Below are 113,354 nucleotides of genomic sequence, written 5' to 3'. Positions count from 1 at the left end.
ACGAGCCCTACATCAACAAGTCGGGAGTTGGGCAGGCGGCCATCCAGACCGTCACTGTGCCGGATGGCCAGCTTTACCTCCTCGGCGACAACCGAGGCGTGGCCAACGACGCCTCGCAGCTTGGGCCGGTGCCCGTCAAGAGTGTGATCGGCATCGTCAAGCTTTGAGCCAGCGCGGCGTAGGTGACGGGGCCGGGCCGCCATTCCCGGCCTCCACTGCAGCGATCTCGCCGATAACCCTCGGAACGAGTTTCGCTTTCCGTGAGCTGCGACCACCGGAAGGGTGCCTCGCCCGCACCGCCGCCACGAGGACCGGGGCCGCACCTCCTCTACCTGCACCGGGAGCGGCTGCCGTACGGGTCACCGCGCAGCGGCCTCTCCGCCGTCGGCCCGGACCGACGAGGGGATGCGCACAGTCCCCCGAGCTGGAACGACGCGGACCTCGGCAGGTCCAGCCCAGCCCGGGGGGACTGTTTGTTCACGACCCACTGCCCCTTAGCCCGGGTGATTCACAGTGATCGACAAGTTGTCGGGTCTTACCGCGTGTAGATGGACGAAAGTGCCTCGCTGGCAGGGGAAACTTGTGATTGCGACATCTACAAGGATCTCTACCCGGGAGGCACTTCCGCGGTGCAGTTTACGGCGTGGTCGAAGGATCTGCGGGTCACCGCGGACGGAACGGGTGTGGTGTCGCACGTCGGTGCGGCGCTGCTGCGGATGCTGGCCGACCGGGCGGGGTTGACCGGCGCATTGTCAGCCGGGCTGGCCCGTCGGGGGCGCTGGCCGGTCCACGACCGGGGCCGAGTCCTGGTCGATCTGGCCGTGATGATCGCCGATGGTGGTGAGGCGATCTGCGACATCGATGTACTGCGCCACCAGCATGAGGTGTTCGGACCGGTCGCCTCGGACACCACCGTCTGGCGGGCCCTCGACGAGATCGGCGCGACCCAGCTGCGGCGTATCGCGGCGGCGCGGGCGAAGGTCCGGGCCCGGATGTGGCAGCTGTTCGGCGGGCCACCGGCAGCTCGGGCGGCCGGCCGGGGCATCGGCGATGGCGTGGTCGTGTTGGACGTGGACTCCACGATCGTGCTCGCCCACAGCGACAAGGACGGCGCCGCGCCGACCTACAAACACACGTACGGCTTCCACCCCATCCTGGTGACCTGCGACAACACCGGCGAGATGCTCGCCATCGCGCTGCGGCCGGGCAACGCGGGCGCGAACACCGCCGCCGATCATCTCGACGTGCTTGCCGACGCGATCGCGCAGCTGCCCGCCGCGCATCGGCGGCATCTGCTCATCCGGGGTGACAGCGCCGCCGCTACCCACAAGGTGCTCGACTGGCTCACCAGCCTGAACACCCGTCGCCGGCGAGTCGAATACTCGATCGGCTGGTCGATCACCGACGCCGAACGCGCCGCCATCACCGCCCTGCCCGCCACGGCGTGGACGCCGGCGCTGGCCGCCGACGGCGGTGTCCGCGAGGGTGCCCAGGTCGCCGAGTTGACCGGCCTGCTGACCTTGACCGGCTGGCCAGAAGGCGCACGGGTCATCGTCCGTCGGGAACGCCCGCACCCCGGCGCGCAGTTGTCGCTGTTCGAGGAACGTGACGGCTGGCGCTACACCGCGATCATCACGAACACCCAAGCCGGCGCCCTGCAATGGATCGAGGCCCGGCACCGGGCCCACGCCCGGGTCGAGGACCGGATCCGCTGCGCCAAGGACACCGGCCTGCGCCGGCTACCGTCCCGCGAGTTCGCCATCAACCAAGCCTGGTGTGTCGCCGCCGCGATCGCCGCGGACCTCATCGCCTGGCTGCAAATCCACGCCCTCGACGGTGACCTCGCCACCGCCGAGCCGAAACGACTGCGCTACCGCCTGCTGCACACCGCCGCCCGACTGACCCACGGCCAACGCCGCCGCTGGCTCCGCATCCCGGCCACCTGGCCCTGGGCCACCCACCTCACCGCCGCGTTCACCCGAATCGCGGCGATCCCCGCACCCGGCTGAGCCACCTCAGCCCCCGACCACCGACCGGAGACCCCAGGAGACCACGCCCACCGCCGCGACAGGCGGCCCACCAGCACACCCAGACCGCAACAGCCATCAATGCCATTCGATCAACACGGCCTGGCCAAGCCGGCAGATGTCACCGGCGAATCATCGAGGTTAGGTTAAGGCCCGGGGCTGACGTCACTTCAGTTCCGCCGATTCCGGTCGCTCAGCGCCTCCCACTCCTCAGCGCTGGGCGGATACGGCGCCCAGTACGGCAGGTAGAAGGCCCGCCGTGGCGGATTGGCGATCGTGAACGGCTTGAACTCCGGGTCCGCGATCATCCGGTAGATGAACTCCGCGGTCGGCATGTCGAACCGGTGCCACGGCTCACCGGACTCCTTTCGGGAGATCACCGGCCACCGGTCCGGATCTACAGAACGGTCCGCCAGCCAGAATTGGTCCCCCTCGGTCATATCGGAGCCCCACTGAATCAGCCCCTGGCCCGTCTCCGTACCGTAGATTCCGTAGGGGGCGTACATCTGCGCGACGAACTCATTCATGGCCGCCGACTGCCTACTGCCGGACCACATCGACAGCAGCGGCTGTTCGTCGTGCTCATCCGTCGGCCGCAGGAGACTAAGGTATCCCGAGAACGATCCAGGCACGAATCGCCGACTCAACTCTTTGAAGTCGGTAGGCAACGCAACGCCGAGTTCGGCCTCCACCTGCTCCCATCCAGGACCCTCGGGTTCCTGGTGCCATTCCGTCTCTTCGACGATCCGGTCTATCCATTTCATTGTGGTCTTCTGGCCCTTCACAGTCACGGTATGTTGAGGATCGACACACTGACTACCGACGCACCGCTCGAAGTCCACGCCTCCATGGTAATGCTTATCGGGATCGGATTCTCGCCGATGTAATTGGGCGTCGCCGTATAGTAGACGGTGTTGCCAGCGTTGATAGAAGCCGCAATCTGGTTCTCGTAGCCTTTCATTTCGTTGCGGTTGGCGTTCGGGTACAACGGCACCAAATGTTCATCTCGGCCGGCAACAGCGGGCCGGGCACCAACACGTGAACACCGTGCTGTCCGGCTTCCTCGCCACCCCCGGCGTCGGCATCCACGACCGTGAAGGCGTCACGGTGGGCCGCAAATACACCCGCACCTACACCTTCACCCGCACCACCGGCGGGTCGAAGGCGATCACCTACGACCTGTCCTGGGTCGGCAACGACGGCACCTTCTCCTCCGGCACCTCGGTGGCCCTGCCACTGAACAAGCCGGTCGACGTGGAGGTAGCGGTCAACCCGGCGACGCCGGGCGCCCACTCGGCGATCCTGCGGCTGGACGACCCGGCGACCACCGGCGTCGACTACCAGACGATGAACCGGCGCTGTTGCGTTTGAGGATCTGTGGACGCGCTGGGCTGCGACGGGATCACTGGTCAGATGGCCGAGGCAATTTCGGTGAACGCTGCGGCTATCCGCCTCGTCGGCGGAGTGTCGGTGGCGAGTTCGTAGTGTCCGCGGCGGAGGTTCTGAACGAAGGCGTCGCCGGCGATGATCGTTTGTGCGGTGGGGTCGTTGCGTAGCCCGCGCATCGGTTTGAGCCGGTGTTTGAGCAGGCTGTGGTCGGACTCGATCGGGTTGTTGGCGTACCGCTCGACGTGATGCCACGCGGACGGGACCAGCTCGTCGAGCACGCGGGGGTAGACCGTCGCAGCGTCGGTGACCACCTCGCTGGGGGTCACCTTCAGTGTGGCCAACGCCCGGCGGAAGAATCGCCGGGCTGCGGCGGCGTCCCGCCGGGCCGAGACGAGCACATCGATCACCTGACCGTACTGGTCGACAGCCCGGTACACATACCGCCAGACACCGTTGACCTTGACGTACGTCTCGTCAACGAACCAGCGGTCACCTGGCGAGCGGCGACAGAACCGGGCAGCGTCGGTCAGCAGCGGGGTGAACCGCTGTACCCAGCGGAAGACCGTGACGTGGTCCACCTCGACACCACGCTCGATGAGCAGTTCCTCCACGTCCCGGTAGGACAGATTGAAGCGTAGGTACCAGCGGACCGCGAGAACGATCACCTCGGGCGGGAACCGGTAGCCGGCGAACGCCGACGGCGGCGGGGACCAGGACCGGGAACGAGATGACGACCTCACCGGCCCAGCCTGACCACACCAGTCAAGCCGATAATCGATCACGCTTACGCCGAACGCAACAGAGCCAGGGCGGTACGGCCCTCGATGCGCACCTCGTTCTCCTTGTCGACCATGGACGGCCCCGCGTCCTCGAGCACGACCGGCAGCCCTTGGCCGACCGGGCAGCGGCCGGGGCCGGCCCGCCGGCGGCACCGGGGCAGGTGGAACAGCCCGGCCGGCTATCGCACTGGGATGGCCGGTCTGACCAGCACCCGGTCGAGCAGGTCCCCGTCCGTGCGCACGAATTCCTCGTGGTGAGCGTCCCGGTATGCTGTCGCCAGGGTCAGCCAGGCGGGGAAACCACCGATGCCTGAGTGCGCCATGCTTCCGCCGTCGCCGCCGCGCACCACGCCAGGCTCGGCAGTCCACTCGTCGTCGTACGGGTTCTGGCCGATCCGCAGCCCGAAGAGGTTCCCCTCTCGGTGCAGTCCGGTAGCCGGGACATGAGGGGGGCCGTCCGGCTCGCGGTCGCCCCACCGCCACAGCGTCTTGGCGCCGGCACCGCACGCGTGCTCCCACTCGTCGGCGGTCAGCAGCCGCTGCCCCCGAGCCGCCAGGCGCTCGACGATCTCCGTGTGGCTCGGAGTCCGGATGAACCATGCCCGCTCGACCGTCCAGTCGTCGCCGACGACGGCAGCGGCCCGACCCGCCGACGTCACCTGGCGGGCTCCCGGACCGCTCGGACCGCCGTGGGCGGCACGCGCGTCGGCGACCAACTGGACCACCAGCGGGTCGTCGACCGGCGCCGGGACCGCCGCGGCGTCGATCGCCGCCACGCTGACCAGCAGTGACGGCAGCACGACCGGACGAGAGCGCGAGGTCATCGCGGCGACGTACGCGTGAATGTCGTCAGCGACGTTGAGCTGGTCAGCTCTTACCGAGAAGCTGCGTCGCTGCCGCGCGTCGGGCGCGAACCGGTCGGCGTCGAAGCCCACGGTCGTCTCCCCACCGGGAACGAGCGCGAACGGCGCGCCGTCGACGTCGAAGATCGCGACGGGCGCTCGCCGCCCGGCGAACTCGTGCCATCGGACCTCGGTCAGGCCCACCCCAAGATCATCAGCGATCAAGGCCGCGTGCTGCCGCGCGTCGGCGTGGTCGAGACCGAACCATTCTGCGGCATCCACTCGTATCCTCCTTGTCCCGAGTGACAGCTCGGAGTCGGCCCGCATGGACCTTACGGACTCACTCGTCTAGACCGCTGATCGAGCGGAGGCGGAATCGGGCGTGGGAGCGGCGGTGGGGGTGATGGTGGCTTCGGCGGCGGCGTCGGAACGCCGGTGCCGCAACTCGGTCGGCAGCACGGCCAGCGCGATCAGCGCGCCGAGCAGGCCCGTCGCGGCGAAGCCCCAGGCCGGTGCGGAGGCATCGATCACCGCCCCGGCCAGCGGGGCGCCGAGCGCCAGCCCCACCGTCATCGCCGAGCCGTGCAGGCCCATCGCCTCACCCCGCACGCTCGCCGGCACCAGCCGGCTCACCGCGTCGGCGGTGGCGGCTACGGTCGGCGCGGTGAGCGCCCCGGACGGCAGCAGCACCAGGGCCAGTAGCCACCACTCGCCGCTGCCCAGACCGATCGGAATGGTGACCAGACCGAGGACCAGGGTGAGGGTCAGCGACGGCACCGGGCGGGACAGCGCACCGTAGGTGAAGCCGCCGACCAACGAGTACGAGGCCCAGAGCGCCGGCACCACACCGGCCCGGTCGACCTGACCGGCGTCACGCAGCACCGCCACCACCGTCACATCGTTGCCGGCGATTACCAGCGTGCTGGCCGCGCCACCGGCGAGCAGCCCGATCAGCCGTGGGGTCAGCCACTGCCGGCGGGGCAGCGGCTGCCCAGACGTCGTCTCCTCGTCCCGGGCTCCGGTCGGCGGGTTGAGCACCAGCAGGGTGAGTCCGGCCAGCACGATGCCGCCGCCGACGGCGTACATGGTCAGGGTGGGCGAGACACTGGTGGCCAGGGCCACCGCCCCCGCCGGCCCGATCATGAAGCCGAGTTCGACCGACATCGAGTCCAGCGCGTACGCCTGACGGCGCTGGGTCGGCGGGACCAGCGCGGCGATCGACTGCCGGACCACGGAGAAGACCGGGAGGGTTAGCAGCCCGCCGACGAACGCGACGCCGAGCAGCACCGGGTACGGCAGGACCGGCGCCGTCCCCCAGAACAACGCCGAGACCGCCGTGGTCAGCAGCAGCATCGGCCGCAGGCCACGCCGGTCGACCAGCCGGCCGAGCAGTGGTGCGCCGAGCGCCGAACCGACCGTCATCGCGGCCCCGACCGTGAAGTCGGCCCGGGTCGCGGTGCCAGCCGTGGGGCTGGTCCGTTTTCCCGGGCCGCTTCCCGAACCCGGCGTGCGCCTTTCAGCGCACCGGGCTCTCCACAGGACCCGTTGTTCCGTGTTGTTCCTCGTCAGGCGGTCGGCCAGGGCGACGGGATGATCGATCCGCGGTAGCGATACCGGGTGGTTCCCAGCTTCTCGGGGTCGAACAGTTCCCGCTGCCCGCGGGGCCACCAGCCGCCGCCGCAGTAACGACGGCGTAGTTCCTTCCAGGTGGGGTCGCGTCCGCGTTGGTGGTGTAGGAGACGGCCATCGCGGGATCCGGTTTGATGTTATGCGGCGATCGGGGTGGGGTCGTTTTGGTCGCTGGCGTGTTGGTCGGGTTGGATGATGATCGTTCGGGATTTGGCGAGGATGTCGAGGGCGAAGTAGCGGCGGCCTTCGGTCCATTCGTCGTGTTGTTCGGCAAGGACGGCACCGACGAGGCGGATGACGGCGTCGCGGTCGGGGAAGATCCCGACGACGTCGGTGCGGCGGCGGATCTCCTTGTTGAGTCGTTCGTTGGGGTTGTTCGACCAGATCTGGCGCCAGATCTGTTGCGGGAAGCCGGTGAAGGCGAGCAGGTCGGCGCGGGCGTCGTCGAGGTGGGCGGCCGCGGCGGGGAACTTCGCCTCGATCGTGGCCACGACCCGTTGGAACTGCGCCTGGACGGCGTCGCCGTCGGGCTGGTCGAAGATCGTGCGCACCAACGTGGCGATCCATGGCTGCGCCGACTTCGGCACCTTCGTCAGCAGGTTGCGCAGGTAGTGGGTGCGGCAGCGTTGCCAGGACGCGCCAGGCAGGGCGACACCAATGGCTTGGACAAGGCCGGCGTGGGCGTCGGAGATGACCAGACGGACGCCGGTCAGGCCGCGGGCGGTCAACGACCGTAGGAACGCCAGCCAGCCGGCGCCGTCCTCGTCGGAGGCGACGTCGAGACCGAGGACCTCGCGTTGACCGTCAGCGTTGACACCGACGGCGATCAGGGCGTGGACGTTGACGGTGCGGCCTGCTTCACGGACCTTCATCGTCAACGCGTCCATCCACACGAACGTGTAATGGCCTGAGTCCAGGGGCCGGTTGCGGAACGCCTCGACCTGGGCGTCCAGGTGGGCGGCCATCTCCGACACCTGCGACTTCGACAGCTGCCGGATCCCGAGCTGCTCGACCAGCTTCTCCACCCGCCGCGTCGACACCCCGAGCAGATAGGAGGTCGCCACCACCGACACCAGGGCCTGCTCCGCCCGCCGGCGGTGCGTCAACAACCAGTCCGGGAAGTAGCTGCCCGAGCGCAGTTTCGGGATCGCCAGGTCGATCGTCCCCGCACGGGTGTCCCATTCCCGCTGCCGGTAACCATTGCGGGAGTTCACCCGCTCGTCGCTGCGCTGCCCGTAACCGGCCCCGCAGATCGCGTCGGCCTCGGCGGACATCAACGCCTGGGCGAAGGTCTTGACCATCGCCTGCAACACGTCCGGCGACGCGCCCTCGATCTGCTCGCGCAGCAGGTCAACAGGGTTCACACTCTCAGATGCGGCCATCGCGTTCTCTCTTCCTTCTCTGACTTGGTCGTCTTGAAGGATCGACGCGATGGCCGTCTCTCATCTACGCAACACGCCCATCACGGGCAAGTCGTACACCACTTCCCTGGACGCAACCCCAGGTGGCCCGGCGGTGTTTGGATCGCAGCCATCGCCATACTCGTTGCCACAGGTAGTGGCTGAGATAGGCGAAGGTCGCTGACGACACGCCGGGCCGGAAGTAGGCGCACCAGCCACGAACTGCCTGGTTGAGCCGTCGGATCAGTTCGTCCAGCGGCTGGCTCACCTCGACCTGCCGGCACAGCTTCTTCACCTTGGCTGCGTCGAAGCCGATCTCTTCGAGCAGGTCACGGGTTCGGTTGCTGTCGTAGCCGCGGTCCAGGTGTGCGGTGACCCGCTCGGGCCAGTGATGCCGCAACTGGATGCTGCACGCGGCGAAGGTGTCCCGCAGCAGCGGGGAGTCGTGCCGGTTGGCCGGGGCGCCGGTGATCCCGAGCGGAATTCCGTAGCCGTCGACGCCCGTCGAGCGTTTCATGCCGCCCTTGCCGCGGTCGACCGGAGACCGGCCGGCCCGCTCGCCACCGCGCGGCGCCTTGGTGATCGCGCCGTCGGCGCTGACGTCGGCCAGGTCCAGGCCAATCATGCGGTCGTAGGCGTCCAACGCCAGCTCGTGGAGTCGCTCGCCGAGACCAGCCTCGGCCCACGACCGCAGCCGGCGGCGAATCGTCCGATCCGAGCAGGCATCCGACGCGACGCGTTCATAGCCGCAACCATGCACCAAAGCGGCGATGACATGCTCGAACACCACCCGGTCAGGGATCCGACGCCGGTGACAGCCCAGCGGATGCGCCGGATCAAACCCGGGTTGCTCAGGCCACAGCGCGGCGAACTGGACCCAGACAGGTTCGAACAACGAAGATGGCAGCGCAGGCACGGGACTCCACCGGTCACGAAGCGTAGAGAACTCCGATGATCAATGGACCCGTGCCTGCTTGCTACCTCGGGGTCCGTCCGCCCAGGCGCCCTACCTATTGCCGGTCGCTCTAAACAGGCATGAACAGCGGCCGTCGGATCCAGCTCTCCATCCTGCCCACGTCCGGCTTCGAAATCTCAGCCCGCTGAGGCGCACCAGGAACACAGGCGGGCCAGTTTTCCTTCAGCCAATTCTGCTCAGCCTTGTAAAGCTTGCTCCAATTTTCGGATATTGCACCGACCACCGTCCGCGTGTTGTCAGCGGTAACCGAATGGCGTGCAAGATACACAACCGCCGGGATCACCTCGGACTGCACTGAGAGCGTTACCGGGTTGAGAGCGCCCGGGAACCGGGGGGGTGCCCCCGAAAGAATCTCGTCCAGGATGTCCAGCACCTCCTGCCAACAACGGTCATCGCCAGCGAAGGCCAAGCAGCGGAGGGCATACCTCCGGACCGCAGCGTCTGAATCGGAAAGACAAGTGGCCGCCACGTCCGACACCCGTGCCTTCTCCCGCTTGGCGAGGGACACGAGCGCGGCACAACGTTCGCCGGTTGCGGCTCTCTTATCTAATGCGATCCCACGCAAAACGGGTCCGCCCCGATCACCATCACTATCACCAAGGGCCGAGATCACAGCGGCACGAGCGTCCACGGGCGACGCCGCCAGTTCCTCAATTAGGGCAACATCACGGTCGGCTCCGGCCTTGGCCAGCCGCTTCGCTGCCGTCACCGATTCGGATGCATCCGAATAAGGCGATCCTTGGGACACTTCCACCTCCAAGAGCCGGATTGCCGCGAAGGGAAAACCCTTCGCAGCAATCCTAGCATCCCCGCCTAATTTCTTAATAAAGAACGTTTAACATGTCATCGTAGACATAGTCAATGGTCAGCCCGTAGTGTTCTCTGAGCCACTCGTCCTTCCTGACTTGATCCGGATCGGCCTTCTCATTCCCCGACTTGGTTTCGATGTATCCGAGCAGATTGTCATCCTTGTCGTAGACCGCCATGTCAAGCTTTCGATCCCCGAAGGGAGTAGCGAATGTCAGCGCCTTCGCGTCGTCCGCATCAGTGATCACCTTCTTGCCGGTCTGCCGGAAGAAGTCAGCAACATGGTCGCGATAGGCGTCGCCCACAAGCTTGTTCAGCCTGACACCCTTAGGAAGCCTTGCCGCCGCACCAGCAGCCCTGCCTAGCGGGATGATTCCAGCGGCCTCGAGGCCCGCACCGACGTAGTCCTCATGCTCATATGCGTCGGCAATCAGATATCCGGAACCAGCAGCGCCGATGTACGGCATCCAGCTAATGACTTCTGCGTTGTCTCGGCGGCTGGCCTCGATGCAGAGTTGCTGGACCAACTGCTGGGAGCACATCTGGTCCCTGCGGATGAGCCAGTCCTGGGGGTAGTCGCCTCCGTCTCCCCAGGAAGAGGGCGAGGGGGTCGGCGCAGGACTCGGTGAGGACCCACCGGCCTGGGTGGCCGGTGCTGGCGTCGGACGCGGCGGAGGAACGTACTTCCCCGCCCCGTCATTGATCCAAATATGTCCGTCCAGTTCGATGCTGCTGATCGGGTTTCCGCTGCCATAGGCATAGCGGTTGCCGGTCCACGGATTGACGCCGAGTTTCATGTCGGCCAAAGCCCCGTTGTAGCTGTCACGGGCGAGAAACCGGTTCAGGCCGGGACTGTAGTCGCGGAACCCCATGTCGTAGGACTGGGAGTTCTGGTCCCACCGTTTGGCGTTGAACCGGTAGGCGTTGTACGGCTCCTTGGTCGGGTCGGCCGCGTCGGGTTTGTCGATGCCGGTGAACTGGGCCTCGTCGTTCTTGCCGTAGGCGGTGTATCCGTAGGTGGCCTTGGTGTCGCCAGTGTCGTCGGTCAGTTGCTCGACGTCAGTGTGCTTGTCGTACCCGTAGTAGGCGTTCTCCTCCGTGCCGTCGCTGTTGTGGGTGACCTGCGACAGGCGCTGCCCCCACGGCGAGTACTGGTACGACTTTGTGAGCTTGCCGGCAACCTCCTCGTCCAGCACCTCGCCAGAAAGGCCGAGGTAGTTGAAGGTGGTGGTCTTCTCCTTCGCGCCACCAGCGTCGGTGATCTTGGTGGCGGTCCGGTCCAGCGGGTCGTACGTGTACTTGGTCGTGGAGGTGCTGGTGCCGTTGTTCTTTCGGTTTTCGATGATGTGGTCGAACCCGTCGTAGACGTTGCGCTCGATCACCGTGCCCGCGGCGGTCACCGTGTCCAGCCGGCCGAACGGGTCGTAGTTGTACGACGCGGTCACACCTCCCGCGCTGGTGGTGAGAAGCCGGTTCCTGTCGTAGTTGAACGACGTCGCGGCGCCCTTGATGGTTTGGTTGATGACGTTGTTGTTGGCGTCGTGGATGTAGGTCTCGGTGCTCGCGCCGTCGCCGGTCTTGGTCAACGTGGCGAGGCGGTCGCGGGGGTCGTAGGTGTAGTCGCTGGTGGTGTTGAGGTAGGCCGAGTGGTTGTCGGCGTTCATCTTCTTGGCGATATCGCGGGCGCGGTTGCCGTTGAGGTCGTAGGTGTAGGTGTGTTCCGACACCAGCGTCCCGTTGGGCTTCTTCTCCACCTGGATGTTCAGAAGGCCGTCGAGGTAGTAGGTGTAGTCGACGGCGTTGCGGTTGCCCTTGATCTCCTTCAACTTCTCACCGCGGTCGGTGTAGGTGAAGGTGGTGGTCTTGCTGTCGGGATCGGTGGCCGAAGTGCCGTTTACCACCTGCGATACGAGGTCGCGGGGGTCGTATCCGTAGCTGGCGTACTGCTTGTCGTGTGTGGTGGTCAGCGGAGCACCATTCTCGTTGTAGGTGAACGAGGTGGTGTTGGTGACCGTTCCGGACCTGCTCTCCGTGACCGTCTGCACCTGGTTCAGCTCGGTGTAAACAACTGAGTAGTCGTCCACCCGGGCGCCGGGCGAGGCGTCCGTGATGGTCTTCAGGTTGCCGTTCGGGTCGTAGCGGTAGCTGTAGTCGTGCTTTTCGTTGTCCGCTTCACCGGTGTTGTCGCGGACGAGTTTCACCGCGTCCGCGACGACCGTGCCGGTCGCTTGGTCGGACAGGGTCACCTTGTGGCTGTTGCCCTCGGTGAAGCTGTAGGCGCCGAGGCTGACCCAGGTGCCGGTGTTGGTGGTCTGGTTGGCCGTCTTGACGGTGTTGCCGCCGCCGTGGCTGACGGTGTACTTGGCGTCGGTGGCGGCACCGGTGATCTGCGGGTAGCGGGCGAACACCTCGTACGTGCCGGGCTGCGGGACGTTTAGTTGCCAGGTGAAGGTGTTCGTGCCGGTTCCCGCTGGGCGGGTGGCGTAGTTGGTGCCGTACTTGCCCGTGGCCGTGTTGGCCGCGGTCCAGGTGCCGGTGGCGGTGGTGTTGTTGAAGTCGGAGTTGTCGACCAGGACGACCTGCTTGCCGACCGGGACGCCGTCGTCGGAGCGGGACTTGAGCTTGCCGTCGGGGAAGTAGGACCAGGTCATGGTGCGGTTTGACGATCCGCCGGCTGAGGTGACCGTGCGGCTGGTCTGGGCGCCGAGCTCGTTGTAGTTGTACGAGGTGACGATGTCCCAGGGGTCAGAGCTGGTCTTGGTCCAGCCGTTGTCGTAGTAGGTGTAGGTGGTGTCGTTGCGTACCGACTCACCGGAGGACGGCGGCGCTGACAGGGTGGTCAGGCGGCCGACCGCGTCGTAGGTGTAGGTGGTGACGTCCGCGGTGGTGTAGCGGCTGTCGTCCTTGTCGTACGCGGTGCGGGTCTCCTTGACCCGGTTGAGCTTGTCGTAAGCGGTGACGGTGGCGAAGTCGTCCGGGTCGTCGGTGGTGGCCACACCGCGTGGGCTGATCACCTTGGTTTGGTTGCCGACCTGGTCGTATTCGTACTCGGTTGTGCGGTACGTAATAGTGCCGGCGTCGTTCTTGTGCGGCACCTTCACCTGGGTCGGCTTGCCGAGGGGATTGAGGGTGACCTCGGTGGTGTTGCCGAGCTGGTCGGTGGTCGCCGTGACCAGACCGTCTCGGTCGTAGGTGCTGGCGGTGAACTTGCCGAGCGCGTCGATGCTCTTGGTGAGCCGGTGTGCCCAGTCGTACTCCAGCTTGGTGGTGTAGTCGGCGGGGTCGGCGGTGGCGTTCTTGCGCGGGTCGACCAGGGTGACGACGTTGCCGGCGTTGTCGTATTCGTAGGTGATCTTTTGGTTCTTGGTGTTGGTCACCGAGGTGAGCTGGTAGATCGCGTTGTAGGTGTTGGTGGTGGTGTAGTCGCCGTCTTCCGGCGTGAGGTTGCCCTTGGGTTCGGTGGTGGTCTCGAGGTTGCCGACCTTGTCGTAGGTGAAGGACGTCTTCCGCTCTGGATCTCCTGCGACGTCGACCGGGGCCTTGGTCCACTTGAGCTGGTCGGCTTCGTCGTAGAAGGCCGTCGTGATGGCGCCGTTCGGCGCGGTCGACTGGGTGACGTTGTCGTTGGCGTCGTAGGTGGGTGCCGGGGTCGTGATCCAGTCAGCGATGGCCTGATTCTTGGCCACCTTGTTTTCCAGCGCGCGGCCAAATGTGTCGTAGGTCTGGGTGGTGTCGTGGTTAAGTGCGTCGGTGACCTTGAGGACCTGGCCGCGCACGTCGTAGACGAACTTCGTCTGCTTGGTGTCGGCGTCGATGATGGTCTGCGGGTAACCGTTCGCGTCGAACTTGTCGTAGGTGGTGGAGTTGCCGTTGGCGTCGGTCGCCGTCAGCATCTGCCCCCACGCGTCGTAGGTGTAGGAGGTCTTGTAGTCGTCGGTGGCCGGGGTGGTGTTGCCGATCGGGTCGACGACCCAGGACAGGTCACCGTCGGGCTCGTAGCCGAAGGTCCACTTCCGGCCTTCCGGGCTGGTCTTTTCGGTCAGGTCGGCGACGTAGCCGTTGAGCTGCCGCTGGTAGCCCAGGACCGTGCCCGGCCAGCCGTTGCGGACCGCCTCGGCGTCCTTGACCTCGGTCGGGTAGCCGGTCTTCTGGTCATACGCCCAGGTCGCTGCGGCACCGTTGTTTTCGGTGAGCTTGATGACGTTGTGGTCGTTGTCCCACTCGAGCTTGGTGACTTCGTTCTTGGCGTTGGTGGCCTGGTACGCCCGGCCGTAGCCGTCCATCAGGTAGAGGGTGGCGTGGTTTTCGGCGTCGGTCACGGTGGTGTCGATGTTCTTGCCCTGCGGGCCGTCAGGGTCGACGTAGCCGAAGTTGGTGTAGTTGAGGAGCCGATCCCGGTAGGACTTGGTGGTCCAGTGGAACTTCGGGTCGTCGCCGGTCTGCGGGTAGTTGTAGGTCAACTCGGTGGCATTGCCGCGCGGGTCGGTGACCTTGACCAGCTTGACGTTCTTGTTGCCCTGGGTCATGTCGTAGGCGAACTTGAACGTCTTCGGCGCACCGTCGGTCGACCCGGCTCCGTCGATCAGCTCACCGAGCAGGCCCTTGTCGGTGTAGGTGAAGGTGAGCTTGCGCCCGGAGATGTCGGTGACCTGGGAGATGTGATCGATGATCTTCGGGTTGGTCAGGTTGGTCGCGGACTTCCGCGTCCAGGTGGTGTCGTCGATGTAGTCGAACGACTGGCCCTTGGCGTAGTAGTCAACGGTCAGGGTCTTTCGACCGGTCGGGTCGGTGATGTAGCGGAGAAACTTGGTGGGCTTGTTGTTGGACTTCCGCTCCTCGTAGGTGAACACCATTTCGTTGCCGTTGTTGTCCACGATGCTGGAGAGGAAGCCCTCGCAGTCGTAGAAGAACTGCGTGCGGTCGGGTTTGGTGAGCAGCCAGGCCTTGCGTTCCTGGCTCTTGTTGTCGCATGCCTTGTTCTGCTGCAGGTAGAGGTGTACTCCCTTGGGGCTCTTCCACTCGTTCGCGGCCGCGTCCCAGGTGAACCAGTGGCTGGTGCCGTCACCGTCGGTCAGGGTGACCTTGGTCGGGTTCGGGTTCGGGTGGAAGTCCAGTGGCGTGCCCAGCCGCATCATCGACGAGGCTTGCAGCGACCACCCGTAGCCGGCGACGGTGTCGCTGGTGTCGAGGGAGTTGTAGGCCAGGCGGACGAACGTGGACAGGCCCCGCGAGGGGTTGGCAAACGCGTTGTACGACCAGACGGTGTTGCCGGCGTACAGGTTGTTCATCAGGGTGCCGCCAGCGCCGGTGTTCTTCCCCGCGTACGAGTAGAACTTCTCCAGACCGAGCTGGTCGGAAGTCGGCTCCTCCACCGCGACGTTCTGCGGCAGCGGCTGGATCGCAGGGGTGGTCTCGGACAGTTTCTTGCCGGTCAGTTTGTTCCGCAGGTCCCACTTGAGCACGTAGTCGGTGCGCTTGTTGCCCTCCGTCGATGACGGCGGGGTCTTCACCTGCGCCGACACATCGGCGGTGCCGCCGGCGGGAACGCTCTTGGGCAGCGGTGTGACCACCTCGAAGGTGGGGTCCGCGCCGTCGGTGGTCCCGTCGGCCCGCTTCCAGTCGTACCCGAGTTCCCAGTCGGTCGGGTTCCAGGCGGTCAGGGTCGGGTTGGACAGCGTCACCGGCACCGTGTAGGTGGCGTTCGCGGTCGCCACCGTCGGGGTGGACGCCGCGTAGTAGGTCGACTCGGCGGTTTGCTCGAGGTAGGTGACCTCCAGGGTCGGGCGCAGCAGCGGTTCCTCACCCTCGGAGGAGAGCAGCATCGCCCGGGCGGTCTGGTTGACCTCGTCCCGCTGCCGCAGCAGCAGGCCATAGTTGCTGGCCGGGTTGGTCAGCCAGCCCTTGGCCGGGCTGGTGACGTCCCAGGTTTCCCACTCCGGGTCGTTGCTGAAGCCGTTGAAGCCGGCCTTCCAGCTGGTGTCGTATTCGCCGCCCTTGGTGATCCATGGGTTCACGCCGTCGTAGGTGTCCCAGGTGGCCTTTGTCTCATTGAAGCCCTTGGTCAGGCGGTATACATCGACGTACTCGTCCCGGTCCAGGCCGTCGTACAGGTAGGTGTTGTACATCCGCAGCTCGGCGCCCACGATCTGGGCGTCGGTGGGAATGCCGGTCAACGCCGGGAACTTCACCAGGCCGCGGGTCACGCCGTAGTACGAGGAGTTGTTGCCCGGGCTGACGTAAGGGTCCCCGTCGTAGACGTCCACGTTCTCCGTCGGCCGGCTCCTCGCCAGCGTCGTGTCGGTGACGCCGGTGCGGTAAATCCGGGTGATCTGGCCCGCCTTCGGCAGCATCGCCGGCTGCGTCGGGCCGGCGATGAGCTGCCCGTCGCGGGTTTTCACCGCGACCATGTAGTAGTAGAACTTGCGGTCCATCGGGTTGGTGTTGTCCGCCGCCGTCGGTACCGCTGTGGTGTCCTGGTAACTGCGGGTCGCCGTGGACACCGGCGCGATCAGTGTCGCCGCCGACGGGGTGAAGTTCTGGAAGATGCTGCGGTGCACCTGGTACTCGACGATGTCCGAACCCGAGTACGCCGGCCAGTCGAGCACCGCACCGGTGGAGGTAATCGTGGTCGGCGGGTTCACCGCCACACCCGGCCGTCCGTAGGTGACGACCAGCTTCGGCAGGTTGAAGTCGCGGCGGTCGTTGTTGTACGCGTACTCGGAGGCCTCGTAGACCGGGCCGCCCCGGCTCCTGGTCGCCTCGTCCAGGGCCTTGACCATGAGTCCGTGGTTCGGGTAGGTGCGGTTCACCCAGTCCTGCACCAGATTGCGCACCGGGAACGAGTTCCACACGCTGGACTTGGCGTACTTCTTCACCGCACCGGCCTTGGTGAACCGGACCGCGTCGGCGATCGCTGATGTGCCCGGCACACCGTTGAGCACCACCTTGCCGGTGGTGCCCGCCGCGAACTGATGCGTTCCCAACGTCACCCACGCACCCTGACTGTCCGGCGTCTTCTGGTTGACGTAGTACGTCTTAGACCCGCCCGAGTAGTGCACCGTGTACGGGGCTCTGTCCGGCCGGTCGGACGCACCCACGTAGTGCACCTCGACCTGGTAGTCACCCGACTCCGTGATCGTCGGCACCCACGTGTGGGTATCCGAAGCGAGGGTGCTGCCGTGGAAGCGGTAGTCCGCATTGATCCCCTTCGGCGCCAGCGTGCCCCCGGACCACGGCCACGACCCGACCACCGACGTCCCGGAGTCTCCGTCGTCCTTGGTCACCACGTTGCCTGCCGGCGCACCGGCGATCTTGCCGCTGATGGTGCCCCACGTCGCCGTGTCCTCGTCCCAGGCATCCGTGACCCGACGCACCTCCATCGGCACGTCGTACTCCCAGGCGGTGTGCGTCTGCGAGTAGTACAACTGCAACTGCGCGTCGTCGATCGGCGTGTTCTGCGGAATCGAGTCCAGGTTGAACTTCAGCAACGACCGCCACGCGCCGCTGGACGTGGTGCCCACGTGCAACGGCCACCTGACCTCGTCCTGCCCATAGGCGTGGTTCGGGTCGGCCGAGTAGATCTGCGTGTCCTGCCCGCCCAGCGTGCCATCGGGCACCGGCTGGATCTTGATGGTCGGGTCGATGACCACCGGGTACACCCGCGCCGGATCCGTCAGCCACGCCGCGTCCGCCGACACGGTGACGCTGGTCTGCCCGTACACCTGCTGCACCCGCTGGGTGACCTTGTCCGACCACACCTTGCCCAGCGGAGAGGCCTTGTCGTCCTTCGAGTCGTACATGAACGGCGCCGGCATCACGAACACCGGCTCGCCGCCGGACGGGCGCACGAACGCGATCGACCCGTCCGTACGTTGCTGCGCGGTCAGACCAGCCGTATCCAGCGTGAACGTCCACGACACCGGCCCAACCGGCGGCTTCCGCAGGACGATCTCTTCCTTCAGCGCGGTGCTGGTCACGTCATAGACCACGTCCGCGCCGCCGGCGATCCCGGCGTAGGTCACCGTGGAACCGGATACCTTCGGCGTCACGCTCTTCGCCGCGCCCGCCATGCCCAGCTCGATGCTCCGGCCTTCGGCCTCGAACCGGACCAGGTCTTTTGAGGTGTCACCGAACAGGCTGCTGAAGGTGTTCGTGCGGTTGCTCTGCACGTACCCCTTCTCTGTGGTGGGACGGACCGTGGTGTCAATGGCCTGCCACCGGCCCTTCGTGTCCCGGTAATGCACCGGCACCGCCGAGATCTCGGCCTGCGTCCGCCCATCCGACAGCTGATACGTCTTCGTGTTCGCCGTCCGCTTACCGGGCAACTCCCGCACCCGCTTCTGCGCCGGCCACACCTTCCCCGCGGGCTGCTTCTCGGCCTGGAACAGCCCGGCGCTGACCACCTCCGGCCGCGCCCGACCCGAGCCACCGCCGACCAGCCCGCGCGCGGCGTCACCGAGCCGCGACAGCACGCCACCCTCGTCGTCCTTACCGCTGCCCGCAGCCTGGTCGGCGCGGTCGGAATCGCCGCCCGGTAGGGCCTCCATCCCGCCCAGCGTGGCCACCATGGCCACCACCAGCCCCCCGATCAGGAGGCCCCGCGATCGTCTCGTCACCATCACCCTCCGGTCCCTTGAAGACACAACGGGTAAAGACTAGAGATCATCGATATGCGGGCTGATATAGCCCAGCTACACTCCGCGCTTGACCTGCGGGTGAAAGGAGACCGGACGCAGGATGCCCCGGTCATCCGTCATTCGCTGAAGCAGGAACCTCCGGCCGGAGGGCGGAGGTGCTACCTGGTGGACGGTCACGTGACCGATCCATGGCTCGATTACCGGATGAGCACCGAGCACGGGCTGAGTGGGATGCACGGCGAGGCAGTCGGGTTAACTCAAGCGAGCAGGCCGACCCGATGGACGCGGGGCTGACCGACGCTCCGGTTGCGGCCCACGCCCGTCCCGACAGACCTCAGAAATGCGGGCAGGCAGGGCCTGCTCACAGCATGGCGTTGACCGGGGCTACCGCGACAAGAGAAACAATGCCCTGCCAGCCGAGGTTCCGCCACGCAGACCGCGACCGGGTCGATCCGCCGGCCCGCAAGACAGGCATTGGCGCGGGCGGCACAGCGGCCAGCTCGGTGAGGTAGTCGCGCACGAGGGCCGGCAGCTGATAGCCAGCGGGACCGTCCGGATGCAGCAGATGGGCGTCGACGAGGCTGTCCAGCGCCCGTTGGACTCGCTGGGTACTAACGTTGAGTTCGGCGGCGGCCCGGTCCATCAGAGCTGGCGCATCGGGGTGGGCGCCGATCAGCTCCAGCAGCCGGCCGGCGACCTCGGCACGGACAGCGGCGACGGTGCTGGCCAGGCTGGCTCGCACCGACAGGTCCTCGTCAGCGAGCAGCTCCAGCCGGTGACGATCGCCGCCGAGCTGGGCGACCAGAGTGGCCATCGACATGGCTGGCCAGCGCGCCAGCCGGGCGGCGGCGATCCGCAACGCCAGCACCGAGCCGGCGCACAGGCGAACCAGTTCCGCCGTAGCCGCCTCATCGGCCGCCAACCGTCGCCGTCCTGCAAACGCGGCCAGCAGGTCCCGCGCCTGCGCCACACCCAACGGCCGCAACGTCACCCGCCGAACACCGTCCAGGCTGCCCAGGCGCCGCGCACCAACGACGATCAGGGCGGGTCCCGGAACCGCGGGAATCAGCGGCCGTACCTGGGCCGCCCTCGTGACGCCGTCAACAACCAGCAGCAGCCGGCGCCCGGCCACCAGGGAGCGAAACCAGCCAGCCCGCTCGTCGTCGTTCTCCGGCACGTCGGCGGGAGCGACCCTCAAAGCGCGCAGCACCCGGGCCAGCACCTCACCAGGGGTCACCGCAGTACCGGGGCCGAGGTCCACGAAGACCTGCCCGTCCGGGAAGTCAGCGGCCACCTGGTGCGCAGCGCGGACCGCCAGCGCCGTCTTGCCGCTGCCCGCCGGACCCGTGACGACCACCGCGGTCGGCGCCGGACCGCGCAGGGCGGCGACCACATCAGCGACCTCCCGGACACGGGCGACGAAGGCGACCAGGTCCGCCGGGAGTTCCCGCGGCACCGCCCAGCCGACGGAGGTCCGCCCTTCGGCGGCCGGCGCTGCCGGCGCGACCGCAGGTCCGGAAGGCGCCGCATACGACAACTCCGGTGCCCGATCGAGCATCGCCCGATGCAAGCTAACCAATCCGTCACCGGGCTCGATACCAAGCTGCTCACTGAAAACGGCCCGCGCGTCCCGGTAGACAGCCAGAGCCGCAGGCACGTCCCCACAACGGTAGAGGGCGAGCATGAGCTGCCCCCAGGTCCGCTCCCGCAGCGGGTGCGCGGCGAGGTGAGCACGCAACTGGGCCAGCAGCTGCGCATGCTGGCCAACGGCCAGCCGGGCCTCCGCCAGCTCCTCGAAAACCTGCAACCGCTGCTCATCCAGGCTCGCCCAGTGATTGTCCAACGTCGTACCGCGTGGCAGACCGTCACCGGACGCGCCGCGCCAATGCGTCACCGCGCTAGCCAATGCTCCGACGGCGTTTCGCCGCGTCGAGCGCAGCCAGCATGGCCTGTCCTTCCCCGGCCAGCCGCTGGAACTCGGTCACGTCCAGCTCATGCGCCGCCAGCTGCAGCTCGTACGCATTCGGGTGGGCGACGAGGCGATCGCCGAGCGTGCGCCGCAGCGCGGCGACGTGAGACCGCAGGTTAGCCACGGCGGAGGCCGGCGGGGCGGCAGACCAGACCATGCCCGCCAGCCGGCTCAGCGCGACAGGTCGGTTCGCCTCCAGGGCCAACCCGGCCAGAACCGCCCGCCGATTTGCCCCGCTAGGTGTGACATCCTGGCCGTTGCTGAAGACCTCCACCGGGCCTAAAAGCCGAATCCGCAGTTCCATCGCGCCGCTCCCCCGTTGAACCCATGAGCGCGCTCAGGCTAGAGAAGCAAATCACCGGTCGACAAGACACAAACCGGACGAAGCATAAGTGACGAACGTCAATGGACGTTAGCGGCGTGTCCGCGTAACACGGATGCCACCGAAAGCGCTCACGACCATCCGTTACGAACAGTGACCAGAGTCGGGTGTCGATCTCCTTCAAGCCGCTGCGGACATGCTGCTACGCACACCGAGAGCCGCACCACGCGCTCGCATATCAGTTGACAGCGCGGCGGCGACTTCGCCAACCGCCCGAACGGTCAGCTCGGAATCCCAGGATTGGATGAGCGATCCCCTCGGCGCTGTTACGTCGGCAGATCGGCACCCGCCTAGCCCGCAGCGACTGCCTTTCGGCGCAGCCAGGTCCGACGGCACCCACCGAACCTTGAGGTTCGTCTCGTCACCGACGACCGGATCCATGCTCCGCACGCTCAGTCTCGTCAATGTGGAGACCTCCCACCGCCCCGACGGCGCATGAGTATGGATCACGTCCGGTTTGACGAGACGCTGTGGTCCGTCGACCCGAACACGCGCCGAGCCAAGCTCGTCCGATACCGAGACCATTCGGCACACATTCTCAATACTGCCCTAAATCAGACGCTCGCTGGTCGTCGCTCCGTCAAGGTGTGCCTACATCGGATCGGAAAGGACAAGGCGATGAAGAGCCAGGGTGTGATTGTGAAGCGGTGCGGTTGCGTAGATCCTGCAACCAATCGTCTGTTGGGTAAGGCATGCGCGAAGCTGCCGGAGCGCGATCATGGAAGTTGGTACTTCCACTGCTCGACCAGGAATCCGTTGGGCCGGATGGAGCGGGTGCGCCGGGGTGGTTTCCCGTCGGAGGAGGCGGCTCGCCGGGCGCGGGATGATCTGCTGGCGTTGTCGCGGGAGGAGCAGGCCGGCCGGTCGTGGACGGTTGCCCGGTGGTTGCGGTACTGGTTGTCGGCCAGGACGCGCATCCGGCCGACGACGAGGATGCACTACACGCGTGATGTCGAGCAGTTCCTGGTTCCGCACATCGGGCAGCTGGTCCTGGGGGATCTGACCGCGCGGCAGCTGAACACGGCGTTCGCGCGGATCGCCGTGACCCGTAACCGGTCCGGGCAGCCGCAGACGGCCTGTACGTTGCAGCACGTCCATACCACGCTGCGGGCGGCGTTGAACGCCGCAATTCGGGAGGGGCTGATCGTGGACAACCCGGCCCGGCGGGTGGAGCTGCCCGTCCGGGAGCGGCCGCACGCTGTGGTGTGGACCGAGGCTCGGGTCGCCGAGTGGGAGGCCACCGGTGAGCGCCCACCGGTGGCGGTGTGGACGGCGGCGCAGCTCGCCAGTTTCCTGGATTACGTCCGCCGGGACAGCCTGTACGCGTTGTGGTGGCTGATCGCCTTGCGTGGACTGCGTCGCGGTGAAGCGGCCGGGCTGCGGTGGGCGGACGTTGACCTGCACGCGGGGCAGTTGTCGGTGCTCCGGCAGCGGACCACAGCCGGGTACGACGTCCACGAGGGCCCGCCGAAGTCCGCAGCGAGCCGCCGCACGGTCGCGCTCGACAGGCACACGGTGCAGGTGTTGAGGCAGCACCGCACCCATCAGCAGGGGCAGCGGACGAGGCGTGTCGGCGCGGGCAAGGTGTGCCATGACAGTGGCTACGTGTTCACCGGTCCCGACGGTCTGCCGCTGCACCCTGGTTATCTCACCCAGCGTCTGCGGTTTCTGGTCGACCGGGCCGGCCTACCACCGATTCGGCTGCACGACCTGCGGCACGGCGCCGCCAGTCTCGCGCACGCGGCGGGCGCGGACATGAAGACCATCCAGGACCAGCTCGGGCACGCGAACATCCGCCTCACCGCCGACGTCTACACCACCGTCCTGCCGGCAACCGCGCGTGACGCAGCCGAAGCCACGGCCGCGTTCCTCCTCACGGCGAGCAAGCCGGGCGCGGAGGTCAAACAGCAGATAGATCGCCGCCGCGACCCCGAGCGTCCGGCGACGAATTCCGGGCACAGGCCCGGAGCCGGACAGCCGTAAAGCCGGGGCCCGGCGGCATCTGAAGGCCAAGCAGCGGACCACGGTGTCGCGGTGTCGCGCCTACCGGCATGCCAAGATCGACTGACAGCTTGCAAGGCTTCTGCCTGGGTTATGCAGGGGCTGGGTCTGTTGCGGAGCCGACGCGATACCCCAGAGCGGCTCCGCAGCCCGCGGCAGATTCGGGTGTAGGACGCCTGTTCGGGCGTCCTACACCCGTTGTGCTCGGCGGACGTCAGCGTTGGGCGCGTTGTCGGGCTGCCGTGCGGACCGCGGGTAGGTGGTCGGTCAGGGTCCGGGCGTACGCCGCGAGGATGTCCGTTGTCCGCTCGACGTGTTCCCACAGCGCCTCCTCCTCGGCGGCCACCGCGGGGTCGCGCACGGGGGCATCGGCGTCCTCCAGTTCGGCAAGCCGGGCTGCGGCGACGAGCACGTCGTCGACCGCTGCGGTCGCGGTCCGGATGGCCTCGACAACGGTGGGTGGCATACCGGCGGCGGTGAACGCTGCGGCGAGTTCGTCCGCGGGCAGCAGAGCCGGCATCTGGTAGTTGACCCACGTGTCACCCCACATGCGGGGCAGCCGGGCCTCCGGGAAGGGGTCATCAACAACGATCACGTCACCTGACGGTGAGCGTTGGAGCATCAGCCCTGCCCGGGCGGCGAACTCTACCGCGTCCACGGGCGGGTCGGCGGTGGCGTCCGGGCTCACGGACGGGCCTGCGAACAGCGCGGCGAGCCGGGCCAACGCCCTGACGTCGTCGGACGGTCCCGGCAGGTGGCGAAGCTCCTCATCGGTGAGGTGGGCGCTGGGATCGGCGCCGGCCGCGCGCACCGGGTTGATCGGTTGACCGGCTGCGGTGGACAACGCGGCGTAGGTTGCCAGGTCCGCCCACCAGGCGACGATCTCTCGGCTGGACTGTCGGAGGAGGCGGGCGTTCTCGATGGCGTGGGCCCGGCGCACCGACGACAGCGCCCGGCTCGGGTTTGGGTAGCTTCGATGGCCAGCCGGCGATCCGTCCTGTGCGAGCCAGCGCTCGCTCTCGTCGTCACGTTCATCGAGTTCACGCTGCCGCCGCAGTCGAATCCGCGATGAGACGATCGGCCACTGTGGCAAGGTCCGCCAGGACGGCGTCGACCGCTGCGGCGGTCATCTCGGGAGGCGGCGACGGTGCCACGTGTTCAGGAAGTTCGCTGGTTTCCCTCACAGGTGCTCTCCTTCGGCACGTGATGCGGTCGGGCGGTCACGGACGCCATAGGTTGCCGTTGATGGAGGCTATGCGGCACCCAAGCCCGAGTCCGCTACGACACGCGAACGCGACATAGCTTTCAGTCGCCCCATCCACAGTGGCGTGATCGCACGCGAAGCCAGATACGACCGGGCCACGCCGCATCTCGCACCTCATCGACCCCTGGCACCCCAGAGGCCAGGACATTCAAGGCCGCCACGCACCGCAGCGCTCACCCGGCCACACCCGCAGCCCCGCGCCCCTGCCCGCACCGCCAGGTACGCCCAAAAATGGTATTGGCGTTTCTCGAACAGGCGGCCCTATTCACCGATCCATCGACTCATTACTCTACGTGTTCACGGCCGCACCGCCAGCCTCAATGGCCACTTGAGGTCACTCCTGTGGGGAACAGGCGATGACGCAGCGGCGTTGGCCCCCGCAGTGCCCGCATTCCCGCAGGTCAGACAGATGCCAGATAGGCGGGAATCTCATTCGATGGGGGAGTCATGAAATCGAAGGGTCGCGTCTTTAAGCAGTGCGCCTGTACCGACAGTGTGACAGGTATGCGTCGAGGTGGTAATTGTCCGCGGCTGAACGATCGTGGTCACGGCAGCTGGTATTTCCACTGCTCCACCACCAACATTCTCGGCCGCCCGCAACGTGTCCGGCGAGGCGGCTTCCCGTCGCAGGCCGCAGCCCGTCACGCCCGCGACGAGCTGCTGACCTCCTCGTCGGAGCGGCGTACCGCGCAGAGCTGGACAGTGGCGCGGTGGCTGGAGCACTGGCTCCAGACACGGACCCGGCTGCGCCCGACCACCAAGCTGCTCTACACCCGCGACATCCAACGGTTCCTCGTCCCGCACGTCGGACGGACGATCTTGTCCGAGCTGACGTCCGGCCGGCTGAACGCGGCATTCCAGGCCATGGCGCGGCAACGCAACAAGTACGGCCGGCCGCACTCGGCATCGACGCTGAGGCACGCACGTGCCACGCTCCGGGCCGCCCTCAACGCGGCGATCCGGGAAGACCTGCTCACCGACAACCCCGCACGCCGCGTCGAGCTGCCCAACCCAACCCAGACCCGAGCCCGGATCTGGACCGACGAAAACGTCGCGGCCTGGCAGGAAACGGGCATCCGCCCCACGGTCACGGTCTGGACGGCACCCCAGTTCGCCGCGTTCCTCGCCTTCACCGCCAACGACCCGCTCCACGCCCTCTGGCGCCTGATCGGCCTACGCGGGCTACGCAGGGGCGAGGTCGCCGGGCTGCGCTGGTCCGACATCAACCCCGACGCCAACGAACTCACCATCGTCCAGCAGCGGGTCTCCGCCGGACACCACGTCTACCAGGGGCCACCCAAGAGCGCGGCAGGACAGCGCGTCGTCGCCCTCGACAAGGCCACCACCGCCGCCCTGATCCACCACCGGCAGCAACAACAAGAACGAGCAGCCCGACGGATCGACGCCCGCCAGGCGTACCGCGACACCGGCTACGTCTTCACCCGACCGGACGGCCAGCCCTACCACCCCGGCTACTTCACCCAGCGGTTCGCAATTCTCGTCAAGAAATCCGAACTGCCGCCCATCCGGCTACACGACCTGCGGCACGGCGCCGCGTCCCTCGCCCACAGCGCCGGCGCGGACCTCAAAACAATCCAAGACCAACTGGGCCACTCCCGGATCGACACCACCGCGGACGTCTACACCAGCGTGCTACCAACAGCCCAACACGAGGCCGCCGCCGCCACGGCTGAACTCGTCCGGAAGGCAGCCCGGGACCGCCGCGCCGCCATCAGGCGCACCGCCCGCAAGACCGCCAGGACCGCGAAAAAACCAGAGAACCAGCGCAGGCTGGACCAGCAGGAGAACGGCGAAACCCCAGGCCATAGCCATGATGATCACCAGTCTGACTACCGAGAGTGACGGCGCAGGCATGACACAGGCGTGACAACGAACGTCCACACTCCACTAACAATCAAGGGGTCTGATCTACGTTTCCGCAGGTCAGACCCCTTATGATCTTGCGCGCCCGAAGGGACTCGAACCCCTAACCTTCTGATCCGTAGTCAGATGCTCTATCCGTTGAGCTACGGGCGCTTGCTGCTCGGCCAGTCTACACACCCGGCTTTCGCGCGGAGACTCCGGGATTCGAACCCGGGAGGGGCTTTAAAACCCCAACCGCATTAGCAGTGCGGCGCCATAGACCAGACTAGGCGAAGTCTCCCCGGTGGCCCGGAGACCACCGCGCCCGAGGATACAGGCCGACACCCGCCCGGGGCAAAGCGACTACCGGGAAGGGCCCGTTCGCTGTCTTTCCCCCGTGTGCGACGTCACGCTCCGGACTAGGCTCCATCGATATGCAGGAGCAGCCGCCGAGCGATCCGCCCCGTCGCGAGCCCGCCGCCGACACCCGGCGAAGCCGCTCCGCGAAACCGACCTTCACCCCGCCCCCGACCTCCGAACCGACCACGGAAGGTACCGGAGCCGCCGCCGGGGCAGCGCCCAGCGCAAGGCGGGCGAAGGTCGCTCCCATCGTGATCTTCCAGCCGCCCGACCCGGCCGCCACCGCGCCGCGCGCCGGCGGCAGGCCGGAGGCATCGGCCGCCGCGCCCCGCCCCCGCCCTTCCGCAGAGGCCGGCCCGACCTCGAGTACGCGGGACAGCGCGGCCGGGCGTGGGGCGCCCCCGGCCGCCGGCGGGACGTCCGACCCGGCGGACAGCGGAAGGACGGACCCGGCGGACAGCGGGTCGGCCGAACCGGCCGACGACCGGGCGACGAACCCGGCCGATGCCGCTCCGGTGGGCGAGGAGCCCCCGATGCCGACCCGCCGCACCCCGGCCAGGAAGGCAACCCCGCCGGCAAAGAAGGCGACCACGACCGGGAAAGCGACCCCGCCGGCAAAGAAGGCGACCACGACCGGGAAAGCGACCCCGCCGGCAAAGAAGGCCACCACGACCAGGAAGGCGGCCACGGCGAAGAAGGCCACCCCGGCCGCCCGGAAGCGGGCCGCCGAGACGGAAGCGGATCCGGCGGCAGCACCGGCGCAGGCCGGCGGGGCGGAGCCAATCAAACCAGCCGGCGCGGCCGGCGTCGCGGCCGCTCAGGCGGACGTATCGGGACGGGCCAGCGTGCGGAGCGCCACCGACGACGGGGCCACCGAAACGGATGGGACGGCAGCGGCCAGCCCGCCGGCTGTCTCCCGGACCGTCGAACCGAGCCGGCCGACCGATGTGGCCGGCGTCACCGAAGCGCGGGCAGCGAGCACGGCTCCGGCCGGGACCGCGCGGGCGGAAGAGCAATCTCCGGCTCGGATCGGACGGGAGAAGAAGGCCGCGAAGACCGCCAAGAAGGCGGCCCCGGCGAAGGAGACCGGGCCGGCGAGGGGGACGGCCGGCGAAGACCCTACGCCCGCCGCGGCTCCGCCGCCGGAGACGCCGAAGATCACCGCGGCGACACCGGGTCCACTCGCCGGGGACGAGCCGGACTCGGGGCGTACCCCTGAAGAGAGCTGGCGGGCGGTGGGCGCGCGCCTGCTCGACCACCCAGGATTCGCGCCGGAGCTGCTGGCCCGCGCCGCGGTGGAGGCCCTCGGGCCCCGCGCCGGCGACTGGGCCGAGCGGACCCGGGACAGGTACCCGGACGCGGACGCCGACGGGCTGGCCCGGCTGGCGACCCGGCAGTTCGTTCGGCTGGCCGGGATGGGTGGGGCGCTCGCGGCGGGCGCCGGACTCCTCGCGCCGGTGGCCGAGCTGGCGGCGGTGCTGTGGACCCAGGCCAACCTGGTGCTGCACCTGGCGGCGGTCTACGGCCGCGACCCCGGGCACCCGGACCGGGTGGTCGAGCTGCTGGTGCTGACCCAGGTGCACCCGGACGCCGGCACCGCCCGTGCGGCGCTGGCCGCGGTGACGTCGGCGGGCGCGCCGGCGGACGGCCCGTGGCCGCGGGCCGCCGAGGCGGCGTGGCGGCTGGCCACGCCGTTGGCCGCGCAGGCGGGCGGGTGGCTGGGACTGCGGGTAGCGTCGCGGCTGTTGCCGGGGGCGGCGCCGCTCGCCGCCGCGGCGGGCGACTCGGCCGCCGCCGAGCGGTTGGCCGCCCGTGCCGTCAGCCTCTACCGACCAACTCGCCGCCGCTGACCGCGTCGCCGCCGGCGGGCACGCCAGGTTCGCCGGGATGCCCACGCGGTGCGGCATTTCGGGCGATCAGCAGGCGTGGACAGCCCGAGATGCCGCAACCAGCGGACGCGGCGGGGGCCGCCGACGGCGCCGGGGCGGTCAGAGCCAGCCGAACCAGGACTTCGGCAGCAGCGCGTACCCGACGAAGGCGACCACGTCGAGCAGGGTGTGCGCGACGATCAGCGGGGCCACCCGTCGGGTGCGCAGGAAGAAGAGGCTGAACACCACGCCCATCACGGCGTTGCCGAGGAACGCGCCGAAGCCCTGGTAGAGGTGGTAGGAGCCGCGCAGCAGGGCGCTGGCCGCGATGACCGCGCCGAGCCGCCAGCCGAGCTGCCGCAGTCGGGTGACCAGGTAGCCGACCACGATCACCTCTTCGAGCACGGCGTTCTGCACAGCGGCGAGGATCAGCACCGGCACCGCCCACCAGAGGTGCGGCAGGGCGGCCGGGACGAGGGTGGCGTTGATGCCGAGCTGCGCGGCCGCCCAGACCAGCGCCAGCCCGGGCAGGCCGATGAGCGCCGCCAGCGCCGCCCCCTGGGCCAGGTCGGCGCCGGGTCGGGTCAGGTCCACCCCGAGCTTCCGGGCCGGGTCGCCGGGGTCGCGGGCCAGCAGGTGTACGGCGAGCAGCACCGGCAGCAGCGCGAAGAAGATGCCGAGGAGCTGGTACGTCAGGTCGAGGTACGGCCGGGCCGACGCGGAGGTGTTCAGCGCGGCGGTCTGCTTCGCGAGCCCGCCCGTGGCGGTCAGCTTGGCGATCAGCGAGACCAGCGCGTACACCGCCGACTGCCCGAGGGAGAGGCCGAGCACCAGCAGCGTCTCGGTGCCCAGGGTCCGGCGGGACACCGGCCGGGTCAGCTCGTCAACCGTCACCGGACCACTGTGCCGCACGCCAGGGCGGGCCGGCACCTGTCCGGGCCTGACGAGGATGGCGCGGCCTCGCGGGACCCGGGTGAGCCGGTCGCACATTCTGTGCGACCGCCGTACACGCTGCGTGGAGATTCTATGGGGGCCCGATCCGCCGTCAGAAGAAGGAGCGTCCCCCTGTGGAGAACTTCGCGCGGCTGCTGAAGGAGAGCTGGACCCTGGTCGAGGAGGACCGGGAATGGCTGAGCGATCACTTCTACGCCCGGCTGTTCCTCCTCGACCCGGAGCTGCGCAAGCTCTTCCCGGTGCAGATGAACGGGCAGGGCGACCGGATCCTGGAGGCGATCGTCACCGCCACCCAGACGGTGGGCGACCCGGAGAGCTTCGACGAGTACCTCCGGGCGCTGGGCCGGGACCACCGGAAGTACCACGTCGAGGCCGCGCACTACGAGACAATGGGGGTCGCCCTGCTGGACGCGCTGCGCAGCACCGCCGGGGACGGCTGGAACCTGGAGTACGACCAGGCGTGGCGGGAGGCGTACGCGAGCATCTCGGAGAAGATGCTGGCCGGGGCGGCGGCGGACGAGAACCCGCCGTTCTGGCACGCCGAGGTGCTCACCCACGAGCGGTACGGCCCGGACACCGCGGTGCTGACTGTCCGCGCTCTCCAGCAGCCGCTGCGCTGGCAGGCCGGCCAGTACGTCAGCGTCGAGGCACCCCGCTACCACCCCCGGGTGTGGCGGACGTACTCGGTGGCGAAAGCCCCGAACGACGACAACGTGCTCGAGTTCCACGTGCGGACGCCGGCCGGCGCGGCGGGGTGGTTGTCCGGGGCGCTGGTCCGCCGGACCAAGCCGGGTGACCTGCTGCGGGTGGCCGCCCCGATGGGGTCGATGACCCTGGACCGGTCGTCCACCCGGGACATCCTCTGTGTGGCCGGCGGGGTGGGGCTGGCCCCGATCAAGGCGCTGGTGGAGGAGCTGACCGGGTTCAACCGGACCCGCTGGGTGCACGTCTTCTACGGGACACGCCGGCCGGAGGAGCTGTACGGCCTGCCGGGCCTGGAGGAACTGGTGGCCGCGCACCCGTGGCTGTCGGTGACCCCGGCGTGCAGCGCGGATCCGGACTTCGACGGCGAAGTGGGCGACATCTCCGAGGTGGTCACCCGGTACGGCCCGTGGACGACCCACGACTGCTACGTCTCCGGCTCGGCGGCGATGGTCCGGGCCACCCTGCGCGCGCTCGCCGCGGACGACGTTCCGCCGGAGCACATCCGGTACGACACGTTCGGCAACCTGTAGACGTTTCTCCCCCCGAACCGGGTCGCGTGCCCTGCCCCTGGGGCACGCGACCCGGTTCCCGATCGCCGGTACGCGGGCCGGGCCGGCAACCGGCCCGCGTACCGGATTCTCACGCGTACCGGATTCTCACGGCGTTCGGGGCGTCAGTAGCGCCAGGGGTTGCCGGTCTCCCGGTATTCCTCGACCGGCACCAGCGGCACGCCGGGGGCCATCCGGTCGACGTAGAGGCGCCCCTCCAGGTGGTCGATCTCGTGGGCGACCAGCCGCGCCATGGCGTACTCGAAGGACGTGATGACCCGGCTGCCGTCCCACTGGGCGTGTTCCACGTCGATCCGCAGCGGCCGGGGCACCAGCCCCCGGTGGTCGAAGAAGGAGAGGCAGCCCTCGTACTGCTCGTCGGTCTCGGACGCGGTGTCGACCACCCGCGGGTTGAGCAGGACGACCGGTTCGGCCGCCCGGTCGGCGGGGCGGACCAGCGCGGCGGCCCAGCCGATCCCGAGCTGCGGGGCGGCGATGCCGACACCCTTGCTGAACGGGTGCAGCTCGTCGAGGCGGACCAGGACGGCGGAGAGCCGGTCGACGACGTCCCGGGCGGCGCGTTCGTCGCGGGGCAGGACGAACTGGCGGACGGGCTGCCGGAGCAGGTCTTCGCCACGCTGCACGATGCCGAGGGCGCGCATCCGGTCGCTGGCGCGTACCCGGCCACGGGGAGCGTCGGGCTCGGTGTCCGAGGGCTCGCTGCGGAACCGCCACTGCATCCGGTAGCGGGCGTTCAGCGGGGGGTCCTCGGTGGCCCAGTCGTAGCGTGCCCGGCCGCCGTCGTCACGCCGCTGGATGGGGGTACGCAGCGGCCCCTCCTCGGCGGAGAGGGAGGTCTCCATTCCCCACACCTTCGGGTCGAGCTCGGCGGGGAGGTCGAGCCGGACGGCGAGGTGCCGGGTGGGCAGGCGGACGGCACGTTGAAACCACGGGCCCCACTTGTCCCGGCCGACCTGGTACGCGTACTCGATGGTGACCCGGTCGCCGGGGTAGAGCGGGAAGCGGCCCTCGTCGTTCTCGAAGAGCAGCCAGATCTCCTTGAACGCGTCCCGGTCGTGCTTCGCCCGCCAGTGCATCGGCTCCCGCGCGCCGCCGTCGTCCCGGTAGGCCTGCAGCTGCAGCTCGGCGAAGGTGAGCGGGTGCTCCCGGTGGTGCCGGTTGGAGCGGCCCGGGTCGTTGGGGTAGCGGTCGACGGCGACCCGGACCAGGTAGCGGGTGACCGGTTCGGTGCCCGCGTTGTAGAGCTCACGACGGATCGCGCAGTGGTAGCCCTCGCCGGTGTGGGTGAGGGTGGCGGACTCCCGCTCGACCACCAGGCCCGTGCCGGGGGGCAGCCACTGGCCGGGGCCGGGCTGGTCCCGGTGCGTCCCGCCGGCGCGGCCGTGCCGCAGCTCGTCGTACTCCCGGAAGCGCTGCCAGATCGCGCCGCTGGCCTCCAGGACGGCCTCGGCCCGGCGGGCGAAGTCCTCGGTGGGCCGGTGCCGGCGCCCCTCGACGTGGCTGACGTACGACGGGTCGAAACCCATCAGGGTGGCCAACTGCTTCTTGGACAGCCCTCGGCCGGTGCGGTGCCGGGCGAGCTCGGCCGCGAACGAGTCGGCGGCACGCTCGATGGGTGAGGTCGTCATCGGCTTCCTCGGACGCGGGAAGACCATTTTCACGTTGGGTGGCCAAACGTGTACGGAAACTGCCTCGTATTCGACACTCGCCTTGACAATCCAGCGGCTCCCGTCGATGCTTGCGCGGTCCGCCGGCCGGCCCGGTGGCGTTTTCCCCTCACCCTGGCGGGTACAACGCGGCACGACGACTGCTCCGGGTCGCAGCGTGGCGTCAGACACGCTGAGCCGGAGAAGCAGGCCGGCGGAGTGACCGGGACCTCTCCCGCCACCCCTCGACGCGACTTTCCCCCGACCGGTAGCTGTGGTTAGGCTAGCCTTAGTTCGGGCCGACGAGACGCGCCGGCCGGTGCGCGAGCAGACAGGGGCGGATCAGGTGACAGCGGTGATGCCGAGGCGCGACGCCGCCACGCCGCTCGCCCCGGTCACCGCGGCCCTGCGCGCCATGTTCGGCACCGACGACCTGCCCGGGCTCGCGCCCGGCCTGCTGGTCACCGACGACGCGGCCCGCTGGGCCCCGGCCAGCCGGCTGGTCGACGGCACCCTGCTGCCGGAATTCCTGCACGCCGCGGCCCGGCGCTGGGGCGGCACCCCGCACGCCTGCGCCGCGGTGGCCTGGAAGTCGTACACCTACTGGACCGCGCTGCCGGTGGTGCTCGGCTGGGCCTCGGCGCGGCGGGTGCCGCTGCTGGACCCGGCCGACGTGCTGATCCACTTCGAGGACCACCACCAACTGCTCACCCTGGGCCTGCGCAGCTCGACCACGATCGCCGTGCTGCCCAGCGATCCGCTGGCGCTGGCCGGTGCCCCGCACGTACGGGTGGTCGCCGACGAGGCGGCGCTGCTCGACGCGCTGCGCGCCTCGCTGCTCGACGCCCATTTCGCCCCGCTGATCGCGGCCATCCAGGCCGAGGTCCGGATCGGCACCCGTACGCTGCTCGGCTCGGTCGCCTCCGGCATCGCGCACGGCGTGCTGCGCGCCTCGGACGCGCTGCCCGGCTCCTCGACCGAGAGCATCGGGACGCTGCTGGACGCGCTCGGCCTGGGCGACCTGGTCGAGCTGGTGCCCGGCCCGGGCGGGGAGGCAACCGTGCAGCGGCGTACCTGCTGCCTGGCCTTCACCCTGCCCCGGCCGAAGATCTGCCAGGGCTGCTGCGTCCGCCCCTCCTGACCCGCACACCGGCCGCGCCGAGGCGGTGTCAGTCGACCAGCGGGCGGACGTCCCAGAGCCACACCCCGCCGGTGGACACCGGCTCGATCCCGGTGAGCGCGATCATCCCCTCGCGCAACGCGTCGGCCTGCCGCAGCCGGGGGTCGAGGATCACCGCCCCCGCCCGCCAGTAGCGCAGGTCCTCCAGCGCGTCCATCCGATCCACCGGGGTGATCGGCGGCACTCCGTCCGTACGCCGGATCGTGGTGAAGAAGCTGCTGGTGGGGCGGGGCGGAGCGCTGAACAGGGCCACCCGGTGGCCGTCGGGGCGGGTGTCAGGGTAGAGGAAGTACCCGCGGGCCAGCGGCATGCCCAGCCGGGTCTCGGCGGACCAGCGCAGCGGGTCGGCGTAGTCGGTGTCGGGCAGCGGCAGCGTGACGACGCTGTGCCCGCCGGCCACGTAGGGCCGCCAGGCGCCGGTGGTGACGAAGTCGGGTGTCGGGTTGAGGCGTACCGAGGGGAGCGGGGTGGGCAGGATCGGCAGCAGCGCCATGGTCAGCACGGTGGCCGTGGCGAACCGGATCTGCGGGCGCGCGGCCGGGTGTCGCCGAGCCACCCGCCGGACGTGGTCCGCGCCGAGCGCGAGCAGGATCCCGACGATCGGGGTGAGCGCCAGCGACCAGCGGGTGGGCACCACCGAGTGCAGCACCGGCAGCTTCTCCAGCACGGCCCACGGCCCGGGGATGCCGGTGTCCCGCCCGTCGAAGCGGATCTCCCGGCCGAGGGAGAAGGCCGCGAAGATCACTCCGACGGCGGCCAGGCCGAGCACCACGACGTTGCGCCGCAGCCACCACACCAGCGCGACCACCAGGACGGCGAGCGGCCAGCCGAAGAACGCGTTCTCCTCGGTGGCGTTCTTCACCAGCCGGGCGCTGGTCCGGGCGTCCCCGGCGACCGACTCCCGGGACCAGGCGACGAACGAGGCGAGGTCGGTGCGGTAGCCGCGGATGAGCCGGGACAGCCCCTCGTACGCCCCGGGCCCGAAGAACTGCACGTACAGCGGGTACGCCAGCAGCACCGCGGCAACGGCGGCGGCCACTCCGAGCCCGGCCCAGAAGGTCCGGGCCGACCGGCGCAGGTGTGGCCGGCCGAGGGCGAGCGCGACCACCACCACCCCGAGTCCGATCGCCGTCATCAGCAGGATCTCCAGGTTGAGGAAGGCCTGCCAGACGATCACCAGGCCGAGCAGCACGCCGTTGCGCAGCCAGCGGCCCGGGTCGGTCAGCCGCAGCGTCCGCCAGATGATCAGCGGCACCACGAACTGGCTGACGATGTTGGGGTGGGCGTTGGCGTGCGAGACCATCGCCGGCGCGAAGGCGCAGAAGCCGGCCCCGAGCCAGGCGGGCCCCCGGGCCCCGATCAGCACCCGGGACAGGACGAAATACCAGGCCACACCGGTGGCGAGCAGGCCGACGGTGAGAAAGACCAGAAATGACGTACGCGGCCCGAACAGCAAGGTGATCGGCGTCATTGGCAATGAAACCGATAATACCGACGTATTCGCCATCAAATTGACGCCGTCCGGCACATTCATCCGGTCCGAGGTGAAGGGGTAGGCCAAATCCGTCACCACCCGGGCACCGTGCGCCATCATCCACTCGAACTGCGCCTGATCGGTGCGGTTGTCCCGCACCCCGTGCGCGGGGTTCAGCCAGAACCGGGCGGTCACCCAGAACGCGAGCAGCACGAAACTGAGCACGGCGGCGGCATCGATCCACTTGCCCCGCGCCGGCAGTCCACCCTCGTCGGGCCCGTCCTCGCCAGCGCCACCAGGGCCGGCGTCCGATTCAGGAGTAGTCATGACAATTCAGAGCGTAGTCAGGGAATCGCGGTGGCCGTGCATGTTTCTGGGTACTGGCGTACTATGTGCCGAGTTCGCCGACCGCCGATCACGTGCCCACCCCCGACCACAATTCGGCCACTCCCGGTACCCCGATTCCCGCACCATCCATCGGGATGGTTGACTCTGTCGGTCCAGGCGCGGGTCAGTCATATCGTGAGGAATCGACGCATGGCAGATATCACTGGGGATCAACGCGTCCAGTCGGAGGTGCTCGAAGGCCTGGCGACCGCGGTCAACCACCGGAGATGGTTCGTCGAGCTGGCGGTGCCCCACCTCGGTGACAACCCCATCGAGATCGGCAGCGGGCTGGGCGACTACGCCCTGGAGTGGTCCGCGCACCTGCCCCGGCTCACCGCCACCGAGGCGGACCCGGACCGGCTGGTCCGGCTCAAGGAGCGGCTGGCCGAGCACCCCACCATCGAGGTACGGCAGATGCTGCTGCCGCACTCCGAGCGGGGCGACTACAGCGCGGCCGTGTCGTACAACGTACTGGAGCACATCGAGGACCACGTGAGCGCGCTGTGCAGCATGCGCTACCTGGTCCGGCCCGGCGGCGCGGTGATCATCATCGTGCCGGCCTTCCAGTTCGCGATGAGCCCGGCGGACATCGCCACCGGTCACGTCCGGCGCTACACGAAGCAGACGCTCGCGGCGGCGATGACCGAGGCCGGGCTCACCGTTGAGAAGATCCACTACGCCAACGCGCTCGGCCTCATCGGCTACTTCATGGCCACCAAGGTCTTCCGGCTGATGCCGAAGGAGGGCCCGATGGTGAAGATCTACGACAGCCTGGTCCTGCCCGCCACCAAGGCGGCGGAGCAGCGGCTGCGCCCGCCCTTCGGCCAGTCCGTCTTCGCGGTCGCCCGGGTACCGGGCTGACGCTGCTACGGGCACGGGGCCCCCGCGTCGGCGGGGGCCCCGCGCTCTGTCACGGCTCGTGACCAGTCACTCCGCGATCTGGTACGTCGGGCGGATGACCGCCCGGGCCAGGGTGTGGAACGCCAGGTTGAAGCCGACGTAGGCCGGGCTGGCGGTGGGGCCGACGTCGAGCTGATCCACGTCCACCGCGTGCACGGCGAAGACGTAGCGGTGCGGGCGGTCGCCGGCCGGCGGGGCGGCGCCGCCGTAGCCGGTGTCGCCGTAGTCGCTGCGGACGCTGAAAGCGGCGCCGAGTTCGCTCTCCTTGACGCCGGTGGGCAGCTCGGTGACCGAGGCGGGCAGGTTCACCAGCACCCAGTGCCAGAAGCCGCTGCCGGTCGGGGCGTCCGGGTCGAAGCAGGTCACCACGAAGCTCCTGGTCTCCTCCGGGAAGCCCGACCAGGCCAGGTGCGGGGAGACGTTCTCGCCGCCGACGCTGCCGTGCGCGTACCGCACGTCCATCGGCTCGCCGTTACGCACGTCGTCACTGGTCAGCGTGAACAACGGCACCGTCGGCAGCAGCTCGTACGGGTCCGGGGCGATCGGTCGTTCCAGGGTCATCGAGAGGATCCTTCCGGGTGCGCGAGTTCCTGCGCCCCTTCATACCCCGCGAGCGCCCGCCGTGCGCGAGGACGCGACGGGGACCCGGGTTGCGGAGGGTGTGGGATTCGAACCCACGAAGACATCGCTGCCTTACCGGTTTTCAAGACCAGCGCCATCGGCCACTAGGCGAACCCTCCCGGACACGTCCCCCACGGGGCGCGCGCCGTGCCTAGTCTGCCACGGACCGCACCACGGGCGAGCCGCCGTCCCACCCCTCGCTGGCAGGATGGCCCCCGTGTGGGAAACCCCGGCGGTGGTGCTGATCACCGGAATCATGGCGGCGGGCAAGTCGACTGTGGCCGAACTGCTGGCCCGGCGGCTGCCCCGCTCGGTGCACTTGCGCGGTGACGTGTTCCGGCGGATGGTGGTGAACGGGCGCGCGGAGATGACCGCGCAGCTCTCGGACGAGGCGTGGCGGCAGCTTCGGCTCCGCTACGACCTGGCCGCCACAGCGGCGGACCGGTACGCCGCCGAGGGCTTCACCGTCGTACTCCAGGACATCGTGATCGGCGCCGAACTGTCGGCCATGGTCGAACGGATCCGGCACTGGCCGCTCGCGGTGGTGGTGCTCGCGCCGCACGCCGAGGTGGTCGCCGCCCGCGAGCGGGACCGGCCCAAGCAGGGGTACGGGGACTGGCCGATCGCCGACTTCGACGCCGGGTTCCGCGCCGAGACGCCCCGGATCGGGCTCTGGCTGGACACCTCGGCGCAGACCCCGGCGGAGACGGTGGATGAGATCCTGACTCGGGCGTGGACGGACGGTCGGATCGGGTAAGACTGGGCCATGCACGCGATCACGATCCCGAAACCCGGCGGACCCGAGGCCCTCGTGTGGTCGGAGGTGCCCGACCCGGAGCCCGGCCCCGGCGAGGTGGTCGTCGAGGTGTCGGCGAGCGCGGTGAACCGCGCCGACCTGCTGCAACGGCAGGGGCAGTACCCGCCGCCGCCGGGCGCGCCGGCGTACCCGGGGTTGGAGTGCTCCGGGGTGGTCGCCGCGCTCGGCCCGGGCGTGACCGGCTGGGCGGTCGGCGACGAGGTCTGCGCGCTGCTGGCCGGCGGTGGGTACGCCGAACGGGTGGCCGTGCCGGCCGGGCAGCTCCTGCCGGTCCCGCGCGGCGTCGACCTGGTCGACGCGGCCGCGCTGCCCGAGGTGGCCTGCACGGTCTGGTCGAACGTGGTCCAGCTCGCCCGGCTGGCCGAGGGCGAGACGCTCCTGGTGCACGGCGGGGGCAGCGGGATCGGCACCTTCGCGATCCAGCTCGGCGTGGCGCTCGGCGCCACGGTGGTGGTGACCGCCCGGTCGGGCAAGCACGACCGGCTGCGCGAGCTGGGCGCCGCGCACGCGATCGACTACCGGGAGCAGGACTTCGTCGAGGAGGTCCGCCGGGTCACCGACGGGCGGGGCGCGGACGTGATCCTGGACATCATGGGCGCCGCGTACCTGCCGCGGAACGTGGCGGCGCTGGCCACCGGTGGCCGGCTCGTGGTGATCGGCATGCAGGGCGGTCGCAAGGGCGAGCTGGACCTGGGAATGCTGCTGGCGAAACGCGGTTCGGTCCACGCGACGGCGCTGCGTTCCCGCCCGCTGGACGAGAAGGCGGAGATCGTCCGGGGGGTACGCGAGCAGGTGTGGCCGCTGGTTGAGTCCGGGGCGGTCCGGCCGGTGGTGCACGCCCGGGCGAAGCTGGCCGACGCCGCCGACGCGCACCGCCTGCTGGAGACGAGCGACCACCTGGGCAAGGTGCTGCTGGTCCGGTGACCGGTCAGGCCGGCGCCGGGTCCGAGTCGGGGCGGGGCAGCATGAGCCGCGCGCCCGGGCCCTCGGCGGCCAGCGAGTCAGCGGGGTTGTAGAGGGTGCAGCGCTGCAGCGACAGGCAGCCACAGCCGATGCAGCCGTCCAGGTCGTCGCGGAGCTTGCCGAGCAGCCGGATCTTCTCGTCCAGCCGGTCGCGCCAGCTGCGGGAGAGGGCGGCCCAGTCGTCCGGGGTGGGCGTACGCGACGACGGCAGGGAGTCGAGCGCCTCCCGGATCTCTTCCAGCGAGACGCCCACCTGCTGCGAGATCCGGATGAACGCCACCCGGCGCAGCTCGGTGCGGGCGTACCGGCGCTGGTTGCCGCCGGTGCGCTGGGACCGGATCAGCCCGAGCCGCTCGTAGTAGCGCAGCGCGGAGGGGGCCACCCCGCTGCGGGTGGCGAGCTGTCCGATGGTGAGTGCTTCGTGCATCACAGGGCCTTGAGTTGAAGTGCGCTTCAACTCCGAGGCTAGCGGCATGACGACGACGACCGCCACCGACCCCGCCGTGCTGCGGGCGCTGCTCGACCGGGTCCGCGCCGGGCGCGAGTTCGGCGCGAACGTGTACTCGACGCTGGACGTGCTCCAGGTGCTCTACGACCGGGTGCTCCGGATCACCCCGGAGACCGTCGACGACCCCGACCGGGACCGCTTCCTGCTGTCCAAGGGGCACGCCGTCGCCGGCTACTACGCGCTGCTCGCCGCGAAGGGCTTCATCCCGCTCGAGTGGCTGGACGACCAGGGCGGGCCGGACAGCCGGCTCGGCGACCATCCGGACCGGCTGCTGGTGCCCGGCGTGGAGATCGGGTCCGGGTCGCTCGGGCACGGGCTCGGCCTGGGTGTGGGCACCGCGCTCGGGCTGCGGGCCCAGGGCCGGTTCGACCCCCGGGTGTACGTGCTGCTCGGCGATGCCGAACTGGACGAGGGTTCCAACCACGAGGCGATCGCGTACGCCGGGGCGACGGGGCTGGCCAACCTGACCGCGATCGTGCTGGACAACCGGTCGGCGAGTCACGGCTGGCCGGGCGGCGCGGCGAGCCGGTTCACCGTCAACGGGTGGAGCGCCGCGACCGTGGCCGGCCGGGACCACGAGGCCCTGCACACCGCCCTCACCGGGCACGACCACCATCGGCCGCACGTCGTCGTCGCGGTCGTCACCGACGAGGAGTGATCATGCGCGACACCTTCGTGGCCACGGCCACCACCTTCCTGGACGACCCCCGGACCACCATCGTGCTGGCCGACATCTCCGCCGCGGCATTCGCCCCGGCCGCCGAACGCCACCCGGACCGGGTCATCAACGTCGGCATCCGGGAGCAGCTCCTGGTGGGCGTGGCGGGTGGCCTCGCGCTGACCGGTCAGCGCCCGATCGTGCACAGCTACGCGCCGTTCCTGGTCGAGCGGGCGTACGAGCAGATCAAGCTGGACCTCGACCACCAGGGGGTCGGGGCGGTGCTGGTCAGCATCGGCGCGTCGTACGACCGGGCAGCGGCGGGCCGTACCCACCTGAGTCCGGCGGACGTCGCGCTGATCGACACCCTGCACGACTGGACGGTCCACGTGCCCGGTCACCGGGACGAGGTGCCGGGGTTGCTACGCGGCGCGGTGTGCGGGTCGGATTCGGCGTACGTGCGGCTGTCCACCCAGAGCAACGCGCGGGCGTACCCGGAGGCGGGTGACCTACGGGTGGTCCGCGACGCAAGGCCGGGCGCACCGCTGCTGGTGGCGGTCGGGCCGCTGCTCGACCAGGCCCTCGCGGCGGTCGCCGACCGGCCGGTCACCGTGGCGTACACCCATCGGCCGCGGCCCTTCGACACGGCGGGGCTGCGGGCCCTCGCCGGCACCGAGGTGATCCTGGTCGAGCCGTACCTGGCGGGCACCTCGGCCCGGGTGGTCGGCGCGGCGCTGGCCGACCGGCCGCACCGGTTGCTCGCTCTCGGGGTGGGCCGGTCGGAGCTGCGCCGCTACGGCACGCCCGAGGATCACGACCGCTGGCACGGCCTGGACGCGGCCGGCCTGCGCCGATCGGTCGAGGAGTTCCTCGCCGTCTGAACCGGGGGTCGCGGTATCGCGGGATCAACCAGCCCGGGACACCGCCCGATCCGCAACCTGGCGATGAGAGATCAGGAGCCGACCGGGCGGCGCCGGGCACGCTCACGGGCGAGGATCCAGATCGCCTCGACGCCGTCCTTCCAGGTGATCTTCTTGCCCTCCTCGCGGCCCCGCGCACGGTAGCTGATCGGCACCTCGTACGGGCGGATGCGCTGGCGGAGCAGCTTGCCGGTGACCTCGGCCTCCATGCCGAAGCCGCGGGAGCGGATCCGCAGCGAGCGGTAGAGCTCCAGCGGCATCAGCTTGAAGCAGGTCTCCAGGTCGCCGATGTAGGAGTTGAAGAGCACGTTGGCCGCCATCGTGACGCCCTTGTTGCCCATCACGTACCAGAAGCTGTAGGCGCTGTGGCTGCCGAAGGTCCGATTGCCGTAGACGACCGTCGCCCGGCCGTCGAGCACCGGCTCGAGCAGCCGCGGGATGTCCTGCGGGTCGTACTCGAGGTCGGCGTCGAGGATGACCAGGTAGTCGCCCTCGGCGTTGTCGACGGCGGTCTTGATCGCCGCGCCCTTGCCGGCGTTGCGCTGGTGGGTGATGACCCGCAGCCGGGCGTCGTCCACCCGGCCGAGCACCTCGGCGGTGCCGTCGCGGCTGCCGTCGTCGACGACGACGAGTTCGATCTCGCACGGGTAGTCCACTGCCAACGCCTGCTTGAGGGCATCCGCGATGCGTTCTTCCTCGTTGTAGACCGGCATGAGGATCGACAGCTTCACGGGTTCTCCACGGTGGCGACGGCAGATCGGGCCTAGCGTAACCTGGCTGGTCCCCGCGGTCACCAAAGCATGGCAGCGAATTCGACGAGGTTGAACACCCGGCCGGTCCGCTGCCGCCCACACGGACGAACCGATATGCCGGAAGGGTCCGCTTCCGCACCCGCCGCAACGTTTCCGAGACGCATTCACATCCCTCCTCCATTCGGGTTACCTTCCGGTAATTCAATCGACGTCGAGCGATTGACCGAAAGGAGTGCGTCGATGCTTGGTACCCCCGCCAGGCGCGGGCGGACGACCCGACGGCGGGCCCTGGCCGTCGTGTCCGCCGCCGCTCTCGCCCTGCCGCTCCTGGTCGGACCGGCCGCCCCCGCGGCCGCCGCCGATCGGCCCGCCGTCCAGCCGCTCCCCGCCGCCCTCGAAACCGTCCGGGCCGCCGAGGCCACCGCTCTCTACGGATCCCCCGAACTCCGGCCGCTGGAGCAGCGGCGGACCGCCCTGGTCACCATGGGCGACAGCGAGATCTCCGGGGAGGGGGTGGGCAACTACGTCCCCGGCACCCATCAGCCCGGCAACTGGTGCGACCGTTCGTACGACCAGGCCGTCTTCCGTACCGGCATCCCGGCCGACGAGCGCTACAACCTGGCCTGCTCGGGCGCCACCCCGTGGCACCTGATGGCCGGCGGCCCGACCCAGCACAACGAGCTGAACCAGGGCGACTACCTGGCGATCAAGGCGCGCAACACGCACGTCAAGCTGATCTGGGTGGTCGTCGGCGCGAACGGCGAAGGCACCATCCAGTTCGGGCCGGTCGCCACCGACTGCGCGATCCGCCGGGTCTTCTTCCAGGGGGCGTGCTGGCCGACGTACACCGACCAGTGGACGATCCGCACCGACGGCAGTCGGGTCGCGGTCGAGGCCGCGATCAACTCGATCCGGCAGACCATGACCTCCGCCGGCTACCTACGCTCCGACTACGAGCTGGTGCTGATGTCGTACCCGAGCCCGGCCAGCCCGGACGTCGAGGACAACCCCGACTTCCCCGGCTGGTACGCCGGCGGCTGCCTGCTCTACCTGGCCGACATGGCGTTCGCCCGGAACAAGGCGGTGCCGCTGTTCGAGTCGGCGCTGCGCGCGGCCGCCGCGAACACCGGGACCCGCTACCTGGACGCCAGTCGGCTCTTCCACGGCCACGAGGTGTGCACCGACAACACCTCGGTCCGCGGTCTCTACATCGAGGTCGGGATCTGGGACGAGAACGCGGCCCGGCAGTCGTTCCACCCCAACTACCGGGGCCACGGCATGTTCGCCCAGTGCATCACCCAGTTCTGGACCGCAGGCCAGCAGCAGGCCACCTGCGTCGACCCGGCCAGCACCGGGCAGGGCGTGCTGGTCAACGAGCTGCTGACGTTCCGCCAGTTGCGCAACGTCGCCACCGGCACCTGCGTGGACGGCAAGGGATACGACTCCCGCAACGGCACCGTGCAGCAGTCGTACGCCTGCCACGGCGGGCGGAACCAGGGTTTCTGGTACGACCCGGCGCGGCAGTCGCTGCACTCCGAGCTCTCCCACGACCGCTGCCTGGACGTCACCGGCGGCTCGCTGACCGCCGGCACCACGGTCAACAGCTACGACTGCCACGGCGGGCCCAACCAGAAGTTCGTCTTCGCCGGCAACCAGCTCAAGCCGGCCGGCGCGAGCAACCTCTGCGTCGGCTTCGACAACCCACTGCTGGGGACCCCGCGGCTACGGCTGGCCGCCTGCACCACCAGCACCCGTCAGCAGTGGTCCTTCGAGTCCCGGTCGTACGCCAACCCGGTCGGCTACGGCCACGACGACTTCGTCGGATCCCGCGTCTACTGATCCGAACTGTCAACCGGGGCCCCCGCTACCACCAGGCGGCAAGCGGGGGCCCCTCCGTTCACCGCTGCCTGACCGGCACCACGATCAGCCGGGCGCTACCACCGTCGCCGTCCTTGGCACCCGCGACCCCGACGGTGGTGCCGGCCTTGATGTCGCTGGACCGCACGGTGGTGCGCCGCTCAACGACCCGCAGCTTGTCACCGAAGGTCCAGGTCATCGTGAAGCCGTCGGCGGACTTCACGGTCATCGACCGCTCGTCGACGGCGGTCACCTGGCCGCGCTGGACGGCAATCGTCTTCGTACCGCCGTCCTTGGTCTGCACCACGACCTCGCCGTGCAGCGTGTTCTTCCGGAGCAGCACCCGGGTCCGGTGCCGCTTCCGCCACTCCTCCGCCCGCTCACCCCGCTTGCCCTGCGGACCGGCCTGCTCACCGGCCGGGGCGGCGGCCGAGGGGGCGGCGACCGGGTCGACGTCCAGGTCGGCGGCGTCGAAGCCCAGCGCGGCGAGCGCCTGACCGTCCGCTCCCATGGCGGCGGCCACCTCGACCGCGGTCTCCTTCGCCGGGTCCGCGGCGAGCGGGGCCGGGCCGCAGCCGGTGAGGCCGAGCGCGGTGGCCGCGAGCAGCGCGGTGACGCCGGTGACGATTCCCTGACGTGCCATCGGTTGTCCTCTCTGGTCCGTGGTGCCGTCATCGTCGCCCGGGCGGACGAGCGGACCGTCAGGCGAATGTTCGGGTCAGGTAAGGATCACCGGGCAGCCGGACGGCGAAGGCCGCGCCGCCCTCCGGGGCGTGCCCGGCGGCGATGTCGCCGCCCAGGCGGCGGACCAGCCCGGCGGCGAGCGCCAGGCCCAGGCCGCTGCCCACCTTGCGCACGCCCCGGTACCGCTGGTGCAGCGCGCCGCGCTCGAACGCCACGGCCAGGTCGTCGTCGGTGAAGCCGGGTCCGCCGTCGCGGACCTCGACGACGCCGCCCGCAGCCGGGTCCGCGCCGGCCGGCCGGACCGCAAGCACGATCGCCGCCCCCGGTGGTACGACCCGCAGCGCGTTCTCCAGCAACCCGTCCACGACCTGCCGGATCCGCCCCGGATCGGTGTACGCGGGCACCGGCCCGCCGGGCGTCTCCACCCGGAACGGCACCCCGACCGCCGCGCACCGGTCGGACCAGGTCCGTTCCGCGTCGGCGGCCAGCCGGGTCAGGTCGACCGGGCCCGGTTCCAGCGAGAAGTCGGCGGCCTCCAGCCGGGCCAGCGCCAGCAGGTCGGCGACCAGCCGGTCCAGGTGCTCGGCCTCGGCGAGCATGGTCCGCCCGGTGGCCGGCACCGCATCCGCCTCGATCACCCCGTCGGCCAGCGCCTCGGCATAGCCCCGGATCGCGGTGAGCGGGGTGCGCAGTTCGTGCGAGACGGAGAGCAGGAACTCCCGCTGCCGCCCCTCGCTGGTGGCCAGCGCGGCGGCCAGCCCGTTCAGCGCGTACGCCAGGTCGGCCACCTCGTCCGGCGGCTCCACCGGTACGCGGACCGCCCGGTCCCCGCCGCGCAGCCGGGCGGCGGCACGGGCGGCGGTCCGGATGGGCCGGGCCAGCCGGCGGGCGAGCAGCAGGCCGGCGACCACCCCGGCGGCGAGCCCGGCGAGCAGCGCCAGCCAGAGGCCGCGCAGCACCTGCCGCCAGGGTCCGCTGGTGGTGGCCCGGATCAGCACCAGCCCGTCGCCGCGGGCCAGCGCCCGCCCCTCGACCAGCGCCCGTTCGCCGTTGACCAGCCGCCGACCGGAGACGTCCCGCCCGGACGCCACCCGGCTCACCACCTGCCGGGGCAGGCCGGGGCGATCCACCTGGCCGGCCCGGATGAGATACACGTCGATGTCCTGTTGGCGAAGTTGGCGGATCAGCCGCTCCCCGGCGGCGTCCCGCTGCCGCGCCGCGCTGACCCGGAGCACACCGGCCGCGAGCTGGGCCTGGGCGGCCAGCGCCTCCTGGTCGCGCCGCTCGGCGCCGCGTACCGCCAGCGGGACCGCGACCAGCGCGGTGACCAGCACCGACACCAGCGCCACCGCGCAGGTGACCAGGACCGCGCGGGCGGTCAGGGTGTGCGTGAGGCGTCGCCGGGGCGGGGCCGGGCGGGGCCCGAGCAGCGGCAGCGCGACGGTGGGCTGGTGGGTGTGCTCAGGCATCGGCCGCGTACCCGACGCCGCGGTGGGTGCGGATCACGCTGGCCGGGCCGAGCTTGGCGCGTACCTGCGCGACGTGCACGTCCACCGTCCGGGTGCCGGCGTGCGCGGCGTACCCCCAGACGCCGGCCAGCAGTTCCTCCCGGGTGAAGACCCGGCCGGGCCGGGCCATCAGGTGCGCGAGCAGGTCGAACTCGGTGGAGGTGAGCTGGACCGGGGCGCCGGCCGCGGTGACCGTCCGGCGGGCCGGGTCCAGGGTGACCGCGCCGACCACCCGGGGCTGCTCGGCCCCGGCGGCCGCCCCGGCGGCCCGGCGCAGCACCGCCCGCACCCGGGCGACCAGCTCGCGCGGGCTGAACGGCTTGGTCACGTAGTCGTCCGCGCCCAGTTCCAGGCCGACGATCCGGTCGACCTCGTCGTCCCGGGCGGTGAGGAAGATGACCGGCGTCCAGTCGCCGGCCTCGCGTAGCCGCCGGCAGATCTCGGTCCCGGCCAGGCCGGGCAGCGCGATGTCGAGCACGCAGGCCACCGGGCGCAACCGCCGCGCGGCGGCCAGCCCGGCCGTGCCGTCCCGTTCCAGGTGTACGCCGAACCCGTCCCAGGCCAGGTAGAGCCGGACCAGATCGGCGATGGTCGGCTCGTCCTCGACCACGAGAACGAGCCCGCGCGGCGCGGTGTCGGCGGTCACCGGCCAATGATTACCGACCGGCGCCCGACCGGGACGTCAGGGACTGTTCGGGTTCGGTAAGGAGCCGGTCAGCGCACCGGCGCCGGGCGGAACACGGCCGGGCGGGTGCCGACCGGCGGCTCGCCGATGGTGGCGACCAGCCGCTCCGCCGACGTCCGGAGCCGGGTCCGGAAGGCGTGGTTGAGTAGGGCGTCGACCTGCCACACCTGCTTCGGGTGGTGGGTACGGATGAGGAACCGCTCGCGGACCCCGTCGATCGCGGTGGCGGCCAGCTCGACGCTGTGCGACCGGGGATCCGGGCTCCAGGTCACGTTGCTCAGCTCGCGCAGTTCGGTGTTGAGGTGCAGGCGCAGCCGGTGCAGCACCCGGGTCTGCTGGGTCACCACCAGGCGGCGATGGGTGAGGAGCATCAGGTACTCGCCGCCGATCGGATGGTCCGGGCGGCTGCATCGGGTCACCAGGATGGTGGCGTCGCCGGAGCCCACGCACCGGCGGAACACCGGCATGTGCCGGCTCACGGTCTGGGTCGCCAGGCCGGTCTCGGCGGCGGCCGGAAGGAACGTTCGCGAGAACACGTCCATGCAAGATGCAACGAGCATGTGAGCAGGGGTGATATGGGTCACCCCCGATTTCTGGAACTTCCAGCCATGCAAATCGCACTCGTTGTCCGGCCTCCGGCCCCGGCCCAGCCCGCCGAGGGCGGGCGAGCCCGTGATCGCCGGGTGGCGGCGATCACCAGTTCCGGCCGGACGGGTGGCCGACCGGCGGGCGCGGAGATCGTCCGATCAGAGCAGCTCGACGATGGTGGCGTTGGCCATGCCGCCGCCCTCGCACATGGTCTGCAGGCCGTAGCGGATCCCGTTGTCCCGCATGTGCTGAAGCATGGTGATCATGATCCGGGCGCCGGACGCGCCGAGCGGGTGGCCGAGGGCGATCGCCCCGCCACGCGGGTTGAGCCGCTCCGGGTCCGCCTCGGTCTCCGCCAGCCAGGCCAGCGGCACCGGGGCGAACGCCTCGTTCACCTCGTACACGCCGATCTCCTCGATGCCCAGCCCCGCGCGGCGCAGCGCCTTGGCGGTGGCCGGGATGGGGGCGGTGAGCATGGTGACCGGATCGTCGGCGGCGACCACGGCGGTGTGTACGCGGGCGAGCGGGCGCAGTCCGTGCCGGCTGGCCCACTCGCTGGTGGTGACCGCGAGCGCCGCGGCCCCGTCGGAGATCTGCGACGCGGAGCCGGCGGTGACCACGCCGTCGGCCTTGAACGGGGTGGCCAGCTCACCGAGCTTGGCCAGCGAGGTGTCCCGACGGATGCCCTCGTCGGCGGTGAACTTGCCGCCGTCGGCGAGCGCCACCGGGGCCAGCTCCGGGTCGAACGCCCCGGCGTCCTGCGCGGCGGCCGCCTTCTCGTGGCTGGCCAGCGCGAACTCGTCGAGCTGGCTACGCGAGAAGCGCCACCGCTCCGCCATCAGCTCGGCCCCGACGCCCTGGTTGAACGGCAGCGGGCTGTCCGCGGCGACGCCCTCGACGCCGCGGTAGCGCTCCAGGATCGCCGCGCTGAACGGCATCCCGCCGGCCACGCTGGAGCCCATCGGCACCCGGGTCATCGACTCGACGCCACCGGCGACCACCAGGTCGGCCTGACCGGAGAGGACGGTGGCGGCGGCGAAGTGCAGTGCCTGCTGGCTCGACCCGCACTGCCGGTCGAGAGTGGTGCCGGGGACCGACTCGGGCCAACCGGCGGCGAGGACGGCGTTGCGCGCCACGTTCCACGACTGCTCGCCGACCTGGGACACACAGCCCCAGACCACGTCGTCGACCTGACCCGGGTCGATGCCGGTCCGCTCGGCGAGGGCGCGCAGCACATGCGCCGAGAGGTCGACCGGATGCACGCCGGCGAGGCTGCCCTTGCGCCGCCCGACCGGGGTCCGTACCGCACCGACGATGACCGCGTCACTCATGTTTACTCCCCGGTAACTTGGGCTGCCCCGATCCTACGTCCTCACCCGGCCGGGCGTCCTCCCCCCGCTACCCGTCCGTCGCGCCGGGGACGGGTCGGCTGGCATGCTGGGACCGTGCATCCCCAGTCGACTCCGGCCCGGCAGTGGCGGGTGCCCGCGGTCCTGCCGGTGGCCAAGCTGGTCGCGGCGCTCGTCCTGGTCGCGCTCGGCCTGCTCTTCGCCGGCGGCGACCGGGTCCAGCTCGTGCTCGCCGGGCTGGCCGCCGCGGCGCTGGCCGGTTGGGGGGTACGTGATCTGGTCGCGCCGGTCCGGCTGGCTGTGGACGCGGAGGGCGTCACGGTGATCCAGGGCTTCGCCGGCCGCCGGCGGCTGCCCTGGCCGGCCGTGGAGGCGATCCGGGTGGAACGGCGTACCCGACGGGGGCTGACCGCCGAGACGCTGGAGATCGACGCGGGCGAGTCGTTGCACCTGTTCGGCCGGTATGACCTGGACGCGCCGCCGGAAGAGGTGGCCGAGGCGCTGCGCGCCGCCCGCGCCGCCGGGACCGGCTGACCCGCCCGGCGGCAGGGCGGGCCGGGCGCCCGTTCAGCCGGTGAGCATCGCGGTGCGGACGAGGATCAACCCGAGGAGCGCGACCAGCACGATCGCCCCGCCCGCCGCCTGGAACCCGGTCCGCCGCATCCGCGGCGCGTACGCCAGGACCAGCGCCATCACCGCGCCGGTGACCAGGCCGCCCAGGTGACCGGCGATGGAGATGCCCGGCACGGTGAATGTGAAGATCAGGTTGATCACCAGGATCGGCAGGATGGCCGAGGTGTCCCGGCCCAGCCGTCGCATGATCACGAAGATCGCGGCGAACAGGCCGAAGATGGCGGTGGACGCCCCGGCCGATGGCTGGTTGACCGGACTGAACAGGTAGACCGCGACGTTGCCGCCGAGCCCGGCGATCAGATAGAGCGCGAGGAAACGCAGCGGACCGAGCACCGCCTCCAGGTTCCGGCCGAGCACCCAGAGCGCCCACATGTTGAGCAGCAGGTGCACCACGCCGTAGTGCAGGAACATCGCGGTGACCAGCCGGTACCACTGCCCCTGGGCGACCCCGCCGACGGTGCCGTCGGGGAAGACGGCCTGGCCGAGCACCGCACCCCAGTCGGTCAGCGGGGTGGAGCCGCCGAGCAGGCCGCCGAAGCCGGAGCCGCCGACGGCCGCGTCCCCGCCCCGGTCCGAGGCGATGGACAGGATCATGACCAGCACGTTCAACGCGATCAGGGTCTTCGTGACGTAGCCCTGGCGGCCGGCGGCACCGCCACCGAAGGCGGTACGCGCCGGCCGCACGCTACGACGTCCCTCGCTGACGCACTCGGGGCACTGGTGGCCGACGGAGGCGTCCCGCATGCACTCCGGGCAGATCGGCCGGTCACACCGGGTGCACCGGACGTACGTCTCCCGATCGGGGTGCCGGTAGCAGACCGGAGGGGTCGGCACCGGTCCTCCGGTGGCGTCACCTGTCTGCCCGGAGCGCTCAGTCATGCGAGCAAAGGTACCCGGGCCGTGGTCAGGACGGCTTGCGCTCGATCTCGACGCGCTCGATGACCACGTCCTGCAGCGGCCGGTCGCTCGGGCCGGTCGGGGTGTTCGCGATCGAGTCCACGACCTTCGCCGACTGCTCGTCGGCGACCTGCCCGAAGATGGTGTGCCGGTTGTTCAGGTGCGGCGTCTGGGAGACCGTGATGAAGAACTGCGAGCCGTTGGTGCCCGGCCCGGCGTTCGCCATCGCCAGCAGGTAGGGGCGGTCGAAGCGCAGCTCCGGGTGGAACTCGTCGGCGAACTTGTAGCCCGGGCCGCCGCGACCGGTGCCGGTCGGGTCGCCCATCTGGACCATGAACCCGCTGATCACGCGGTGCGAGACGGTGCCGTCGTAGTACGGCCCGCTACCCGGCTGGCCGGTCCGCGGGTCGATGTATTCCTTCGTGCCCTCGGCCAGCTCGACGAAGTTGCGGACGGTCTTCGGCGCGTGGTTGGGGAAGAGCTCCAGCCGGATCGGGCCAGCGTTGGTGTGCAAGGTGGCGTAGACAGCCTCGGCCACGGGTACTCCTCACTCGTTGGTCAGTTCCTTGCGGATCCTCCCATGTGCCCGATCTGGCCATGCGGAGGCATCCGAAGGTGGAGGATGACGGAGGAACAACTCCCAGGAGGTGGGACCGTGTTTGGAATCGGGCGGCGTAAGACCCAGGGGCAGCTCGCGAAGGCGGAGCTGAGCCAGGGCATCGGTCACCTGAGGCAGGCCGCGGCGCATGCCGCGAAGGGTGTCGGCCCGCGGGTCCAGGCAGCCCGGGCTGCCGCCGCGCCCACCGCGATCATGGTCCGGGACCGGGCGTCGGACGGGCTCGCTTCGACGGCGGCCACGCTCGCGCCGCTGGTCCTGGCCGTGCGCAACGCGCAGGCCGAGGCCGCGGGCAAGAAGGCGGTGGTTGGCCGGACGGCCGCCCGGAAGGCCGCGGTGACGCGGCAGGCCAAGGCGAAGAACCTCAAGGCCGCCAGGAAGCGGAAGCGGTCGCGGGGCATGATGACGGGCCTGTTCGCCGCCGGCGCGGTGGCCGGCCTGGCCGGCGCGATGGCCATGCGCCGCCGCCGCGAGCAGCAGGAGTGGGCCGAGTACGACCCGACCGGAACGCTGGAGCCGATGCGCGAGGACGTCGACACCATCGTGGTGGAGACCCCCGACCCGACCGCGAAGGTGACCCAGGCCGGCAGGACCGGTGCCGGCAGCTCGACGACGGCCGGCAACGGCAGCGCGGCCACCGCCAAGTCCAGCAGCCAGCCGGTGATCCAGCCGACCGACAAGGTCCCGTCGGTCGCCGAGGGTGCCCGGGACAGCTCCGGCCGCCCGGCCACCGACGTCAGCAAGGCAGTGAACGCGGGGAAGAACTCCGCCAAGTCCAGCGGTGGCCGCTGACCCGGGTCGACCACGGAAGCGCCGGCCGTGCGGGCCGGCGCTTTCGGTTGCCCGGGACCGGCTACAGCCAGCCGTTGCGGCGGAACCAGCGGTAGAGGGCGAGTGAGATGGTGAGCATGACCGCCAGCACGACCGGGTAGCCGTACGTCCACTTCAACTCAGGCATGACATCGAAGTTCATGCCGTAGATACCGGCGATCGCGGTCCACACCGCAGCGATGGCGGCCCAGGCGGCGATCTTGCGCATGTCGTTGTTCTGGTCGACGGTGACCTGGGCCAGCCGGGCCTGGAGGATCGAGTTCAGCAGGTCGTCGTACGAGCTGACCTGCTCCACGGTGCGGCTGAGGTGGTCCTGCACGTCCCGGAAGTAGCGCCGGATCTCCTCCGGCACCTCGCGGTTGACCTGGGAGGTGAGGGTGAGCAGCGGACGCTGCAACGGTGCCACCGCCCGCTTGAACTCCACCAGCTCCCGCTTCATCTGGTAGATCCGCTGGATCCGCCCGCTGCCCTGCCGGTCGAAGACGTCCGCCTCCAACACGTCGAGGTCGTCCTCCAGCCGGTCGGCGACCTCCAGGTAGAGGTCCACCACCCGGTCGGTGACCGCGTACGCGACCGCCCACGGGCCGTGCCGCAGCAGGTCCCGCTTCTCCTCCAGGTCGGCCCGGACCGGCGCGAGCCGACAGGCGTCGCCGTGCCGGACGCTGATCAGGAAGTTCGGCCCGATGAAGAGCATCACCTGGCCGGTCTCCACCACCTCGGAGTTCTCCGTCAGCTCCGCGTGCTCGCAGTAGCGGGCGGTGCGCAGCACCAGGAACGTCACCTCGCCGAAGCGCTCCAGCTTGGGCCGCTGCTCGGCCTTGACCGCGTCCTCCACGGCGAGCTCGTGCAGGCCGTAGGTGGCGGCGATCGCGCTCATCTCGTCCAGTTCCGGCTCGTGCAGGCCGAGCCAGACGAAGGCGTTGCGCTCCTTGTGGGCCGCCGCCAGGGCCGCGGCGTAACCCCACTCGCCCGACTGGCGCTTGCCGTCCACGTAGAGGCCGCAGTCGACGATCCCGCTGCGGCCGGTGTCGGCCGGCTCGGGCGTCCGGGGGGACCCGTCGGCGTTGAGGATGCGGGACATGGCGCGTACCGGTGCCGCCCAGGCCCGTGGTCTGATCATCCGCCCGCCGTTCTGCCCGGCGGTGCGCTCGCGTGCCACCCGGTCCGTCATCTCGCCCCCTTCCGACGGTGCTGCGGCTTGCAGGTTACGCCGATCGGGGCGAATCGCAGCCCGAGCGGGCCGGCAACGGCGGCAGCGCTGCGACCGGCGTCACGCGTCCCGACGCCGCGAAGGTGGTGCCGGGCGGGCCGGCCGCGTCAGGGGGGTGAGGGGCGACACGGCCCACCCGGCACCCTTTGGGGCGGGAGTTGTGCTGCGCGCGCCGGTGGTCCGGACGAGGGCCGGGTGCGGCTCCCCGGGCAACGGACCCGTCAACGACAGGCGAACGGCGCTCGCAGCATTGTGAGCTGCCGGCCGGCCCAGCGGGAGTGCTGAACCGGTCGGCATCGCCTTTTTGTCAGAAACCCGACAGAAATTCAGCCACGGACGGCCGCCACCGCCTCGGCCAGCCGCCGGACACCCTCGTCGATCCGGTCCGCGGTCACCGCGGAGAACGCCAGCCGGAGCGCGTGCCGACCGCCGTCGATCATGAAGTCGCTGCCCTTGACCACGGCCACCCCGCGCTCGGCGGCGGCCGGGGCGACCCGGTCGACCTCGACGTCCTCCGGCAGCTCCACCCAGAGGAAGTAGCCACCGTCCGGCTCGACGAACCGGGCCTCGGGCAGATGCCGGCGCAGCGACTCCGCGAGCACCTGGGCCCGCTCGCCGAGGGCGGTCCGCACCGTCTGGATCGACCGCTCGATGTCGCCGGAGACGCAGAACTGGTGCACGATCGCCTCGGAGACCATGCCGGGCGAGATGTAGAGGTTGGTCGCCCGCTTCGCGATCCCGGCGATCAACTCCGGCGGGCCGACCAGGTAGCCGACCCGGACCCCCGGGCAGACCGTCTTGGTGAAGCTGGAGGCGTGCACCACCACGCCCCGGGTGTCCATCGACAGCATCGACGGCAGCGGCTCGCCGCGGAACCGGATGTCCGCGTACGGGTCGTCCTCGAAGATCGTGAAGCCGTACTCGGCGGCCAGGTCCAGCAGCTCGCGGCGCTTCTCTAGGGAGAGGGTCACGCCCGCCGGGTTCTGGTAGTTCGGGATGACGTGGGCCAGCCGGGGGCGCACCCCGGACTCCAGCAGCTTGCGCAGCTCGGCGGTGTCCAGACCGTCGGGCTGGATCGACACGCCGTGGATCTCGCCGCCCATCTGCTGGAGGTTGAGCAGCGTCCGGTCGTACGTGGGGCGCTCGACCACCACCGCGTCGCCGCGGCGGACCAGGTGGTCGAAGAGGAAGGCGTCGGCCTGGAGGGAGCCGTTGGTGATCAGCACCTGGTCGGCCTCGACGCCGTGCTTGTCCGCGATCCACTTTCGCAGGGGCGGGTAACCGACGGAGGTGCCGTACGCCGTGATCCCGGCGGGATCGGCGTCGAACGCGCGGACGGCGGCGGCCTTGAGCCCCTCGACATCGACGATGTCCAGCGAGGGAGCGCCACGGGCGAAAGAGATCAGCTGCTCGGCGGTCATGCGCACGAGCCTAGGGCCTGGTCCGGCCGCTCCGACCGGCATACACGCGAAGTTCAACATGCGGGCGGTCGATCCGTCCGACCAGGGGCACCGGAGATCCGAACCGGGCTCGCGAGCTGTCGTACCTCGGATGCTCCGCCGGCGTGGACAAGGTGGACTGGCGGGCCTCGGCGGCCTTCGTCGGCCCGTGATCTGAGGACCGTACGACGATGGCCCGGCCCGTTTCGGCCGGGCCATCGTCATTCCCGCCGCCGGCTCAGACCCTCGCGGCGGTGTGCTCGCGCGCCCAGACCCGCATCAGGTCGCGTACCGAGATCACCCCGGCCACCTCCCGGCCGTCGAGCACGACCAGGTGCCGGAAGCCGCCGCGGGCCATGGCGACCGCCGCCTCCTCCACCGTCCAGTCCGGGCCGGCGTAGACGACGTCCCAGGTCAGGTGGGCTCCGGTGCGTTCGACATCCGGGTCGAGCCCGGCGCCGATCGCCTTGAGTACGTCGCGTTCGGTCATGATCCCGACCCCTTCGGAGTCCGGGTCGATCACGACCGCCGACCCGACGCGGCGGGCCGACATCATCTGGGCCGCCTCACGGAGCGTGTGCTCCGGGCCGACCACGAGAACCTCGCTGGACATCGCTTCCCGAACCTGCATCACGCATCACCCCTGTGGGACGGTGGCCTCGGTACGGACATGGTGGGCCATCGATGCGTACCGGGACAAGCCCGTCACCGCCACCAGCGTGTCGCGACGTCAACGAAGGCTGGTCGCCGAGGACGTCTTCGCCGCCCGGCGTTCGATCACCCGGTGACCGACACCGTTGAGCTGCGGAAACGGCCGCGCATTATAGCCGAGTTCGGGGCGCTTCCTGGCTGAACGACCGGCTAACACCAGTTGGCCGGAGCACTGCCGGCGGGTGACGCTATTCTCCACGATGACCATGTGTCAGTCGTGGGGAGGCGTCGGCATGATCGGGATGGTACTGGCAGCCGGTGCGGGGCGTCGGCTGCGCCCGTACACCGACACCCTGCCGAAGGCATTGGTGCCGGTGGACGGGGAGATCACCATCCTCGACATCGCGCTGCGCAACCTCGCCGAGGTGGGCCTGACCGAGATCGTGATCGTGGTCGGCTACGCGGCGGACGCGGTCCGGCAGCGGCAGGCGGCGCTGGAGGAGAAGTACGGCGTCAAGATCACCCTCGTGTTCAACGACAAGGCCGAGGAGTGGAACAACGCGTACTCGCTCTGGCTGGCCCGGGAGCACTTCTCCCGGGGCGTGCTGCTGGTCAACGGCGACACCGTGCACCCGGTGAGCGTGGAGAAGACCCTGCTGGCCGAGCGCGGGCCGGCCATCCTGCTCGCCGTCGACACGCTCAAGCCGCTGGCCGAGGAGGAGATGAAGACCACCTTCGACGCGGCCGGCCAGCTCACCCGGATCACCAAGCTGATGGACCCGGGTGAGGCGTACGGGGAGTACATCGGCGCGACGCTGATCGAGCCGCAGGTGGCCGACGCGCTCGCCGACGCCCTGGAGGCGACCTGGCGGCGCGACCCGAACCTCTACTACGAGGACGGCTACCAGGAGTTCGCCGACCGGGGTGGCGAGGTGCGGGCGGCGCCGATCGGCGACGTCTCCTGGGTCGAGGTCGACAACCACGCCGACCTGGCTCGGGCGTGGGAGATCGCGTGCCGCTACTAGCCCGGACCGTCAACACCCCGCTGGCGATCGAGGTCCGCCGCGGTGCGGTCGCCGACCTCGGTCCGCTCCTCGCCGACCGGCGGATCTCCACCGGGGGCGACGTGGCGGTGGTGGTCGGCCCCGGTCAGGGCGAGAAGATCGTCGAGCTGTGCCGGCCGTCCCTCGGCGCGGCCGACGTGTTCACCGTCACCGGCGGCACCATCGACGCGGCCAACCAGCTCGGTGACCGGCTGCGCCGCCGCCAGTACGACGCCGTGGTGGGCATCGGTGGCGGCAAGACCATCGACACCGCCAAGTACGCCGCCACCCGCTACGGCATCCCGATGGTGACCGTGGCGACCAGCCTGGCGAACGACGGCATCGCCTCGCCCACCGCCTCACTCGATCACGAGGGCGGCAAGGGCTCCTACGGGGTGCACATCCCGATCGCGGTGATCGTGGACCTGGACTTCGTGGAGAGCGGACCGGACCGGCAGACCCAGGCGGGCATCGGCGACGCGGTGAGCAACCTGAGCGCCTGCGCCGACTGGGAGCTGGCGCACGAGGTACGCGGCGAACCGATCGACGGCCTGGCCCTCACCCTCGCCCGGACGGGCGCCGAGGCGCTGCTCAACCACCCCGGCAAGATCACCGACGACGGCTTCCTCACCACCCTCGCGGAGGCGCTCATCCTCGGCGGCATCGCGAGCTCGGTGTGCGGGTCGACCCGACCGGCCAGCGGCGGCGACCACGAGATCTCGCACGCCATCGACAAGCTCTACCCCGGCACCGGCTCACACGGCGAGCAGGTCGGCCTCGGCGCGCTGTTCTGTACCTTCCTGCGCGGGGAGACCGAGCGCTTCCGGCAGCTCGTCCGCTGTCTGCACCGGCACGGCCTGGCGACCACGCCGGCCGAGCTGGGCCTGACCGACGAGCAGTTCGTCGAGGCGGTGCAATATGCACCGGCCACCCGGCCGGGCCGTTACACCATCCTCGAACACCTTGCGATGTCGCCCGACGAGACCCGCCGGCGGCTGGGAGATTACGCCGATGAACTTCGCGATGACCTTGGGTGACCCGTCTCGCCCCGCAGTCGCCGACTTCCACCGGGCCAACCGGGGTGGCGGCCTGTTCAGCGAGTCGATAAGCCAGTGGATCGGGGCTTTCTTCGCGATGGTCGCCCAGCGGCTCGGGCTGCGCCCCACCGCGCTGACCCTCACCAACCTGGTGCTCGGCCTGGCCGCCTCGGTCACCGTGGTCGCGCTGGCCGGCCCGGTGGCCGCCGGCGACGTCCCGGCCTGGACGGTCGGGCTGGTCGCCCTGGTCGGCTGGCAGCTCGCGTACGCCCTGGACTGCGCGGACGGGCAGCTCGCCCGGGTCACCGGGCAGGGCAGCTCAGCGGGTGCCCGGATCGACGTGCTCTGCGACGTGGCCGCCCAGATCGCCCTGGTCGCCGCCCTCGGGGCGACCGTCGTGGCGCAGCGCCCGTCGACGCCGACCTGGCTGGTGGCGGTCTTCGCCGGCACCTGGATGGTCAACCTGGTCACCTCGGTGATGCAGGCCGGCCCGAACGCCGCCAGCATGGTCACCTCGTCCTCGCTCCCGGTACGCCTGGTGAAGCTGGTCCGGGACTACGGCGCGGTGATCTTCCTGGCCGGTCTGGTGCTGACCGTCGCCCCGGCGCTGGCCATCTGGCTGGTCGTCGCCTTCACGATCGTCAACGGCGGCTTCCTGCTCGCCAGCATCGCCTTCTCCGCCCGCGCCTCCCTCCGCTGACGGCCGCGGCTGGGACCGGCCGCGCCCCGGCCGGCGCCACGCCCAGCAGTCCCAACGGTGCGTGACCTTCCGCAAGCGGTCGCGCCCAACCACCCCACTCGCGGGGGTCAGCGGTCCCCGGCGACCGCCGTCCGACTCCGCGCCACATCGGCGTAGATGTCGATGAGGCGCTTGGTGACCACGTCGGGGTGGAAGGTGCGCTCGTAGCGGGCCCGGGCCGCCGGGGCGAGCCGCGCCGCACCGGCCCGCGCCACCGGCAGGGCGGCGGCCAGCGCGGCCGGGTCCGGGGCCACCACCCAGCCGGCCTCGCCCACCTGGACGCCGTCGGGGATGGCCGGGCCAGCGGATTCCCCGGCGACAGCGGAGGCCACCTCGGCCGGCCCGGTGCCCGCCGGTTCCCGTGGGGTGTCCGCGCCGACCAGGTACGGAATCCCTCCGAGGGCGGTGCCGAGCACCGGCCGGCCGCTGGCCAGCGCCTCGATGATCACGGTCGGCAGCACGTCGTGCCAGGTGGAGGTCGCCAGCACCACGGCGCTCGCCTCGATCGCCGCGCGCACCCCGGCCCGGTCGAGCTGGCCCAGGTAGACCACGTCGGGGCGGTCGACGGCGGCCGCCTCGGCCAACGGGCGCAGCTCGCCGTCGCCGGCGATCCGCAGCGTGCCCAGGGCCCCCACCGGGTGCCGCCGCCACGCCTCCAGCAGCAGGTCGAGCCCCTTCTCCGGAGTGAGGCGGGCCATGAAGAGGAACCCGTCGCCGAGCGGCGCCGGCGTACCCGGGTCGGGGACGGCGTTGGGCTTGACCACGATCCGCTCGTCCGGGATGCCGTAATCCCGCAGGTGGTCGGCGACCGCGGTGGTGAGCGCGATGAACCGGTCCACCGACCGCCAGGTCGGGCGGTGCACGGCGAGGGTGGTGGCCATCAGGGCGCTCTGCGCCCGCGAGCCCCGGTAGCAGCGGTGCACGATCGCCGGCACGCCCAGCGCCCGCCCCCGGCAGTCCTGGCAGATCACCCCGTCCCGGAAGTAGAGCCCGGAGGAGCAGACCTGCCGGTAGTTGTGCACCGTCTGCACCACCGGCACGCCGCGCTTGTGCGCGGTCCGCACCACCCAGGGCGAGAGCAACGGGTACGGGTTGTGCAGGTGCAGCACGTCCGGACGGTGCTCGGCGAGCAGCCGGTCCAGGTCCTGCTGGGCCTGCGGCGCCCAGATCGGCGAGATCGGCAGCAGCGCCTTGGCCGGCTTCGACATGGTGGGAATCTCGTCGGAGCTGCGCAGGAACGGCAGCACCTCCACCCCGGCCGCGGTGAGCTGGGCGATCTCCGCGTCGACGATCGTGTTCTCGCCGGAGGGCTGGGCTTCCCGGTACCGGTTGTGCGCCACCACGATTCTCACGGGAAAGAAGGCTACCGTTGAACGGTGCCCGAACTACCGGAGGTGGAAGCGCTCGCCGGCTACCTGCGCGAGCGGGCGGTGGGCCGGCGCGTCGAGCGCGTCGAGGTCGCCGCGATCAGTGCCCTGAAGACGTACGATCCGCCGCCGAGCGCGGTGGCGGGCAAGGCGGTGGTCGGCGCGGGCCGGCACGGCAAGTTCCTGGATGTCCGGTTCGACGGCGGGCTGCACCTGGTGGTCCACCTGGCCCGCGCGGGCTGGCTGCACTACCGGGAGGCGTTCCCGTCGACCGCCCCGCTGCGCCCCGGCAAGGGCCCGATCGCCGTACGGGTACGCCTCGACGACGGCTCCGGCTTCGACCTGACCGAGGCCGGCACCCAGAAGAAGCTGGCCGCGTACCTGGTGACCGACCCGGCGCAGGTGCCCGGGGTGACGAAGCTGGGCCCGGACGCGTTCGACGCCGACCTGGCCACCTTCGCCGAGCGGATACGCAGCCGGCGGGGCCAGGTCAAGGGGGTGCTGACCGACCAGGCGGTGCTGGCCGGGGTCGGCAACGCGTACTCGGACGAGATCCTGCACACGGCGAAGCTGTCCCCGTTCGCGATCACCGACCGACTCACCGACGACCAGCTCGCCACGCTGCACGCGGCGACCCGCGCGGTGCTCGGCGACGCGGTCCGGCGCTCGATGGGGCAGCGGGCCGCCGAGCTGAAGGGGGAGAAGCGCTCGGGCCTCAAGGTGCACGCCCGGTCCGGGCTGCCCTGTCCGGTCTGCGGCGACACCGTCCGCGAGGTCTCGTTCGCCGACTCCAGCCTCCAGTACTGCCCGACCTGCCAGACCGGCGGCAAGCTGCTCGCTGACCGAAGGTTGTCCCGTCTCGTACGGTGAGTAATCACACCGGACGACTACGGAGAGGAATCAGCCGCGGATCGCCGAACGTCCCACTCGCGCCTCTACCGGGGCCGCCATCCATCGGTATAGTGGCTCGGTCCCCGGCTTCACAACCGATACGGAGCCGGCCAGATCCCTACGAGCACCGACGGACGGCATCTCCTTCGGGGGGCCGTCCCGACCCGGGCCCGCGTGGGAGACTGGGACGGTGGGCGACCCGGGTCCTCACGGCGAGTGAGGGCGCGTGTCATGCGGGAGGACATGGGTTGAGGTGACGACAAGCCTCCAGCGCCCGGTAACCAACACAGGCCGGAGCAAGAGCGTGCGGCACGTCGACAGCTTCGAGATCCAGCCGCCGACTCCGCCGTCGCACAACGGCGTACCCCGGTCGGCGTGGGCCCGCGCCCGTCGCCGGGTGTCCCGCTGGCACCGCCCCTACACCGCGATCCTGCTCCTGCTCGACTTCGCGGCGGCGGCGCTGGCGAGCTTCATCTCGATCCAGAGCTTCCAACAGGCGTCATCCGGCTTCTACGGTGCCGACGAGGACCCGACCTGGTTCTACACCGTCGCGTTCCTGCTCCTGCCACTCGGTTGGCTGGTCATCCTCTGGGGGAACCGGGCGTACGACCGCCGCTACCTGGGGCTCGGCCCGGACGAGTTCAAACGGGTGGTCCGCGGCGGGGTCGCGGTCGCCGCGACGGTCTCCTTCCTCGCCTTCGCCACGAAGACGACCGGGCTGTCCCGGTGGACGGTCGGTACCGCCCTGCTCGGGGCGCTGGTGCTGATCCTGCTGGAGCGTCTCGTCGCCCGTTTCCTGCTGCACGCCGTCCGACGCCGGGCGGGTCAGGCCGGGCACCGGATGGTGCTGGTCGGCACCCTGCCGGAGTGCCTGGAGGTCTACACCACGGTCACCCGCAGCCCCGGGGCCGGCCTGGTGCCGGTGGCCATCCACCTGACGGACGGGTATGCCGCCGCGCGCGGCATCGAGACCCCGGTGCCGGTCTACGCCGGCCGGGACGTGCTCGCCCTGGTCCGGGAGGTCGGCGGGGACACCATCGCGGTCTGCGGCTCGGCCAGCGCCGAGCCGGGCGAGCTGCGCCGGCTGGCCTGGCAGCTCGAGGGCTCCGGCGTCGACCTGGTGGTCGCGCCCCAGCTCACCGACATCGCCGGCCCCCGGGTGCACATCCGCCCGATCGAGGGCCTGCCGCTGCTGCACGTCGAGGAGCCGACCCTGTCGGGCCCGGCGCTGCTGGTCAAGAACCTGATGGACCGGATGGCCGCCGGGCTGGGCCTGGTGCTGCTGATCCCGCTCTTCCTCGCCATCGCGGTCGCCATCAGGATCTCCGACCCCGGGCCGGTCTTCTTCCGGCAGCCCCGGGTCGGACACGAGGGGCGGACCTTCCAGGTCTGGAAGTTCCGGACCATGTACACCGACGCCGAGGAGCGGCTGGCCAGCCTGGTCGACCAGAACGAGACCGACGGCATGCTGTTCAAGATCAAGCAGGATCCGCGGGTGTTCCCGGTGGGCCGCTTCCTGCGCGCCTCCTCGCTGGACGAGCTGCCCCAGCTGATCAACGTGCTCTGGGGCGAGATGTCGCTGGTCGGGCCGCGTCCGCTGCCGGCCGACGACGGTGACTTCCTCGGCGACGTCCGCCGCCGGCTGCTGGTCCGGCCGGGCATCACCGGGCTCTGGCAGGTCTCCGGTCGCTCCGACCTCTCCTGGGACGAGGCGGTCCGGCTCGACCTCTACTACGTCGACAACTGGTCGCTGGCGTACGACCTGAGCATCCTCTGGCGGACCATCGGAGTGGTGGTGGCCCGCAAGGGCGCGTACTGACCCCTTGGCGGGCGGCCCCGGAGCCGCGAGGATCTGGGCCGTGGGTGGCAACCTCTCCGCCGTCTTCGGCGTCGTCTCGCTGGTCACCGCGCTCGCCGCGGCACTCTGGGCGGTGCTGCGGCTGCGCGCCCGGCGGGGCATCGCCACGGCCACCCAGCGGGCCACCTACGAGGTGCTGCACACCGCCGGCCTCGCCGCCGAGCCGCTGCGAGCCGGGTTGAGCAGCACGGACGCGGCGAAGGCCGTACGCCACCTGCGGGCGCTGGTGGGCGCGGCCGGGCTGGCCCTGACGGACCGGGAGGCCCTCCTCGCCCTCGACGGGCGCGGCGCGCACCACGGCGACCAGTTGCTCGCGGCGGCCCGGCGGGCGGCGTCCGCCGGGCGGTCGACCGTGCTGCGGGAGTCGGAGCTGCGCTGCGACCTGGTGGACTGCCCGGTGCGGGGCGCGGTGGTGGCGCCGCTGAGCGCGGACGGCCGCGTGGTCGGGGCGCTGGTGGCGATCGCCGACGAGCAGCCGGCCCCGGGGCTGGTGCAGGCGACCCTGGAGACCGCGCACTGGGCCGGCGACCAGCTCGCCCTGGCCGAGCTGGACTCGTCCCGGGAGCGGCTGGCCCGGGCCGAGGTACGCGCCCTGCGCGCCCAGATCAGCCCGCACTTCATCTACAACGCGTTGACCGCGATCGGCTCGTTCGTCCGGACCGACCCGGAGCGGGCCCGGGAGCTGATCCTCGAGTTCGCCGAGTTCACCCGGTACTCGTTCCGGGCGCACGGCGAGTTCACCACCCTCGCCGAGGAGCTGCGCTCGATCGACCGGTATCTGACCATCGAGCGGGCCCGGTTCGGCGACCGGCTCCAGGTGCGCCTGCAGATCGCCCCGGAGGTGCTGCCGGTGACCCTGCCGTTCCTCTGCCTCCAGCCGCTCGTGGAGAACGCGGTCCGGCACGGGTTGTCCCGCAAGCCGGGCACCGGCATGGTGAGCATCGAGGCCCGGGACGCGGGCGCCGAGTGCCACATCACGGTGGAGGACGACGGAGTGGGGATGGATCCGATCACGCTCACCGCCGGCATTGCCGAACTGGCCGCCGCGGGCGGCGACCCGACCGACGACGCGGGGCAGCACGTGGGCCTGTCGAACGTCGACGAGCGGCTGCGGTCGGTCTTCGGGGACCGGTTCGGCCTGACCGTCGAGACCGGCCTGGGCTCGGGTACGAAGGTGAGCATGCGGGTGCCGAAGTTCCATCCCGGGGTACGGGCGGGTTCGTGAGCGAGCGAACGGCGGGGTCAGCACAGTGACGGCAGCCGGTTTTCTCAGGGTACTGGCGGTGGACGACGAGCCGCCCGCGCTGGACGAGCTGGCGTACCACCTGCGGGCCGATCCCCGGGTGGCCCGGCTGCACACGGCCGGGGACGCCACCGAGGCGCTGCGGGTGCTCCGCGACGCCGACGTGGACGTCGTCTTCCTGGACATCCGGATGCCCGGGCTGGACGGGATGGAGCTGGCCCGGGTGCTGCGGCGGTTCGCCCGGCCGCCGGCGATCGTCTTCGTCACCGCGTACGACGACGGCGCGGTCGACGCCTTCGACCTGGGCGCCACCGACTACGTGCGCAAGCCGGTACGCGCCGAGCGGCTGGCCGAGTCGCTGCGCCGGGTGATCGGCTCCCGGGTGGTGCCGTCGCACCCGGCGGCCCTCGCCCGGGCGGAGGAGGACCCGACCATCCCGATCGAGTTGGCCGGGACGACCCGGATGCTGCCCCGCTCGGCGGTGCGCTGGGTGGAGGCGCAGGGCGACTACGCCCGGCTGCACACCGCGGACGCTTCGCACCTGGTCCGGGTCTCGCTGGCCACCCTCGCCGAGCGCTGGGCGGACGCCGGTTTCGTGCGGATCCACCGGTCGTACCTGGTGCAGTTGAAGCTGATCGCGGAGCTGCGGCTGGTCAACTCGGGCTACGTGGTGGTGATCGACGGGACGGAGCTGCCGGTCAGCCGCCGGCACACGCGGGAGCTTAAGGACAAGCTGGTCCGGGCGGCGAAACAGGACTGGAACCGCTAGCCGAAATTTCTCTCGGCAGCACCGGCCATGGCGCGCCGAAGCTCGGCTGGTGCTGGTACGGCAACCCGCACACCTGGCTCGGCTCCGCAACCGCCCACCCGGTCCGGGCCGGCCTGGCGTGAGTCCGGCGTCGGCGCGGCCCGGACGACCGCGCCGACGCACCTGTTCAGCGCGGCAGGGCGAACCGGGCCCAGCTCGACCCGTCTCCGGTGACCCAGACGTGGTCGGGCCCCACGTCCGACATGTCGTCCCAGCCGTAGAGCCAGGCGTACCCCGGCGCCACCCCGACCGCGCCGTCCAGCCGGCCGTAATCGCGCACCACCGCGAAGTGCCGTCCGTCGTCGCGGCTCATCAGCAGCTTCGACCCGACATTAGGCGAGCTGTTTCCCGGCACGGCCACCAGCAGTGATCCTCTCCAGCCCACGGTGATGTTCCGGTGGTACTGCGCCGCCGGCAGGTCGGTGCCCGTGTCGGTCCAGGTCCGCCCACCGTCGGTGGTCCGCAGCAGCCGAGACTGGCCGACCGGCACGGTGGATCCGGCCGGGGGCGACGGCTCGATCAGCAGGTATCCCCGGCGGTCGTCGACCCCAACCACCGCGATGACGTTCGCCTCGGCCTCGGCCCGCCAGGTGGTCCAGGTCGCGCCCCGGTCGGCGCTGCGGGCGACGACCGCCCGGTTGGCCTCGCCCGGCCAGTACGTCACCCAGATCGTCCCGTCCATGCTCGGATAGATGCTGAACGGCGGGTACGGCGACGGCTTCGCACCGGTGAGGCGGTAAACCGTACCGGCGGCGTCCACCGCCAGCAGCTCCCGCAGCGCGCCGCAGCCCTGCCGGCAGAAGACCGGCGCGGCAAACCTCGGAAACGCCGCGACCGGCTTGATCACCTTGTCCGCGTCCTGCCAGGTCCGGCCTCGGTCTGTGGAGAGGCTCGACCGGTCGCCCTCGCGGACGAAGTACACCCGCTCGCTGAGCACCGCGTACTCCAGGTCCGCGTACTCGTTTCCGTAGGCGTCGACTTGGCAGGTGGTGGCCCGGTAGCGGGCCGCGCCCCAGGCGGACCAGGTTCGGCCGTAGTCGCGGGTGCGCGTGAAGTACAGCGTGCAGTTGAGGTTTGCGACGCCGACCCCCGAATCGCCGCTGGTCAGCACGAAATCGCTGGCCCGGTCGGGGTGGGCGGGCTGGTCCGGCCCGGCCCAGTCGGTCCCGACGGAACGGGCCGCCAGGGGCCCGACAGCCACGCCGACCAGGGCGACCAGCACCGTGACCGCCAGCCCGGCCGACCGGTGTCGGCGCCGGGACCGGGCGGCCGGCCGCAGGTCGTCCAGCGGCGGCTGGCGTACCGCCTCGGCAATGGTGCCGACGTCGAAACCGGCGAAGTCACGCTCGGACATTGATCCTCCCGATGCTGCTCATCTCTGCGGAGTCGGAATCGGAGCTGCCGAGCAGTGCCGCCAGGGCCTGCCGGCCCCGGGACAACCGGGACTTGACCGTGCCGGCCGACACGCCGAGCGTCGCAGCGACCTCGTCCACCGGCAGGTCGACCAGGTAGTGCAGGGCCAACGCGTGTCGCTGCCCCTCGGGCAGTTCCCGTAGCGCGGCGAGCAGGGCGAGATGCTCGGGCGACCGGTCGGCGACGGCGGGCGGCGGGCCGATGCGCCGCAGCAGTCTGTCCAGCACCAGACGACGCCGGTGCCGGCTGCGTACGACGTTCACCGCCACCCGCCGCAGCCACGCTTCCGGGTTCTCCAGGGCGGCGAAGCGCCGCGGCGCGACCAGCGCCCGGGTGAACGCCTCCTGGACCGCCTCCTGCGCCTCGTTGAGGTCGCCGGTCACCGCGTACAACTGGACGACCAGCCGGCGGTAGGAGCCGGCGTACACCTCGGCGATCAGTACATCGTCGGACACCGTCACCTCCCTTCTCCACCTCTCCCACTCACGGGCGGAGAGAAAGGTTCCGGGGACCCGTCAGAAGATGTCGGCCACCGCGAACGCGAGCGGGAAGGGCGCCTCGGCGCGGTAGACGTCGGTCACCCCGACCTGGGTGGCCTCCCGATAGCCGCCGCCGACGTGCTCCAGCACGGCCAGCGTCTGCTTCCGCGGCTCCACCAGCCAGTAGCGGGGGATGCCGGCCGCGGCGTATTCGTGGCGCTTGAGCATCAGGTCCCGGCCCGCGTTGTTCGGCGAGATCACCTCGACCACGAGGAGCACATCAGCCGGGTCGAGCGCGGCACCGCCCCGGTCGAGGGCGTCCTCCCCGGCCACGAAGAGATCCGGCACGAAGTACGAAGAGCGTTTCGCGCTGACTCCGATGGCCTGCCCGACGAGCAGGCCGGCCGGCGCCTGCCGGTCGAGGAGCCGCCGGAGGCGGTTGGCGACCGCCCCGGGAAGACATCCGCGTGGGGGGACACGAGCAGGCTCCCGTCGAAGATCTCGTAGTCCTGGCCGTCCTCGGGGAGGTCCTGGATGTCGTCCACCGTCCAGGCCTCACCTCGACCGGGCCGAGCCGGGCTGGTCACCGTCACACCTCCTCCCTACCCGACCACCCTGACATCCCGCCCCGTCGTCCACAACGAACCCACCGTCATCCACCGGGTTGTCCACAGGAGTGACGCGTTCTCCACAAGTTGTCCACAGGCCGGTGCGACGGACGCCGTCCCGGAACCTTGACATTCGCGGTGATCAGGCGAGACTGCCGGAGATGACCGGAGCGGACGATCGGGGCGTTCCGGGGCGGCCGGCTGCCGCTCCGGTGCCGGCCCCGCGCGCGGCCGAGCCGCCCCGGCGGACCCGGATCGTGCTGGCCGAGGTGTCCGGCTCGGGCAGCCGGGCGGACCGCACCCGCTCCGAGCTGACCCAGCAGACCCGGGTCGGCGAGGCGCTGGTCCGGGGGCTGGTCCGGGCCCAGCTCGCGCTGGCCCTGCGGCTCAGCCTGCTGGTGCTGATCGGGCTGGGCGGCCTGCCCTGGCTGTTCGCCATCGCACCCTCAGTCGGTCGGGTCACCGTGCTCGGGGTCAACCTGCCGTGGCTGCTGCTCGGGGTGGCCGCGTTCCCGTTCCTGATCGCGGTCGGCTGGGCGTACGTGCGGCTGGCCGAACGGAACGAGCAGGACTTCACCGACCTCGTCCAGCGGCCGGAACGCTGAGATGGGCAACGGGTACGTCGTCCCGGCCATCGTGGCGGTCACCCTGGTCACGGTCGGGATCGGCTTCTACGGGCTGCGGCTGGCCCGGACCACCTCCGACTTCCTGGTCGCCTCCCGGGCGATCAGCCCGACCTGGAACGCCGCCGCGATCGGCGGCGAGTACCTGTCGGCGGCGAGCTTCCTGGGCGTGGCCGGCCTGATCCTCAAGTACGGCGTGGACGTGCTCTGGTACCCGGTCGGCTTCGCCGCCGGCTACCTGGCGCTGCTGCTCTTCGTGGCCGCCCCGCTGCGCCGCTCGGGGGCGTTCACCCTGCCGGACTTCTGCGAGGTGCGGCTCGGCTCGCGGCGGCTGCGCAAGCTGGCCACTGTCTTCGTGATCTTCATCGGCTGGCTCTACCTGGTGCCCCAACTCCAGGGCGCGGGGCTGACCCTGGCCACGGTCGCCGGCTCGCCGTACCCGGTGGGTGCGCTGCTGGTCGCCGTGGTGGTGACCGCGAACGTGGCGCTGGGCGGGATGCGGGCGATCACCTTCGTCCAGGCCTTCCAGTACTGGTTGAAGCTGACCGCGCTGGCCGTACCCGCGATCTTCCTGGCGTTGCAGTGGCAGGCCGACGCCCGCCCGGCGGTGACCCCGCCCGACGGGCCGGCGTTCCGGACCGCGACCACCGTCGTGGTCGAGCACCGCGCGACCCTGACCTTCCCCGACGGCGACGTCCGGGAGGTACGCCCCGGCGACCGCCTCTACTTCGCCGCCGGCGACCCGGTGCCGGAGGTCTCCGGTACGGCCACCGACGCGGCCGACTGGCTGCTGCCGGACACCGCCGGGGACGACGACCGGGGGCTGTTCGCGACGTACTCGCTGATCCTGGCCACCTTCCTCGGCACCATGGGGCTGCCGCACGTGCTGGTGCGCTTCTACACCAACCCGGACGGCGCGGCCGCCCGCCGGACCACCCTGGTGGTGCTCGCCCTGGTCGGCGTCTTCTACCTGCTGCCCACCATCTATGGCGTGCTGGGCCGGATCTACACCCCGCAACTGCTGGTCACCGGCCAGACCGACGCGGTGGTGGTGCTGCTGCCCGGGGCGGTGCTCGGCGACGGGCAGGTCGGCCGGCTGCTCGCCGCGCTGGTCGCCGCCGGGGCGTTCGCCGCGTTCCTCTCCACCTCGTCCGGGCTGCTCACCAGCGTGGCCGGGGTGATCTCCACCGACGTCCTCGGCCGCGGCTCGGTACGCGGCTTCCGGCTGGCCACGGTGATCGCCGGCGGGGTGCCGGCGGTGCTCGCGCTCAACCTGTCCGGGCTGGACGTCTCCCAGGTGGTCGGGCTGGCCTTCGCGGTGGCCGCGTCGAGCTTCTGCCCGCTGCTGGTGCTGGGCATCTGGTGGCGCGGGCTGACCGACCTGGGCGCCGCCGCCGGGGTGCTGGTCGGTGGCGGCGCCGCGATGGGCGCGGTGCTGCTCACCGTGCTGGGTCCGCCGCTGGCCGGTTGGCCGGCCACGCTGACCACCCAGCCGGCCGCGTGGACCGTGCCGCTGGCGTTCACGGTGATGGTGGCGGTCTCGATCGCCACCCGGCGGCGGCTCCCGACCGACGTCGGCACCACCATGCTCCGCCTGCACGCCCCGGAGGCGCTACGGCTCTGAGCGCCGTCCGGGGCCGGAGCGCGTGGCGCATCGTGACGACGCGCGCTGTGCGAACGGCACGGAAGTAGGGGCTTCTGTGTCAAGTGGCGGAGATGTCCGGAACCCGATTAATCAGTGGACATATTTCGATGGCGCAAGACAGGCTTGTCGCATTTATCGCCACCCGGGGGAGGCGTCCTCATGCGCAGCCGCGCAAGGTTCGGCCGTACGTTCCTGACCACCGCCGCCACTATCGCCCTGTTGACCGGCCAGCTCGCCGTACCAGATCCGGCCCGGGCCGAGCCCGGTCCGGGGGCACCGAAGCCCAACACGGCAACCACGAAACCCGACCCGACCACGCCGGACGGCACGGCCCCGGGCACGAACGGGCCGTCGCGTACCGCGCTCATGCCGCAGCTCGACCAGGTGCCGCCCGTCAACCCGGCACCCGGCTCGGTGCGGGTCGACCGGGGGCCGTCCGCCGCGCTGACGCCGATCGCCCCGCTACCCGCAGTCGATCCGGCCGCCGGGGCGGTCGCCATCGACCGGGCCCCGGTCGTGCCGGACCCGCCGGTCCGGCCCGCGCCGCTGACCCTGCCGCTGCATCCGGGCCAGGAACTGGTCGACGCCACCGCCGCGGATGCCATCACCACGCTCGACCGGGCCGGCCGGCTCCACCCGGACCGCACCCCGGACCTGGACGCCCGCAAGCTCCAGCCCCAGGTCTCCTCGGCCCAGTTCGTCGATCCGGCGCAGCCGGTCACGCTGGAAGCGCTGATCACGGCCCTCGCCAGCGGAAACATCCCGCCGCCCCTGCCGGTCGATCCGCTGGCGCTGCTCGAGCAGTTGCCCGACGGCATTCCGCGCATCACCTACCGGATCTGCTCGGAGTCGGCCACCAAGACGGTGTCCTGCTCACTCACCCTGCCGCTGGCCGTACCCGCGATCGTGGACGTGACCGGTGACGGCACCCCGGACGTGCTGGCCGACCTGCTGCCGGTGGCGCTGCCCGGCGACGTGGTCGCCGCGGTGCGCCAGCTCCTCGAGGTGCAGTCCGCCCTCAAGGCGGCCCAGGACCGCCTCGCCGTCGTCCTGGAGCTGCTCAAGGACCCGCTCCAGGTCATCCTCCATCCCGAACTGCTGCTCGAACGGCTGCGGTTGCAGGACCTGATCGCGGATCTCCAGGCGCAGCTGGCGGACAAGCTGGAGGCCCTGCTCGACCTGATCAACGTCGGCGTCGCCCTGCTGGCGCTCCGCCTGCCCACCAGCGAACTGGCCGGCCAGCCACTGCCGGCGCACGTCTGGGCCGTCTACGACATCCCCGGCCACCAGCGGATCTCGGTCGGCTTCGACGGGCTGCGGCGCGGCACCACCCTGCCGACCGGCACCCTGGGGCTGTTCACCTTCAACCCGGTGACCCTGCTGCGGGGCGTGTACGACATCCAGGCCCGGCTGCTCCAGGGCGGTGCCGGCGACGCGCTCGCGGTGACCGCCGGGCTGGCCTCGGTGACCGACGACAGCGCGGGTGACCCGTACCAGCCGACGGTGGCGAGTGCCCGCTTCTCCCCCGTACCGTCGATCTTCTCGGCGCGGGCCCGGATCGATCCGGGCAGCGACACCACCCACCAGCACGTGCTGGTGGACTCGACCAGCGACAAGGCCACCCAGCTGGACGTCCAGGTGCTCAGCAACCGTGACGGCGTCGATGAGTTCACCCAGCTCGTCGTCGACGAGCTGCCCACCAGCGTGTCCGTCGAGTTGACCCGGCCATCGGGCGGGAAGGCCACCCTCGCCTACCGGGCGTCCACCGGCATCGACCGGGTGCTCTTCGCCGACTTCGGCTACCAGCCGGCGGGCCTGGTCAACGCGGTCCAGGCCAGCGCCGAGGCGATTCCCGCCTCGTTCGACGCGGCGTTGGCGAACACCGACACCGGGGTCGATCTCGACTACACCGCGAGCAGCCAGCTCGCCGCGCTGGACGTCGCCGTGTACGACAAGGCCGGCGGCCTGGTCGGCCGGGGCTCGCTGCGCAAGCTGCCCACCGCGGTGACCCTCACCGCCGACACCGGCGCCAGCCACGTGGCGTTCAACGGCGCCCAGCCGCTCGGCTCCGGCACCGTGGCCATCTCGCGCAACCTCGGCGCGTTCGCGCCGTACGACAGCGACCACGCGACGCTGGTCACCGCCGGCACGGCGCTGGGCGTCTCCGCCCGGGTCACCGGAATGCGGCAGGTCGACGCCTACTACGACGGGCATCCCCGGCTGGCCACCACGTTCGATCCGGGCGGCCAACCCTTCGTCGCCGCCGGTGACCTGGACGGGCTGCACAAGGCCCGGCTGGAGCTCTCCAACCTGCCGGCCACCGCGTCGCTGGACGTGGACACGGCGGCGCGTACGGTCGCGTACCAGACCAGCTCGGTGATCCACCGGGTGTTCGCCGCGTACACCAACACGGCCGCCGGGCCGACCCTGTTCGCCACCGTCACCGAGCTGCCCGCGCGGATCAACCTCTCCTACGACCTGGGTGACCGGCCTCGGCTGCATTACCAGGCGACCAGCCGGGTGCAGAAGGTGGAGGTGTTCGCCAGCCCGGCGCACGTCGAGACGTTGCGCCCGCAGCAGGACCACTACCTGTCGGCCGCCGCAGCCGGGCTGGCCACCACCATGGACTTCCTGCTGGACCTGCCGGCCCGGCACCTCGACGGCACCCAGTCCGATCCGCTGACCAGCCTGGCGGCGGTGGTCCGGTTGCCGTCCGGTGGCCGGGACTGGACCGCGATGGCCGACCTGACCGGCGTGCCGGCCCGGTTCGACGCCGACTTCGCCGAGGGCACCTACCGGTTCCGGGGCCTGTCCGGGCCGCTCAGCGGGGCCCGGCTCGCGGTCACCAACCACGCCGACCAGGTCGCCCCGACCGGGCTGCACCTGGGCGTGCACTACCGGCAGGTCACCGGCGACCTGGACGGCAGCGTGTCGGTGCGCAACCTGTCCTGGGTGGAGTACGCGCGCGACGGCGGCGGGCAGACCTTCCGGCTGGACACCGACACCGGCGGCGACCCGGTGTTCGTGGACGCGGACGTGCTGCTCGCCGCGAACGGCGTGGACGACACCCAGCTCGCCGCGGTGGCCCGGGTGGACGGCCTGCCGAACACCATCCGGTCCACCTTCGCCGACGGCCGGCTCAGCTACACCGCGACGGGCCACCTCGGGCTGACCATCGGGGTACGGGTGGGCAAGGTGGGTGCGCTGGCGGGCCTGGGCGCACCGCTGTTCGCCAACGGGGTGGCCCTGGTCGGCAACGGCTGCGACACCGGCAACGGCTGCGCCAGGGACGAGAGCGTCTTCTGCACGGTGTTCGCCCGCTGCCTCGGGCTGGTCGGCACGGTCCGGTTGCCCGGACTGCCGAGCAACCTGGCCGTGGACACCCGGGCGCGGACGGTGGTGTTCACCGGCTACCGGCCGCCGGCCGCGCCGTTGCAGGCGTACCTGCGGCTGGCCGGGCTGGTCGACAGCCTGCCGGACGTGCGGGCCCTGGCCAGCCTCTCCGGGTTGCCGGCCGAGCTGGACATGACGGTCGGCCCGGTCGAGGTCGCCGGCGGCTCGATCGATTTCCGGTACACCGCTTCGGCACCGCTGGGCAGCCTGCGCTTCGACGCCGACGTGACCACCACCGACCAGGCCTTCCCGGTGGTACGCGGCCGGGCCACGATCGGCCGGCTGCCGGCCACGATGCACGTCAACGGCACGGTCGGTGACCGGACCACGGTGGCGGTCCGCAACTCGGCCGCGGTGGACTCGGTCGGGCTCACCGTGACCAACGCCAGCACGGGTTACCTGACCGCGTCGGTGACCGGCGTGCCGGCCACCGTGGACGCGCTGGTCGACCTGCCGGCGCGGCACGCCGAGACCACCATGTCGGCGCCGATCTCGGCGATCTCGTTCCTGGCCCACGTGCCGTACGGGGGCCGGACCTGGTCGGCGTTCGCGGACGTCCGCGGTGTGCCGGCCCGGTTCGACGCGGACTGGGGCAACGGCACGTACGCGTTCCGGGCCGCCGAGGGCAGCTCGCTGGGAAGCGCGGCGTTCGCGGTGACCAACCACGCGACCGCCCTGGCACCGGCCGGGTCGCACCTGGCCACCCACTATGACGAGGCCAACGGCAACATCGACGGCAGCGCGTCGATCAGCGGACTGCAGGACGCCGAGTTCGGTCATTCCGGTTCGTCGGTCACGGCCAGCTACCACGCGCAACGGCAGACCATCGCGCTCGACGGCGACGTACGGCTGGCCGCGGGCGGCGCGCAGGACGTCCGGCTGGGGGCACTGGGCCGGCTCGGGCCGATTCCGGGCACCATCACCTTCAGCTCGAACGGCGGTGTGATCAACTACGCCGCCGACGCGACGCTGGACGTGGAGACGCAGTTCTGGCTGGGCAAGGTGGCCGCGCTGGACGGGCTGGGGGCGCCGCGGTACGCCAACGGCGCCTCGGTGGTGGACCGGGGCTGCACCGTCGGGCCGGGCTGCGCCAATCAGGGCCCGTTCTGCGTGGACGGGAAGTGCTTCGGGTTGACCGGGATCATCAACGTCTCGGGGCTGCCCAGCCGGGTGACCGTCGATCCGACCACCCGGAGCTACTCGTTCGCCGGCTACCAGCCCCGGTCGAACAAGTTGACCCTGTACGTCGACGACTCGGTCTTCGTACCGTCGCCGCCGGACCGGATCAGGGCCGAGGCGACCCTGACCGACCTGCCGTCCGGGATCAACTTCACCCTCGGCCCGATCGCCCTCACCGACACGCTCAGCATCAAGTACGACTCGGACGTGGCCTCGGCCGGCATCCTGGACGTGCACGCCCAGGCCGACCAGGTGCCGAAGTTCGAGTCGACCCGGGCGCTGGCCCACCTGGACCCGATCCCCGGTGGCCTGGAGGTGAGCGGCAAGGTCGGCTCGCCCACCTCGGTGCGGGTCAAGAACTCGACGGTCATCGACGATCTGTCGATCAAGGCCACGGGCACCTTCCGCGGTGAACCGGCCACCGGTCAGGTGCAGCTGCGTGACGTGCCCACCGACATGACATTCAGCGCCCGAGGGTTCGGCAACGCCGAGGGAGACAACCTGCCCACGGTGGACTACACGGCGAACGACGGGCGGGACACCCTCGACATCGACGTCGAGGTCGAGGCGAATCTGGTGAAGAAGACCGACGACTTCGAGGCCGGGCCCGACGATCTCGAACTGCACATCACCAACCTCGGCCACCGGACCACCGTGGAGCTCGCGCCGGACACCCAGGTCGTCACCATCACCTCCGTACCGAAGACCGACGAACTGCAGATGGTCGGCAACCTGCACCTCTCGGTGTCGAGGAAGGAGATGGACCTGGAGTTCTTCAACTGCTTCGGCCTGGTCCGCGGGTTGTTCACCGGACACGCCGAGGTGGGGGACAGCTGGATCAGCGACATCACCTTCAACCTCACCGACATCCAGGCGGCGACGCTGCGGCCCGGCAACGTCCGCACCGACCTGCCGTTCGGGCTGCCCCGCGAGTTGGGCTACCTGTTCCTGGCCTTCGACGGCACGTTCGGTCAGGCGACCATGTCGATGGCCGGCGTCCATCTCGATCTCGACATCGAATTGCTGCTCCGCATCGACAAGATCGTCGGGCCGGACTTCTTCAAGCAGGACCTCAAGCTGGTCGGGTTGTACGACAGCGTCGACTACCATCGCTACGATCTGCAGCAGCCCAGCAAGGTAACGGTCGAGGTCAGCACCTGGGGCATCCCGCTCGCCGAGATCGTCCTGGCGATCTGGCCCGGCCTGGCGGAAAAGTCCCGCAACGGGGTGACTGTGCCCGGCGGCCGGCCGAGCGTGGTGACCATGCTCGACCCGGGAGACGACGTGGACGACTACATCTTCGACCTGCTGGCGTACGCCGCCTGGCCGTTCGACGGCGAGCACGCGCCCAAGCAGGAGAACACCGGCGACGGCGGGGCGTGCTGACCGGCATGCCGACCACGGGACGCCGGCGAGGCATCGGGCTGCTGGCCCTGCTTCTCGCCGGCGGCCTCGTCGGTCCGCTCAGTGGCTGTTCCGACGGCTGCGCCGACACCGTGCTCCAGGTGTCGCCGGTCGAGGTCGACGACGTGACCGCCCCGCTCACGGTCAGCGCGCGGCTGACCCGGGACGGCAGGCCGGTCGCCGGGGTCACCGTGAAGCTGGCGGTGGCGGTGGTGGGCCCGAACAACGCACACAGTGAGGCCCTGTTCCACGCCACCACCGACGCCGACGGCCGGGCGAGCGTGACCCGGCCGGGCGGCGTCGCCCGGCTGTCGCCCACCAACCACCAGGTGACCGAGTACAGCGCCTACTTCCAGCCGATGAACAAGATCGACGGGGAGCACCTCTGCTGGTCGAGCGTGTCGGCGCCGATCACCTGCCGCACCGCGGCCGGCGCCGGCCCGTGCCCGGTCCGGACGGCGACCTGAGGGTGCCAGGTACGGCTGGGGGATGACGCCGAATCATCCTCCGGCCGGAGCGGCGCCTGGTCCGGGCCGGATACGGTCTGCTTCATGAGCGATCAGCACCCCGCGTTGTCCCTTCGTGGCCTGGCCAAGCGGTTCGACACCAAGGTCGCGGTCGCCGGGGTCGACCTGGACGTGCCGGCCGGCTCGTTCTACGGGCTGCTCGGCCCGAACGGGGCCGGCAAGACGACCACCCTGTCCATGGCCGTCGGCCTGCTGCGGCCCGACGCCGGCCAGGCCTGGGTGCTCGGGTACGACGTCTGGGCCGACCCGGTCCGCGCCAAGGGCCTGCTCGGCGTGATGCCCGACGGCGTGCGTCTCTTCGACCGGCTCAGCGGCGCCGAACTGCTGGCGTACCACGGTCTGCTGCGCGGCATGGACCCCGCGGTGGTCGACCAGCGGGCGGCGGAGCTGCTGGACGTGCTGGCGCTCAACGACGCCGGCCGCACCCTGGTGGTCGACTACTCGGCGGGCATGAAGAAGAAGATCGGCCTGGCCTGCGCACTGCTGCACGGCCCCCGGCTGCTGGTGCTGGACGAGCCGTTCGAGGCGGTCGACCCGGTCTCCGCGGCGCTGATCCGGGACATCCTGCACCGCTACGTGACCGGCGGTGGCACGGTGGTCTTCTCCAGCCACGTCATGGAGGTCGTCGAGCGGCTCTGCTCGCACGTGGCGATCCTCGCCGACGGGCGGATCAAGCAGGTCGGCACGCTCGACCAGGTACGCGGCGAGCGGTCCCTGGAGGAGGTCTTCGTGGAGGTGGTCGGCGGGCGGACCGCGACCGGCGAGGAGCTGTCGTGGCTGTCCCGGTGACCGCGCCCGCCGAGCCGGTCCGGCAGGTCTCCGCCCGGCACTTCGTCCGGCTCAAGCTGCGCGTGCTGGCCAACAACTTCCGCGGCCAGGGCTGGCGGATCGCCCTCTTCGTGGTGGGCGTCGTGATCGGGCTCTGGTTCGCCGCCGGCGGCTTCTTCCTCCTGGCCGCGCCCGGCCTGGCCGGCGAGTCCCGGTACGCGCTCATGATCGCCGCCTTCGGCGGCGGGCTGCTGGTGCTCGGCTGGCTGCTGCTGCCGCTGGCCTTCTTCGGCGTGGACGAGACCCTAGACCCGGCCCGGTTCGCGCTGCTCCCGCTGTCCCGCCGCGCCCTGGTCACCGGCCTGTTCGCGGCCGCCCTGGTCAGCGTCCCGGTGCTGGCGACGCTGATCGCGGTCACCGGGCTGGTGATCACCGCCGGCGCGCTGGGCGGCTGGCCGGCCGCCCTGGTGGAACTGGTCGGGGTGATCGTCGGCCTGCTGCTCTGTGTGGCCGCCGCCCGCGCGGTGACGAGCGCTTTCGCCACCATGCTGCGCTCCCGCCGGGTACGCGACCTAGCCGCCGTGCTGCTCGCGGTGCTGGCCGCCCTGCTCGGGCCGTTGCAGATCGCGGTGCTCGCCGCCGTCCGTTCGGCCGACTGGGACCAGTTGACCGGCGCGGCCCGGATCGTCGGTTGGACCCCGTTCGGGGCGCCGTGGACCGCCGGGATCGACGTGGCCGAGGGCCGGGCCTGGGCCGCCGGGCTGAAGCTGCTGATCACCGCGCTGGCCATCGGCGCGCTGCTGCTCTGGTGGTCGCGCTCGCTGGAGTCGGCGATGGTCGGCGCGGTGAGCGCCGGGCCGTCCCGGGACCGGCGCGGCACGGTCGGCGAGGCGGTGGCCCAACTCTTCCCACGAGCGGCCGGCTGGGCCCGGCGGGACCGGTTCGGCGCGCTGGTCGCCCGGGAGGCCCGGTACTGGTGGCGGGACGCCCGGCGGCGGGCCAACCTGATCACCATCGCGGTGGTCGGCATCTTCGTGCCGGTGATGGTCAACGTGGGCGGCGCCCGGTTGGCCGTGGAGGACACGCACGCGTTCGGCGAGGTGACCGCGGACTCGTCGCCGGTGCTGGTCAGCCTCTCGCTGATCTTCGTCGGGGTTGTCGCGTCGCTCACCGTGGCCAACCAGTTCGGCTTCGACGGCAGCGCGTACGCGGCCAACGTGGTGGCCGGCGTGCCGGGACGGCTGGAACTGCGCGCCCGGATGACCGCGTTCGCGATCTACGTGGTGCCGCTGCTCGTGGCGGTCGCGGTCATCCTCGCCGCGCTGCTGCGACACCCGGGTTGGCTCGGCGTGATGGCCGGCGCACTGTTCGCCGCGTACGGCAGCGGGCTCGCGATCAACGCGTTCGTCTCGGTGCTCGGCGCGTACGCGCTGCCGGAGACGAGCAACCCGTTCGCCATGAACACCGGCGCCGGGGTGGCGAAGAGCTTCCTCGCCCTGCTGTCCATGATCGCCTCGACCGCCGCGGCGGTGCCGATGGTGGTGGCGGCGGCACTGCTCGGTGACCTCTGGCTCTGGCTGGCCCTGCCGATCGGTCTGGCCTACGGGTTGGGGGCCGCGCTGCTCGGCTCCTACCTGGCCGGGGACGTGCTGGACCGCCGCCAGTCGGAACTGCTGGCCGCGGTCACGCCCCGTCGCTGACCCGCACTCGCCGCCCGATGATCGCGCGCGAACCGGGAAGTAGTGGCGTCCCACGCCGTCCGGGGCCACTGTTTCCTGGATCGAGCGCGATCTTCGGGGTGGTCAGTCCAGGTGGCCGGTCCGGAAAGCGGCGACGAGGGAGCGCCAGGCGTCGGGGGTGAACGAGAGCGTCGGGCCGGATCGATCCTTGCTGTCCCGGACCAGCACCACCCCAGGCAGATTGTCCGCCACCTCGACACAGTTGCCGCCGGAGTCGGTCGAACGGGACGACTTGCGCCAGCAGGGCTCGGCGATGGTCATGGCGTCACCTTCAACTTCCGGATCAGATCCAGCGAGGCTCCCGTGGACAGCGCTTCGCCGAGGAGGCTATCCCACTTCCGCTCGATCAAGCCGATCGTCTCGGGGTCGTCGACGACGTGGCCCCGGGCAGCGTTCTCCAGGTAGAGCACCTGGTCAGCGTCCGGCAACTCGGCCAGCACGAAGCCGCCACCAAGCCCCGCGTGCTCGCCCACGGCCAACGGAATGACGTGCAGGCGCACAGACGGAAGCTCGGCCACCTCCAGTAGCCGCCCCAGTTGAGCGTCGAGCACTGGCGGTCCGCCCACCGGCCGCCGCACGGCGGTCTCGTCCAGCATGAAGACGAAATGCGGCGGCTGGTCACGGTGCAGCAACTGTTGACGCTCCATCCGGACAGCCACCAGTTCGTCCACCATGGCTGGTGGATGGAGGCCACCGGTGGAGATGACAGCCCTCGCGTAATCCTCGGTCTGGAGCAGGCCGGGCACCAAGCACGCCTCGAAGGCCCGCAACCGCATCGCCTGCTGCTCGTAACCCCGCCAGGGCACAAACCACGACGGCCCACGCTCCTGGTCTGCGGCTTTGAGCAGTTCGGCGAGGAGGCCGCCGGTGCCGAGGGCCTGGTCGGCGGCGACAGCGAACTCCATGGTCGGCCGTCGACGGCCGGTCTCGATCGCGGCGACCGTGGACGGACTCCACTTGATCAGGGCAGCCAGCCCTTCCTGGGAGACGTCCGCACCGGCCCGGGCGGCCTTGAGCGCCCGGATCCACATCTCGATGTTCATCCTTACCTCTCCGGTAAGTACGTGACCGCGCTGTGTAGTAAGCCCTGGCATCCTCCCCTGCCGACGCCGTCGAGTCCAGGGTGGAGACACGCGGCCCGGCTGGTGGAGGCGACGACCCGGCGGCCGGTCCTGCGCCGGTCGCCCCGGCCATTCCCCCGGCCGGGGCGACCTCGTCCGACCAGAGGAGGCACCCGATGTTCGCCCAGTTCCGCCGCTGCCGGAACGCCGCCGCGCACGCGTACCGGAAAGTCCTGCCACCACCCCCGGCCGCCACCCGGCCGTACCCGGCGGTCTCGCCGTACCCGGCGGCGGCCTCGGCCCGGCCGAACGCCGCGCCGGCCTGGGCGTCCCAGCCGACGGTGGCCTTCCCGCGACCGGGCCGGGCTGGATGGCTCACCCCGGCGCAAACGTGGCGGGCGAACGGCGGCCGCTGGTGACCACCAAGCAGACCTTGGTATCGATCGGCCCCTGGAAGGGCCGGTTTCGTCCAAGATCTGCCGGAGCCCCCTTGGGTGGACTGCGCGAGGATCGCCGCGAGCGGGACGGTGAGTGGCGGTGAGGGCGGGGCATCTGCCGATGCGGCCACTGTGGCGGTGTCGGGCGTGTGGCGCGCACTGGCCGTGCCAGCCGGCCCGGCTCGCCCTGCTGGTCGAGTACCGGCACGACCGGACGGCGTTGCTGGTGTACCTGGGTGGGCTAATGGCCGAGGCCGGCGAGCAGCTCGCTCGGCTGAACGGTCACGACCACCCCGGCGACCTGCACGAGCGCTTCCTCGGTTGGGCGCGGGCCCGGGGCGGCACAATGTTTCACGTGAATCCTGAGCCGGGTGCCGAGATCCACCACACCGACCCGTTCGCCGTGCCGGCCGGGCAGCGTTCCCCGGCCCGCCGGTTGCGTGGTCGGCTGGCCGCCCCGGTCACGCTCTGGACGGCACCCGGGCCGGCGGGACTGACGGTCTCGTCCACCCTGGTCGCCGAGGGGGAGCCGGACCGGCTGCTCGGGCTGATCGACCCGGAGTCCGACCTGTGGGCGGCCGCGGAGGCGGCGGGGAGGTTCGCGGTCGCGCCGCTGGGTCCGCCGCACCGGCAGCTCGCCGACCGCTTTGCCGGCCTCTTCCCGTCCCCTGGCGGCCTCTTCGCCATCGGCTCCTGGATCGACACCCCGTACGGACCGGTCCCGGCCGACGCGGGCGCGTGGGCCGGCTGCCAGCTCGACAGTGCCCGGGAGTACGGCTGGGGGCTGCTGGTCGAGGCCACCATCGAGACGGTCGAGCTGGCCGAGGAGACGGCCCCCCTGCTTCATTACCGGGGCCGCTACCACGAGCTGGGCTGACCGGGACGCGCCAGCTCGCCGACATGGCGGTGTCCGGGCACCCGCGATGGCGCCGGATCAGCGACCCGGAGTCGATCAAGCAGCCTGCGGACCTGGAGTCGATCAACGCATCCGGGTCGGAGATCGGGCGACAGCCGGTGACCGGAGTGACCTGGGTCACTCGGCGCAGGGGGGCGACCGTTCGGCGCAGCGGGTGACCGGAATCGGTCTGCGCCTTCCCCGGTTGGGAGCGTGCTCTCTACCGTGCGCGAAACTCCCCCACGCCTGCGAAGGTGGTGATCCACAGATGTCCACGGACACACCCGCGTCCGCACCGGCCGAGTCCCCGGCGGAGCGGTATCTCGCCGTACAGCGGTCGGACGAGTTCGCCGGGTTGCGGCGCGCGCTGCGCGGCTTCGTCTTCCCGATGACCGTCGCGTTCTTCCTGTGGTACGCGCTCTACGTCATCCTCTCCGCGTACGCGCGGGGCTTCATGGGCACGAAGCTCTTCGGGAACGTCAACGTCGCCCTGGTCTTCGGCTTGCTCCAGTTCGTCTCGACGTTCGTCATCGCGTGGCTCTACGCCCGGTTCGCCGACCGGCGGATCGACCCGGTCGCCGACCGGATCCGCGCCGAGATCGGGGAGGTGACCCATGACGACTCTCCTCGCGGCTGAGGCGGGCAGCACCACCGCCCGCAACCTCACCATCACCCTCTTCCTGGTCTTCGTGGCGATCACGCTGGCGATCACCGTCTGGGCCAGCCGGCAGACGAAGACGGCCACCGACTTCTACGCCGGCGGCCGGTCCTTCTCCGGCTTCCAGAACGGCATGGCGATCGGTGGCGACTACATGTCGGCGGCGTCGTTCCTCGGTATCGCCGGCATCATCGCCCTGTACGGCTACGACGGCTTCCTCTACTCGATCGGCTTCCTGGTCGCCTGGCTGGTGGCGCTGCTGCTCGTCGCCGAACTGCTGCGCAACTCCGGCCGCTACACCATGGCCGACGTGCTGGCGTTCCGGATGCGCCAGCGCCCGGTGCGGACGGCGGCGGCAGTCTCCACGATCACCGTCTCGATCTTCTACCTGCTGGCCCAGATGGTCGGCGCGGGCGCGCTGGTCGCGCTGCTGCTCGGCATCAAGCCGGGCACCACCTTCCTCGGCATGGACGCCGACACCGCGAAGGTCGCCACCATCATCCTGGTCGGCGCCCTGATGATCATCTACGTCACCGTGGGCGGCATGAAGGGCACCACGTACGTGCAGATCGTCAAGGCGTTCCTGCTCATGAGCGGCGCCATCGTGATGACCCTGCTGGTGCTGGCGCACTACAAGTTCAACCTGTCGTCGCTGCTGGGCGACGCCGCCGCCGCCTCCGGCAAGGGTGACGCCTTCCTCGAACCGGGCCTGCGGTACGGCGTCGAGAAGGCCGGCGACGCGACGCAGACCTTCTACAACAAGATGGACCTGCTGTCGCTCGGCATCGCGCTGGTGCTCGGCACGGCCGGCCTGCCGCACATCCTGATCCGCTTCTACACGGTGCCGACGGCGAAGGCGGCACGCAAGAGCGTGCTCTGGGCGATCGGCATCATCGGCACCTTCTACCTGCTCACCCTGGCCCTGGGCTTCGGGGCCGCGGCGATGGTGGGCGGCCAGGCGATCACCGCGCAGGACAAGGCCGGCAACACCGCGGCGCCACAGCTCGCCGAGGCGCTGGGGATCAAGTTCCTCGGCGGCGACCTGGGCGGCGCGACCCTGCTGGCGATCATCGCGGCGGTCGCGTTCGCCACCATCCTGGCCGTGGTCGCCGGGCTCACCCTGGCCTCGTCGTCCAGCCTGGCGCACGACTTCTACGCCAACGTGGTCAAGGACGGCCAGGCGTCCGAGCGGCAGGAGGTGAACGTCGCCCGGATCTCCGCCCTGGTGATCGGCGCGATCTCGATCGTCCTGTCGATCTTCGCGCAGAGCCTGAACGTGGCCTTCCTGGTGGCGCTGGCCTTCGCGGTGGCCGCCTCGGGCAACCTGCCGGCGATCCTCTACAGCCTGTTCTGGAGGCGGTTCAACACCTCCGGTGCGGTCTGGGCGATCTACGGCGGCCTGCTCGCCGCCGTGGTACTGGTCTTCTTCTCCCCGGTGGTCTCCGGGGCGCCGACGGCCATGTTCCCGGACCACGACTGGCACTGGTTCCCGCTGTCCAACCCGGGCATCATCTCGATCCCGTTCGGGTTCCTCTGCGGCTGGATCGGCACCCTGCTGTCGAAGGAGCACGACGAGGAGAAGTACGCGGAACTGGAGGTTCGTTCCCTCACCGGAGCGGGCGCGCACTGACGACCCAACCGCGGGTGGGCCGGAGCCGGCGTCGGCTCCGGCCCATTCGCTTGAGTAGGCTGGCCGGCATGAAGGTTGCTCCCCGTTTCGGCCCCGGACACCGCATCCTCGTCACCGGCGGCGCCGGCTTCGTGCCGTCGCACCTGGTCGATCGGCTCATCGAGCGCGGCTGCACGGTCGTGGTGCTGGACAACTTCGTCACCGGGTCCAAGGACAACATCTCCCACCTGCTGGAGAAGCCGACCTTCACCCTGATCGAGGCGGACGTCTCCGAGGGGCTGCCGACCCACCACCCGGCCATGGCCGAGCGGTTCGACGCGATCCTGCACATGGCCTCCCCGGCCAGCCCCACCGACTTCGAGAAGCTGCCGGTGGAGATCCTGCGGGTCGGCTCGGTCGCCACCCTGGCGCTGCTGGAGCGGGCCACCGCCGACGGCGCCCGGTTCCTGATGGCCTCCACGTCCGAGGCGTACGGGGACCCGAAGGAGCATCCGCAGCGCGAGACGTACTGGGGCAACGTCAACCCGGTCGGCATCCGGAGCGTCTACGACGAGGCGAAGCGCTTCTCGGAGGCGGCCACCATGGCCTACCACCGCAGCCGGGGCACCGACACCGCCATCGTCCGGATCTTCAACACGTACGGCCCGCGGATGCGGCCGGACGACGGCCGGGCCATCCCGACCTTCATCTCCCAGGCGCTGCGCGGCGAGCCGATCACCGTGCACGGCACCGGCGACCAGACCCGGTCGATCTGCTACGTGGACGATCTGGTGCGGGGCATCCTGCTGCTGCTCGACTCGACCGAGACCGGCCCGATCAACTGCGGCACGGAACACGAGATGTCGATGCGGCAACTGGCGGAGACGATCGTGTCGCTGACCGGAAGCAGCTCCGAGGTGAGCTACATCACTCGCGCCGCCGACGATCCGGAGATGCGCCGCCCGGATCTCACCCTCGCCCGTGAGCTGTTGGGGTACGAACCGACCGTGGCGCCCGAAGACGGCCTCCGGCGCACCATCGACTACTTTCGCGGCCGGCTAGGGTACTGACCCCGGCTGGGAGGACGCTGACACCCCGTTGCCCTTGACGGGGGCACTGGCGCCACCGACCTACCCTCGGTACATGTCAGCGACCACGTCTGCCGACGATCCCTTCCCGTACGTCAGTCGGAGCGCGGGACGCGCCCAGGTGCCCGGCCCCGGTCGGAGCACCACCGGGCGCGCCCGCCCGACCGACGCCAGCCGGTACCCGTCGTACGACGAGGAGCAGCCTCGCTCCGGCGGCCCCGGTGGACCCGCCGGGCCGGGCGGCCCGGGCGGTCCCGGCGCTCCGCGCCGGCCCGGACCGCGCCCGCGCTGGGGGCGCATCGGCCTGGTGGCGGGCGTCGCGGTGCTGGTGCTGGCGCTGCTCGGCGGCGCGGGTGCCTGGCTCTACGCGCGCAACCTCGACAACGATCTGGCCCGGACCGACCCCTTCTCGGCGATCACGGGCGGACGGCCCGCCAAGAAGGTCGACGGGGCGCTCAACATCCTGATGGTCGGCACCGACTCCCGGGACCCGGACGCGCCGATGGACAAGGCCGGCGAGTGGCGCGCGGACACCATGATCCTCATGCACATCCCGGCCGACCACAAGACGGCCTACCTGGTCTCCATCCCCCGCGACCTGTACGTGCCGATCCCGCAGAACGCGGGCGCGTCCTGCGACTCCGGCCAGCGCAACAAGGTGAACGCCGCGTTCGCGTTCGGCGGCCTGCCACTCGCGGTGAAGACCGTGGAGTGCTTCAGCGACGTGCGGATCGACCACGTCATGGCGATCGACTTCGCCGGGTTCAAGGAGGTCACCGACGCCCTCGGCGGGGTCGACCTGAAGGTGGAGCGGACGATCACCTCGATCCACAAGCCGTACCGGAAGTTCACCAAGGGCGTTAACCACATGAACGGCGCCGAGGCCCTCGACTGGGTGCGGCAGCGCAAGCAGTTCCCCGAGGGTGACTTCGCCCGGATGCGCCACCAGCAGGAGTTCCTCAAGGCGCTGATGGACAAGGCGGCCAGCACCGGCACCCTGACCAACCCGAAGAAGCTGAACGCCTTCCTCAAGGCGGTGACCGCCGCGGTCACCGTCGACCAGGGTTTCTCGTTGACCGACATGGCGTTGGAGTTCCGGAACCTGCGAGGCGAGAACCTGACCTTCATCACCAGCCCGAACCTGGGCGGCCAGACCATCGACGGCCAGTCGGTGGTGGTCTCCGACCGGGAGAAGGCGCTGGCCATGTACCAGGCCATCGGGTCGGACACGATGACGGAGTGGGTGAAGGCCAACCAGCCGGGCGACACCACCGGCAACTGATCCCGCTTCCCGGCAACACGACCAGCCATGCATCGATGATTTCCAATCAAAAGCATCGAAGCCATTGACCTTTCTCAAAGATCATCTTAGGATCGGCAGGTCCCGATCGCGGACACCGGTGATCTGCAGGACTCGTTCCGGAATGGCCAAACAGCGGCGCGATGGGCCACGCAGCGCATTTTCATACGGGTGAACGGGCCCTGCCATAACGGGGAACAGGAGAACCGATGGCAAACAAATTGCGGAAGGCATTGCGGGTGGTGGCGGCTGGCACGCTCATGTCCGGGGCCGCAGTAACCGCCACCGCCACACCCGCCGAGGCCGCCGCCCTCAACTGCCCCTATCCGTACACCTGCCTCTACGACTTCAACAAGGTCATGATGCACCGCTACCAGGTCGTAACCTCGACCTTCCAGTCGGTATCGGATGGCGCCGACGTCGCCTACGGCGTGAACAGCCGGAACGACGACGTGGTCTTCGTCCGGTACACCAACGGGCTTGTGCGGTGCATGCCCGCCGGTACGCCGAACACGATCTACGATGTCGGCTACTACGGGGTCACCAATGGGATCCGCATCGACTCGTCATCATCCTGCGGTAGCACCATCAAGGTCCCCGTCGCCTGACACAGCCGGGCCGGGTCCCGGCCGTCAGCACCGCCGGGACCCGGCCGAGGTTGACCTTCTGCCACCACAACTCCCGGCCGGCAGGCCCCGACCGTGTTTCGCCGGCTGCCACCGGCAACTTTGAGTCACCGACCGTTCGGCCAGAACAGGGCTCATCTTTTTGTATCAGCCGGGCGAGGGCATTGCGATGTTTGGAGAAATTGCCTGCCATGCAGGGTCGCTCGATTGACATGCGATCCGTAGAATGGCGCAGTCAACCTGATCATCGAGCTGGAGCACGCATGCCGGTTCAGACCAGCCGTCGCCCTCCGTCACTGGATCCCGGCGCACCCGGGCGGGTGCCGCCAATCATCCCCACCCAGCCCGGTCCGGGCGGTCGCGGCCCCGGCAACCGGAAGCGGCGGACCAAGCGCAAGGACCCGCTCTGGGCCCGGCTCACGCTGATCTTCGGCGCGGTGCTGATGATGACCAGCGGCGTCGCGATCGTCGGGAGCAAGGCGGTGATCGGCCAGGCCACCAGCAACATCAAGCAGGGCAGCCTGCTCGGCGACGCGGGCAAGAGCGAGGCCGAGGGCGGCAAGAACCTGGACGGCCCGATCGACATGCTGCTGCTCGGCGTCGACGCCCGGGCGAGCTGGGCCGCCGACGACGTGCGGTCGGACAGCATCATCATCCTGCACATTCCTGCCAGCCACGACCAGGCGTACCTGATCTCCATCCCCCGGGACACCAAGGCGGACATCCCGGGGCGCGGCACCGACAAGATCAACGCAGCCTTCCAGTTCGGTGCCCAGAACGGTGGCGGCTGGGAGGGTGGTGCGCAGATGATGGCCAAGACCATCAAGCAGATGACCGGGATCAGCTTCGACGGCGCGGCGATCATCAACTTCGGCGGCTTCAAGAAGGTCATCGACGCGCTCGGCACCGTCCGGATCTGCGTCAACCACGAGGTCACCTCCAAGCACATGTCGTTCGTCGACGGCAGGCCGAGGTGGAACTCGGACGCCGAGAAGCTCGGCAAGCCGATGACGCCGGTGGTGCACAAGAAGGGCTGCAAGGAGATGGAGGGCTGGGAGGCCCTCGACTTCGCCCGGCAGCGCTACGGCCTGCCGAACAGCGACTACGACCGGCAGCAGAACCAGCAGCAGCTGATCAAGGCGATGGCGAAGAAGGCCACCGAGAGCGGCATGCTGACCAACCCGATCAAGCTAAACCAGCTGATCAAGGCGGCCGGCGAGTCGCTCATGCTGGACATCGGCGGCGTGAAGATCGAAAACTTCATCTTCACCCTCAAGGGCCTCAGCGGCAACGACCTGGTCACCCTGCGCACGAACGCCGGCACCTACAACTCCTCGGCGGACAAGAAGTTCGAGCTGCTCAGCCCGCTCAGTCTGGACATGTTCAAGGCGGTCAAGGAGGACAAGCTCGCCGACTTCGTCGCCGCGAACCCGGAGGTCCTCTCCACCCGGAAATGAGCCTGACCCACGGTGGCTGCGGCGAAAGCCGGCCACCGCGGGGGCTCAGCCCCGTAGCCTGAGGTGAGCGGGTCTCACGTCAGGGCTGCGGGGGAGGACTGTCACGTTCAGGCCGGGACGGACCAGACGCGGACGGGGTCGACCCGTCCGCTGGCCCCGGTTCCTCCTCGGCACCGGCCTCGCCCTGGTGCTGCTCGCCACGCTCGGCGTGGCGGGGCTGCACTGGCTCACCAACCGGTACGACCACACGGTGGAGAAGCAGCAACTGCTCGCCCCGGCCGCCCGGCAGCCGCGTACCGACCTGTCCCGCGGGCTCAACTACCTGCTGATCGGCTCCGACCACCGGCCCGGGGCCAATCCCGAGGACCAGCGCTCGGACAGCATCCTGATCGTGCACGTCCCGGCCGGGATGCGGCAGGCGTACCTGATCTCCATCCCGCGCGACCTGCTGGTCGCCATCCCGGCGGCGCCCGGCTACGGCGGCGGCCAGGACAAGGTCAACGCGGCGTACGAGCACGGCGGCGGCGGTGAGGCCGGCGCCCGGCTGCTCTCCGCCACCCTGGGCCAGCTCACCGGCCTGCGCTTCGACGGCGCCGCGCTGGTCGACTTCTCCGGTTTCAAGCAGGTCATCGATCTGCTCGGTGGAATCCGGATGTGCGTCGACACCGAGGTCCGCTCGATCCACACCAAGACCCTGTTCACCCCCGGCTGCCAGCAGATGGACGGCGCCCGGACCCTGGACTACGTCCGCCAGCGCTACGACCTGCCCGACGGCGACTACGATCGGCAGCGCCACCAGCAGCAGATGCTCCGCGCGGTGCTCGACAAGGCCGGCGAGACGCACCTGCGCAACGATCCGGTGCAGCTGGACCGGGTGATCCGGGCGGTCGGCGGCGCGCTGACCGTGGACACCAACGGCGTAGCGCTGGAGGATCTGCTCTTCGCGCTCCGGTCGCTGCCCCCGGACGCGCTGCACGGGGTGCAGGTGCCCTCGTATCCGCAGACCATCGGCGAGGTCTCCTACGTGGTGCTGGACAACGGCGGCAACGGCCTCTTCGACGCGGTGCGGGACACCCGGATGCCGGAATGGGCCGGGGCGAATCCCCGCTGGGTCAACCGGCTCTGAGCGGAATCGCGGTCTAGGCTAGGTAGCCGTGTTCGGACCCCAGGTTCCCAGCGTGCCCGCGTCGGCCGTGCCCGACGACACCTACCTGCTCGACGTCCGGGAGGACGACGAGTGGGCCGCCGGCCATGCGCCCGCCGCCCACCACCTGCCGATGACCGAGCTGCCCGGCCGGCTGGCCGAGGTGCCGGACGACCGCGAGGTGGCGGTGATCTGCCGCTCCGGCGGGCGGTCCGCGCAGGTCGTCGCGTACCTGCTGCGCAACGGCTGGGACCAGGTGCGCAACGTCGAGGGCGGGATGGGCGACTGGGCCGCCGCGGGCCGCCCGGTGGTCACCGACGACGGGCAGCCGGGCCGGGTCGCCTGAGGAGTCGGGCGGCATGACCACGCCTCTGGTGTTCGCGCACCGCGGATCCTCGTACGACCTGCCCGAGCACACTCTCGCCGCGTATCTGCGCGCGCTCGACGAGGGCGCCGACGGGCTGGAGTGCGACGTCCGGCTGACCCGGGACGGCCATCTGGTCTGCGTGCACGATCGCCGGCTGGACCGGACCAGCAACGGTCACGGGCTGGTCAGTGCACGTACGCTCGCCGAGCTGGAGCTGCTGGACTTCGGTTCCTGGCATCCCGGCGGCATGGCGGCCGAAGGGGACGAACCGCTCGACGAGTCGCACACCCGGCTGCTCACCCTGGAACGGCTGCTCGACGCCGTGCTGGCCGCCGGTCGGCCGGTCCGGCTGCTGATCGAGACCAAGCACCCCTCCCGGTACGGCGGGGACGTGGAACGCCGACTGGTCGGCCTGCTGCGCCGGTACGGCCTGGCCGACCCGGGACCGGACGATCCGGTCCGGGTCACCGTGATGTCCTTCTCGGCGCTCGCCGTACGCCGGATCCGCGACCTCGCGCCCGGCCTGCCCACCGTGCTGCTGCTGGAGGTGCTCCCGCGCTGGCTGCGGCTGGGTCGGCTGCCGTTCGGCACCCGGATCGCCGGCCCGGGGATCGGCCTGGTCCGGGCCCGGCCACAGCTCGTCCCCGCGCTGCGGGCCGCCGGCAACCAGGTCTACGTCTGGACGGTGAACGAGCCGGCGGACCTGGAACTGGTGCTGTCCGCCGGGGTGGACGGCGTGATCACCGACCGGCCCGCCCGGGCGCTGGCCCGGCTGGGCCGTTGAGCCGGGTCGCGCCGCCCCACCGCCGGTCCCACCCGCCCGGGCGAGGGGTGTTCCCGGACCGGTCGGCGCGGCACACTCGGGACATGCCGGAGCGAACCGACTACGCCGCCCTCATCGCCGGCCACGGCAGCGTGCTCAAGATGATCAACTCGGGTCAGTCCGGCCTGCCGGTGCTCACCCGGCTGCTCGGGGTGGTCCAGCCCGCCGTCGGCGCGGCCAGCCTGGCCTTCGTGGAGTTCGCCCCCGCCGGCGGCCGGGTGATCGCGGCGACCGGCACCGCCGAGTCGCTCATCGGCCGCCCGCTGCCGGCCACCGACCCGGCCACCGTCTGCCTCCTCACCGGCCCCCCGGTACGCGAGGTCCGCGTAGACCGCATCCCGAGCGCGCTCGCCGACGAGGTGGCCGGGCGGGGCCTGCGCCGGATGATCGCGGCGCGGGCCGAGGTCGGCGGCCACACCGTGGGCAGCCTGCACGCCCTCTACCCGGCCGACGCCACGCTCGACGACTCCCACCACGCCGTCCTCGGCTACATCGCCGCCTGCATCGCCCACATGTACGGCGACCAGACCGGCCTGCCGGTGCACGGCGACGGCCCGGTGGTGGCGGCGCTCGCCGACGGCCTGGCCGTGGTGGACCGGGAACACCACGTACGGCTCTGGAACCCGGCGGCCGCCCAGGTGACGGGCCACCCGCCCGCCGACGCGCTGAACCGTCCGCTCCCGTTCCCGCTGCCCCCGCCCGGGCAGGTGCTCGACCACCGGATGCCGGACGGCCGCTGGCTGCGGATCACCTCCGGGGAGCTGCCCGGCCCGGGCACGCTGCGGGTGGTCACCTTCCGCGACATCACCGACCAGCAACGCCGCGACCACGATCGGGACCTCTTCGTCGCGGTGACCAGCCACGAGCTGCGTACCCCGGTCACCGTGATCAAGGGGTACGCGGACACCCTCACCGACCACTGGGAGTCGCTCAGCGACGAGGACCGGCGGCACGCCGCCCGGATCATCGGGCAGCGGGCCAACGAGCTGGCCCGGCTGGTCGACCGGTTGCTCACCGCGGCCACCGAGAGCCGGCCCGGCGGGGAGCCGGCCGCGCCGTTCGACCTCGCCGACGCGCTGCGGGCCGCGGTGTCGGACCTGCCGGCGGACGTCCGGCACCGAATCGTCCTCGCCCTGCCGGTCGACCTGCCCAAGGCGCTCGGTGACCGGCACAGCCTGGCCACCGTGCTCACCGAGCTGAGCACCAACGCCGGGAAGTACTCGCTGCCGGACACCCCGATCGAGGTGTCCGCCGAGGCGAGCGGCCGGATGGTCGCCTTCCGGGTCGCCGACCGGGGCATCGGCATCCGGCCGGAACACGTGGAACGGGCGTTCGACCGGTTCTGGCAGGGGGAGTCCGGTGACCGCCGGCGCTACCCGGGGGCCGGACTGGGGCTGTATCTAGTCCGCCAGATCGTTGAACAGCAGAATGGATGGGTATCCCTCCGACCGAGGGCCGGTGGGGGTACGGTCGCAGAGGTGCGGCTGCCCCGGGGGTGACCCGGGCGCAGTGGGGGGTGGAAGGAACACGGTGTCGACGGGTTCGGTCGAACGGTCGTGGTGCGTGGTGGTGCCCCATCACGCCACCGGTGCACGCCTGGCCCGGCATCGGCTCGCCAGCGAGTTGGCCGACGTCGTCCCCCCGGTCCTGCTGGCCGACCTGGTCGCGGTCCTCGCCGAGCTGGTGGGCAACGCCGTCCGGCACGCCGACCCGCTGCCCGGCGGCGTGGTCCGGGTGGCCTGGCGGCTGCGGCCCACGGCCGACGGCCGTTGCGTACAGCTCCGAGTCACCGACGGCGGCTCCGCCTCGGGCCCGCTGCTCCGGGCGGCCACCCCGGATGCGATCGACGGGCGCGGCCTGCACATCGTCGCCGGCCTGTCCAGCCGCTGGGGCGTCGAACGGGACGGCCTCGGGCAGAGCGTCTGGGCCGAGTTCGACCCGGCCGTCGCTGCCCAGCCGGGCCTGGCCATCGCCGGCTGAGCGGAGCCCTCTGGGGGGTGGGTCCTGCGCCCGCCGGTCGTCCCTGGCATCTAGGCTGTGTCGCCATGAGCGAGCGCAGCGAGCGAATCATCAGGCGCAGTGCCGTGGAGGCTCATGCGGCCGCGGAGCGAAGCGAGGCGGGCGCGTGAGCAAGCGTCGAAAGAGCCAGCGGGCGGCCGAAGCCACCCCGAAGCGGGAGAAGGTGCGCGACGTCTTCGTGCCCCGACCGTTCGAGGGGCTGGCCGACGAGCCGGAGTGGATCGCCCTACGTGAGCTGGTTCCGGCCGCCTCCGCGCCGCTGCGGCTGACCGCCGAGCTGGTCGAGGAGTACGGCGACCGGCCGGTCACCCTGGCCACCGTGCTGCCGATGGCCGCCCCGGCGATGACCAAGCCGGACGGGCGGGTCTTCATCGGGCTCCAGCGGCACCAGCAGTCCGGCGACGTCTCCCGGGACCTGGCCGACGCGCTGCTCTGCGCGCTGCGTACCGAACCGGGCGGCCAGGTGGCGGTGCCGCCGCTGCCCGGTCCGGGCCCCCGCCTCCAGGACATCCTGGTCGACGGCCCGCTGGAGATCACCATGCACGACGGGTTCGAGTTCTGGCTCGACCCGGGGGCGGCCGACGACCCGACCGTGCAGGCGTCCCTGGAGCGGGCCAACGCGGCGGTCTACCCGACGGTGAAGCTGGCGGCGGCGCGGGCCGCGTACTGGTGCCAGGTGCCGGAGAAGGCGCACGTGCGCTGGGTCCTGCCGGACGACGAGGACACGGCGCTGGACGCGCTGTCCCGGCTGAGCGTGGCCGGCACGCTGACCCTCGGCGAACGCACCCGGTTCGCCGGCATGTTCCGGGCGCACGGCCGCCTGGTGCCGGTCTGGGACCTGCCCGAGGAGGTCCCGGCCGCCGAGTGGGAGGAGCCGGTGACCGAGTTCGCCAAGCGGTACGCCGAGGCGCTGGAGGAGCAGGCGCCGCTGGACGCGGCCGGGCGCCGGGCCCGCCAGGGCCTCCTCGGCCGCCAGCTCACCCTGCGCTGACCGATCCTTCGCTCGACGGGCCCCGGTGTCGACCGGGGCCCGTCGTCGTCAGCGGCGCAGCGGCTCGCGGACCAGCGGGCAGGACATGCAGCGCGGCCCGCCCCGGCCGGAACCCAGCTCGGAGCCGGCGATGGCGATCACCTCGATGCCGGCCCGGTCCAGTTGGGCGTTGGTCTCCACGTTCCGCTCGTAGCCCACGCAGAGCCGGGGCGCGAGGGCGAGGGTGTTGTTGCCGTCGTCCCACTGTTCCCGCTCGGCGGTGACCGGGTCGAGGCCGGTGTCGATCACCCGGAGCTGGTCGAGGTCCATCGCGTCGGCGGCGGCGCGCAGGAACGGCGCCGGGCCGTCGACCCGCGGCTCGTCGCCGTCCACCCCGGCGATGACCGTGTACGCCGACAGCGAGCTGGCGATGTTCGGATACATCAGCACGGCGTCCACGTCGACCATCGTGCAGACGGTGTCCAGGTGCATGGTCGCCCGCTCCTGGGCGATCGGGACGACCAGGATGGTGTGGGCCAGGCCGGCGGCGAAGACCTGCCGGGCCAGGCGTTCCGCCCCGGCCGGGGTGGTCCGCTCGCCCACCCCCACGGCGAGCACACCCGGTGCGAGCAGCAGCACGTCGCCACCCTCCAGGTGCTCCAGCTCGGCGTGGTAGACGAACTGCGTACCGGCGAAGCGCGGATGGTGCCGGTAGATCGCGTCGGTCAGCCCGCTCTCCCGCCGCCGCGCGGGCATGGCCAGACTGGTCACCCCAACCCGGTCCCCGATCCAGACCGAGGAGTCCCGGGTGAAGAGCAGGTTGGGCAACGGGTCGATGACGAAGTCGTGCCGGTCCATCAGTGTCCAGACCAGACCGCCCGGCCGGTCCCGGCCGATCCGCAGTTCCTCGTGCGCGAGCCCGGCGATGAACACGTCGGCCAGGGCGGCCGGGTCGAGGTATCCGAGGTGGTCGGCGACCCGCCGGCGCAGCGTGTCGCCCAGTCGGGGCGAGCGCAGCACCAGTTCGGTGAGTTCCGCCCGGGCGTCCGGCAGGGCGAGCGTCTCGGCCAGCAGCGCCGACAGGTAGAGCACCTCCACGCCCCGGGCGCGCAGCGCGGCCGCGAACGCGTCATGCTCCTCCTGTGCCCGCCCCACCCATGGGATAGCGTCGAAGAGCAACGAGTCGTTGTTGCGTGGTGTGAGCCGGGCGAGTTCCGGCCCGGGGCGGTGCAGCAGCACGGTGCCGAGCCGGGCGACCTCGCTGTCCACGTAGTGGGTCACCTTCGCAGCGTAGGGCAGGGCTTCCGCACCATCCGGAAAAGAAGTGTGAATGAATATGGCATTCATCCGCACTCATTCCGGTGCTCCAACTTGCCGACCACCGGGGTCCGCAACGTAGGGTAGTGAAGACGTAACTTCGAGGGACCTTTTGCCGGAGGTCGCGATGACTGTCTTTCCCGCTCGTCAAGCCGTACCCACCCGGGCCTTGCCACCCGTGGCGGTGCCACCGCCCCGGGTCGAGGCCACCCCGGTGCTCGAGCCGGCCCGGCCGACACCACTCGAGTGGGCCCGCCGCCGCCGGGCCGAGCGGGGCGCCCGCCGGCTGGAGGCGGCCGGGGCCCGCGCGCTCGGCCAGCTCAACCACCTCGGTCCGGCCTGGTACGTCATCGAGTGGCCCCGGACGGACGTCGCGGACGTGCTCCTCGATCGCGGGCAGGACGAGCGGGCCGGGTTCCTCGCCATCGGGCCGAGCGGCCTCTTCGCGGTCACCATCGCCGACCACGGCCGGGCCCGCGTGCTCGTCGCCGGCGACGTGGTGCAGATCAACGGCAAGCGTCCGCCCTATGTGGCCGAGGCCCGGCGGGACGCCAAGCGGGCCGGCAAGGCGCTCTCCGAGGCGGTCGGCCTGCCCATCCCGGTCACCCCGGTGCTGACCTTCGTCGGCTCCGGGGTGATCAGCGTCTACGGCCTGCCGAAGGACTGCCTCATGGCCACCCACCGGGAGCTGGACCGGCTGCTCGTGGCGGCCGGCAACCGGATCAGCCCGGCCACCGCCGAGAAGCTCTCCCGGGTCGCCCAGCACCCGTCGACGTGGCTCAACGGCACGTACCGTCCAGCAGCCGACTACCGGTGGTACGACGAGGGCCGAACGGCCGCTGACAAGCGGGCCGCCCGCCGGTAACGTCTCCGGCGACGCCACGCGGCCCACGGACCCGCCCCGGTGGTTCCGTCGGCCCGCGCCGTCGCCGGCCGCCCGGCACCGGGCACTCTTCGCACCGACACCTATCCCACGGCTCCGCCGCAGCCGAGCGGCACCGGCGGCCGGAGGATGCAGCGCGGTCAGGCGGTCGCCGTGACGACCGGCTAGCGTGGACAGACCGTCGGTGTACATAGGAGGCGCGGTGGCCCACGTCGAACTCTCGCTCTCGGAAGTGCTCGTGCCCGCGGCGGGGACACCGACCGAGCAGGAGTTCGACAACTTCGGCCAGTGGTCCGGCACGGTCTCCCGGGCCGCCGAGCCGTGCCTGTTGATCGACGCCGACACCACCGTGGTGGCGATCTCCCTGGCGGGCTGCGACCTGCTCTGTCTCGGTGCGCCGGAGGACGTGATCGGACGGCCGCTGCTGGAGGGCGGGCTGCGCCTGGTCGACTTCAGCGCCCAGCCGAGCGAGCTGACCGAGCAGGAGACCGACAAGATCCCGCCGCTGCTCGCCCTGCACTCCGGGCGGCTGGCCCGAGGCCTGCTCCGGGTCCAGGGCCCCGGAGCCGACGCCGGCACCACGGTGGACGCCATCTCCACGCCGGTGCTCGCCGAGGGTGAGGTGGCTGGCTCATTGACCTTCTTCTCGGCGGTCTGACCTGCGTCGATGTGGCCTTCGCCGCACCGGGCGATGCTGGGGCCGGCCCCCACCGAGGCCGTAAGGTGCCATCATGCTCGATGTCGCCCTGTTGCCCGGCGAGTACGCCGTGTGTCGCCTGCCGGCCGGCACCACGCTGCCGCCACAGGTCTGGAGCGACCTGGGTGCCGCCGACGTGGTGACGGTGAGCTGGACCGCCGACGGGATCTCGCTGATCTGCCCGACCGGCCGGGTGCCCGATCACGCGGACGTCGAGACCGACTGGCGCTGCCTGCGCCTGGTCGGCCCGCAGGACGCGCCGGTCACCGGCACCCTCGCCGCGCTGGTCGACCCGCTCGCCCGGGCCCGGGTCAACGTGGTGGCCTTCTCCACGTACGACACCGACCACGTGTTGGTGCCCGCGGTGCGGCTGGCCGAGGCCACGAACGCACTGGAGCGGGCCGGGCACCGGTTCCACGCGTGACCTTCACCCGGCCGGAAGATCCTCCTACGATGGGCTCGGCCAGCCGGCCGCAATGACGTCCGTCGTGCCGAGGATCGGACCGTGCCCCCCACCTCACCCAGCCCCTCCACCCGCCGCCCACTGACCGCCCCGGCGGCGCGGCTCACCCTGCCGGCGATCCCGGCCGTCCTGGTCGCGCTGCTGCTCGGCGCCTGCGGCACCCCGCCGGAGCTGCGGCAGTCGACCGCCCCCACCACCCCCGTCCCGACCGCCACCGGCGTACCCACCCCGACCCCGCCGACCGGGACGCCGAACGCTCCGGCCACCCTCGCCCCCACCCCCACCGGCCATGCCGCGACGCCCTGCCGCTCCGGCCCCTCCGGCGACCGGGTGGTGTCGCTGCTGCGCGGGCCGGCCCGGGTGCTGTCCAGCGACGTCCGGGTCACGGTCCGGACCGGGCCGCTCTGCGCCGAGGAATGGCAGTACACGGTGCTGCAGGTGACCGGGCACGAGGAACTCCAGGTGGTGACCCGGGGCAAACCCACCGACCTGGAGCTTGTGACCGCGGGGACGGACGTCTGTGGCGTCGAGGTGCGCACGATCGCCCCATCCGGTATCCGCACCCTGGCCTGCGACGGCACCCCTGGTGCGTAGGCTGGTCGCCATGCCGGGAACACCGCCGACCCGCTTCGTCTACCTGGGTCCCGAGGGCACCTTCGCCGAGCAGGCGCTGCGTACCGTGCCCGCCGCCGAGCACGGCAGCCGTACGCCGGCCCGCAGCGTCGGCGAGGCGCTGGACGCCGTACGGGCCGGGGAGGCGGACGCGGCACTGGTGCCGCTGGAGAACTCGATCGGCGGCGCGGTCGGGGTGACTCTTGACGAGTTGGCCGAGGGCGAGCCGCTGGTGATCACCCGCGAGGTGATCCTGCCGGTGGAGTTCGTGCTCGCGGCCCGGCCCGGGGGCTCGCTGGCCGAGGTGCGCAGCGTGGCGGCGCACCCGCAGGCGTCCACCCAGTGCCGGGGCTGGCTGCGCGACCACCTGCCCGACGCGACCGTGATCGACGTGCTCTCCAACGGTGCCGCCGCGGCGGGCGCGGCCGCTGGCGAGTACGACGCGGCCATCAGTGCTCCGATCGGCGCGACCCGGCACCGGCTGGCCGTGCTCGCCGACAAGATCGCCGACCACCCGGACGCGGTGACCCGATTCGCGCTGGTGTCCCGCCCGGGCCCACCCCCGCCGCCTACCGGAGACGACGTCACGTCGCTGGCGATCTACATCGCCCATGACCGGGTCGGCGCGCTGCTCTCGGTGCTCATGGAGCTGGCCGTCCGCGGGGTGAACATGACCCGGATCGAGTCGCGCCCGACCGGCGAGGCGCTCGGCCGGTACGTCTTCTTCCTCGACTGCACCGGGCATGTCGCCGACGTGCGCCTCGGCGAGGCGTTGCAGGGGCTGCACCGCGTCTGTGCCGGCGTGCGCTTCCTCGGGTCGTACCCCCGGCACCGCTGGACCGCGGCGGTGAACGACCGCCCGGTCCCCGCCCCGGCCGGCCTCTCCGACGCCGACTACGCCGACGCGGCGGCCTGGCTGTCCCGCCTGCGCGCGGGGGAGCTGAGCTGACGGTGCGCGGGACACCCGGACCGGCGTCCCGCGCACCCGACGGTCACTGCAGCAGCCCGCCGAGCAGGCCGCCCTGCTCCTGCTGGGCACCGCTGCCCGGCACCGGCCGCTCCTCCGACGGCTGGACCACGACGAAGCCCTGACCGGCGAAGCTCATCGTGAACGCCTCACCGGTGCGGCGGCCGATCAGCGTGCCGAGGCCGAGCTGCTCGGCCCGGTGGTAGCCGGTCTGCAGGTTGGCCGACCAGCAGACCGCGGCCTGCGGGTCGACGTAGGTCGGGGCGTCCACGGTGAGCACCACCGGGGTGCCCTCGGTGGTGACGGCGATCCGGCCGTGGCCGGTGAAGACGCAGTTGAACAGGCCGGAGGCGGCGAAGCCCATGCCGCTGACCATCTTGATGTCGTAGCTCAGCGTGGAGTCGAAGGCGAGCACGCTGGAGCCGTTGATCGACAGGGCGTCGCCGGGCTCCAGGTCGATGATGTGTACGTCCTTGGCGAGGTCGGCGAGGAAGACGTCGCCCCGGCCGGTGAGCTTCATCAGCGGGACGCCCTCACCGGTGAGTCGCTGCTTGATGAACTTGCCGATGCCGCCGGAGCCGAGCGCCTGGAACTGCACCTGCCCCTGGTAGGCGACCATGGACCCGACCCGGGCCATCGCCTCGCCGTTCAGCTCGATCTTCAGCATCTTGGAGTTCTGCAGCCGCATGCCCGGCTGCTGGGACTCCTTCTCAAGGTTCTCCGCGGAGAACAGCGCGCTGCGCATGGGTTTCCTCCTGCATCGGGATGTGCCTGCCCGCAGATTAGGGGAACCGCGCAACGCCGGGGATCGGCCGAGCGGAGCGGCGGCGCGTCCGGTCAGGCCCAGCCGAGGGCGTGCAGCCGCTCGTCGTCGATGCCGAAGTGGTGGGCGATCTCGTGCACCACGGTCACCGCGACCTCGTCCACCACGTCCTCCTCAGTGTCACAGATGCCCAGGATCGGGTTCCGGTAGATGAGGATGCGGTCGGGCAGGACGCCGGAGTAGTCCCAGCCCCGTTCGGTCAGCGCGTGCCCCTCGTAGAGGCCGAGCAGGTCCTCGCCCGGTGGTGGGTTGTCCTCGACCAGGATGACCACGTTGCTCATCAGCCCGAGCAGTTCCTCGGGCACCTCGTCGAGGGCTTCGCCGACCAGCTCCTCGAATCGCTCACGGCTCATCTCCACGGCCACCCGCCCATTCTCCCCCACCGCGCCGCCCGGACCCACGCCCCAAGATCCGCGTCTCCGCCCGGCTCCGGGCGGCGCGACGGTGGGTCAGGAGGCCAGGCGGGCGTTGAGGGTGATCTGCGCGCCAGGGGAGAGCAGCCGGGAGATCGGGCAGTTCTCCTTGGCCGCCTCGGCCAGCTTGCCGAACTGGGCCTCGTCCATGCCCGGGACCTGGCCGACGGTCTCCAGGTCGATCCGGGTGACGGTCATCCCCGCGTCGGTCTTGTCGAAGTGCACCTTGGCGGTGGTCTCCACCGAGGTGTCGGTCGCGCCCGCGTCGGCGAGCTGCTTGGAGAGGGCCATCGAGAAGCAGGCGGCGTGCGCCGCGCCGATCAACTCCTCGGGGTTGGTCCCCTCGCCCTCCTCGAAACGCGACTTGAAGGAGTAGTTGCCGGTCAGGCCACCCTTGCCGGTGCGGACCGTGCCGGCCCCTTCGGTGAGGTTGCCCTGCCAGCGTGCGGAAGCGGTACGGATAGGCATGCCACCGACGCTAACCGAAACCGGACGGCGCCGCACCGGCCAGTGACGAGCCGGACGCCGACTCGCGGTCCCCGTCGCCGCGCGTCGGCTGTGTCATGATTCGACGCAGGCCCGCGCACGCGGAAGGGTGCCCATGTCCCAGGATCTCCCCATCCCCAGGCAGGACCACCGGTCCGACGGCACGACCATCGTGGAGTGGGGTGCCGACGAGAGTGTGCCGCCCGCCGGCCGGGTCGGCTGGTCCCTGGCCGGACTGGCTCGCGACCACCGCCTGCCGCCGGTGCTCGCCGGGCTCGGCGCGGTGGCCGCGGTCGCCTCGCTGATCGGTGAGTGGTTGGTGATGACCATCCCGAACGGCGGCCCGGAGGGGAACACCATGATCCGGGTGCCGGGCGGGGTGGGAGACGTGGGCGGCTTCGGGGTGGGCTACCTGGTGGGGCTGCTCGGTCTGGCCGGCGCGGTGGCGCTCGCGCTGCGCGGCACCGGTGCGGCGCGGCAGAACGCCCGGGTGGCCGGCCTCGGCCTCGCGGCGGCCGTGTTCGCCCTGTTGACCGCCGCCGCCGTCACCTTGGACGACTCGGGCCAGCGCACCCTCTTCTACTCGCCCGAGGACGGCTTCCGGGTCGACTACGGGCGCGGCCTGGTCACCGCCTTCGTGGCCACCGTGCTGTTCGCCGCCGCGCTGCACCTGTCCGGCCGGGCCATGGCCGCGATGCCGGCGGGGGAGGACGTGCCCGGTGCCGGGTCACCGCCGGCGGATCGCGACCGCCGGGGCCGGCGCCGGTCGGCCGACGACGAACTGCCCGCGCCGGCCGACCTGACGGTCCAGCCCACCACCCCGTTCGCCCGCCCCGAACTGCCGCACTGAACCGTCCGGGACCGGTGCGGTCGTCCCGAACCGCCGGCCCGGGTCGGCGGGATCGGCACGCCGGGCGTGCCCGGAGGTCGGACACCTGACGTCCGTCGTGGGTTGGTGCCCGATTCGCCGAAAAGCCATGGTTGGGCCCCGTTCCGCGAGATACGGTTGCTGCCCGCCGTCCAGCGGCCGCGGCATCGAGGACCAGGACGGCCGGCGTGACGGCGGCGGGCGAAGGAGGAACGATGACCCGCCCGGGACTGCCCAAGCTGATCGCCACCGACCTCGACGGCACGCTCGTCCGGAGCGACGACACCGTCTCGGCGTACACCCACGGGGTGCTCGACCGGGTGCGGGCCGCGGGGATCCCGGTGGTCGGCGCGACCGGCCGCGGACCGCGGCTGACCGAGCTGACCCGCAACGACATCCGCGCCGCCGACTTCCTGGTGATGGCCGGCGGCGGCCGCGTGGTCGACCAGAGCGACCCGGCGGGCCCGCTGGTGCTGCGGGACGAGCGGCTCTCCGGAGCCGTGCTCACCCGGATCCTCGCCGACCTGGAGGCCGCGGTCGGGCCGCTGACCGTCATGGTGGAGGCCTCCGACGAGCACGATGCGCCGCTCTGGGGCGACTACCACGCAAGCTGGCCGTACCAGGACCGGTTCGAGGCGCGCAGCCGTGCGGAGTGCCTCTCCTGCGACGTGATCAAGGCGTTCGCCCGGACCGCCGACCACCACGTGGACGAGTTGCTGGCGATGGCCCGCCGGATCGTCCCGCCGGAGCTGGCCACGCTCACCCAGGCCGGCCTCGGCTTCATCGAGATCTGCCCGCCCGGGGTGGACAAGTCGACCGGGCTGAGCGTGATCGCCGAGCGGATCGGCGTCGACCCGGCCGAGGTGCTGGTCTTCGGGGACCAGCCGAACGACCTGCCGATGTTCGCGTGGGCCGGCTGGGGGCGGGTGGCGGTCGCCAACGCCCACCCGGAGGTCCGCGCGGCGGCCGACGAGATCACCCTGCGCAACGACGACGACGGCGTCGCGGTCTACCTGGACCGGCTACTGTCCCGGTGATGGGAGAGGTACCTCGGCTGATCGCCACCGACATCGACGGCACGCTGCTGCGCGACGACCGGACGCTCAGCCCACGCACCGCCGACGTGCTGGCCCGGATCGCCGCGGCGGGCACGCCGGTCGTGCTGGTCACCGGCCGCCCGATCCGCTGGCTCCAACTCGTGTACGACCAGCTCGCCGAGCCACTGCCGGCAATCTGCGCGAACGGCGCGGTGGTCTACGACCCGGCCACCGACGAGGTGCTCCGGGCCGACCCGCTCGCGCCCGAACTGCTCGCCGAGGTGGCCCGGCGGCTGCGCGCCGCGGTGCCCGAGGTGAGCCTCGCGGTGGAGATCGTAAACAGCCGGCAGATGCGGCACGAGGTGCACTATCCGCTGCGCTGGGACGCCGACGTAGAGGCGATCCGGGCGGTGGAGTCGCCGGAGGAACTGCTGGCGGCTCCCGCCGTTAAGCTGCTCGCCCGGGCCGGCGAGCAGGACCCGGACGTCTTCGTACGGGTGGTGGCCGCGGCCCTGGCGGGGCTGGCCGAGGCGACCCACTCCTCGTACAGCGGCTTGGTGGAGATCTCCGCCGCCGGGGTGACCAAGGCGGCGGGCCTGGCCTGGTACGCCGCCCGGCTCGGCGTCGACGAGCGGGACGTGCTCGCCTTCGGGGACATGCCGAACGACGTACCGATGCTGACCTGGGCCGGCCGGGCGGTGGCGGTCGCCAACGCGCACCCCGCCGTGCTGGAGATCGCCGACGAGGTGACCGGCCCGAACTCGGCCGACGGCGTGGCGGCGTACCTGGAGCAGGTCTTCGGGGTGGGCTGAGCGGGCCGGGGCGCGGATGCGCCCCGGCCGGTCAGAGGTACTGGCCGGGGGCGTGCCCCTCGTTGGTCGGCGGCATGCCGGGCATCCCCGGGGCCACCCCGCCGGGGCCGCTGGGCAGCGCGGCCCGTCCGGAGCGCATCTGCTCCAGCTGCACCCGGGCGGCCATCTGCTGGGCGACCAGGGCGGCCTGGATGCCGTGGAACAGCCCCTCCAGCCAGCCGACCAACTGGGCGTGGGCGATCCGCAGCTCACTCTCGCTGGGTGCCTTGTCCTCGGTGAAGGGCAGCGAGATCCGCTCGAGTTCCTCGCGCAGCTCGGGGGCGAGGCCCTCCTTCAGCTCGACGATCGACCGTTCGTGGATCTCGCGCATCCGGTGCCGGCTGGCGTCGTCGAGGGGGGCCGCCTTGACCTCCTCCAGCAGCTGCTTGATCATGCTGCCGATCCGCATCACCTTGGCCGGCTGCTCGACCAGGCGGGTCGGGTCCTCGCCCTGCCCCTCGTCGGTCTGCACCGTGCCGACCGGTCGACCGTCCGGCCCGACCACCACCACGGTGCCGGGGATGCCATCGTTGCCCTGTTCGTCGTTCTGTCCAGCGGAACGCGCTTCGGTCATGGGACCCATCTTTACCCAGCCGCCGTCGTCGGCGCGCGCCGGGATCGGCTACCGGACCGGAGCCACCCGACCGGGGCGCGCTACCGTCGCCGTCATGCCCGCAGACCCGCGCGCCGTACTGACCCGGCCGGCTCCGCCGCCGGACGTTACGGTCGCCTACGGCGACCACCCGGACCAGCTCGCCGACCTGCGCCGGCCGGCCGGCGACGGCCCGGCCCGGCGGCTGGTCGTGGTGGTGCACGGCGGCTTCTGGCGGGTCGAGTACGACCGCACCCACACCGGCCCGATGGCCGCCGCGCTGGCGGCGCTTGGCCACCCGGTCGCCCAGCTCGAGTACCGGCGCACCGGCCAGCCGGACGGAGGCTGGCCGCACACCCTCACCGATGTGCTGTCCGGGGTGGCCGCGCTGCCCGGGCTGGCCGCCGCCGCGCTGCCCGGCCTGGTGGCGCCCGTCGCACCGATCCTGGTCGGCCACTCGGCGGGCGGGCACCTGGCGCTGTACGTGGCCGCGCATGCCCCGGGCACGGTCGGCGGCGTGCTCGCGCTGGCCCCGGTGGCGGACCTCGCCGAGGCGTACCGGCTGGACCTGGACGGTGGTGCGGTGGCCGCGCTGCTCGGCGGCGGCCCGGCCGACGTGCCCGACCGGTACGCGGCAGCGGATCCATCGGCATTGGTGCTGATCCGAGCACGGACCGTAGTGATGCACGGCACGCTGGACCGCCAGGTCCCGGTCGGGATCAGCCGCTCCTGGGTTGCTGCGGCCCGAGCCGCCAACACCCCCGCCACCCTGGTTGAGCTGGCCGAATGCGAACACTTCGGGCTCATCGACCCGGAGTCGGTGGCATGGCCGCAGGTAGTCGACAGGTTGCGGTCGTTACACGGTGATCCTCCTGCCATTGACGCAGCGTCGCCGAGCAGGTAGAACGCCCGAGGGGGCGTGCGTCCTGGCAGCCCTTTCGGGAAGGAATCGGTGTCGTAGATGAACCGCAGGCGGGCCCTTCAACTGCTGGCCGCGCTGGGTACCACCGGGCTGGCGGCGGGCTGCGGCTCCGACACCGAAGGTACGAGCACTCCGGGCAGCCCGATCAAGATCGGGCTCATCGTGCCGGGAAGCGGCCCGAACAAGGCCATCGGTGACGAGATCGTCAACGGTTTCCAGCTCTTCCTGAGCCTCAACGACCAGGAGCTCGGCGGGCACCCGGTCACGGTGGTGCAGGCCGAGGAGGGCGAGAACGCCAAGAGCGGCCAGGCCGCCGTCGACCGGCTGCTCAAGGAGGGGGTGATCGCGCTCACCGGCGTGGCCAGCTCGGCCGTCATGTCCGGCATCCGGGACGCTGTCGAGCAGGCCCGCGTCCCGCTGGTCGGTTCCAACGCGTCCCCGGCCAGCCTGCAGAGCGTCGTCTACGTCTGGCGTACGTCGTACGTGCTCGACGAGCCGGGCGAGGCGCTCGGCCGGCACCTGCGGGAGTCGCTGGACAAGTCCAGCCGGATCGCGGTCTTCGCCCCGTCGAACTCGAGCAGCAAGGACGTCATCGACGGCTTCCGGCGCGGCTACTACGAAGTGGGCCGCCGGCCGATCGACGGCGAAATTCTCACCCCGGACAAGGCCGAGCTGGGCAAGACGGTCTTCTCCGGCGCGATCCACAAGGCGCTGAAGAACAACAAGTGGCCCGACGCAATCCTCTGCCACTACGCGGGTACGCAGGCGGTGCAGTTCATCAAACAGCTCTACGCCGAGGGCTACCGGGGCCCGATCTACGCCCCCGGCTTCCTCACCGAGGGCGCCGTGCTCAGCCAGTTGGACGACGGGGAACGCGGCGAGCAGCGGGCGCTGATCGTGAAGCACGGCATCGAGACCGTGCTCAACTACTCGGCCGATCTGAACAACACCGCCAACCGGGTGTTCGCCTCGGCCTACCGGAAGGCGCACAACACCTCGCCGACCACCTACGCGATGGCCTCGTACGACGCCGCGCAGGTGCTGGACAAGGCGATCCGGCTGGCCGGCAGGGACCTGACTCCGCAGCAGGTCAACCTGGCGCTCGGCAAGATCGGCCAGATCGACAGCCCGCGCGGGCCCTGGCAGTTCAACCAGCCGCGTACCCCGCAGCAGAAGTGGTACCTGCGGAAGGTCCAGCTCGACGGCCGGATGCTGTCGAACGTCGTGATCACCGAGCTGGCCACCCTCGGCTGACCCCTCGTACGCCGAACGGGCGGCCTCCCCGCGGGGAGGCCGCCCGTTTCCGTGCTCGGTGTCCGGTGCGCGTCAGTGGCGCAGCTCGGCGATGCAGCACTTCACGCTGCCGCCGCCCTTCTTCAGCTCGGCCAGCTCGACCGGCACCGGGTGGTAGCCGGCCGCCTTGAGCTTGCCCGCCAGCCGGGTCGCCTCGCTGTTCAGCACGACGTTCAGCCCGTCGCTGACCAGGTTGAGGCCGAAGGCCAGGGCGTCGGAGTCGTCGGCGAGCACCGCGTCCGGGAAGAGCTGGGCGAGCACCTTCTGGCTGGCCGCGGAGAAGGCGCCCGGGTAGTAGACGATGTTCTCGTCGTCGATCGAGGCGAGCGCCACGTCCAGGTGGTAGAAGCGCGGGTCGACCAGGCGCAGCGAGACCACCGGCCGGCCGAGCGCCTCCTGCGCCTCGGCGTGCGCCGCCAGCTCGGTGCGGAAGCCGTGGCCGGCGAGGATCAGCCCGCCGTGCGCGTCCGGCAGGTACGCGAAGTCGCCCTCGCCCTCGTTGGTCTCGCTCGGCGCGATGAACCGCCAGCCGTTCGCCTCGTAGAACGCCCGGTGCGCGGCGGCCTCGGCGGCCCGCTGCTCGTGCTTGAACTGGGCGCCGTAGACCGTCCCGTCCACCACGAAGGCACCGTTGGCCGCGAAGACCATGTCCGGCAGCCCGCGCTCGGGGCTGAGCTGGTGCACCTCGTGGCCGAGGCCGACGAGCGTCTCCCGCAGGCGGTCCCACTGCTTGACCGCCAGCTCCGCGTCGACCGGTGCGGTCACGTCCATCCACGGGTTGATCGCGTACTCGACCGCGAAGTGCTCGGGCGAGCACATGAGGTATGTCCGCTTTCGCGGGACTCGCTGCTGGTTCACGGTCACCAAGAGTAGGTACGGTACAACTTTGGTAACAGCCACAACCATTGCTTCCCAGAGGCGGAACGTTGCAGATAGACGCGGTTGACCAGCGAATCATTGCGTTGCTCGTGGCAGATGCCCGCGCCTCGTACGCGGACATCGGCGCGCGGGTGTCACTCTCCGCCCCTGCGGTCAAGCGTCGGGTTGACCGGCTCCGATCCGCCGGCGTCATCCGCGGCTTCACGGCCGTCGTCGACCCGGCCGCCGTCGGCTGGACCACCGAGGCGTTCGTGGAACTCTTCTGCGCCGGCCGGACCACCCCGGCGCAGATCGGTGCCGCGGCACGGCGGCATCCCGAGGTGGTCGGGGCCTACACCGTCTCGGGGGAGGCGGACGCCCTGGTGCACCTGCGGGCCGCCGACATCGCCCACCTCGAGGAGGCGCTGGAACGGCTGCGGGCCGAGTCCTTCGTCACCTCGTCGCGCAGCACCATCGTGCTCTCCCGGCTGGTCGAGTCCCCCGGGGTCGGCCCGTCCGCGGGCTGACGCCGGCCGTCACCGTCTCCCGCAGCGCGGCCTCGGCCCACCCGGGAACCCGTGGCGGCGCGCCGTCGTCCAACCGGCGCTCGACCTTCCTCCTCCCTCCCCCGGCGGGTGGGTCCGGACACCGTCGGTCCGGCCCCACCCGCCGTCCTTGACCTCATCCCCGGTTGAGGTTGTCCACTGGACGCCGGTGGAACGCCGGGGGCAGCCGTCCCGGCCGGGAGGAGGCGGCGTGCGGGCGGTGTGGCTACGGGAGTTCGGCGGCCCGGAGGCGCTGGTGCCGGGGCCGGCACCGGACCCGGCACCCGGACCGGATCAGGTGCTGATCGAGGTCGCCCACGCCAACCTCACCTTCGTGGAGACCATGTTCCGATCGACCGGGTTCGGACCGTTCACCGGGTCGCTGCCGCTGATCCCCGGCAACGGGGTGGGCGGAGTGATCACCCAGGTGGGCCTCGGCGTGGACCCGGCGCTGGTGGGGCGACGGGTGGTGAGCAGCACCGGCGGCTCCGGCGGCTACGCCGAGCGCGTGGTGGTCGACCGGGACGCGCCGTTCGCGGTGCCGGACGGGCTGCCGCTGGACCAGGCGGTGGCGCTGCTCGCCGACGGTCGTACGGCCGCCATGCTGGTGCACGCGGCCGGGCTGCGCGGCGGCGAGCGGGTGCTGGTCGAGGCGGCGGCGGGCGGGGTGGGCGGCCTGCTGACGCAGCTCGCCACGGCCGCCGGAGCCCGGGTCGTGGCCGCCGCCGGGGGTGCCCGGAAGGTGGCCCTGCTCCGCGAACGCGGCCTCGACGCGGTGGTGGACTACCGGCAGCCGGACTGGACCGCCCGGGTACGCGCCGCCACCGGCGGGATCGACGTGGTCTTCGACGGGGTGGGCGGCCGGCTCGCCCGCGAGGCGTTCGACCTGCTCGGCCCAGGCGGGCGGATGCTCAGTTTCGGGCTGGCCAGCGGCGCCTGGGCGGACCTGCCCGCCGACCTCGCGGCCGCCCGCGGGGTGACCCTGCTCCGGCCGTCCGCCGCGCCGGCCGAACTGCGTGCGTTCACCGAGCAGGTGCTCGCCGAGGCGGCGGCCGGGCGGCTGCGCCCGCTGATCGGGCAGCGCTTCCCGCTGGACCGGGCCGCCGACGCGCACGCCGCCATCGAGTCCCGCGCCACCGTCGGCAAAACCCTCCTCGACCTCTGACGCCTTCCCGCGCTCTCCGCGCGGGCGCGGGCGCGGGCGCGGGCGCCCCAAGATTCGCGCTACTTCACGGAAAAAGTGGTCATGGCGGTCCGAATGGCCACTCTTTCCGTGAAGTTGTCGCCTCCGGCCCGGGGCGGGCACGGCGGTGGGTGGGGTGGGTGGTCAGAGGTACATGCCGGTGCGGTGTTCGGGCTGGGCGCGGGAGGGCTTGTCGGCCTCGCCGAAGAAGCGCCGGCCGCCGAACTCGCCGTGCAGCCGGTCGTCCAACTCGTCGGCCAGGCCGGTCATCACCTGGACGGCGAGCATAAGGTGAGTGGGCTGGAAGTTGCGGCCGAAGACCGGGATCGAGGCCCACACCGTGTCGTCGGCGCAGTAGAGGCGGCCGATCGGCATCCGGTTGGTCAGCTCGGAGAGCTTCACATAGAGGCGCTCGGTCGGCTCGACCTCGGTGAGCACCGGGGAGAAGACATCGACCAGGGGCGGGTTGTCGCGTACCCGGACGAAGACCATGGCCGAGCCGGAACGGATGTTGATGTCGCCGTCCGAGTCGATCTGCAACTGGTCGGCATTCGACTTGAGCATTGTGGAGACGACCGTACGGACCCGCTCCTCGAGCGCGAGCACGTCGTTCCCGCCGGCCTGCGCGGTCGCCGCCGCGGCCAGCGCCTCGTCGAGGTCCGCCTCCACGTCCCGGCCCGGGCCGAACTCGCTCCGCGCGGTGCCCAGCGGCTCCACCGGCAGCGGCTCGCCCTCGGCGTCATGCATCAGATAGACCAGGAAGGCGGGGTGCGGCGCCCCGTAGACGTCGCGGAGGGTGCGGGAGAGCACGGCCGCCAGCCGGGCGGCCTCGTCGACCGCGCAGTCCAACCCGAACTGCTCGCCGGAGCCCTCCACCACCCCGGGCGGGGACCAGCCGAGCGCGATCATGTCGGCCACGGCGGCCCGGTCCAGGCGGTACCCCTGCGGCAGGGTGGCGTTGCCCACGGCCCGCGCCGACAGCCGGCCCTCCTCCCCGACGTCCACGCTGATCGAGTAGACGGCGTCCCCGGTCCCGGAGGCGGTCGGGTCGAGGGTCAGCTCCAGGTGCGTACCGGCCGGCAGGTCACGCAGCCGGTCGGCCAGCGCGCGGGCGAACTCCCGCCAGGCCTCGGTCACCTTGGCCCGGAGGTCCGCCGTGGTCGGCTCGTCCAGCAGGATCGACTCGTACTGCTCCGGCACACCGCCGGCGGACTCACCGGTCGGCACCGAGGGGTGGTCAGCCGTCATGATCGCCTCCGTCCGTCACGGCCACCCTACCCACGGACGGTGGGGGGTCGAATCACGGCGGACCAGGATCGGACAGTCACCCCAAAACGCCCCGCCGCCGGGCCCGTCTCTCCCGGGACCCGGGCGTGGGTCGGCACGCCCGGGGGCTACTCGGCCGGCGTGGTGCCGTCCAGGTCGAGCGGCCAGGAGTTGGCCAGCTCACTGAGCCGCGCAGCCGTCGCGGCCAGGTCGCCGCCGCGCCCCACGGCCACCCCCAGCAGGTACGCGGTGACCGGCGCGCCCGGGCGCAGCACCTGATGGGCCACGTCCTTGGCCAGATCCAGCACGACCGGCACCGACACGTCGCCCGGGTCGAGCCCCAACTCGGCGCAGGCTGCCGTGACCCAGTCGTCCATCACCGTCATCTCGTCCACTCCTCGGCCCGGCGTACGTCCTCGTCAGTGTCGCAGTCGAACCAGGGCGGCGGCCCGGAGCCGGACCAGGCCACCTCCCGGACCGTCGTGCCGGCCAGCAGCCCGCGTACCGGAGCCCCGTCGACCGTGCCACCCCGCCCGGCGGCGAGGCGGTCCACCGCCGCCCGCAGCGCGGCGACCCGCCACACCCCGCAGAGCTGCTGCCGGCGGCCGTCGCCGTCCACGTAGCAGGCCCCGTCGGCGGTCGACCCGTCGAGCGCGCGCCGCAGGTCCGCCACTGCCGCGGGGGTGAGCAGGGGAAGGTCGGCGGCGAGCAGGGCGACCGTGGTCGTACCGCGGGCGAGCAGGGCCAGCCCGGCAGCCGTGGCGGCCACCGGGCCACCGCCGGGCGGGCGCTCGCGGGTCAGCCGTACGTCGTCGGGGAGCGGGCCGGCCGGACCGACCACGATCCGCGGCGCGGCGTCGGCGACCGCGGCCAGCACCCGGTACAGCATGGGCCGGCCGCCGACCGGACGCGCCGGCTTGTCCACCCCGCCCATCCGGCGGGCCGCGCCGCCCGACAGCACCACCGCCGCGTACGCCGTCACCCGCCCACGGTAAACCGCAGGCAGCTCCGTCCGCCCTCCAGCAGGACCCATGCGGCGCCGGGGCGGCATCGCTGTGCGGGTGGCGGACCGCGCGCGGCAGGATGGCGGGATGGGACGGGCGACTGACCGGCGCGGCGTGCTCCGGATCGATCTCGACGCGGCGGCCGACAGGCGCGCCCGGATACGGCGACCGGACACCCTGGCGGTGGAGGAGCCGCTGGAGATCCGGGTCGGCCCCGCGGGCCCCGGCCGGCGGAAGCCGCTCGCGGTGACCATGCGTACCCCCGGCGACGACCTGGATCTGGCGATCGGCTTTCTGCTCACCGAGGGCCTGATCCGGTCCGCCGACGACGTGCACACCGCCCAGCTCTGCGCCGGGGCGGAGACGCCGAACACGTACAACGTGGTCGACGTGGTGCTGGCGCCCGGCGTGCCCGAGCCCACCACCGACCCGGCCCGCAACTTCTACACGACCAGCTCGTGCGGGGTGTGCGGCAAGGCGAGCATCGACGCCGTCCGCACCCGGTCGCTGTTCGCGGTGCGGGACGACCCGCTCCGCGTGCCCGCCGAGCTGCTGGCCGCCCTGCCGGACCGGCTCCGGGCGGCACAGCGCGCCTTCGACCGGACCGGTGGGCTGCACGCGGCCGGACTCTTCACCGCCGATGGCGAGCTGGTGGTGCTGCGCGAGGACGTCGGCCGGCACAACGCGGTGGACAAGGTGGTCGGCTGGGCGGTCCGGGAACGCCGGCTGCCGCTGGCCGGGCACGTGCTGCTGGTCTCCGGCCGGGCCAGCTTCGAGCTGACGCAGAAGGCGTGGATGGCCGGAGTGCCCCTGCTGGCGGCGGTCTCCGCGCCCAGCACCCTCGCCGTCGAGTTGGCCGAGGAGGCCGGCATGACGGTGGTCGGCTTCCTACGCGGCCGGACGATGAACGTCTACACGGGCGCAGCGCGGATCAGCGAATAGTGGGAACGCCAGGGGGCCTGCGTGAGTTGACGCGACCTCCCTGAGCGCCGACACGTCAGATGCGCCGGCGCGGAATGCGGCGGCGCACCACCCCCGGGAAACCGACCGCCGGCCAGCCGTCCAACTCCGACGGCGGCATCCCGCGGCGGAGCACGTCGTCCAGGAGCAGGGCGAGGGAGTAGTCGGGGCGGGTGTCGAGCACCCGTTCCAGGGCCACCGCCGCCAGGGCACCGTGCCCCGCCCGCCAGGCCGCGAAGGCGAGCAGGCTGCCGGGGGCGGCGATCAGCTCCGGTTCGGCCCGGCGCAGCACGTCGGTCCAGAGGCTGATGTCGGCGTCCCGGCCGTCGGTCCGTTCCCAGGCGTGGTCGCGTACCGGGAGTTGGGTGAGGAGCACCGTCAGCCAGGCCACCTGGTCGTCGCCCAGCCGCTCGCCGCGCCAGTGCCCGCGGAACGCGTCGCGCACCGCCGCGACGCCCGCGGAGCGTACGGAGCGGCCACCGGCCAGCGCGGTCTCGGCCGCCTCCTCGGTCAGCTCAGCCAGGCGTCGGCGCGCCCGGACGGTGGCCCGGCGCATGGCCACCCGGACCGGCCCGTCGAGCGCGGCCACCTGTGCGTTCAGCGCGGCCCGGTCGGGCAGCGCCACCTGACCGGCGAAGACGGCCGCCGCGCTGACCTCGCTGGCCCCCGGGTCGTACGGGGTGCCGTCGGGCGGGCAGCACTCGGGCTCGGTGCAGAGGTACGACCACCAGCGCTCGTCGGTCACCCGCAGGGCGTCGAGGACGAGCAGCCCGGCGTCGTCCAGCGCCTCGCCCACCGCGTCGACCGCACCGGTCACCCGGGTGGCCGGGCCGTACCCGATCACGGTGGCGGCCTCGGTGCCCTGCCGGGCGATGACCTGCGCGAGATGGCGGGCGGCCGGACCCGGGTCGGATCCCGGTTCGGGCAGGTCGCCCCGGGCGGCGAAGACCACCCGCCGGCCGCGTAGCGCCACCACCACCAGGCTGTCGGCGGGGTGGAAGCCGAGCAGGTACGGCAGCGATCAGGTCGGCGGGCGAGCGGACGGCGAGCCGGGGGCGCTGGGTGGGAGTCATGCCGGGAGCGTGCGGCGGTTGGATGCCGGCGCGACAGGCCCTGTGGACGACACGCGGGTTATCCACAGATACGGAGAGTATCGATGCAGGTGAGCGCCGAACGGCAGGCGTCCGAACCGCTCACCGCCCCACGGGGACCGTCCCGACCGGCTACCTTGCGCTCATGGACCTGGCGTACCTGCGGGCACACCCGGAGCACCTGCCGACCTTCCTGACCCACCAGCGGATCCGGGAGACGCCGGTCTCCGGTGGTGAGATCTGCGCCGCGTCCCGGCTCACCCTCGACGACGGGCACTCGATCTTCGCCAAGACCTGGCCGGAGAAGGCGGCCCGCCCGGTGCCGGAGGGTTTCTTCGCCACCGAGGCGGCCGGCCTCCGCTGGCTGCGCGAGCCGGGCACGGTGGCCGTACCCGAGGTGGTGGTGGCGCTGCCGGAGCTGCTGGCGCTCGACTGGGTCGAGCCCGGCGAGCCGACGCCGGAGGCGGCCGAGCGGTTCGGCCGCGAGCTGGCCGGGCTGCACCGAGCTGGAGCGCCCACCTTCGGTGCCGAGTGGCCTGGATTCATCGGCGCGCTGCCGCAGGACAACACCCCCGACCCCGGCCCCTGGTCGGCGTGGTTCGCCCGCCGCCGGTTGATGCCGTACCTGAAGATGTCGGTCGACGACGGCGCGCTCAGCGGCGCGGACGCCAGCCTGGTCGAGGAGCTGATCGGCCGGATCGGCGAGTTCGGCGGGGACGAGCCGCCGGCCCGGATCCACGGCGACCTCTGGCCGGGCAACCTGCTCTGGGGGGCGGACGACCGGGTCTGGCTGGTCGACCCGGCGGCGCACGGCGGCCACCGGGAGACCGACCTGGCGCAGCTGGCGCTCTTCGGCGGCCCGTCGCACCTGGACCGGATGATGGCGGCCTACCAGGAGGCATGGCCGCTGGCCGACGGCTGGCGGGAGCGGGTGCCGTTGCACCAGCTCCACCTGCTGCTGGTGCACACCGCCCTGTTCGGCGCGGCGTACCGGGATGCGGTGGTCTCCGCCGCCCACACTGCGCTGGGGGGCGCCGGACGCGCTACGGTCGACAAGTGACCACCGCCCCGACGACCGACGGAGTCCTCGTCGACCGGTACGGTCGGGTCGCCCGGGACCTACGGGTCTCGCTGACCGACAAGTGCAACCTGCGCTGCACCTACTGCATGCCGGCCGAGGGCCTGCCCTGGCTCTCCGGGCCGCAGCTGCTCACCGACGACGAGATCATCCGGCTGATCCGCGTCGCGGTGCACCGGCTCGGGGTCACCGAGGTGCGTTTCACCGGCGGCGAGCCGCTGATCCGGCCCGGCCTGGTCGGCATCGTGTCGGCGGTGGCCGCGCTGCGACCCCGGCCCCGGATCTCCCTGACCACCAACGGCATCGGCCTGGCCCGCCTCGCGCCCACCCTGCGCGCCGCCGGCCTCGACCGGGTGAATGTCTCGCTCGACACGGTGGACCGGACCCGGTTCGCCGAGCTGACCCGGCGGGACCGGCTCGCTGACGTGCTGGCCGGGCTGGCCGGCGCGGCGGCCGCCGGGCTGACCCCGGTGAAGGTCAACGCGGTGCTGATGCGCGGGGTCAACGACGACGAGGCCCCCGCACTGCTTCGGTTCGCCTTGGCGCACGGCTACGAGCTGCGGTTCATCGAGCAGATGCCGCTGGACGCGCAGCACGGCTGGGACCGCGGCCGAATGGTCACCGCCGACCAGATCCTGGCCGACCTGCGCGCCGAGTTCGACCTGAGCACCGATCTGGCCGAGCGGGGCGCGTCCCCGGCCGAGACCTGGCTGGTGGACGGCGGACCGGCCCGGGTCGGGGTGATCGCCAGTGTGACCCGCCCCTTCTGCGGCGACTGCGACCGGACCCGGCTCACCGCCGACGGCCAGGTCCGCGCCTGCCTCTTCGCCACCGAGGAGTCCGACCTGCGCGGCGCGCTGCGCGCCGGGGCGGACGACGCCGAGCTGGCCCGCCGCTGGCGGACCGCGATGTGGGGCAAGCGGGCCGGGCACGGCATCGACGATCCGACCTTCCTGCAACCCGCCCGTCCCATGTCCGCGATCGGAGGCTGACCGGTGGAGCTGACTGTCCGCTACTTCGCCGGCGCGCGTGCCGCCGCCGGCCGCGCCGAGGAGACCGCCTCCGCCGGCCGGTCCCTCGACGAGCTGGTGGACGAGCTGGCCGAGCGGCACGGCGAAGGGCTGAGCAGCGTGCTGAAGGCGGCCAGCTTCCTGGTCGACGGCCTAGCCTGCCATGATCGTCGGGCACCGCTGCCGGCCGGGGCGACGGTCGACGTTCTGCCCCCGTTCGCGGGCGGCTGAGGAGGATCGCGTGTTGGCGATGGCAACGTTCCTGGGCTTCGCCGTGCTCGTCACCGCCCTGATCCACCTCTACCTGTGGAAGCGGCTGATCCGCGACACCACTCGGCCCGGGCGCTGGCGGCGCGTCGGCGGGATCGCGCTGCTGCTGCTGGCGCTGCTGGTGCCGGCCACCATGATCACGACCCGCGGCGGGGTGCACTGGCTGGCCTGGCCGGGCTACCTCTGGCTGGCCCTGATGTTCTACCTGCTGGTCCTGCTGCTGGCGCTGGAAGTGCCGCTGGCGGTGGCGAAGCTGGCGCTGCGGCGCCGGATGCGGGTCGGCCTGCCGGCGTCCGAGCCCGCGCTGGTCGGGGCCGGTGGACCGGCCGCCGCACCGCTCGACATCGCGGCCGTCCAGGCGGAAATGCCCTCGGCCGGCCTCGCCCGGGCCTCGTCCGTCGGCCTCGCCGAGCCGCCAGCCGACCAGCCGCCGGCCGACCAGCCCGCCGAGTC

105 protein-coding genes, 3 tRNA genes and 3 pseudogenes (2 of these 111 cut by a window edge) are annotated in these 113,354 nt (G+C 71.3%); 61 read left to right on the top strand and 50 right to left on the bottom strand.

Going from position 1 to position 113,354, the window contains the following annotated elements; all coding sequences use genetic code 11:
- Together lepB and A6A27_RS25165 are read left to right on the top strand one after the other, a co-directional pair.
- Positions 1-167, top strand: the 3' portion of a protein-coding gene (gene lepB / locus A6A27_RS25170) for a signal peptidase I (protein ID WP_073837095.1). Its footprint begins 154 nt before the window's first position; only the last 167 of its 321 coding nucleotides appear in the window; the start codon falls outside the window, past its left edge; it ends in the stop codon at positions 165-167.
- Between the two features lie 462 nt (positions 168-629).
- Positions 630-2,009: an IS1380 family transposase gene (locus A6A27_RS25165; RefSeq protein WP_073837094.1), complete on the top strand. Its 1,380-nt coding sequence runs from the start codon at positions 630-632 to the stop codon at positions 2,007-2,009.
- A 188-nt stretch (positions 2,010-2,197) separates the two neighbouring features.
- Here A6A27_RS25165 and A6A27_RS25160 read toward each other — a convergent pair whose 3' ends face one another.
- Together A6A27_RS25160 and A6A27_RS47585 are read right to left on the bottom strand one after the other, a co-directional pair.
- Entirely contained in the window at positions 2,198-2,869 is a 672-nt protein-coding gene (locus A6A27_RS25160; RefSeq protein WP_143194145.1) for a hypothetical protein, read from the bottom strand.
- The gene (locus tag A6A27_RS47585) at positions 2,815-2,988 is read right to left on the bottom strand and encodes a hypothetical protein (protein ID WP_083672830.1); all 174 of its coding nucleotides are present in this window, start codon (positions 2,986-2,988) and stop codon (positions 2,815-2,817) included. Before A6A27_RS47585 ends, A6A27_RS25160 begins: the two co-directional genes overlap by 55 nt.
- 77 nt (positions 2,989-3,065) lie before the next feature.
- On the opposite strand from A6A27_RS47585, the gene A6A27_RS25150 reads away from it, so the two are divergent.
- On the top strand, positions 3,066-3,398 hold the full coding sequence (locus A6A27_RS25150; protein WP_198940431.1) for a hypothetical protein: 333 nt from the start codon (positions 3,066-3,068) through the stop codon (positions 3,396-3,398).
- A 38-nt stretch (positions 3,399-3,436) separates the two neighbouring features.
- Here A6A27_RS25150 and A6A27_RS25145 read toward each other — a convergent pair whose 3' ends face one another.
- The 10 genes and pseudogenes from A6A27_RS25145 to A6A27_RS46190 form a co-directional block, all read right to left on the bottom strand.
- Positions 3,437-4,156, bottom strand: coding sequence for an IS6 family transposase (locus tag A6A27_RS25145; protein ID WP_083672829.1), 720 nt, complete (start codon positions 4,154-4,156; stop codon positions 3,437-3,439).
- 218 nt (positions 4,157-4,374) lie between these two features.
- Positions 4,375-5,319 carry a hypothetical protein gene (locus A6A27_RS25140; RefSeq protein WP_073837091.1) on the bottom strand — a complete coding sequence of 315 codons (945 nt, stop codon included), beginning with the start codon at positions 5,317-5,319 and terminating at the stop codon, positions 4,375-4,377.
- A gap of 66 nt (positions 5,320-5,385) precedes the next feature.
- Positions 5,386-6,471: pseudogene (locus A6A27_RS25135) on the bottom strand (MFS transporter); the annotation flags it as partial.
- A 332-nt stretch (positions 6,472-6,803) separates the two neighbouring features.
- Positions 6,804-8,048: an IS256 family transposase gene (locus A6A27_RS25125; protein WP_073837090.1), complete on the bottom strand. Its 1,245-nt coding sequence runs from the start codon at positions 8,046-8,048 to the stop codon at positions 6,804-6,806.
- 64 nt (positions 8,049-8,112) lie between these two features.
- Positions 8,113-8,361 (bottom strand): group II intron maturase-specific domain-containing protein, encoded by a 249-nt coding sequence (locus A6A27_RS46200; RefSeq protein WP_274534580.1) that lies wholly within the window; start codon positions 8,359-8,361, stop codon positions 8,113-8,115.
- A pseudogene (locus tag A6A27_RS25120) lies at positions 8,362-8,982 on the bottom strand (transposase); the annotation flags it as partial.
- An 881-nt stretch (positions 8,983-9,863) separates the two neighbouring features.
- Positions 9,864-18,464: a golvesin C-terminal-like domain-containing protein gene (locus A6A27_RS25115; protein WP_158074041.1), complete on the bottom strand. Its 8,601-nt coding sequence runs from the start codon at positions 18,462-18,464 to the stop codon at positions 9,864-9,866.
- Positions 18,465-18,846: 382 nt separating this feature from the next.
- Entirely contained in the window at positions 18,847-20,379 is a 1,533-nt protein-coding gene (locus A6A27_RS25110; protein WP_241825435.1) for an AfsR/SARP family transcriptional regulator, read from the bottom strand.
- Positions 20,380-20,383: 4 nt separating this feature from the next.
- A complete protein-coding gene (locus A6A27_RS46195; RefSeq protein ID WP_073837086.1) occupies positions 20,384-20,758 on the bottom strand; it encodes an AfsR/SARP family transcriptional regulator in 375 nt (124 codons plus the stop codon).
- Positions 20,759-21,552: 794 nt separating this feature from the next.
- Complete coding sequence (locus A6A27_RS46190) at positions 21,553-21,753, bottom strand: hypothetical protein (RefSeq protein WP_241825434.1); 201 nt, start codon at positions 21,751-21,753, stop codon at positions 21,553-21,555.
- A 16-nt stretch (positions 21,754-21,769) separates the two neighbouring features.
- Between A6A27_RS46190 and A6A27_RS25100 the strand changes: the two genes are divergently transcribed.
- Positions 21,770-22,819, top strand: coding sequence for a site-specific integrase (locus A6A27_RS25100; protein WP_241825433.1), 1,050 nt, complete (start codon positions 21,770-21,772; stop codon positions 22,817-22,819).
- Positions 22,820-23,051: 232 nt separating this feature from the next.
- On the opposite strand, the gene A6A27_RS25095 is transcribed toward A6A27_RS25100, so the two are convergent.
- Positions 23,052-23,777, bottom strand: coding sequence for a hypothetical protein (locus tag A6A27_RS25095; RefSeq protein ID WP_073837084.1), 726 nt, complete (start codon positions 23,775-23,777; stop codon positions 23,052-23,054).
- 100 nt (positions 23,778-23,877) lie between these two features.
- Positions 23,878-24,021, bottom strand: a complete 144-nt coding sequence (locus A6A27_RS44400) for a hypothetical protein (RefSeq protein ID WP_158074040.1) — start codon at positions 24,019-24,021, stop codon at positions 23,878-23,880.
- Between the two features lie 584 nt (positions 24,022-24,605).
- On the opposite strand from A6A27_RS44400, the gene A6A27_RS25090 reads away from it, so the two are divergent.
- Positions 24,606-25,964 carry a tyrosine-type recombinase/integrase gene (locus tag A6A27_RS25090; protein WP_241825432.1) on the top strand — a complete coding sequence of 453 codons (1,359 nt, stop codon included), beginning with the start codon at positions 24,606-24,608 and terminating at the stop codon, positions 25,962-25,964.
- Positions 25,965-26,065: 101 nt separating this feature from the next.
- Here A6A27_RS25090 and A6A27_RS25085 read toward each other — a convergent pair.
- Positions 26,066-26,138: transfer RNA gene (locus A6A27_RS25085), tRNA-Arg, on the bottom strand.
- A 36-nt stretch (positions 26,139-26,174) separates the two neighbouring features.
- Positions 26,175-26,265, bottom strand: a tRNA-Ser gene (locus tag A6A27_RS25080).
- Between the two features lie 310 nt (positions 26,266-26,575).
- Between A6A27_RS25080 and A6A27_RS46185 the strand changes: the two genes are divergently transcribed.
- Positions 26,576-28,174, top strand: coding sequence for a hypothetical protein (locus A6A27_RS46185; protein ID WP_241825431.1), 1,599 nt, complete (start codon positions 26,576-26,578; stop codon positions 28,172-28,174).
- A gap of 138 nt (positions 28,175-28,312) precedes the next feature.
- On the opposite strand, the gene A6A27_RS25070 is transcribed toward A6A27_RS46185, so the two are convergent.
- Entirely contained in the window at positions 28,313-29,086 is a 774-nt protein-coding gene (locus tag A6A27_RS25070) for a CPBP family intramembrane glutamic endopeptidase (RefSeq protein WP_073837082.1), read from the bottom strand.
- 173 nt (positions 29,087-29,259) lie between these two features.
- On the opposite strand from A6A27_RS25070, the gene A6A27_RS25065 reads away from it, so the two are divergent.
- Positions 29,260-30,381: a globin domain-containing protein gene (locus tag A6A27_RS25065; protein ID WP_073837081.1), complete on the top strand. Its 1,122-nt coding sequence runs from the start codon at positions 29,260-29,262 to the stop codon at positions 30,379-30,381.
- A 143-nt stretch (positions 30,382-30,524) separates the two neighbouring features.
- On the opposite strand, the gene A6A27_RS25060 is transcribed toward A6A27_RS25065, so the two are convergent.
- Positions 30,525-32,048, bottom strand: coding sequence for a peptide deformylase (locus A6A27_RS25060; RefSeq protein WP_073837080.1), 1,524 nt, complete (start codon positions 32,046-32,048; stop codon positions 30,525-30,527).
- A gap of 376 nt (positions 32,049-32,424) precedes the next feature.
- Here A6A27_RS25060 and A6A27_RS25055 point away from each other — a divergent pair, with 376 nt between their 5' ends.
- Positions 32,425-33,207: an IucA/IucC family C-terminal-domain containing protein gene (locus A6A27_RS25055; RefSeq protein ID WP_073837138.1), complete on the top strand. Its 783-nt coding sequence runs from the start codon at positions 32,425-32,427 to the stop codon at positions 33,205-33,207.
- Between the two features lie 28 nt (positions 33,208-33,235).
- On the opposite strand, the gene A6A27_RS25050 is transcribed toward A6A27_RS25055, so the two are convergent.
- Positions 33,236-35,047 carry a hypothetical protein gene (locus A6A27_RS25050; RefSeq protein ID WP_073837079.1) on the bottom strand — a complete coding sequence of 604 codons (1,812 nt, stop codon included), beginning with the start codon at positions 35,045-35,047 and terminating at the stop codon, positions 33,236-33,238.
- Positions 35,048-35,257: 210 nt separating this feature from the next.
- On the opposite strand from A6A27_RS25050, the gene A6A27_RS25045 reads away from it, so the two are divergent.
- Entirely contained in the window at positions 35,258-35,968 is a 711-nt protein-coding gene (locus A6A27_RS25045) for a methyltransferase domain-containing protein (RefSeq protein ID WP_073837078.1), read from the top strand.
- Between the two features lie 66 nt (positions 35,969-36,034).
- Here the strand turns inward: A6A27_RS25045 and A6A27_RS25040 are convergent, their stop codons facing one another.
- A complete protein-coding gene (locus A6A27_RS25040; RefSeq protein ID WP_073837077.1) occupies positions 36,035-36,568 on the bottom strand; it encodes a YbhB/YbcL family Raf kinase inhibitor-like protein in 534 nt (177 codons plus the stop codon).
- Between the two features lie 92 nt (positions 36,569-36,660).
- Positions 36,661-36,747: transfer RNA gene (locus A6A27_RS25035), tRNA-Ser, on the bottom strand.
- Positions 36,748-36,845: 98 nt separating this feature from the next.
- On the opposite strand from A6A27_RS25035, the gene A6A27_RS25030 reads away from it, so the two are divergent.
- Together A6A27_RS25030 and A6A27_RS25025 are read left to right on the top strand one after the other, a co-directional pair.
- Entirely contained in the window at positions 36,846-37,385 is a 540-nt protein-coding gene (locus A6A27_RS25030) for an AAA family ATPase (protein WP_241825430.1), read from the top strand.
- Positions 37,386-37,394: 9 nt separating this feature from the next.
- Positions 37,395-38,369, top strand: a complete 975-nt coding sequence (locus A6A27_RS25025; RefSeq protein ID WP_073837075.1) for an NAD(P)H-quinone oxidoreductase — start codon at positions 37,395-37,397, stop codon at positions 38,367-38,369.
- Positions 38,370-38,373: 4 nt separating this feature from the next.
- Here the strand turns inward: A6A27_RS25025 and soxR are convergent, their stop codons facing one another.
- Positions 38,374-38,835, bottom strand: coding sequence for a redox-sensitive transcriptional activator SoxR (gene soxR, locus A6A27_RS25020; protein WP_073837074.1), 462 nt, complete (start codon positions 38,833-38,835; stop codon positions 38,374-38,376).
- Positions 38,836-38,881: 46 nt separating this feature from the next.
- Here soxR and A6A27_RS25015 point away from each other — a divergent pair, with 46 nt between their 5' ends.
- Positions 38,882-39,574: a transketolase gene (locus tag A6A27_RS25015; RefSeq protein WP_073837137.1), complete on the top strand. Its 693-nt coding sequence runs from the start codon at positions 38,882-38,884 to the stop codon at positions 39,572-39,574.
- Positions 39,575-39,576: 2 nt separating this feature from the next.
- Complete coding sequence (locus A6A27_RS25010; RefSeq protein WP_073837073.1) at positions 39,577-40,455, top strand: transketolase family protein; 879 nt, start codon at positions 39,577-39,579, stop codon at positions 40,453-40,455.
- A 71-nt stretch (positions 40,456-40,526) separates the two neighbouring features.
- Here A6A27_RS25010 and A6A27_RS25005 read toward each other — a convergent pair whose 3' ends face one another.
- A complete protein-coding gene (locus A6A27_RS25005) occupies positions 40,527-41,225 on the bottom strand; it encodes a glycosyltransferase family 2 protein (protein ID WP_073837072.1) in 699 nt (232 codons plus the stop codon).
- 261 nt (positions 41,226-41,486) lie between these two features.
- On the opposite strand from A6A27_RS25005, the gene A6A27_RS25000 reads away from it, so the two are divergent.
- On the top strand, positions 41,487-43,085 hold the full coding sequence (locus tag A6A27_RS25000; protein WP_073837071.1) for a ricin-type beta-trefoil lectin domain protein: 1,599 nt from the start codon (positions 41,487-41,489) through the stop codon (positions 43,083-43,085).
- Between the two features lie 58 nt (positions 43,086-43,143).
- On the opposite strand, the gene A6A27_RS24995 is transcribed toward A6A27_RS25000, so the two are convergent.
- The 5 genes from A6A27_RS24995 to A6A27_RS24975 form a co-directional block, all read right to left on the bottom strand.
- Positions 43,144-43,746, bottom strand: coding sequence for a hypothetical protein (locus A6A27_RS24995; protein WP_073837070.1), 603 nt, complete (start codon positions 43,744-43,746; stop codon positions 43,144-43,146).
- Positions 43,747-43,804: 58 nt separating this feature from the next.
- Positions 43,805-45,256 carry a sensor histidine kinase gene (locus A6A27_RS24990; RefSeq protein WP_073837069.1) on the bottom strand — a complete coding sequence of 484 codons (1,452 nt, stop codon included), beginning with the start codon at positions 45,254-45,256 and terminating at the stop codon, positions 43,805-43,807.
- Positions 45,249-45,941: a response regulator transcription factor gene (locus tag A6A27_RS24985; protein WP_073837068.1), complete on the bottom strand. Its 693-nt coding sequence runs from the start codon at positions 45,939-45,941 to the stop codon at positions 45,249-45,251. Before A6A27_RS24985 ends, A6A27_RS24990 begins: the two co-directional genes overlap by 8 nt.
- A gap of 68 nt (positions 45,942-46,009) precedes the next feature.
- The gene (locus A6A27_RS24980) at positions 46,010-46,522 is read right to left on the bottom strand and encodes a hypothetical protein (protein ID WP_073837067.1); all 513 of its coding nucleotides are present in this window, start codon (positions 46,520-46,522) and stop codon (positions 46,010-46,012) included.
- 204 nt (positions 46,523-46,726) lie between these two features.
- On the bottom strand, positions 46,727-47,899 hold the full coding sequence (locus A6A27_RS24975) for a thiolase family protein (RefSeq protein WP_073837066.1): 1,173 nt from the start codon (positions 47,897-47,899) through the stop codon (positions 46,727-46,729).
- Positions 47,900-48,013: 114 nt separating this feature from the next.
- On the opposite strand from A6A27_RS24975, the gene A6A27_RS45130 reads away from it, so the two are divergent.
- A complete protein-coding gene (locus tag A6A27_RS45130) occupies positions 48,014-48,451 on the top strand; it encodes a PH domain-containing protein (RefSeq protein WP_241825429.1) in 438 nt (145 codons plus the stop codon).
- A gap of 33 nt (positions 48,452-48,484) precedes the next feature.
- Here A6A27_RS45130 and A6A27_RS24965 read toward each other — a convergent pair whose 3' ends face one another.
- Positions 48,485-49,429: a rhomboid family intramembrane serine protease gene (locus A6A27_RS24965; protein ID WP_073837064.1), complete on the bottom strand. Its 945-nt coding sequence runs from the start codon at positions 49,427-49,429 to the stop codon at positions 48,485-48,487.
- Positions 49,430-49,454: 25 nt separating this feature from the next.
- Positions 49,455-49,985 (bottom strand): peptidylprolyl isomerase, encoded by a 531-nt coding sequence (locus tag A6A27_RS24960; RefSeq protein WP_073837063.1) that lies wholly within the window; start codon positions 49,983-49,985, stop codon positions 49,455-49,457.
- Between the two features lie 84 nt (positions 49,986-50,069).
- Between A6A27_RS24960 and A6A27_RS24955 the strand changes: the two genes are divergently transcribed.
- Positions 50,070-50,855: a hypothetical protein gene (locus tag A6A27_RS24955; RefSeq protein WP_073837062.1), complete on the top strand. Its 786-nt coding sequence runs from the start codon at positions 50,070-50,072 to the stop codon at positions 50,853-50,855.
- Between the two features lie 61 nt (positions 50,856-50,916).
- On the opposite strand, the gene corA is transcribed toward A6A27_RS24955, so the two are convergent.
- The 4 genes from corA to A6A27_RS43365 all read right to left on the bottom strand — a co-directional run bounded on the left by corA (position 50,917) and on the right by A6A27_RS43365 (position 54,462).
- Entirely contained in the window at positions 50,917-52,065 is a 1,149-nt protein-coding gene (gene corA / locus A6A27_RS24950; protein ID WP_073837061.1) for a magnesium/cobalt transporter CorA, read from the bottom strand.
- 365 nt (positions 52,066-52,430) lie between these two features.
- A complete protein-coding gene (locus A6A27_RS24945) occupies positions 52,431-53,525 on the bottom strand; it encodes an aminotransferase-like domain-containing protein (protein WP_073837060.1) in 1,095 nt (364 codons plus the stop codon).
- Between the two features lie 256 nt (positions 53,526-53,781).
- Positions 53,782-54,174, bottom strand: coding sequence for a CBS domain-containing protein (locus tag A6A27_RS24940; protein ID WP_073837059.1), 393 nt, complete (start codon positions 54,172-54,174; stop codon positions 53,782-53,784).
- Positions 54,175-54,273: 99 nt separating this feature from the next.
- On the bottom strand, positions 54,274-54,462 hold the full coding sequence (locus A6A27_RS43365) for a hypothetical protein (RefSeq protein ID WP_143194143.1): 189 nt from the start codon (positions 54,460-54,462) through the stop codon (positions 54,274-54,276).
- A gap of 25 nt (positions 54,463-54,487) precedes the next feature.
- Between A6A27_RS43365 and A6A27_RS24935 the strand changes: the two genes are divergently transcribed.
- The 3 genes from A6A27_RS24935 to A6A27_RS24925 are packed head-to-tail and all read left to right on the top strand — an operon-like array spanning position 54,488 to position 56,974.
- Positions 54,488-55,219, top strand: coding sequence for a phosphocholine cytidylyltransferase family protein (locus tag A6A27_RS24935; RefSeq protein ID WP_073837058.1), 732 nt, complete (start codon positions 54,488-54,490; stop codon positions 55,217-55,219).
- On the top strand, positions 55,207-56,274 hold the full coding sequence (locus A6A27_RS24930) for an iron-containing alcohol dehydrogenase family protein (protein WP_073837057.1): 1,068 nt from the start codon (positions 55,207-55,209) through the stop codon (positions 56,272-56,274). The genes A6A27_RS24935 and A6A27_RS24930 overlap by 13 nt, the downstream gene beginning before the upstream one ends.
- Complete coding sequence (locus tag A6A27_RS24925; RefSeq protein ID WP_073837056.1) at positions 56,249-56,974, top strand: CDP-alcohol phosphatidyltransferase family protein; 726 nt, start codon at positions 56,249-56,251, stop codon at positions 56,972-56,974. The genes A6A27_RS24930 and A6A27_RS24925 overlap by 26 nt, the downstream gene beginning before the upstream one ends.
- Positions 56,975-57,081: 107 nt before the next feature.
- Here the strand turns inward: A6A27_RS24925 and A6A27_RS24920 are convergent, their stop codons facing one another.
- Positions 57,082-58,365, bottom strand: coding sequence for a glycosyltransferase family 4 protein (locus A6A27_RS24920; RefSeq protein ID WP_073837055.1), 1,284 nt, complete (start codon positions 58,363-58,365; stop codon positions 57,082-57,084).
- Positions 58,366-58,389: 24 nt separating this feature from the next.
- Here A6A27_RS24920 and A6A27_RS24915 point away from each other — a divergent pair, with 24 nt between their 5' ends.
- The 5 genes from A6A27_RS24915 (at position 58,390) to A6A27_RS46180 (ending at position 63,263) form a co-directional block, all read left to right on the top strand.
- Entirely contained in the window at positions 58,390-59,250 is an 861-nt protein-coding gene (locus tag A6A27_RS24915) for an Fpg/Nei family DNA glycosylase (RefSeq protein ID WP_073837054.1), read from the top strand.
- 325 nt (positions 59,251-59,575) lie between these two features.
- The gene (locus A6A27_RS24910) at positions 59,576-61,090 is read left to right on the top strand and encodes a sugar transferase (protein ID WP_073837053.1); all 1,515 of its coding nucleotides are present in this window, start codon (positions 59,576-59,578) and stop codon (positions 61,088-61,090) included.
- 40 nt (positions 61,091-61,130) lie between these two features.
- Positions 61,131-62,354: a sensor histidine kinase gene (locus A6A27_RS24905; protein ID WP_073837052.1), complete on the top strand. Its 1,224-nt coding sequence runs from the start codon at positions 61,131-61,133 to the stop codon at positions 62,352-62,354.
- A gap of 25 nt (positions 62,355-62,379) precedes the next feature.
- Positions 62,380-63,141, top strand: a complete 762-nt coding sequence (locus tag A6A27_RS24900) for a LytR/AlgR family response regulator transcription factor (RefSeq protein ID WP_073837051.1) — start codon at positions 62,380-62,382, stop codon at positions 63,139-63,141.
- The gene (locus A6A27_RS46180; protein ID WP_338013306.1) at positions 63,129-63,263 is read left to right on the top strand and encodes a DUF5701 family protein; all 135 of its coding nucleotides are present in this window, start codon (positions 63,129-63,131) and stop codon (positions 63,261-63,263) included. Before A6A27_RS24900 ends, A6A27_RS46180 begins: the two co-directional genes overlap by 13 nt.
- Before the next feature lie 44 nt (positions 63,264-63,307).
- Here the strand turns inward: A6A27_RS46180 and A6A27_RS24895 are convergent, their stop codons facing one another.
- Genes A6A27_RS24895 through A6A27_RS24885 form a run of 3 tightly spaced genes read right to left on the bottom strand, consistent with a single transcriptional unit; the run spans position 63,308 to position 65,624 of the window.
- Entirely contained in the window at positions 63,308-64,534 is a 1,227-nt protein-coding gene (locus tag A6A27_RS24895; RefSeq protein WP_073837050.1) for a WD40/YVTN/BNR-like repeat-containing protein, read from the bottom strand.
- Positions 64,521-65,048: a sigma-70 family RNA polymerase sigma factor gene (locus A6A27_RS24890; protein ID WP_073837136.1), complete on the bottom strand. Its 528-nt coding sequence runs from the start codon at positions 65,046-65,048 to the stop codon at positions 64,521-64,523. The genes A6A27_RS24895 and A6A27_RS24890 overlap by 14 nt, the downstream gene beginning before the upstream one ends.
- Before the next feature lie 60 nt (positions 65,049-65,108).
- Complete coding sequence (locus tag A6A27_RS24885; protein ID WP_083672825.1) at positions 65,109-65,624, bottom strand: Uma2 family endonuclease; 516 nt, start codon at positions 65,622-65,624, stop codon at positions 65,109-65,111.
- A 217-nt stretch (positions 65,625-65,841) separates the two neighbouring features.
- On the opposite strand from A6A27_RS24885, the gene A6A27_RS24880 reads away from it, so the two are divergent.
- The 6 genes from A6A27_RS24880 (at position 65,842) to A6A27_RS24855 (ending at position 76,919) form a co-directional block, all read left to right on the top strand.
- Positions 65,842-66,285: a hypothetical protein gene (locus A6A27_RS24880; RefSeq protein ID WP_143194142.1), complete on the top strand. Its 444-nt coding sequence runs from the start codon at positions 65,842-65,844 to the stop codon at positions 66,283-66,285.
- A 1-nt stretch (position 66,286) separates the two neighbouring features.
- The gene (locus A6A27_RS24875; RefSeq protein ID WP_073837048.1) at positions 66,287-67,927 is read left to right on the top strand and encodes a sodium/solute symporter; all 1,641 of its coding nucleotides are present in this window, start codon (positions 66,287-66,289) and stop codon (positions 67,925-67,927) included.
- Positions 67,928-68,107: 180 nt separating this feature from the next.
- Positions 68,108-73,906, top strand: coding sequence for a hypothetical protein (locus A6A27_RS24870; protein ID WP_073837047.1), 5,799 nt, complete (start codon positions 68,108-68,110; stop codon positions 73,904-73,906).
- Between the two features lie 5 nt (positions 73,907-73,911).
- Complete coding sequence (locus A6A27_RS24865) at positions 73,912-74,391, top strand: DUF4198 domain-containing protein (RefSeq protein ID WP_143194141.1); 480 nt, start codon at positions 73,912-73,914, stop codon at positions 74,389-74,391.
- A gap of 84 nt (positions 74,392-74,475) precedes the next feature.
- Positions 74,476-75,240 carry an ABC transporter ATP-binding protein gene (locus tag A6A27_RS24860; protein WP_073837045.1) on the top strand — a complete coding sequence of 255 codons (765 nt, stop codon included), beginning with the start codon at positions 74,476-74,478 and terminating at the stop codon, positions 75,238-75,240.
- Positions 75,225-76,919, top strand: a complete 1,695-nt coding sequence (locus tag A6A27_RS24855; RefSeq protein ID WP_073837044.1) for an ABC transporter permease — start codon at positions 75,225-75,227, stop codon at positions 76,917-76,919. The genes A6A27_RS24860 and A6A27_RS24855 overlap by 16 nt, the downstream gene beginning before the upstream one ends.
- 102 nt (positions 76,920-77,021) lie before the next feature.
- On the opposite strand, the gene A6A27_RS24850 is transcribed toward A6A27_RS24855, so the two are convergent.
- Together A6A27_RS24850 and A6A27_RS24845 are read right to left on the bottom strand one after the other, a co-directional pair.
- Entirely contained in the window at positions 77,022-77,219 is a 198-nt protein-coding gene (locus A6A27_RS24850) for a DUF397 domain-containing protein (RefSeq protein ID WP_073837043.1), read from the bottom strand.
- Positions 77,216-78,001: a helix-turn-helix domain-containing protein gene (locus A6A27_RS24845; RefSeq protein ID WP_073837042.1), complete on the bottom strand. Its 786-nt coding sequence runs from the start codon at positions 77,999-78,001 to the stop codon at positions 77,216-77,218. The genes A6A27_RS24850 and A6A27_RS24845 overlap by 4 nt, the downstream gene beginning before the upstream one ends.
- Before the next feature lie 194 nt (positions 78,002-78,195).
- Between A6A27_RS24845 and A6A27_RS24840 the strand changes: the two genes are divergently transcribed.
- From A6A27_RS24840 to A6A27_RS24775, 14 genes are all read left to right on the top strand, one after another.
- The gene (locus A6A27_RS24840; protein ID WP_073837041.1) at positions 78,196-78,438 is read left to right on the top strand and encodes a hypothetical protein; all 243 of its coding nucleotides are present in this window, start codon (positions 78,196-78,198) and stop codon (positions 78,436-78,438) included.
- A gap of 139 nt (positions 78,439-78,577) precedes the next feature.
- Positions 78,578-79,333 (top strand): flavin reductase family protein, encoded by a 756-nt coding sequence (locus A6A27_RS24835; protein ID WP_073837135.1) that lies wholly within the window; start codon positions 78,578-78,580, stop codon positions 79,331-79,333.
- A gap of 286 nt (positions 79,334-79,619) precedes the next feature.
- The gene (locus A6A27_RS24830) at positions 79,620-79,988 is read left to right on the top strand and encodes a DUF485 domain-containing protein (protein ID WP_073837040.1); all 369 of its coding nucleotides are present in this window, start codon (positions 79,620-79,622) and stop codon (positions 79,986-79,988) included.
- Complete coding sequence (locus A6A27_RS24825; protein ID WP_073837039.1) at positions 79,966-81,639, top strand: solute symporter family protein; 1,674 nt, start codon at positions 79,966-79,968, stop codon at positions 81,637-81,639. The genes A6A27_RS24830 and A6A27_RS24825 overlap by 23 nt, the downstream gene beginning before the upstream one ends.
- Before the next feature lie 68 nt (positions 81,640-81,707).
- Positions 81,708-82,688: a UDP-glucuronic acid decarboxylase family protein gene (locus tag A6A27_RS24820; protein ID WP_073837038.1), complete on the top strand. Its 981-nt coding sequence runs from the start codon at positions 81,708-81,710 to the stop codon at positions 82,686-82,688.
- A 73-nt stretch (positions 82,689-82,761) separates the two neighbouring features.
- A complete protein-coding gene (locus A6A27_RS24815) occupies positions 82,762-83,988 on the top strand; it encodes an LCP family protein (RefSeq protein WP_073837037.1) in 1,227 nt (408 codons plus the stop codon).
- Positions 83,989-84,215: 227 nt separating this feature from the next.
- Complete coding sequence (locus A6A27_RS24810) at positions 84,216-84,614, top strand: hypothetical protein (protein ID WP_143194140.1); 399 nt, start codon at positions 84,216-84,218, stop codon at positions 84,612-84,614.
- A 281-nt stretch (positions 84,615-84,895) separates the two neighbouring features.
- Positions 84,896-86,089 carry an LCP family protein gene (locus A6A27_RS24805; RefSeq protein ID WP_073837036.1) on the top strand — a complete coding sequence of 398 codons (1,194 nt, stop codon included), beginning with the start codon at positions 84,896-84,898 and terminating at the stop codon, positions 86,087-86,089.
- Positions 86,090-86,276: 187 nt separating this feature from the next.
- Positions 86,277-87,215, top strand: a complete 939-nt coding sequence (locus tag A6A27_RS24800; protein ID WP_073837035.1) for an LCP family protein — start codon at positions 86,277-86,279, stop codon at positions 87,213-87,215.
- Positions 87,216-87,243: 28 nt separating this feature from the next.
- Positions 87,244-87,579: a rhodanese-like domain-containing protein gene (locus tag A6A27_RS24795; RefSeq protein WP_073837034.1), complete on the top strand. Its 336-nt coding sequence runs from the start codon at positions 87,244-87,246 to the stop codon at positions 87,577-87,579.
- 13 nt (positions 87,580-87,592) lie between these two features.
- Positions 87,593-88,384 carry a glycerophosphodiester phosphodiesterase gene (locus A6A27_RS24790; protein WP_073837033.1) on the top strand — a complete coding sequence of 264 codons (792 nt, stop codon included), beginning with the start codon at positions 87,593-87,595 and terminating at the stop codon, positions 88,382-88,384.
- Positions 88,385-88,467: 83 nt separating this feature from the next.
- On the top strand, positions 88,468-89,922 hold the full coding sequence (locus tag A6A27_RS24785) for a sensor histidine kinase (RefSeq protein WP_073837032.1): 1,455 nt from the start codon (positions 88,468-88,470) through the stop codon (positions 89,920-89,922).
- Positions 89,923-89,953: 31 nt separating this feature from the next.
- Positions 89,954-90,403: an ATP-binding protein gene (locus A6A27_RS24780; protein ID WP_073837031.1), complete on the top strand. Its 450-nt coding sequence runs from the start codon at positions 89,954-89,956 to the stop codon at positions 90,401-90,403.
- A gap of 145 nt (positions 90,404-90,548) precedes the next feature.
- Positions 90,549-91,433 carry a DUF5926 family protein gene (locus tag A6A27_RS24775; protein WP_073837030.1) on the top strand — a complete coding sequence of 295 codons (885 nt, stop codon included), beginning with the start codon at positions 90,549-90,551 and terminating at the stop codon, positions 91,431-91,433.
- Positions 91,434-91,481: 48 nt separating this feature from the next.
- Here the strand turns inward: A6A27_RS24775 and A6A27_RS24770 are convergent, their stop codons facing one another.
- Entirely contained in the window at positions 91,482-92,693 is a 1,212-nt protein-coding gene (locus A6A27_RS24770) for an arginine deiminase (RefSeq protein ID WP_073837029.1), read from the bottom strand.
- Between the two features lie 163 nt (positions 92,694-92,856).
- On the opposite strand from A6A27_RS24770, the gene A6A27_RS24765 reads away from it, so the two are divergent.
- The 5 genes from A6A27_RS24765 (at position 92,857) to pheA (ending at position 96,333) form a co-directional block, all read left to right on the top strand.
- Positions 92,857-93,594 (top strand): hypothetical protein, encoded by a 738-nt coding sequence (locus tag A6A27_RS24765; protein WP_073837028.1) that lies wholly within the window; start codon positions 92,857-92,859, stop codon positions 93,592-93,594.
- Positions 93,595-93,814: 220 nt separating this feature from the next.
- Positions 93,815-94,270 carry a hypothetical protein gene (locus A6A27_RS24760; protein WP_073837027.1) on the top strand — a complete coding sequence of 152 codons (456 nt, stop codon included), beginning with the start codon at positions 93,815-93,817 and terminating at the stop codon, positions 94,268-94,270.
- A gap of 73 nt (positions 94,271-94,343) precedes the next feature.
- Entirely contained in the window at positions 94,344-94,733 is a 390-nt protein-coding gene (locus tag A6A27_RS24755; RefSeq protein ID WP_073837026.1) for an ACT domain-containing protein, read from the top strand.
- Positions 94,734-94,814: 81 nt separating this feature from the next.
- Positions 94,815-95,366, top strand: coding sequence for a hypothetical protein (locus tag A6A27_RS24750; RefSeq protein ID WP_443190000.1), 552 nt, complete (start codon positions 94,815-94,817; stop codon positions 95,364-95,366).
- Positions 95,367-95,376: 10 nt separating this feature from the next.
- Positions 95,377-96,333, top strand: a complete 957-nt coding sequence (gene pheA / locus A6A27_RS24745) for a prephenate dehydratase (protein WP_073837025.1) — start codon at positions 95,377-95,379, stop codon at positions 96,331-96,333.
- Between the two features lie 43 nt (positions 96,334-96,376).
- Here pheA and A6A27_RS24740 read toward each other — a convergent pair whose 3' ends face one another.
- From A6A27_RS24740 to A6A27_RS24730, 3 genes are all read right to left on the bottom strand, one after another.
- Positions 96,377-97,096, bottom strand: coding sequence for an AIM24 family protein (locus A6A27_RS24740; protein WP_073837024.1), 720 nt, complete (start codon positions 97,094-97,096; stop codon positions 96,377-96,379).
- Positions 97,097-97,188: 92 nt separating this feature from the next.
- Positions 97,189-97,533 carry a metallopeptidase family protein gene (locus A6A27_RS24735; RefSeq protein WP_198940440.1) on the bottom strand — a complete coding sequence of 115 codons (345 nt, stop codon included), beginning with the start codon at positions 97,531-97,533 and terminating at the stop codon, positions 97,189-97,191.
- 90 nt (positions 97,534-97,623) lie between these two features.
- Positions 97,624-98,055, bottom strand: coding sequence for an OsmC family protein (locus A6A27_RS24730; protein WP_073837023.1), 432 nt, complete (start codon positions 98,053-98,055; stop codon positions 97,624-97,626).
- Between the two features lie 133 nt (positions 98,056-98,188).
- Between A6A27_RS24730 and A6A27_RS24725 the strand changes: the two genes are divergently transcribed.
- From A6A27_RS24725 to A6A27_RS24715, 3 genes are all read left to right on the top strand, one after another.
- Complete coding sequence (locus tag A6A27_RS24725) at positions 98,189-98,923, top strand: hypothetical protein (protein ID WP_073837022.1); 735 nt, start codon at positions 98,189-98,191, stop codon at positions 98,921-98,923.
- A 233-nt stretch (positions 98,924-99,156) separates the two neighbouring features.
- Entirely contained in the window at positions 99,157-99,978 is an 822-nt protein-coding gene (locus A6A27_RS24720) for an HAD family hydrolase (RefSeq protein ID WP_073837021.1), read from the top strand.
- Positions 99,978-100,790, top strand: coding sequence for an HAD family hydrolase (locus A6A27_RS24715; RefSeq protein ID WP_073837020.1), 813 nt, complete (start codon positions 99,978-99,980; stop codon positions 100,788-100,790). The genes A6A27_RS24720 and A6A27_RS24715 overlap by 1 nt, the downstream gene beginning before the upstream one ends.
- A gap of 31 nt (positions 100,791-100,821) precedes the next feature.
- On the opposite strand, the gene A6A27_RS24710 is transcribed toward A6A27_RS24715, so the two are convergent.
- Complete coding sequence (locus A6A27_RS24710; protein ID WP_073837019.1) at positions 100,822-101,412, bottom strand: bacterial proteasome activator family protein; 591 nt, start codon at positions 101,410-101,412, stop codon at positions 100,822-100,824.
- Between the two features lie 85 nt (positions 101,413-101,497).
- Between A6A27_RS24710 and A6A27_RS24705 the strand changes: the two genes are divergently transcribed.
- Positions 101,498-102,325: an alpha/beta hydrolase family protein gene (locus tag A6A27_RS24705; protein ID WP_073837018.1), complete on the top strand. Its 828-nt coding sequence runs from the start codon at positions 101,498-101,500 to the stop codon at positions 102,323-102,325.
- Positions 102,326-102,382: 57 nt separating this feature from the next.
- Complete coding sequence (locus tag A6A27_RS24700; RefSeq protein ID WP_073837017.1) at positions 102,383-103,597, top strand: ABC transporter substrate-binding protein; 1,215 nt, start codon at positions 102,383-102,385, stop codon at positions 103,595-103,597.
- Positions 103,598-103,669: 72 nt separating this feature from the next.
- Here the strand turns inward: A6A27_RS24700 and ddaH are convergent, their stop codons facing one another.
- Positions 103,670-104,503, bottom strand: coding sequence for a dimethylargininase (ddaH, locus tag A6A27_RS24695; RefSeq protein ID WP_198940428.1), 834 nt, complete (start codon positions 104,501-104,503; stop codon positions 103,670-103,672).
- A gap of 59 nt (positions 104,504-104,562) precedes the next feature.
- Between ddaH and A6A27_RS24690 the strand changes: the two genes are divergently transcribed.
- Together A6A27_RS24690 and A6A27_RS24685 are read left to right on the top strand one after the other, a co-directional pair.
- The gene (locus A6A27_RS24690) at positions 104,563-105,021 is read left to right on the top strand and encodes an Lrp/AsnC family transcriptional regulator (protein ID WP_073837015.1); all 459 of its coding nucleotides are present in this window, start codon (positions 104,563-104,565) and stop codon (positions 105,019-105,021) included.
- Between the two features lie 229 nt (positions 105,022-105,250).
- On the top strand, positions 105,251-106,204 hold the full coding sequence (locus tag A6A27_RS24685; RefSeq protein ID WP_073837014.1) for a zinc-binding dehydrogenase: 954 nt from the start codon (positions 105,251-105,253) through the stop codon (positions 106,202-106,204).
- A gap of 162 nt (positions 106,205-106,366) precedes the next feature.
- Here the strand turns inward: A6A27_RS24685 and A6A27_RS24680 are convergent, their stop codons facing one another.
- From A6A27_RS24680 to mobA, 3 genes are all read right to left on the bottom strand, one after another.
- A complete protein-coding gene (locus A6A27_RS24680; protein ID WP_073837013.1) occupies positions 106,367-107,470 on the bottom strand; it encodes a T3SS (YopN, CesT) and YbjN peptide-binding chaperone 1 in 1,104 nt (367 codons plus the stop codon).
- A gap of 146 nt (positions 107,471-107,616) precedes the next feature.
- Complete coding sequence (locus A6A27_RS24675; RefSeq protein ID WP_073837131.1) at positions 107,617-107,874, bottom strand: DUF6457 domain-containing protein; 258 nt, start codon at positions 107,872-107,874, stop codon at positions 107,617-107,619.
- Positions 107,871-108,470, bottom strand: a complete 600-nt coding sequence (gene mobA, locus A6A27_RS24670; RefSeq protein ID WP_143194139.1) for a molybdenum cofactor guanylyltransferase — start codon at positions 108,468-108,470, stop codon at positions 107,871-107,873. Before mobA ends, A6A27_RS24675 begins: the two co-directional genes overlap by 4 nt.
- Before the next feature lie 109 nt (positions 108,471-108,579).
- Here mobA and fdhD point away from each other — a divergent pair, with 109 nt between their 5' ends.
- A complete protein-coding gene (fdhD, locus tag A6A27_RS24665) occupies positions 108,580-109,434 on the top strand; it encodes a formate dehydrogenase accessory sulfurtransferase FdhD (RefSeq protein WP_073837129.1) in 855 nt (284 codons plus the stop codon).
- Positions 109,435-109,489: 55 nt separating this feature from the next.
- On the opposite strand, the pseudogene A6A27_RS24660 reads toward fdhD, so the two are convergent.
- A pseudogene (locus A6A27_RS24660) lies at positions 109,490-110,525 on the bottom strand (DUF4192 domain-containing protein).
- A 163-nt stretch (positions 110,526-110,688) separates the two neighbouring features.
- Here A6A27_RS24660 and A6A27_RS24655 point away from each other — a divergent pair.
- The 4 genes in view from A6A27_RS24655 to A6A27_RS24640 are tightly spaced (at most 19 nt apart) and all read left to right on the top strand, a layout consistent with a single transcriptional unit that may run on beyond the window.
- Complete coding sequence (locus tag A6A27_RS24655; protein WP_073837012.1) at positions 110,689-111,603, top strand: fructosamine kinase family protein; 915 nt, start codon at positions 110,689-110,691, stop codon at positions 111,601-111,603.
- Positions 111,600-112,613 carry a GTP 3',8-cyclase MoaA gene (gene moaA / locus A6A27_RS24650; protein WP_073837011.1) on the top strand — a complete coding sequence of 338 codons (1,014 nt, stop codon included), beginning with the start codon at positions 111,600-111,602 and terminating at the stop codon, positions 112,611-112,613. Before A6A27_RS24655 ends, moaA begins: the two co-directional genes overlap by 4 nt.
- A gap of 3 nt (positions 112,614-112,616) precedes the next feature.
- A complete protein-coding gene (locus A6A27_RS24645; RefSeq protein ID WP_073837010.1) occupies positions 112,617-112,862 on the top strand; it encodes a MoaD/ThiS family protein in 246 nt (81 codons plus the stop codon).
- Between the two features lie 19 nt (positions 112,863-112,881).
- On the top strand, positions 112,882-113,354 hold the beginning of the coding sequence (locus tag A6A27_RS24640; protein ID WP_443189999.1) for a metallophosphoesterase. The gene runs 901 nt beyond the window's last position; only the first 473 of its 1,374 coding nucleotides appear in the window; it begins with the start codon at positions 112,882-112,884; the stop codon falls past the right edge of the window.

The sequence above is a fragment of the Micromonospora sp. CB01531 genome (assembly GCF_001905095.1).
In the GTDB taxonomy this organism is placed as follows: domain Bacteria; phylum Actinomycetota; class Actinomycetes; order Mycobacteriales; family Micromonosporaceae; genus Micromonospora.
The sequence above is the reverse complement of the archived record's forward strand: the minus strand, read 5'-3'. Positions and strand labels throughout refer to the sequence as shown.

Excerpts from the sequence above, each read along its gene's own strand:
- A6A27_RS24865 (WP_143194141.1), top strand. The coding sequence starts at position 73,912 with ATGCCGACCACGGGACGCCGGCGAGGCATCGGGCTGCTGGCCCTGCTT.
- fdhD (WP_073837129.1), top strand. The coding sequence starts at position 108,580 with ATGGGACGGGCGACTGACCGGCGCGGCGTGCTCCGGATCGATCTCGAC.
- A6A27_RS25090 (WP_241825432.1), top strand. The coding sequence starts at position 24,606 with ATGCGTCGAGGTGGTAATTGTCCGCGGCTGAACGATCGTGGTCACGGC.
- A6A27_RS25040 (WP_073837077.1), bottom strand. The coding sequence starts at position 36,568 with ATGACCCTGGAACGACCGATCGCCCCGGACCCGTACGAGCTGCTGCCG.
- A6A27_RS25100 (WP_241825433.1), top strand. The coding sequence starts at position 21,770 with ATGCACTACACGCGTGATGTCGAGCAGTTCCTGGTTCCGCACATCGGG.
- A6A27_RS25045 (WP_073837078.1), top strand. The coding sequence starts at position 35,258 with ATGGCAGATATCACTGGGGATCAACGCGTCCAGTCGGAGGTGCTCGAA.
- pheA (WP_073837025.1), top strand. The coding sequence starts at position 95,377 with ATGCCGGGAACACCGCCGACCCGCTTCGTCTACCTGGGTCCCGAGGGC.
- A6A27_RS24755 (WP_073837026.1), top strand. The coding sequence starts at position 94,344 with ATGCTCGATGTCGCCCTGTTGCCCGGCGAGTACGCCGTGTGTCGCCTG.
- A6A27_RS24895 (WP_073837050.1), bottom strand. The coding sequence starts at position 64,534 with ATGTCCGAGCGTGACTTCGCCGGTTTCGACGTCGGCACCATTGCCGAG.
- A6A27_RS24955 (WP_073837062.1), top strand. The coding sequence starts at position 50,070 with ATGACGGAGGAACAACTCCCAGGAGGTGGGACCGTGTTTGGAATCGGG.
- A6A27_RS24740 (WP_073837024.1), bottom strand. The coding sequence starts at position 97,096 with ATGCGCAGCGCGCTGTTCTCCGCGGAGAACCTTGAGAAGGAGTCCCAG.
- A6A27_RS24710 (WP_073837019.1), bottom strand. The coding sequence starts at position 101,412 with ATGGGTCCCATGACCGAAGCGCGTTCCGCTGGACAGAACGACGAACAG.
- A6A27_RS24765 (WP_073837028.1), top strand. The coding sequence starts at position 92,857 with ATGACTGTCTTTCCCGCTCGTCAAGCCGTACCCACCCGGGCCTTGCCA.
- A6A27_RS24840 (WP_073837041.1), top strand. The coding sequence starts at position 78,196 with ATGTTCGCCCAGTTCCGCCGCTGCCGGAACGCCGCCGCGCACGCGTAC.
- A6A27_RS24825 (WP_073837039.1), top strand. The coding sequence starts at position 79,966 with ATGACGACTCTCCTCGCGGCTGAGGCGGGCAGCACCACCGCCCGCAAC.
- A6A27_RS25125 (WP_073837090.1), bottom strand. The coding sequence starts at position 8,048 with ATGGCCGCATCTGAGAGTGTGAACCCTGTTGACCTGCTGCGCGAGCAG.
- A6A27_RS46190 (WP_241825434.1), bottom strand. The coding sequence starts at position 21,753 with ATGCGCGTCCTGGCCGACAACCAGTACCGCAACCACCGGGCAACCGTC.
- A6A27_RS24725 (WP_073837022.1), top strand. The coding sequence starts at position 98,189 with ATGTCCCAGGATCTCCCCATCCCCAGGCAGGACCACCGGTCCGACGGC.
- A6A27_RS24730 (WP_073837023.1), bottom strand. The coding sequence starts at position 98,055 with ATGCCTATCCGTACCGCTTCCGCACGCTGGCAGGGCAACCTCACCGAA.
- A6A27_RS24935 (WP_073837058.1), top strand. The coding sequence starts at position 54,488 with ATGATCGGGATGGTACTGGCAGCCGGTGCGGGGCGTCGGCTGCGCCCG.
- A6A27_RS25050 (WP_073837079.1), bottom strand. The coding sequence starts at position 35,047 with ATGACTACTCCTGAATCGGACGCCGGCCCTGGTGGCGCTGGCGAGGAC.
- A6A27_RS24655 (WP_073837012.1), top strand. The coding sequence starts at position 110,689 with ATGGACCTGGCGTACCTGCGGGCACACCCGGAGCACCTGCCGACCTTC.
- A6A27_RS24850 (WP_073837043.1), bottom strand. The coding sequence starts at position 77,219 with ATGACCATCGCCGAGCCCTGCTGGCGCAAGTCGTCCCGTTCGACCGAC.
- A6A27_RS25025 (WP_073837075.1), top strand. The coding sequence starts at position 37,395 with ATGCACGCGATCACGATCCCGAAACCCGGCGGACCCGAGGCCCTCGTG.
- A6A27_RS43365 (WP_143194143.1), bottom strand. The coding sequence starts at position 54,462 with ATGGTCATCGTGGAGAATAGCGTCACCCGCCGGCAGTGCTCCGGCCAA.
- A6A27_RS24870 (WP_073837047.1), top strand. The coding sequence starts at position 68,108 with ATGCGCAGCCGCGCAAGGTTCGGCCGTACGTTCCTGACCACCGCCGCC.
- A6A27_RS24835 (WP_073837135.1), top strand. The coding sequence starts at position 78,578 with ATGCGGCCACTGTGGCGGTGTCGGGCGTGTGGCGCGCACTGGCCGTGC.
- A6A27_RS24830 (WP_073837040.1), top strand. The coding sequence starts at position 79,620 with ATGTCCACGGACACACCCGCGTCCGCACCGGCCGAGTCCCCGGCGGAG.
- A6A27_RS24820 (WP_073837038.1), top strand. The coding sequence starts at position 81,708 with ATGAAGGTTGCTCCCCGTTTCGGCCCCGGACACCGCATCCTCGTCACC.
- A6A27_RS25055 (WP_073837138.1), top strand. The coding sequence starts at position 32,425 with ATGCCGAGGCGCGACGCCGCCACGCCGCTCGCCCCGGTCACCGCGGCC.
- A6A27_RS24715 (WP_073837020.1), top strand. The coding sequence starts at position 99,978 with ATGGGAGAGGTACCTCGGCTGATCGCCACCGACATCGACGGCACGCTG.
- A6A27_RS24965 (WP_073837064.1), bottom strand. The coding sequence starts at position 49,429 with ATGACTGAGCGCTCCGGGCAGACAGGTGACGCCACCGGAGGACCGGTG.
- A6A27_RS24815 (WP_073837037.1), top strand. The coding sequence starts at position 82,762 with ATGTCAGCGACCACGTCTGCCGACGATCCCTTCCCGTACGTCAGTCGG.
- A6A27_RS46195 (WP_073837086.1), bottom strand. The coding sequence starts at position 20,758 with ATGGAACTGCGGATTCGGCTTTTAGGCCCGGTGGAGGTCTTCAGCAAC.
- A6A27_RS24845 (WP_073837042.1), bottom strand. The coding sequence starts at position 78,001 with ATGAACATCGAGATGTGGATCCGGGCGCTCAAGGCCGCCCGGGCCGGT.
- A6A27_RS24980 (WP_073837067.1), bottom strand. The coding sequence starts at position 46,522 with ATGGACGTGTTCTCGCGAACGTTCCTTCCGGCCGCCGCCGAGACCGGC.
- A6A27_RS25000 (WP_073837071.1), top strand. The coding sequence starts at position 41,487 with ATGCTTGGTACCCCCGCCAGGCGCGGGCGGACGACCCGACGGCGGGCC.
- A6A27_RS24940 (WP_073837059.1), bottom strand. The coding sequence starts at position 54,174 with ATGCAGGTTCGGGAAGCGATGTCCAGCGAGGTTCTCGTGGTCGGCCCG.
- A6A27_RS24675 (WP_073837131.1), bottom strand. The coding sequence starts at position 107,874 with ATGACGGTGATGGACGACTGGGTCACGGCAGCCTGCGCCGAGTTGGGG.
- A6A27_RS24720 (WP_073837021.1), top strand. The coding sequence starts at position 99,157 with ATGACCCGCCCGGGACTGCCCAAGCTGATCGCCACCGACCTCGACGGC.
- A6A27_RS24705 (WP_073837018.1), top strand. The coding sequence starts at position 101,498 with ATGCCCGCAGACCCGCGCGCCGTACTGACCCGGCCGGCTCCGCCGCCG.
- A6A27_RS24880 (WP_143194142.1), top strand. The coding sequence starts at position 65,842 with ATGACCGGAGCGGACGATCGGGGCGTTCCGGGGCGGCCGGCTGCCGCT.
- A6A27_RS24925 (WP_073837056.1), top strand. The coding sequence starts at position 56,249 with ATGAACTTCGCGATGACCTTGGGTGACCCGTCTCGCCCCGCAGTCGCC.
- A6A27_RS24810 (WP_143194140.1), top strand. The coding sequence starts at position 84,216 with ATGGCAAACAAATTGCGGAAGGCATTGCGGGTGGTGGCGGCTGGCACG.
- A6A27_RS25010 (WP_073837073.1), top strand. The coding sequence starts at position 39,577 with ATGCGCGACACCTTCGTGGCCACGGCCACCACCTTCCTGGACGACCCC.
- A6A27_RS24805 (WP_073837036.1), top strand. The coding sequence starts at position 84,896 with ATGCCGGTTCAGACCAGCCGTCGCCCTCCGTCACTGGATCCCGGCGCA.
- corA (WP_073837061.1), bottom strand. The coding sequence starts at position 52,065 with ATGACGGACCGGGTGGCACGCGAGCGCACCGCCGGGCAGAACGGCGGG.
- soxR (WP_073837074.1), bottom strand. The coding sequence starts at position 38,835 with ATGCACGAAGCACTCACCATCGGACAGCTCGCCACCCGCAGCGGGGTG.
- A6A27_RS24945 (WP_073837060.1), bottom strand. The coding sequence starts at position 53,525 with ATGACCGCCGAGCAGCTGATCTCTTTCGCCCGTGGCGCTCCCTCGCTG.
- A6A27_RS25060 (WP_073837080.1), bottom strand. The coding sequence starts at position 32,048 with ATGACGACCTCACCCATCGAGCGTGCCGCCGACTCGTTCGCGGCCGAG.
- A6A27_RS24785 (WP_073837032.1), top strand. The coding sequence starts at position 88,468 with ATGCCGGAGCGAACCGACTACGCCGCCCTCATCGCCGGCCACGGCAGC.
- A6A27_RS24875 (WP_073837048.1), top strand. The coding sequence starts at position 66,287 with ATGGGCAACGGGTACGTCGTCCCGGCCATCGTGGCGGTCACCCTGGTC.
- A6A27_RS24790 (WP_073837033.1), top strand. The coding sequence starts at position 87,593 with ATGACCACGCCTCTGGTGTTCGCGCACCGCGGATCCTCGTACGACCTG.
- A6A27_RS24680 (WP_073837013.1), bottom strand. The coding sequence starts at position 107,470 with ATGACGGCTGACCACCCCTCGGTGCCGACCGGTGAGTCCGCCGGCGGT.
- A6A27_RS24990 (WP_073837069.1), bottom strand. The coding sequence starts at position 45,256 with ATGCCTGAGCACACCCACCAGCCCACCGTCGCGCTGCCGCTGCTCGGG.
- A6A27_RS24975 (WP_073837066.1), bottom strand. The coding sequence starts at position 47,899 with ATGAGTGACGCGGTCATCGTCGGTGCGGTACGGACCCCGGTCGGGCGG.
- A6A27_RS24860 (WP_073837045.1), top strand. The coding sequence starts at position 74,476 with ATGAGCGATCAGCACCCCGCGTTGTCCCTTCGTGGCCTGGCCAAGCGG.
- A6A27_RS47585 (WP_083672830.1), bottom strand. The coding sequence starts at position 2,988 with ATGAAAGGCTACGAGAACCAGATTGCGGCTTCTATCAACGCTGGCAAC.
- A6A27_RS24995 (WP_073837070.1), bottom strand. The coding sequence starts at position 43,746 with ATGGCACGTCAGGGAATCGTCACCGGCGTCACCGCGCTGCTCGCGGCC.
- A6A27_RS24700 (WP_073837017.1), top strand. The coding sequence starts at position 102,383 with ATGAACCGCAGGCGGGCCCTTCAACTGCTGGCCGCGCTGGGTACCACC.
- A6A27_RS25015 (WP_073837137.1), top strand. The coding sequence starts at position 38,882 with ATGACGACGACGACCGCCACCGACCCCGCCGTGCTGCGGGCGCTGCTC.